Origin of the sequence: Variovorax sp. 679 (genome assembly GCF_003952185.1) — a bacterium.
In the GTDB taxonomy this organism is placed as follows: Bacteria; Pseudomonadota; Gammaproteobacteria; order Burkholderiales; family Burkholderiaceae_C; genus Variovorax.
The window spans coordinates 389,126-500,363 of record NZ_RXFS01000006.1 but is presented as its reverse complement, the minus strand read 5'-3'; the positions used below and the strand labels follow the sequence as shown (position 1 = coordinate 500,363).

Below are 111,238 nucleotides of genomic sequence, written 5' to 3'. Positions count from 1 at the left end.
TGTCCTTCATCGAGCCGTAGGTGCGCGCATAGACCCAGGTGAACTCGGCCCCCAGCAGGAAGATCTGCGCCGAGTAGTACACCCACACCAGCACCACCACCAGCGAGCCAGCCGCGCCGTAGCCCGAGGCCACGCTGCTCTTGCCGATGTACAGGCCGATCAGGTGCTTGCCCACGGTGAAGAGCAGCGCCGTCACCGCCGCGCCCACCCACACGTCGCGCCACTGCACCCTGGCGCGCGGCATGATCTTGTAGATCATCGCGAAGATCGCCGTCACCATCGCGAAACTGAAGACGAAGTTGACGGCCTGCGCCGTCGTCTCCCAGGCGCCGAACACCGGCGACCACCACTTGCCCAGCGCCGCGAGCCCGGCGCTCGCCACCAGCGACACCATGAGCAGGAAGCCGATGCCCATGATCATGCTGAACGACAGCAGCCGCACCCGCAGCATGTTGAACAGCCCCTTGTTCTTGGTGCGGGCCGGCGCACGCCAGATGCGGTCGAGCGCGTCCTGCAGCTCGCCGAAGACGGTGGTAGCGCCCACCACCAGCAGCCCGATGCCGATCACCGTGGCGACGATGCCCTCGGCCGGCTTGTTGACCGCCTTCAGCATGCCCTGCACCGCCGCGGCGCCCTGCTCGCCCATCAGGCCCGAGAGCTGCGCGAAGATCTCGCCGCGCGCGGCCTCCTGCCCGAAGACCAGGCCGGCCACCGCGATCACGATCAGCAGCAGCGGCGCGATCGAGAACACCGTGTAGTAGGCCAGCGCCGCGCCCATGCTCGGGGCGTAGTCGTTCGACCAGGAGTTGAAGGCCCGGCGACAGAGATCGAAGAGCGCGCGCAATTGCGTGACCATTTGCGTGACCATGCTGGAATGTCCTCCGTGAAGCCGCCCGGCACCGCGTTGTCGCAGCGGTGCCCGGCATGTTGAAAGCATGCCTACGATAATCGCTCGACATGCAACCGTCTCCCCCCGCAGCTCATCCGCAGTCGCCGCGCGACCTCTTCGTCTCGTTCACATGGCTTGCACTGCAGGGCTTCGGCGGCGTGCTCGCCATCGTCCAGCGCGAGATGGTCGAGAAGAAGAAATGGCTCACGCCCGAGCAATTCCTCGAGGACTGGGCCGTGGCGCAGGTGATGCCGGGGCCCAACGTGATCAACCTCGCCCTGATGATCGGCGACCGCTACTTCGGACTGCGCGGCGCGCTGGCCGCCGTGGCGGGCATGCTGACCATTCCGCTGGTCGTGATCCTCGCGCTGGCCGTGCTGTATGCGCACTACGCCGGCAACCCGCAGGTGGCGGCCGCGCTGCGGGGCATGGGGGCGGTGTCGGGCGGGCTGATCGCCGCCACGGGCATCAAGCTGGTGCCGCAGCTGCGCAAGCACCCGCTGGGCTTCGCGACCTGCCTGGCCTTCATGGCGCTGGTCTTCGTGTCCATCACCGTGCTCAAGATACCGTTGGGCTGGGTGCTGCTGGTGGTCGGTGGCGTGGCGTGCGTATGGACGTGGAAGAGGATTCCGGCATGACCATCGCGATGCAATGGCACGACTGGCTGGCCCTCTTCGGGCAATACATGCTTCTGTCGCTGCTGTCGATCAGCGGCGCCATCACCACGGTGCCCGACATGCACCGCTACCTCGTGGCGCAGCACGGCTGGCTCACCGACGCACAGTTCAGCTCCTCTGTCGCCATCGCGCAGGCAGCGCCCGGACCCAACGTGCTGTTCGTGGCGCTGATGGGCTGGAACGTCGGGCTCAACGCGGGCGGGGGCATCGGCGCCGGGCCGCATGCGTGGCTGCTCGGCTTCTTCGGGCTGATGGTCACCATGCTGGGCATCATGCTGCCGAGCACCACCCTCACCTACTTCGCCACCCGCTGGGGCCACCGCAACCGCACGCGGCGCGAGGTGCGTGCCTTCAAGCAGGGCATGGCGCCCGTGGTGGTGGGCCTGCTGATCGCCACCGGCTGGGTGCTGGCGGCAGGAAACCACGCCGGCGATGCGCCCGCCTGGCACCTGTGGCTGCTGACCGGCGCGGCCGCGCTCATCGTCTGGCGCACGCGCATCCACCTGCTCTGGCTGCTCGGCGCCGGTGCGGTGCTGGGCGCCGTGGGCTTCGTCTGATCCGTCTTCCTCATCCCCTTCAACAGGAACACTCGACATGTCGCAACTCCGCCCGCTCGGCCGATCCGGCCTCCTGGTTTCCCCGCTCGCCTTCGGCGGCAACGTGTTCGGCTGGACCGTCGACGAAACGGCCTCGTTCAAGCTGCTCGATGCGTGGCTGGACGCGGGCTTCAACTTCATCGACACCGCGGACGTGTACTCGGCATGGGTGCCGGGCCACACGGGTGGCGAGTCCGAGACCATCATCGGCAAGTGGCTCAAGCAGAGCGGCAAGCGCAACCGCGTGGTGCTGGCCACCAAGGTCGGCAAGCCGATGGGCGAAGGCAAGGTGGGGCTCGCGCCCAAGTACATCCGCGAGGCCGTCGAAGCCTCGCTCAAGCGCCTGCAGACCGACTACATCGACCTCTACCAGTCGCACGACGACGACGCCGGCACGCCGCTCGAAGAGTCGCTCGGCGCCTTCGACAAGCTGATCAAGGAAGGCAAGGTGCGCGCCATCGGCGCCTCGAACTACAGCGCGCCGCGGCTGGCGGAGGCGCTCGACGTGTCGGAGCGCCTGGGCATCGCCCGCTACGAGAGCCTGCAGCCGCTGTACAACCTGTACGACCGCGCAGTGTTCGAGGACGCGCTGGAGCCGCTGTGCGTCAAGCGCGAGGTGGGCGTGATCAACTTCTACGCGCTGGCCGCCGGCTTCCTCACGGGCAAGTACCGCACCGAAGCCGATGCCGCCAAGAGCCCGCGCGGCGCCAACGCCACGAAGAAGTACCTCAACGAGCGCGGCCTGCGCATCCTCGACGCGCTCGACAAGGTGGCCCAGCAGTACAACGCCAAGCCCGGCCAGGTCGCCATCGCGTGGCAGATCGCGCGCCCGGGCGTGACGGCGCCCATTGCCAGCGCCACTTCCATCGGCCAGCTCGATGAACTCGTGGTCGCGACGCAGCTGAAGCTCGACGCGGGCACCATCGAGATGCTCGACCGCGCCAGCGCCGAGACCGCAAAGCCCGCGGCCTGATGGACGCCTTCGACGCCATCGCGGCGCCCACGCTGGAGCACTTCGTCGACCTGCGCGTCGAAGTGGGCGTGCCGCAGGTGCTGGGCAACGGCCCGCGCGGCCTGCGCCGCGTGGTGCCGATCACGGGCGGCGAGGCCATCGGCCACGGCTGGCGGGCGCGCGTGCTCCCGGGCGGCAGCGACTTCCAGCTGATCGTGAGCGACACGCTCTCCGAACTCGACGCCCGCTACAGCCTCGAGACCGATGCCGGCGACCTGGTCTACGTGCAGAACAGCGCGCTGCGTTCTGCCTCGCCTGAAGCAATGGCCAGGCTGCTGCGCGGCGAGCCGGTCGATCCTTCGCAGGTGTACTTCCGCTGCCATCCGCGCTTCGAGACCGCCTCGCCTTCGCTGAAGTGGATCAACGAGCGCATGTTCACCGGTGCCGGAATGCGCCACCCGGCCGAGGTGGTGATGCGCTTCTATCTGCTGGCCTGACCTTCTCTCCTAGCCGTCGACCGGACTCAGCGGCGTAGAAAGAATGCGCTGGTAGAAGGCCACGTCGAGCCAGCGGCCGAACTTGAAGCCGGCCTGCCGCACCGTCCCCGAATGCTCGAAGCCCAGACGCTCGTGCAGCGCGATGCTGCCGGCGTTGGCGGCATCGATGGCGCCGACCATCACGTGCACGTCGCGCGCCACCGCCTCGGCAATGATCGCCTCCATCAGCGTGCGGCCCAGGCCCGCGCCGCGATGCGCGCTGTCGACGTAGACCGAGTGCTCCACCGTGTACTTGTAGGCGGGAAAGGCGCGGAAGGCGCCGTAGCTCGCGAACCCCAGCAGCTTGCCGCTGTCGTCCACGGCACCGATCACCGGGAAGCCGTTGGCGCGCTTGGCGGCGAACCACGCAACCATGTTCTCGGGCGTGCGCGGCTTGTAGTCGTACAGCGCGGTGGAGGTGACGATGGCCTCGTTGAGGATGGCCAGGATCGCGCCGGAGTGCGCTTCTTCGGTGCAGGGGATGAGACGCATGGTGCTGTTCCTCGTTGGAATTTTGTTCAATATAGGAGAATAATAATCTCATATGAGAAACGATTCACCTCCCGTCGAAGTATCCGGCCAGAACATCGACCTGCTCATCGCCTCCCGGCTGCTGGCGCTGCGGCAGGCGCAGGCACTGAGCCTCGCGGAGCTGGCCGAGCGCTCGGGCGTGAGCAAGGCCATGATTTCCAAGGTGGAGCGCGCCCAGAGCAGCCCTACGGCCGTACTGCTGGGACGGTTGGCCGCCGGCCTCGGCGTGCCGCTGGCGCAGCTCCTGACCGAGGAGAAGGCGCAGCCCCAGCGGCTGCGCACGCGCGCCCAGCAGGAGGTCTGGCGCGATCCGAAGGCCGGCTACCTGCGGCGGCAGGTCGCCGAGCGCCATGCGGGCGGCAGCGGCGTCGAGCTGGTCGAGGTCGAACTGCCGCGCTCGGCGCAGGTCGATTACCCCCGCTGGAGCGGCAAGCCCTATCGGCAGTGCTTGTGGATGCTCGAAGGCTCTCTGCAGGTGGACTACGGCGAGGAGCGCTTCGAACTCGCGCCGGGCGACTGCCTCGACTTCGGCGTGGACCGGCCGCTGGTCTTCAAGGCGCTGGGGCGCAGCGCGTGTCGCTATCTGCTGGTGGCGAGCCCGGAGTAGCCTGGGCGCCTCGCGCGCAAGTTCACACAGGCTTCACGCCGCGCGCACGCTGGCTGGCTAACTTCGCGTCCGCACCGCAGGCCGCGGTGCGCATCGCATCCAGTCGGCAGCCTCATGCACTCCTCTTCCAGCCTCTTTTCTCCTCTCACCCCTTCGTCCTGCGCGACACCCCAGCCGGCCCCGGCGCCCGTGCCGGGCCACGGTCCCGGCAACCTCAAGGTCGATCTTCTCGTCGTCGGCGCCAGCTTCGCGGGCCTTGCCTGCGCCCGGGCCGCAGCCCTCGCGGGCCTCAGCGTGATGGTGCTGGAGAAGAAGACCGCCGCCGGCGCCAAGCTGCACACCACCGGCATCATCGTCAAGGACGCGGTAGACAGCGTGCCCTGGCTGGCCGAAGTGCCACCCGCGCTGGTGCGCCGCATCGAAGGCGTGAGGCTCTATGCCCCCGACATGCGCCATGTCGACCTTCATGCGCCCGGCTACTGGTTCTGGGCCACCGACGCACCTGCTCTGCTCGACTGGATGGTGGACTCTGCCCGTGCCTGCGGCGTGGACGTTCGGCTGGGCACGCTGTTCGAGCAGGCGCTCTGGCTCGACGGCCGGTGGGAGGTGCCCCTTGCGCAAGGGCCCTGCATCACCGCCACCTACCTCGTGGGCGCCGACGGCCCGCACTCGCGTGTTGCCAAGGCCCTCGGCCTTTCGCGCAACACGCGCTTTCTCTACGGCGTCGAGCACGAGTACCAGGGCGCGCGGATGGCGCCCGACCTGCTGCATTGCTTCATTGACCGCAAGCTGGCACCTGGCTACATCGGCTGGGCGCTGCAAGGCGTCGGCGTGAGCCAGATCGGGCTGGCCCGCCGCATGGTGCACAACGACGCCGGAGCGCTCAGGCTCGACCCGCTGCTGCGCAAGATAGCCCCCGTGGTCACGCCCGGCGACGCTCCACCGGTCGCGATACGCGCGGGAATGATCCCCTGCGGCGGCGTGCTTCCGGTGGTGGCGCGCGAACGGGCGCTGCTGGTGGGCGATGCGGCCGGCATGGTGTCGCCGGTGACAGCTGGCGGCATCCACACAGCCCTGCTGCACGGGCAGCGTGCGGGCGAAGCCGTGGCGCGCTTCGTGCGCGGCGAAGTTGGCGATCCGGCCACGTGGTTCGTGCGCGGCTACCCGGGCTTCAGGCTCAAGCGCGTGCTGCGCTGGGCCTTCGACCATTTCCAGAACGACTGGATGTTCAACCGCCTGCTCGGCACGCCGCCGATGCGGCGAATGGCGGAACTCGTCTACTTCCACCGCAAGGGCGGATCGCTGCCCCGCGACTAGGAGGCCAGGACCAGCGCCCGGTCAGGCGCCGCGCTGCCGCATCGCCTCGTAGAGGCACACGCCGCTGGCCACCGAGACGTTCAGGCTCTCGACTGCGCCCGCCATCGGAATGCTCACCAGCTCGTCGCAGGTCTTGCGGGTGAGTTGCCGCATGCCCTCGCCCTCGGCGCCCAGCACCAGCGCGAGCGGGCGCTTGAAGTCGCTCTGGTAGATGGTGCCCGGCGCGTCGTCGCTGGTGCCCACGCACCAGATGTTGCGCTCCTTGAGTTCGTTGAGTGTGCGCGCAAGGTTGGTGACCATGAAGTACGGCACCGTCTCGGCCGCACCGCTCGCCACCTTGGCCACGGTGGCGTTGATGCCGGCCGCGTGATCCTTGGGGGCGATGACCGCGTGCGCGCCAGCACCGTCGGCCACGCGCAAGCAGGCGCCGAGGTTGTGCGGGTCGGTCACGCCGTCGAGCACCAGCAGCAGGGGCACGGTGCCGGCCTCTTCGAGGCCTTCGAGCAGTTCGTCGAGCGAGCGGACCTGGGAGACTGGCTCGACCCGCGCCACCACGCCCTGGTGGCCATGGCTGCCGCTGAGCTTGGACAGCCGAGCACCGTCGGCCTCGATGAGACGCACGCCGGTTTCCTGCGCGCGGGCAAGGAACTGTTTCATGCGCGCGTCGCGCCGGCTGGCGTCGAACAGCACTTCGAGCACCGATTTGGGCGCGGTCTTGAGGCGCACGCCCACGGCATGGAAGCCGAAGATCACTTTGGGGGAAGACATCCTCCGATTATCCCCGCCCCCTCGAAGCCGGCACGGGCCGCGTGCTCAGGCCAGCGGCAGGCCGCTGAGTGCGCGGGTGCGCTCGTCGTGCAGTTCCTGCACCGCCAGTGCGCTCGGATGCACCGTCGCAGCATTGCCCACGCTCTCCAGGTACTGGCAGGCAGCGTGGCTTTCGGCGGCCTTTTCGTAGCGCGCGACCCATGCGTCGCGCGCGGGCAGCCTGTCGGGGGACACCGGCCACACGCCGGGCTGGGGCCGCATGTGGTCGCCGATGCCGACGCGCCAGGGCTTGGCGCTCACCCGGGCGCGAAAGCAGTTCTGGTTACGGCACATGCGCGCGTAGACCTTGTCGACGCCCAGCGCATGGAAGCAATCGGCCACCGCGGTGTCGGCCGGGTCGAAGACATCGTGCATCGCCAGCAAGCGGAAGCCTGCGGGAGTGCGGTAGATGCGCAGATGCCAGTCGGGATGCTGCTGCATGAAGCGCGCGATGCGCTCCGCCGCCCGCTTCTCGGGTGCGGGGTTGCCGCTGTGCTCGCCGCGCTTCTTGCGCTGGCCGATGACCCAGGCCACGACGAAGACCACGATGCCCGCGATGAGCCCGCCCAGCCAGGTCCTGGCGGCCCAGCCGCCGACCACCCCGGCGATCAGCGCTGGCACCAGCGCGAAGCCGAAGACGCTGCCGCGCAGGGGCTCCTCGAAGTCGATGTCGACGAACATCACGTCGGGCGTGTTGAGGCAGCGTGCGCCGTAGGTGTTGCGCGTGATGACGGTGTCGCCCTGGCGCTCGACGATTTCCTCGCGGATCGGCACGCCGTCAGCGCCGTTGTAGGGCATCTTGCGCTCGCGGAGCTCGAGCTTCTCGCCCTTGTGCACGATGCGGTCGAACGCGTCGCGGGCGCGCTGGTCGGCGTGCGCCTGCGCGGCCAGCGGGCTGTCGTCGGACCAGCCGTAGCGGCGCACGGTGACCTGCTTGCCATCCACGCGCTCCTGGACGCGGCCTTCGGCCCAGAACTGGGGAACGATCATCAGCTCAGGCCTTTCCGCCGAACAGCAGCCAGACCATGATCGCCGCCAGCAGGATGATCAAGGTCGGCAGCCATTTGTAACCGGCACCCTGCACACGGCCGGGCTCGACCATCGGACGGCGAGGCATGTGCCGGGCCAGCGGGCCGAAACCGCCCAGGGCGGGGTCGTCATGGTTGTCGACCAGCCGCTTGGCGGCCGACAGGCTCAGGCCGGTGGCTTCGCGCGTGAGGCGGATGGCCTCGATCCTGTTGCCCTGCGCCAGGGCCGCGAGCGCGATGGAGGGCATCGATGCAAAGCCGCGGTCCTGCATGGCCGCGGCGGGCGCGCCTCGCCCGTGGTCGTTGTCGTCCTCCCCGCTTGCGAGCCGATCGGCATAGCGGTCGACGGCTTCCTTGGCCGACTTGAGGTCGAGGCCCGTGCGGTTGCGCACGATCTTGATGGCCTCGATCATCCTGCCTCGCTGCAGCGCCAGAACGGCGTCGGGCGGAAGCTCCTCCATGAACATCTCCTCGAAAGTGGCGGGCGCTTTATTTATATTTCATAGCTTATTGCGCTTGTCAGGCGGGCGCCAGAGCCACTTTTTCATTAAGCGCGACGCGCCCGGCCTCGATGGTGATCCGACGTTCGCAACGGGCGGCGATGCCCCGGTCATGGGTGACGAGCACGAGCGTGGTGCCGAGCTCGCGATTGAGGTCGAACATCAGCTGCATGACCTGCTCGCCGGTGGCGAAGTCGAGGCTGCCGGTGGGCTCGTCGGCCAGCAGCAGCGCCGGCTGGACCACGAAGGCCCTGGCCAGCGCTACGCGCTGCTGTTCGCCGCCGGAGAGCACTTTCGGGTAATGGCCCAGCCGCTGGCCCAGGCCGACGCGGCCGAGCATTTCTGTGGCGGCCTTGCGCGCGTCCTTGCGGTTGGCCAACTCCAGCGGGAGCATCACGTTCTCGAGCGCGCTGAGGTTGCCGAGCAGCTGGAAACTCTGGAACACGAAGCCCACGCGCTGGGCCCGCACCGCGGCGCGCTCGTCTTCGTCGATGGAGAAGATGTCCTGCCCGGCAAGGCGCACGGTGCCGCGAGTGGGCGTATCCAGCCCCGCGATGATCGACAGCAGCGTGCTCTTGCCGGAGCCCGAGGCGCCGACGATGGCCGCGGTTTCCCGCGCGCCGAGGGTGAAATCGATGTCCTGCAGAATGTCCAGCGTGCCGGTCGAATCGGTGACGGACTTGAAGACATGCTCGACGGCGACAATGGCATCAGACGGGGGTTGGGACATGGAAAGGGCTTTGGTTTTGAATCGACGTGACTTTATCTTGACCACCGCCGCGCTCGGCAGCGCGGGGCTATGGGCGACCGCGGCGCAGGCCCAGGCCCAACAGACGGCAGGCAAGCCGGTGATCCTGGTGCTCGGCGATTCGCTGAGCGCAGAGTACGGCCTCAAGCGCGGCGAAGGCTGGGTACCCTTGCTCGAAAAAAGGCTTGCGCAGCAGAAGATCGCGGCCACCGTGGTCAACGCCAGCATCAGCGGCGACACCAGCTCGGGCGGGCGCGCCCGCTTCGCGCCGCTGCTCGCGCAGCACAAGCCCAGCCATGTGGTGCTCGAACTGGGCGCCAACGACGCCCTGCGCGGCCTGCCGCTGTCGGATACGGAAAGCAACCTGATGCAGATCACCAGGGCCGCCCAGGCCGCGGGCGCGAAGGTGCTCATCGTCGGCATCCAGGTGCCACCCAACTACGGCGGCGACTACACGCGGCGCTTCGAGGCGGTGTTCTCCAAGGTAGCGGGCGCGACCAGGTCTGCCCTCGTGCCCTTCCTGCTCAAGGGAGTGGCCGATGCGCCCGACGCGCTCTCGCTGTTTCAGGCCGACCGCATCCACCCGACGGCCGCCGCGCAGCCGCAACTGCTCGACAACGTCTGGGCCGAACTGCGCAAGCTCCTGCCGAAACAATGAAAAAAGCCGCCGCAGGCGCAGGCCTGCAGCGGCTTTCTGATTGGTACGCCAGGAGCGGATCAACCGTTCTTGGTAGGCAACTCGGGAACCGTGGGTGGATCGTGCTCGAGCGAGGCCACGTCGGTTTCCGGGTCTCCGGGAGCCAGGCCGTCGCTGCTCTGATTGAGTTTGCGGTTCGCCTTTTCCCGGAGCTTGTCTTCCTTCTTTTTCTTCTTGGCCAGCTCTTTCTGGCGCTTCTCGTAGCCGTAATTGGGTGTTGCCACTGCTTCTCCTTGGGCGAGGCAGTCAGGGTGACTGCGCGTGGCCTACTGTAAGCGATAACGGTGCAGTCTCAAGACGGTACCCAACCACGGGGTACCCACGGGGCAGGAAGCGGTTTCCTACATCCGCGCCAATGCCTGCTGCAGGTCCGCGCGCAGGTCCTCGACGTCTTCGAGACCGATGGAAAAACGCACGAGCGTGCCCTTGTACGGCCAGCGCGCCACGCTGGCATCGCGCATCAGGCCGATGTCGTAGGGCACCACCAGGCTGATCGGCCCGCCCCACGAGTAGCCGAGGCGGAACAACTGCAGGCTGTCGCAGAAGCGGTCGACCTGTTCGGTGCTGTAGCGCTCGTCGAACACCACCGAGAAAAGACCCGCGGCCAGATTGGTGTCGCCGCAGAGGGCGCGCCAGTGGACATGGCCGGGCGAGTCTTCGAGCGCCGGATGCAGCACCTGCGCGATTTCCTCGCAGCCGTTGAGCCAGCCGGCCAGTTCGCGCGCGGAACGGTCGTGCGCGGCATAGCGCAGCGCAATGCTGGGCAGCGAGCGCAGCAAGGTCTCGACGTCGCCCACGCCGATGCCGAAGCCCATGCGCATGTGGGTGAGCTTGAGCGCGCGGTGAAGGCGCTCGTCGCGCGTGGTCACACTGCCCATGAGCACATCGCCGCCGCCGCTGGGGTACTTGGTGAGCGCATGCACGGAGATGTCGACGCCCTGCCCGCTGCCGTTGAAATCGAAGGGCGCGAAGGCCAGGCCCGCGCCCCAGGTGTTGTCGAGCGCGGTCATCACGCCGCGCGCACGGCAGACGTTGACGAGCGCGGGCAGGTCCGGGAACTCCATCGTCACCGAGCCTGCCGCCTCGACCCACACCAGCCGCGTGCGCTCCGACAGCTTGGCCGCGAGATCGGCCGGGTTCATCGCGTCGTAGAGGCGGTGGGTGATGCCGAAGTTCGCCAGTTCGCCGGTGGCGAGTGCCTTGTTCGGGCCGTAGGCGTTGTCGGGGATCAGCACTTCGTCGCCAGTCTTCAGGAAGGCGAACGAGACCAGCGAGATCGCCGCCAGCCCGCTGGGCACGAGCAGGCATTCGGTGCCGCCTTCGAGCGTGGCCAGGCGCTCCTCCAGCGTGAAGGTGGTGGGCGTGCCATGCAGGCCGTAGGTGTAGCCGGCCTTGGTGCGCCAGTCGCGCGCACGCATGGCGGCCACGTCGGCGAAGAACACGGTCGATGCCTTGAACACGCCGGGCTGCGGCGCGGCGAAGGTGGCGGGCGGAACGTAGGGGTGGTGGATCAGGGTCGTGGAAGGCTTGCTCATGTGCAGATGCTAGTGGATCGAATCAGGCGCCCGCCTGCGGCGGTTTCCCCCAGGGGGCAGAACTCTGATTTGCGCATGGCCCATGCCCTTGCCAGAATCCGGCAACCAAGCTGGAACCTGCGAATGACCCTGACCGGTGGCTGTCTCTGCGGCGCGTTGCGATTCGGGATCGACGGACCGATACGCATGCGCGGGCTTTGCCTGTGCCGGACCTGCCAGAAGGTCTCGGGCGGCGCCGGCAACATGTTCATCGGCCTGGAGGCCGGCGCCTTCCGCTACACCCGGGGCGAGCCGCGCAGATTCGCCCGGGCGGATACAAGCGATGCTCCAGCCCGCGAGTTCTGCGCCGAATGCGGCGTGCACGTCGCCTCGCGTTCGCCCAAGGCACCCGGCGGCTTGATCGTCAAGGTGGGAGCACTGGACGACCCGGCAGCTTTTGAAGGTCCGGACATGGTGTTCTGGGCCCAGGAGAAGCAGCCCTTCCACCTCTTGCCTGAAGACGTCACCATCTTCGAACGGCTGCCGGGCCAATAGATGGAGACCGCATGCAGCTGACACGCCTGCCCTCCCCTCGCCTGCGCCCCTTCGTGCGGCTGATGTGGGCCTCGGCGCCCACGGACAAGCCCATCGAGAGGCCGGGTGCGCGCGAGCATGTGCTGCCCACCGGCGGCATGCACCTGGTGTTCCGGCTCGGTGGACCGCCGTTGCGCCTCTTCCGCAACGATGCGGACGCCGAGGGCTTCACCGTGGGCCACATCATGGTGGGCGGGACCCGCAGCGCCTTCTTCGTGCGCGACGTGTCGGTCGAGACAGCCTCGGTCGGCGCGATGCTGCAACCGGGCGCAGCCAGGGCCCTGCTCGGCGCTCTCGAGGGCGCGCTGGCCGACTGCCACACGCCGCTCGACGCACTCTGGGGCGCAGACGCGGGCTTCGCGCTCGAACAGCTTCAGAACGCCGGTTCCCTGACGCGCCAGCTTGCGATCCTCGATGCCCTGCTGTGCGCTCGCATGGAAGCCCGCGCCATGCACGGCCTGCACCCCGCGGTGGCGCAGGCGCTGGCGAGCCTTTACAGCGCCGGCGACGGCAGACAGGCCGGTGCGATCGGCGAACTGGTGAAGCAGAGCGGCTACAGCCACCGGCGCTTCATCGAGCTGTTCCGCGACATGACCGGCATCGCACCCAAGCAGTACGCGCGCATGCTGCGTTTCGATCGCGTGCTGGGAGAGTTCGCGCTGGATGCCACCCGGCCCTGGGTCGAACTGGCGCTGGAAGCCGGTTACAGCGACCAGGCTCACTTCAATCGTGAATTCCTTGCGATCGCCGGCATGTCGCCGCAGGCGTACCGGCGCGCGGCTCCCGTGTCGTCACGGCACGTGCGGGTCTGACCGGGCAGCACGCCAGCAGGGTCAAATTTGTTCAAGACCCGAAGCGCCGCGAAAGCCAGAATCGCGCCCATCTCAACCCGAAGGGACATCAAGGCCATGGCCATCCACGAACTGTTTCCGTACCTCTGCGTCCACGACGCCAAGGCAGCCATCGAGTTCTATTGCAAGGTCTTCGAAGTGAAGGAGATCTTCCGCCTGACCGAACCGAGCGGGCGCATCGGCCACGCCGAGCTGGACTTTCACAACGGCGCGATCCTGATGATCTCGGAAGAATTCGCCGAGTTCGGCATCCTCAGCGCGAAGACGCTGGGCAACACGTCCGTCTCGCTGCACCTGCACGTGGACGATGCCGACGCGGTGGTGGCGCGCGCCGTCGCGGCGGGCGCCACGCTGGACATGGCACCGCAGGATCAGTTCTATGGGGAACGCTCCGGCGTCTTTCACGACCCCTTCGGCCATCGCTGGAACGTGGGGCACAGCATCGAAAAGCTGACGCCGGAGGAAATGCAGCGGCGCTACACCGCGATGTTCACCGACGCCGGGTAAGGCGGCGCCGGCGGGGTCAGTTCAGACCGACCACTTCTCGATCAGCTTCTCCGCGCCCATGGAGTCGTAGCCTTCGAAGGGCTGGTGAATCCACGGGTTCGTGGCCAGGAATTCCACCTGGTAGTCTGGCGTGAAGGTCGACAGCGCCTTGGTCCAGATCACCGCACTGCGCAGTTCGGTGATGGGCGGGTAGTTGTTGCGCAGCATGTCCATCACCGCATGCAGCGTGTGGCCGGAGTCGGCCAGATCGTCCACCAGCAGCACCTTGCCGGCGATCTCGCCCTTGGGCGTCGTGATGTAGCGGGCGATGTCGAGGTGGCCCTGCACCGTGCCTGCATCGGCGCGGTAGGAGCTGGTCGACATGATCGCCAGCGGCTTGTCGAAGATGCGCGAGAGCACGTCGCCGGGGCGCATGCCGCCGCGCGCCAGGCACAGGATGGTGTCGAACTGCCAGCCCGACTGGTGCACCTTGATCGCGAGCTTCTCGATCAGGTTGTGGTATTCGTCGTAGCTGACGTAGAGATGCTTGCCGTCTTCAGTCAACATAGCGTGGGTTTTCCTTCAATGTCTCTTCTTTGGGGGAACACCGCGGAACCGGCTTTGCCGGGCCGCTGGTGTTGCCCCCTGCAAGGGGGTTGGCGGCCACACGAAGTGGGCAAGCCTGGGGGTGGCCTGATCAATCGGCCAGGTAGGGGTGGCGCATCATGATCGTATGGTCACGGTCGGGGCTGGTCGAGACCATGTGGATCGGCACGCCGGTGACCTGCTCGATGCGCTGCAGATAGAGGCGCGCGTTGATCGGCAACTTGTCGTACTGCGTGACGCCCACGGTGCTTTCGCTCCAGCCTTCGAGGGTTTCGTAGATCGGCGTGCAGCGCTCGATCTCGTCCGCGCCCATCGGCAGGATGTCGGTGGTCTCGCCATCGAGTTCGTAGCCGGTGCACAGCTCGAGCTTCTCGAGGCCGTCCAGCACGTCGAGCTTGGTGATGCACAGGCCCGACAGGCCGTTGACCTGCGCCGAACGCTTGAGCAACGCGGCATCGAACCAGCCGCAACGGCGGCTGCGGCCGGTGGTCACGCCCTTTTCAGCGCCCACGGTGCTCATGTGGTAGCCGGGGGTGCCGGGCGTGGCCCAGTCGAGTTCGGTGGGGAACGGACCGCCGCCCACACGCGTGCAGTAAGCCTTGGTGATGCCCAGGATGTAGTGCAGCATGCCCGGGCCCACGCCCGAGCCCGCGGCGGCATTGCCGGCCACGCAGTTGCTGGAGGTGACGTACGGATAGGTGCCGTGGTCGACGTCGAGCAGCGTGCCCTGCGCGCCTTCGAACAGCAGATTCGCGCCGTTCTTGTTCGCGTCGTTCAGCTCGCGCGAGACGTCGGCCATCATGGGCTTGAGCAGCTCGGCGTGCTTCATGGCTTCGTTGAAGACTTCGTCGAAGTCGATGGCCGGAGCGCCCAGCACCTGGGTCAGCACGTGGTTGTGCAGTTCGAGCAGCACGCGCAGCTTGGCCGCGAAGCGCTCGGGGTGCTTCAGGTCCTGCACGCGCAGCGCGCGGCGGGCGATCTTGTCTTCATAAGCCGGGCCGATGCCGCGGCCAGTGGTGCCGATCTTCTCGATGCCGCCCTTCTCGCGGTAGGCCTCGCGCGCAATGTCCAGCGCGGCGTGGAAGGGCAAAATCAGCGGGCAGGCCTCGCTGATGCGCAGGCGCGAACGCACCTCGACGCCGGCCTTCTCCAGCCCTTCGATTTCCTCGAACAGCTTGGCGGCCGACAGCACCACGCCGTTGCCGATGTAGCACTTGACGCCAGGCCGCATGATGCCGCTCGGGATCAGGTGCAACGCGGTTTTCACACCGTTGATGACCAGCGTGTGGCCCGCGTTGTGGCCGCCCTGGAAGCGGACCACGCCCTGGGCGCTCTCCGTCAGCCAGTCGACCAGCTTGCCTTTGCCTTCGTCGCCCCACTGGGTGCCGACGACGACCACGTTTCTTCCGGTGGTTACGCTCATGCTCGTTCCATTACTTGAAAAATCAGATCGCACGGACACTCCACTGGCCGGCCAGCTCGACGAGCTCGCGGTCGCAGTGGAATTCATCGATTTCGCTGCCATGGCCCGGCAGCACGCAGACTACCGTTTCACCGGACTTGCGCAATTGGGCAATGGCCTGACGCAGGCCGGCGGCGTCGCTCCAGGGCGCGCGGATAGCAGCGCGCAGCGGGCGGGCCGGCAGCACGCCGACCAGTTCGCGCACGTCGAGACTGAAGCCGACGGCCGGACGGTTGCGGCCGAACACCGCCCCCACCTCGTCGTAGCGGCCGCCGCGCACCAGCGAATCGGCCGCGCCGGGCACGTAGATGCCGAAGCGCATGCCGCTGTAGTACGCATAGCCGCGCAGGTCGGCCAGGTCGAAGCTGATCTGGCGGCCGGCCACGCCTTGCAGGCCGGCGGCGAGCAGCTTCAGGTCAGCCAGCGCGGCGCCCACGGCGGGCGTGCCCTTCAGGGCCTTGGCAGCCTCGTCGAGCACCGCCTCGTCGCCGTACAACTGGACCAGCGCGCGCAGTCCGTCGCGCGAGGCGACGGGGAAATTCTTCGTGAGCGATTCGAGCTCGCTCGCATCCTTGGCGGCCAGCGCTGCATGCACCTGGGCCAGGGTTGCGCCGTCGACCGGCACGCCGGCGAACAGGGCACGCACGATGCGGGCATCGGCCAGGTCGACGATCACGCCATCGCGCAGGCCGGCGGCGTCGAGGCAGTCGAGCGCCAGCAGCAGGGTTTCGGTGTCGGCTTCGAGCCCTGCGTGGCCGTAGATCTCGGCGCCGAACTGCAGGGGCTCGCGGGTGGCGTGCGGACGGTCCGGGCGGGTGTGGAGCACCGGGCCGCAGTAGCACAGGCGAGCCACGCCGTCGCGGTTCAGCAGGTGGGCATCGATGCGCGCCACCTGGGGAGTGGTGTCGGCGCGAAGGCCCATGCTGCGACCGGAGAGCTGGTCGACGAGCTTGAAGGTTTGGAGATCCAGCGCCTCGCCGGTGCCCGAGAGCAGCGATTCGAGGTGCTCGAGCAGCGGCGGCATCACCAGCTCGTAGCCGTAGCCACGGGCGGTATCGAGCAGCTGGCGTCGAAGTTCTTCGATGTGGCGCGCCTCGGAGGGCAGCACATCGGCAATGTGATCCGGGAGGACCCAGGCGGACATGGGGATCGGGGGCGTGGTTAAACCGGGATTCTACCGGGACCGAGCCCGGGGTCCCGCGCGGGTGTCAATTGGCGGGCGAGCCTAGCCCAGGAGCCAGAGCAGAAACACCCCGAGCAGGATGCTGCAGAGCCCGAAAAAGCGCAGTTGGCCGTCGCGCAGCTGCATGAGTTGCCCGAAGCCCCGCCGCCACCCACCCGGCGACACGAAAGGCAGGATGCCCTCGATCACTAGGACGAGCGCCAGTGCGCTCCAGAAAGTGTCGGCGCTCACGGCTCCTGAAGGCTGCTTCTGCTGCGGCTGTGGCCGGAAATCAACGACGGGGTGCGTTGGTGGTCGAGCCCGAACCCTGCATGGCGCGGAAGAAGTCCGACGACGGGTCGAGCACCAGCACGTCGCTCTTCTTGTTGAAGCTCTGCTTGTAAGCCTCGAGGCTGCGATAGAACTGCGCGAACTGCGGGTCGCGGCCGAAGGCCTCGCTGTAGGTTGCCGCGGCCTGGGCATCGCCCTCGCCCTTGATCTTCTGGGCGTCGCGGTAGGCGTTCGCCACGATCACTTCGCGCTGGCGGTCGGCGTCGGCGCGGATCTTCTCGCCTTCGGCCGTACCGGTCGAACGCAGCTCGTTGGCCACGCGCTTGCGCTCCGCCTCCATGCGGCGATAGACCGACTCGGTGATGGCCTCCACATAGTCGACACGGGTGATGCGCACGTCGACCACATCCACGCCCCAGGGCTTGGCGCCCTTGACCACCGAAAGCACCTCGCGCTGCACGTCGGCCATCAGGGCCTCGCGGCGCACCGAGATCAGGTCGCGCACCGTACGCTTGTTGATGTTTTCCTGGAACGCATTGCGCACCACGCGGTTCAGCTGCAGGGCGCCGGCGTTCTCGTCGAGGCCGACGTTGCGGATGTAGGCCTGCGGGTCGCTGATGCGCCAGCGCACGTACCAGTCGATCACCACACGCTGCTTCTCGGCGGTGAGCATCGGCTCGGTATCCACGCTAGACAGCGTCAGCAGGCGCTTGTCGATGTACGACACGTTCTGGAACGGCGGCGGCAGCTTGAAGTTCAGGCCGGGCTCGGTAATGACCTGCTTGATCTGGCCGAGTGCGTAGACCACGCCGAACTGGCGCTGATCGACCACGAAGAGGGTCGAGCTTGCCAGCACGAGCAGCACGAGGATCGAGGTGGCGATGAATCCGATTCTGTTCATGTTCTTCTGGGCCTTTCTCAACGCACGTCGCGGTCACGCGAGCGGCCATCGCGGCCGCGTACGTCGGTCGTGGCGGGGGCCACCGGGATCACCGAGGACTGTGTCGGCGCGGTGCCGGCGACGCTGGGGCTGGCCGCATCGACCGGCGTGGCCGACGCGTTGCCGCTGCCGCTGAGCTGCATCAGCTTGTCGAGCGGCAGGTACAGCAGGTTCGAGCCCTGCTTGCTGTCGACCAGCACCTTGGTCGTGCTGGCGTAGATCTGCTGCATGGCGTCGGTGTACATGCGGTCACGCGTCACCTGCGGGGCCTTCTGGTACTCGGCCAGCACCGCGCTGAAGCGGCCCGCATCACCCTGGGCCTGCGCCACGATCCGCGCCTTGTAGGCCTCGGACTCTTCCTTCAGGCGCGAGGCCGTACCGGTGGCAAGCGGCACCACGTTGTTGGCATAGGCCTGGGCATCGTTCTTGGTGCGCTCGCGTTCCTGTCCTGCCTTGAGCACGTCGTCGAACGCGGCCTGTACCTGCTCGGGTGGGCGCACGCCACCCTGCTGCAGGTTGATGCCGACGACTTCGACGCCGATCTTGTAGCGGTCGAGGATGGTCTGCATCAATGCACGAACGCGTGGTGCGATCTGATCGCGCTCTTCAGCGAGGGCGGCGTCCATCTTCATCTTGCCCACTACCTCGCGCACCGAGGTCTCGGCCACCTGCACGACGGTGTCGGCGGGCGCCTTGCTCTCGTAGAGCCAGGCGCGTGGGTCGCTCAGACGGTACTGCACGGCGAACTTGATCTCGACGATGTTCTCGTCTTCAGTCAGCATGGCCGACTCGCGCAGGCCGGTGGAACGCACGATGGCGTCGCGGCCCACGTCGGCGGAGCGGATCTGGGTGGTCACCACCACTTCATGGCGCTGGATGGGGTACGGCAGACGCCAGTTGAAACCAGCACCCACGGTGCTCTTGTAGCTGCCGAACTGGGTGATGACAGCCTGCTGGCCTTCGTTCACGATGAAGAAGCCGGTGCCGAGCCAGATCAGGACGGCCACCGCGGCCACGAGGCCGATGCCGAAGCCCGCGTTCTTCATGTCGGGCTTGTAGCCGTTGCCGCCACCGCCGCTGCTGCCGCCGTTGGGACGGTTGCCGCCGCCCTTGCCGCCGAAGAAACCGCCGAGCTTGCGATTGAGGTCGCGCCAGAGTTCGTCAAGGTCGGGCGGTCCCTGGTTGGGACCTTGTCCGCGAGGGCGGTTGTCGTTGTTGTTGCCCGAAGGCGGAGGCGTCGGGGCGCCGGGGGGATTGGCATCAGGGGGGCGGTTGCCGGCCGGGCGGTCGCCGTTGGAGGACGGCTCGTCGCCGCGACCCCATCGGCCGTCGTTCAGGTTGAACATGCCCAGAAACCCTCTCCGCGCTGGCTTTGAATTCATTCGCTTCGTTCTCTTGTCAGTGGCGGGATTGTGCCCAATCAATCGGTTGCATCGTGCAATTCAGCGTCTGCCGCAGGGGTCATCGTATCGGGTGCGGAGCCCGACTGCCGGGCGAGCTCGGCACGCAAAAGCGGCACGCCCTCGCCACTCCTGGCACTGAGGAAGATGCGGGGAACCTGCACGCCGTCGATTTCCATCTCGTCCTGCAGATGCAGCGGATGCTGCGCGCTTTCAAGGGCATCGAGCTTGTTGAAGACCAGAAGCTGCGGCACGGCGTCCGCGCCGATCTCGCGCAGCACCGACTGCACCTCGGCCATCTGCTCGGGGTAGTGCTGGTTGGACGCGTCGACCACGTGCAGCAGCAGGTCGGCATCGACCGCCTCCTGCAGGGTGGCCTTGAAGGCATCGACCAGCCCGTGCGGCAGGTCGCGGATGAAGCCCACGGTGTCGGAGATGGACACCTGCCGCCGTGCATCGCCCAGATAGAGGTGACGCGTGGTGGTGTCGAGCGTGGCGAACAGCTGGTCGGCCGCATAGGCGCGCGCCTTGACCAGCGCATTGAACAGCGACGACTTGCCCGCATTGGTGTAACCCACCAGCGAGATGTTGAAGGTGTCGCGCCGCTCGCGCTGGCGACGCTGCGTGCCGCGCTGCTTCTGTACCTTGGCGAGGCGTTCGCGCGTGCGCTTGATCGACTCGCTGATCATCCGGCGGTCGAGTTCGATCTGCTTCTCGCCCGGGCCGCCGCGCACGCCCGCGCCACCGGTCTGGCGCTCCAGGTGCGACCAGCGACGGACCAGCCGCGTGCTGAGGTACTGCAGGCGAGCCAGCTCGACCTGCAGCTTGCCTTCATGCGAACGCGCGCGCTGGGCGAAGATTTCGAGAATGAGGAAGGTCCGGTCGTAGACCGCGACATCGAGCTGGCGCTCGAGGTTGCGCTGCTGCGCGGGACTCAAGGCTTGGTCGAAGATGACTTCGCTCGCCCTGTGCAGGGCGGCCAGCTCCTTGATTTCTTCGGCTTTGCCGCTGCCAACGAACAATGCCGCATCGGGCGCCTTGCGCTTGCACGCGAGGCGGGCGACGGGCGTCAGGCCCGCGGTCTGCGCGAGCAGGCCGAGTTCCTCGAGTTCGCTGTCGAAATGGGGCAGCCCGAAATCGACGCCGACGAGAACGGCGGCGCCTTCCTGGCGGGGAATCAGTTCAGACAAACGGGATCGGAAATTTGGAAAAAGCGCGGCAGCGGGGGCTGCCGCGCTCCGCGCGATCAGGCTGCTGCGTCGTCGTTCTCGGTAGCCGAGAAGTTGACGGCACGGCCTGGCACGATGGTGGAAATGGCGTGCTTGTAGACCATCTGCGTCACCGTATTGCGAAGCAACACGACGTATTGGTCAAAAGACTCGATCTGGCCTTGCAGCTTGATGCCGTTCACCAAATAAATGGAAACCGGCACATGCTCGCGACGCAAGGTGTTCAGGAACGGGTCTTGCAGAAGTTGCCCTTTATTGCTCACGATATTCTCCGTGTTCAAGAGTAGTTGTTGGAGGAGAAGACCTTAACACAGGGTTTCCGCGCCGCAGCATACGCGCCCAAAAGCCTTTGAAAAATAACGTCTCTCAAAAGCCGGAACTTCAACCCCAGTCGGGACTCAACGGCGGCCATCCGCCGCCAATACGGTTCAGTCGTCCTTGTCGACGAAGGGATTGTGGGAGCTCTTGAACTCGATGCGCAAGGGGGTACCCACAAGATCGAACTCCTTGCGGAAGCGCCCCTCGAGAAAGCGCTTGTAAGCATCGGTCACATGCTCGAGCGAATTCCCGTGAATCACGATCACCGGTGGATTCATGCCCCCCTGATGCGCATAGCGCAGCTTGGGACGGAACATGCCGCCGCGCTTGGGCGCCTGGAACTGCACCGCCTCCAGCAGCAGCCGGGTCAGCACCGGCGTCGACATCTTGCGCGTGGCCGACTTGTGGGCCTGCGCGATCGCCTGCCACACCGGCCCCAGGCCCTGCCGCTTGATGGCCGAGATGAAATGCAGCGCCGCGAATTTCAGGAACGGCAGCCGGGTCTCGATTTGCCGCTGGATCTGCTCTCGCTGGTAGCTGTCGACCGCGTCCCACTTGTTGATGGCGATCACCACCGCACGGCCGCTTTCGAGGATGTAGCCGGCGATGTGCGCGTCCTGATCGGTCACGCCCTGCGTGGCATCGAGCAGCAGCAGCACGACGTTGGCCGACTCGATGGCCTGCAGCGTCTTGACCACCGAGAACTTCTCGATCGCCTCGAACACCCTGCCCTTGCGGCGCAGGCCGGCCGTATCGATCAGCTCGAAGCGTTGCCCGTTGCGCTCGAAGGGCACCGAGATGGCGTCACGCGTGGTGCCGGGCATGTCGAAGGCCACCAGGCGTTCTTCGCCAAGCCAGGTGTTGATCAGCGTGGATTTGCCCACGTTGGGCCGACCGGCCACAGCCAGCTTGATCGGCTTGTTGACGTCGTCTTCCTCGGCGTCTTCATCTTCATCGGGCAGGTTCAGCGGCGCCAGCGCCAGCTCGACCAGTCCGCGCATGCCCTGCCCGTGCGCCGCAGAGACGCCGTGTACTTCGCCGAAGCCCAGCTCGTAGAAGTCCACCAGCTTGGTGCCGTCGTGCATGCCTTCGGCCTTGTTGGCCACCAGCACACAGGGCTTGCCGATACGGCGCAGCTCGTTGGCGATGTCATGGTCTTGTGCCGAGAGCCCCTCTCGCGCGTCGACCACGAAGATCACGACGTCGGCCTCGGCCACGGCCTGCCGCGTCTGCTTGGCCATCTCCTTGTAGATGCCGCTGCCCGCGTCGGGCTCGAAGCCGCCGGTGTCGATGACGATGAATTCGCGCTTGCCCAGGCGGCCGTTGCCGTAGTGGCGGTCGCGCGTGAGGCCGGCGAAGTCGGCGACGATGGCGTCGCGCGTCTGCGTCAGGCGATTGAAGAGGGTCGACTTGCCGACATTCGGCCGCCCGACCAGGGCCACGACCGGCTTCATGGCCGGCCTTTCGATGGCGCGGTTTTCATGGTCGGGCCTTGGAAAGAGAAGAAAGGAGAAAGAAGAAGATTACTCGGGGCGATAGCCAAACACACCACCCTTGGCGGTCACCACCACGACCGTATTGCCGGCCAGCACCGGAGCAACGGTGATGGCCGAGCCATCGGGGGTGACGCGATTGAGCAGCGCGCCGTCTTCACGCGACACGAAATGCAGCGTGCCGGTGTTCTCGCCGATGATGAGCGAGCGGCCCACGGCCAGCGGAGAGGTCAGCACGCGGTTCTTGAAACGGGACATCTGCCATGCGCGCTCGCCGTCGGCACGGCGCCAGGCCACGATGCTGCCGTCGGACTCGGTGCCATAGACAAAGCTGTCGTTGCCGCTGACGCCGTCCGCGCCCGAAGCGGGCTTGCTCCAGACCAGCGAGCCGCGCACGGTCTCGACGCAGCCGACACTGGCGTAGTAGGCACGCGCGCAGATCGTGTCGCCGAAGCGGCTCACGCTGCCGGTCAGGTCGACCAGACGCTCCACGTCGTTGGTGCCACGCGGGGCCGCAATGGGCGATTCCCAGCGTGAAGTGCCGTTGGCGGGGTTGATACCCACCAGCCGGCCGCCGATGCCGGCGACCAGCGTGTCACCCACGGCAAGCAGCACGCCCGACTTGCGCAGCACGAGATTTTCGCCCGCGCGTTGCTGGATCCAGAGGCGGCGGCCGCTCTGACCGTCCCAGGCGCTGATGCTGCGGTCAGCCGTCTGCACGAACACGCGACGGCCTGCCACCAGCGGCGCGGTGAAGGCCTGCGCCGAGAGCTTCTGCTTCCACAGGACCTTGCCGTTCTCGATGGCGACCAGCTCGTTGCCGGTGGTGACGACCGCGGCCACCGAACCATCGCTGCCGACGCCAGCCGCCAGCGGCGCGCCGACGCTGGCGCGCCAGACTTCACGGCCGGCGCGCGCGTCGATGGCAACCACCGTGCCGTCGCTGCCGGCCACGGTGACCGTATCGCCGCTGATGTCGGAGGTCAGCGGAAATTGCACCTCGGGGATACGCACCGTCCAGGCCTGGCGCACGCCCATCAGGGCGGGGTTGGCGGGGAGTTCGTCCGGCTTCGGCTTGGCCGAGCCCGAGCAGGCGGCGAGGAACGCTACCAAAACGAGAGCTGATCCCGCACGCAGGGCGGTCGATTCAGGCATGAGACGCTTGAAATTCATGATGCGGTCAGGGAGTTTTGGGTGCTGCGGGTGTGACGGTGACGACAGGCGCCAGGCTCTTGGGGTCGACGCCGACCGCATTGAGCTTGATCTCGATCAGGCGGCGATAGTCGGACGTCGCGCCGAGGCCGGTCCACGCCTTGCGGTATTCGGTCTGCGCCTCAGCGCGCTTGCCTTGGGCGAGATAGATGTCGCCCTTGCGATCGGCCACCAGCGGCTCGAATTCCTTGGGCACGCTGCCGTCGAGTTGCTTGAGGGCATCGTCATAGGACTTGCCGTCGAGCAGTTCGGCTGCCAGCCGCAGCCTTGCAACAGCCTTGTAGCCGGGGTCGACGGCGTTCTGCGCGACCCACTCGAGCTCGGTGCGCGAGCCGGCGGCATTGCCCTTCTCGTACAGCGTCTTGGCGACCAGCAGGCCTGCCTGCTGCGCGTAGGTGGTGCCGGCGAAGCGCTTCTTCATGTCGTCCAGCACGAGCGCGATGCGCGCCGGGTCGCCCGCCTGCGCCGTCTTCTCGATTTCGTCGTAGAGCGACGAGGCCTGGGCCGCCTTGTTGCGGCCATACCATTGCCAGCCGTTCCAGGCCACGAAGGCGCCGGCAACGATCAGCACGATCGAGGTGATCAGGGTGCCGTAGGTGTTCCAGAAATGCTTGAGCTGGTCGAGCTGTTCCTGTTCTTCGAGGTCGAGATGGGTTGCCATGCGCTGTCAGGTGTTGGGAGCCGGCGATTGTAGGGTGGCGGCCCAGGCGGCCACTTCAGCAAGCGGCCGGGCGGTCTGCGCGCCGCTTCCGTCGCGCAGCGCCTTGAGAGTCACTTCGCCGCGCGCAAGTTCATCGGCGCCGAAGATCAGGGCGTAGGTGGCGCCGCTGGCATCGGCCTTTTTCATCTGGGCCTTGAAGCCACTGAGGCCTTCGGCAGTAGCGGCATGCATCTGCACGCTGATGCCTGACTCACGCAACTGCTGCAAGGTACGTAGCACTGCAGGCATCGACTCTGCGTCAGGCACCACGGCGTAGGCATCGGGCACGGGCGGGGCAACACCGGCGCCCTGCTCCTTCAACAGGTCGAGCACGCGTTCGACACCCATTGCCCAGCCCACGGCCGGCGCTGGTTTGCCGCCGATTTGCGTAATCAGATCGTCGTACCGACCACCTGCACACACCGTGCCTTGCGAGCCAAGGCGGTCGGTGACGAATTCGAAGACCGTGAGGTTGTAGTAGTCCAGCCCGCGCACCAGACGCGGATTGATCGTGAATGCAATGTCATTGGCCTTGAGGATGGCCTGCAGCCCCTCGAAGTGCGCCAGCGATTCCGCACCAAGGAAGTCGATCAGCTTCGGCGCTGACTCGACCACTTCCTTCATCGCCGGATTCTTCGTATCGAGAATGCGCAGCGGATTGCTGTGCAGGCGGCGCTTGCCATCCTCGTCGAGCTTGTCGGCATGCTTCTCGAAGTGGGCAATCAGCTGAGCGCGGTGCTGCGCACGCTCCGCAGGCTGGCCCAAGCTGTTGAGTTCGAGACGAACGTCGGTCAAGCCTACAGCCTTCCACAACGCGTTGGCCAACAGAATCAATTCGGCATCCACGTCGGGGCCGGCAAAACCCAGCGCCTCGGCGCCAATCTGGTGGAACTGGCGGAAACGCCCACGCTGCACGTTCTCACGGCGGAACATGGGACCGGTGTACCAAAGCCGCTTGGGGCCTTCGTACAGCATGTTGTGTTCGATCACCGCGCGCACCAGTCCTGCGGTGTTTTCTGGCCGCATCGTTAGATGCTCGAACTTGCCATTCTTGTCCGCCCGATCTTCGAAGGAGTACATCTCCTTCTCGACGATGTCGGTCACTTCTCCAATGCCGCGCACGAAGAGCGCAGTGCGCTCCAGGATCGGCGTGCGCACATTGCGGTACGCATAGCGCCCCATCAGGTCGCGCACGGTGGCCTCAAGCCATTCCCAGCGCGCCGATTCGGGCGGCAATATGTCGTTCATGCCTTTGACGGCATTCAGTTTTTCAGCCATGAGTCTGCGGAGATGTCAGGCCGCGACAGCGTGCTCGCCGCCGAAGCGCTTTTCGATGTAGTTTTCGACGAGCTGGTGGAACTCGTTGGCGATATTGTCGCCGCGCAGCGTGAGCGCCTTTTCGCCGTCGATGAAGACCGGCGCCGCGGGCGCCTCGCCGGTGCCGGGCAGGCTGATGCCGATGTCGGCATGCTTGCTCTCGCCGGGGCCGTTGACGATGCAGCCCATGACGGCCACCTTCAGCGTTTCCACGCCCGGATATTTCTTGCGCCAGACCGGCATCTGCATGCGCAGGTAATCGTCGATCTGCTTGGCCAGCTCCTGGAAGGTGGTGCTCGTGGTGCGGCCGCAGCCCGGGCAGGCGGTAACGCTCGGCACGAACACGCGCAGCCCCAGCGCCTGCAGGATCTCGGAGGCGATCACCACCTCCTGCGTGCGCGACTCGCCTGGCTGCGGCGTGAGCGACACGCGAATGGTGTCGCCGATGCCTTCCTGCAGCAGGATGGAAAGCGCAGTGGCCGACGCCACAGTGCCCTTCGTGCCCATGCCGGCCTCGGTGAGCCCGAGGTGCAGCGGATAGTCGCAGCGGCGGGCCAGCTCGCGGTAGACCGAGATCAGGTCCTGCACGCCGCTCACCTTGCACGACAGGATGATCTGGTTGCCGGCCATGCCCATCGACTCGGCAAGCTTCGCGGACTCGATGGCCGAGGTGATCAGCGCCTCGTACATCACCTGCTTGGCGTCCCAGGGCTCGACGCGCTGGCTGTTGACGTCCATCAGGCTGGCGAGCAGCTCCTGGTCGAGGCTGCCCCAGTTGACGCCGATACGCACGGGCTTGTTCCAGCGCATGGCGGCGTCGATCATCTGGCCGAACTGCTTGTCCTTCTTGTCGCCCTTGCCCACGTTGCCGGGGTTGATGCGGTACTTGCTCAGCGCCTCGGCGCAGGCCGGATAGTCGGTCAGCAGGCGATGGCCGTTGTAGTGGAAGTCACCGACCAGCGGCACGTCGACGCCCATGCGGTCGAGCTGCTCGCGGATGTAGGGCACCTGCGCGGCGGCCTCGGGCGTATTGACCGTGATGCGGACCATCTCGGAGCCGGCCTGGGCCAGCTCCTTCACCTGGATCGCCGTGCCGATGGCATCGACGGTGTCGGTGTTGGTCATGGACTGCACGCGCACCGGGGCATCTCCGCCCACCGTGACCACGCGCGGTCCCCAGACCACGCTGGCCTGGCGTGAGCGGCGCGCCTTGGGGGCGGCAGCCTCGATGGGAACAGGAAGACAGTTGCTGGAGGTCACGACTTCACCTCGAAACGCGCCACGCCCCCACCCTTGGTGAAGGGCTTCAGGTCAAAGGGCTGGCCACGCACCTGCACATCGACACTCGAAGCGCGACCGATCACGACGGACAGCGGCAGCGTGCCCGACAGTCCGACCGTTTCGCCAGCCTGCAGGCTGCGACGCAGCAACTGCTTGCCGCCGGCTTCGGTCACGGTGATCCAGCACTCCTCGCGTGCAACGAAAACGAGCTGCTGGCTGCTCGAGGCTGCCGCCACCGGCGTGGCGGCAGGGGCCGTAGCCACCGGGGCGGCGGCGACAGCAGCGAGGGCATTGGGAGCAGGAGCAGCTGTCGGGGTTTCGCCTGCCACTGGACCGGTCGGAGCCACGGCCTGCGTGGGCACGGTCTCGGCCACCGAGCCGCCAGCTGAGGCCGGCCCATTGGTGGGCGCCGATTCCGTGCCGGCATCGCCGCGCGCCGTCAGCCGCGCCACGGAAGCGCTGAGCTGGTCGAACACCGATTGCGGCAGCCAGAACATCGCGCCGGCGCCGATCAGCAGCAGCACCACGACGGTCAGCAATGCGCGCGACGGCAGCCCGCTCGAGCGGCCGTTGCCGTTCCAGCGCGGCGTACCCGATCCGATGTTCGCGCGGAGAGTGCGATCGGTTTCGGCCAGCGACACCTTCTGGGTACTCGGCAGCTTCGCGAGCACGGGAGCCGGATCGATGCGCAGGGCCCGACAGACACTGCTCGCCAGTGCGCGAGCGAAGACCGGATCGGGCAGCGAGGCAATGTCGTCCGCCTCGAGCGCCATCAGCTTCTGCGGCGGCACCTTCAGCGCGGCCGCGACCATCTCGATGTGCAGGCCGTGGGCCTCGCGCGCTTCGCGCAGCAGGTCGCCGGCAGTCTTGTTCGCGTTGTCGCCTGCGTCCAGCGGCAATGCAGCAGAAGTGCCGAACTCCGAAACCCGATCAGTCATTGAAATTCCCGCGCTCGTACGCTGTTGCCTCCCGCGATTGAGGGAAGCGTCGTTGCAGTTGGCCTCCCAACTGCGCGACTGCCTCGCGGTTGTTCAGCTTTCGTTCGATCTTGATGCCGAGCCAGAGCGTCTCGGCACTGGCCGCCGCGCTGTTGTTGACGCGGCGGATGTAGAACTGCGCGCGCGACCATTCCTCGCGCTGCGCCAGCACCGAGGCCAGGTTGAAGCCGACCACCGGGTTGCCGGCATCGATCTCATAGGCCTGCATGAGGCTGCGCTCGGCCTTGTCGCGCTGGCCGGCCTTGAGCTCGCACACGCCCTGCGTCATGAGCGTCTTGGCGCGGTCGGCGTAAGTCGGCACGGCCAGGGCTTCATTGAACTGCGCGGCGGCATCGCCATAGCGGTTCTGCTGGCACAGCAGCCAGCCGTAGTTGTGGCGGGTGTTCGGTTCGCGCGGATTGATCGCGATGGCGCGGCGGAAGCTGTCTTCCGCCAGGCCGGCGTCGTCGAGGCGCATGTAGACCAGGCCGCGCAGGTTGTAGGCGTCGGCGTTGTTGGGGTCGGCGGCCAGCGCCTGCTTGATCTCGTCGAGCGCAACGGTGGTCTGGCCGTGCTCGAAATAACCGGCGGCCAGTTCCATGCGCAGGCGCGCGCGGCGCTGGCGGCTCGACTCGTCGGACTCGGTGACGATCTCGGTGCCCTTGGACGAGTTGCTGTTGTCGGCCAGGCTGGTGGTGGTGGTGCGCGTGTTCACGCAGCCTCCAAGCAGCAACGCAACGGCGACGCCCGCGAAACCCACAGTCAGCATCCGCTGCACGTTCGCGGTCGTCATCGAAATGGCCATGCTCATCGGTTCAATGCTCCTGGGAGGCGGTCTTGCGGACCGGGTGCAAAACAACGGGGCGCTGCTCCGTCGCACGGCGCTGCGCCATGCGTTCGGCCGCGCGGGTGCGATCCTTGACGTCGCCGGCGAGCTGGCCGCAGGCGGCATCGATGTCGTCGCCGCGCGTCTTGCGCACGGTGGTCACGAGTCCGGCTTCGCTCAGCGTTTTGGCGAATGCCAGCACGCGCGGCTGCGGCGAGCGCAGCAGACCCGAGGCCGGAAACGGGTTGAAGGGGATCAGGTTGAACTTGCACGAGATGTCATGCTTGCGCACCAGCTCCACGAGCTGACGCGCATGCTCGGGCTGGTCGTTCACGCCATCGAGCATGCAGTATTCGAAGGTGATGAAGTCGCGCGGCGCATGCGCCAGATAGCGCTTGCAGGCCTCGATCAACTCGGCGATCGGGTACTTGCGATTGAGCGGCACGAGGTCGTCGCGCAGCGCGTCGTTGGGCGCATGCAGCGAGACCGCCAGGGCCACCGGGCAGTCGGCGCCCAGACGGTCGATCATCGGCACCACGCCGGAGGTCGACACTGTCACTCGGCGGCGCGACAGCCCGTAGGCGTTGTCGTCGAGCATGGTGCGCAGCGCGGGCACCAGCGCGGAGTAGTTCTGCAGCGGCTCGCCCATGCCCATCATCACCACGTTGGAGATGATGCGTTCGTCGCGCTTCAGATGCTTGCGCAGGAAGTGTTCGGCAAACCAGAGCTGGGCGACGATTTCGCCCGTGTTCAGGTTGCGGCTGAAGCCCTGATGCCCCGTCGAGCAAAAGCGGCAACCGACCGCACAGCCGGCCTGGGACGACACGCACAGGGTGCCACGGTCGTCCTCGGGAATGAATACGGCTTCGACGGCATTGCCGTCACCGACGTCGAACAGCCACTTGATCGTGCCGTCCTTGGATTCGTGCTGCGTGATGACCGGCAGGGCCTCGACGCGAGCGGTGGTCGCGAGCTTCTCGCGCAACGACTTCGCCAGATCGGTCATCTGGGTGAAGTCGCTGGCGCCACGCTGGTGAATCCAGCGGAACAGCTGCGTGGCGCGGAATTTCTTCTCGCCGAGTTTTTCGCAGAACGCAGCCAACCCTTCGAGATCGAAATCGAGCAGATTGGCCGTGGTCATGGAATCGGGCGAGATACGGCTTCAGCGTGCGTAGACGTTGAGGCCGGCGAAGAAGAAAGCGACTTCGTTCGCTGCGGTTTCGGGAGCGTCCGAACCGTGCACGGCGTTGGCATCGATGCTGTCGGCGAAGTCGGCGCGGATGGTGCCGGCGGCTGCCTTCTTGGGGTCGGTGGCGCCCATCAGGTCACGGTTCTTGGCGATGGCGTTTTCGCCTTCGAGCACTTGCACGAACACGGGACCCGAGATCATGAACTCGACGAGGTCCTTGAAGAAGGGACGCTCCTTGTGCACGGCGTAGAACTGTTCGGCTTCGTTGCGCGACAGGTGCACCAGCTTGGCGGCGACGATCTTGAGGCCGGCAGCTTCAAAACGGGAAACGATCTTGCCGATGACGTTCTTGGCAACTGCGTCGGGCTTGATGATGGAAAGGGTACGTTCGATAGCCATTGAAATGCTTCCTGGAGCTTTGATTTTGAAGTGTTTTGTCACAACTGCAACGAGTTTGTTGCGTCACATGTCGACAAAGCCTCTGATTTTAACCGGCGCGGCCTTGCGGATTGGTGAAAACCCCGCGAAAGGCCGCGCTCCGACGGCTGACTTTCAGCGCCCGCGGCGGCGTCCGCCGCCCTGGCCGCCGAAGTTGCCGCCCCCACCACCGCCGCCACCGCGGCGCGGGCCTCCGCGCTGCTCCTTGCGCTGGCGCGAGAAGCTGTCGGCGCCGATGTAGCCCAGCGAGGTCTTCATCGGATCGGGCTGGTTGGCGCCGTTCGGCTGGCGGTCGTCACCCTGGCGATTGCCGCCACCTTGGCGGCTGCTGTTGTTGTTGCGACGCCCCTGCCCCTGGGGCGGGCCACCGTTGCCGCCACCGCGATTGGAGCGCCCTCCCCGGTCGCCGCGCGGCGGACGGCCGTCGCCCAACGGGTTCGGGATCGGCGCTTCGCGCCCGCCGTCGTCACGCGCATCGCGCATGTCGCGCGGCTGCTGGCCGCCACCACCGCCATTGCGGTTGCCACGGCGCTTCTTGTTGCGACCGCCGCGGCCGTTGCCACCGCCGCCTTCCTGCCCCGGGCCCCGCTGCTGTGGGCCGGGCCGAGCAACCGCGCCACCGGAAGCCTGGAAGAGCGCGCGGATGTCGCGCTCGTCGAGCTCCATCCAGGCACCGCGCTTCAGGCCGCGCGGCAGCACCATGGCGCCATAGCGGATACGGATCAGCCGGCTGACCGCATGCCCCACCGACTCGAACAGGCGGCGCACCTCGCGGTTGCGGCCTTCGGAAATGGTCACGCGATACCAGCAGTTCGAGCCCTCGCCGCCGCCGTCTTCGATGGCGCCGAACTGGGCCATGCCGTCGTCGAGGCGCACGCCGTCGAGCAGCTTCTGCTTTTCCTCGCTGGTGAGTGCACCCAGCACCCGCACGGCGTACTCGCGCTCCAGGCCGAAGCGCGGATGCATGAGCTGGTTGGCCAGATCGCCGGAGCTGCTGAACAGCAGCAGGCCTTCGGTGTTCAGGTCGAGGCGGCCCACCGACTGCCACTTGCCCTGCTGCAGGCGCGGCAGCTTACGGAACACGGTCGGGCGGTTCTGCGGATCGTCGTGCGTGACCACCTCGCCCACGGGCTTGTGGTACGCGATCACGCGGGGCGGCGGAGGCGCGATGCGGTAGCGGATCGGCTTGCCGTTGATCTTGACCTGGTCGCCGTACTGGATGCGCTGGCCGATGTGGGCCGGTTCGTTGTTGACGGAAATGCGGCCCTGGAGAATCAGCTGCTCCATTTCGAGCCGCGAACCGAGGCCGGCCTGCGCCAGCACCTTGTGCAGTTTGGGCGAATCGGCCTCGGGCAGCAGCACGCGCTTGAGCGGAGGGACTTCCGGGCTCTCTTCGTCGGCATCGAACTGGCCGGAGATGACGTCCGCGAAACGGATCGGCTCGGGCGGCGGCGCGTTGCGCTGCTCGCGTTCGGCGGCGCGGCGGGCACGGTCGAGGTCGTCCTCTTCCTCGTCGGGCTCTTCCTCGTCTTCGTCCTGATCTTCTTCGGCGTCATGGTCGCCGATGCGCTCGATCTGTTCGGGCTGAGGTGCCTGATGAGCGGCGGCCTCGACCGGCGCGGGGTCACGGGCCGGCTCTGCGACAACAGCAACCGGAGCCTCCTCGACGACGGCAACAACAGCCTCCGGCGCGACTGCCGCTTCGGCGGCATCCACGACCGGCGCCGCCAACGCTTCGTCCGTCACAGCCTCCACAACCGGCTTCTTCTTGCGCGGCGCGCGCGGCTTCTTCGGCGCTTCAGCCTCCGGCAGCGCTACCGATTCAATAGCATCAACGGCAACCTTCTTGGCTGCAGGCGCCCTTTTCTTCTTCTTGACTTCGGGCTCGACCGGCAGCATCGCTGCGTCTTCGGTGTCGGTTGTGCTCATTGGGTTTTTCCGGGAGAGGGAGCGTGGGGGTCGGCCTCGTCCTCGGACGGGGCATCGGGTTCTGGCGCGGATTCGGGCTCCGGCCCGGCGGGCGCCTCGGCGTCCGCTGCGTTCTCGACAATTTGGGCTTCAGCGGCTTCAACGGATTCCGCCGCCTCGGTGGTTTCCGGCACGATGTCGGCGACGCCGGATTCCAGCGCTGGCGCTTCTGCCACGACTTCTTCGACTTGCTGCAAAGCAGCAGTCTCCGCATCCACCTCGGCTGGCGCCTGCCCGGCCTCGGCCGGGGAAGACTCCAGATCCGCCATTCCGGAGGCATCCGCATCGCCCTCGGCGAGGGCCTCAGCCTCCGGAGCCGCGTCGATCGGCAGCCCCTGCTGCTCGCCCGAAGCCTGCTCGAGCGCATCGACCAGCGCCGCCTGCTGCGCGGGTGTTTCGATCAGCGGCAACTGGTCGAGCGACGCCAGGCCCAGGTCGTCGAGGAACTGGCGCGTGGTTGCATACAGCGCCGGACGGCCGACCGTCTCGCGGTGGCCGATGACCTCGACCCAGCCGCGATCTTCCAGCTGCTTGAGGATCAGCGAGTTGATCGTCACGCCGCGGATGTCTTCCATGTCGCCGCGCGTGGCCGGCTGGCGATAGGCAATGATGGCCAGCGTCTCGAGCGCGGCGCGCGTGTAGCGCGGCGGCTTTTCGGGATGCAGGCGATCGAGGTGGTCGCGCATCTCCGGGCGGCTCTGGAAACGCCAGCCGCTGCCGACGCTCACCAGCTCAAGGCCTCGTTGCGCCCAGTCTTCCTGCAGCTCGAGCAGCAGCGTCTTGATGGTGTCCGCACCGAGTTCGTCGTCGAACAGCACGCGCATATCACGCACCGGCAACGGCTGGCTCGAACAGATCAAGGCGGTTTCGAGAATGCGCTTGGCATCCGCCGTATTCATGGTTCGCGTTATCCGGGAAAAGGCGCCTTGGGGCGCTTTGTTCAGATGTATGGAAGGAGTAGGCGCTGCAGGCACGCGGCAAATGCAACGCAAGGCCGGTCTCGGGCGATCGGCGCGGCCCTCGGGCCGTCAGGCGCGATTGTAATCCAGCCCCCAGGACTGCAAAGCCTGGACGAGGTCCGCCGGCAACGGCGAACGGAACTCCAGCGCCGCCTGCGTGACGGGATGCACGAACGCCAGCCTGAATGCATGCAGCGCCTGCCGCGACAACCCGACGGCCGGCGCCCCGCCGTAGAGCGCATCACCCACCAGCGGATGGCCAATGGAAGCCATGTGCACGCGGATCTGGTGGGTGCGCCCGGTTTCGAGCGTGCAGCGCACGGCGCAGCCCTCGGCGTTGCTGTCGAGTCGCTCGATCAACGTGCGCGCCGTCTTGCCCGCATGCCGTTCGAGATCGACCACGGCCATGCGCAACCGGTTGCGCGGGTCGCGGCCGATGGGGGCATCGACATGGCGTGCCGCGGCGCCCTCCCACTGCCTGTGACCGATGGCCAGGTACTGCCGCTTGACTTCGCGCGCGGCGATCAGCGCCACCATCGCGTCCATGGCGCCTCGCGTGCGCGCCACCACCATCAGCCCGCTGGTGTCGCGGTCGAGCCGGTGCACGATACCGGCGCGCGGCAGAAGCACGGCCTTCGGGTCCAGCGCCAGCAGGCCGTTCAGGAGCGTGCCGCTCCAGTGCCCCGGCGCCGGATGCACCACCAGGCCGGCGGGCTTGTCGACGATACGCAGGTGCTCGTCCTCGTACACGGTGACGATGTCCATCGCCTCGGGCCGGAAGGCCTGGCTCTGGGGCGTGGGGCGCAGCTCGATATGCCCGGCCTGCCCCGCCTTCACTGCCACGGAGGCCTTGGTCAGCGTGCGCCCCTGCAGCTCGACGGCCCCGGCCTCGATCAGCTGCTGCAGATAACTACGGGAAAACTCGGGTACCAGGGCCGCAAGCGCGCGATCGAGCCTCTGGCCGTGCTGGGCGGGGTCGATGACGAAGGGCCGCCGCTCGCTGGGCTCGATGGGATCCGCGCCTTCTTCGTGCTCGGCCACCTCCGTGCTCTCGGGGATATTGCCCAAAGGGTCGGTCGATATAATTGAGGGCAACTGTTTCACGAAAGCCGTATGTGATGTATCGCGCCAAATTATCGGTCCCCGCCTGGATCGCGCTCAGCGCGGCGGCTCTGCTGGCAACAGGCTGCTCGTCGACCTCCACCGCCGACAAGACCGCCACCTGGAGCCCCAACCGCATCTACTCGGAGGCAAAGGACGAGGCCGGATCGGGCGGCTACGACAAGGCCATCCCCCTCTACGAGAAGCTCGAAGGCCGCGCCGCCGGCACGCCGCTGGCCCAGCAGGCGCAGCTGGAAAAGGCCTACGCCCAGTACAAGTCGGGCGAAAAGGCAGCCGCCATCGCCACCATCGACCGCTTCATGAAGCTGCACCCGGCGAGCCCCGCTCTCGACTACGCGCTCTACCTCCGAGGCGTGATCAACTTCAACGACGACCTCGGCATGTTCGCGTTCATGACGCGCCAGGACCTGTCGGAGCGCGACCAGAAGGCAGCCAAGGAATCGTTCGAGTCGTTCAAGGATCTCGTCACGCGCTTTCCCGAGTCGCGCTACGCCCCCGACGCGCGCCAGCGCATGAACTACATCGTGAACTCGCTTGCGCAGTATGAAGTTCACGTGGCCCGCTACTACTACTCGCGCGGCGCCTACCTGGCCGCCATCAACCGGGCCCAGGTCGCGCTGGCCGACTACCGTGAAGTGCCGGCGCTCGAGGAAGCCCTGTACATCATGGTCAAGTCGTACGACGCCCTCGGCATGAAGGACCTGCGCGACGACGCCCAGCGCGTGCTGACCACCAACTATCCGAAGAGCACCTATCTCGCGAACGGCTTCAAGGGCAAGGACGACCCTTGGTGGAAGCTCTGGTAAGCAATCAATAAGGGCGGAACACCCGCCCTTATTGCCTGACCGGCTCCCGGGCTAGGTCTTGAGCGCTTCCAGCGCGGCATCGAAATCCGATTCGCTTTCGAGCCGCCGCATCGGTGGCAGAGCCGCCAGCAACCGGCGGCCATAGCCCATGGCCACCAGCCGTGTATCGCAGATCGCCAGCACGCCGCTGTCGGTTTCCCGGCGAATCAACCGCCCCGCCCCCTGCTTCAGCGCCACCGCCGCCTCCGGCAGCGAATAGTCGGCGAACGAACTCCTGCCCTGCGCTTCCAGACGCTGCGAGCGCGCCTCGACCAGCGGATCGTTGGGCGGCGGAAACGGCAACTTGTCGATCACCACCAGCTGCAGCACGTCTCCCGGCGCATCGAAGCCCTCCCAGAAGGAGGCCGATGCCACAAGCACGCAGCCTGCGCGTCCGGCACTCGCGCCCTCGCGGAAGCGGTCCATCAGCACACGCTTGGGCAGTTCGCCCTGCACGAGCACGTCGGGGCGCACCTGTGCGTCGAGCACTTCGAACTGCTGCCTCATCTCGTCGCCGATGGTGCGCAGCGCACGCAGCGTAGTAGTCAGCACCAGCGTGCGGCCTCCTAGCTCGGCCGCACCGCGCGCAGCCAGTTGCGCGACACGCTGGCTGTGCGACGGATCATTGGGCTTGGGAAACGCACGCGGCACATAGAGCGCGGCCTGCGAGGCGTAGTCGAACGGACTCTGCACGCGCAGCACTTCCGCGTCCTGCAGGCCGCAGGGCTCGGTGAACCAGCGCAGCGTGGGCTCGTCGCCCAGCGTGGCCGAGGTGAAGACCCAGGCGCGGCGGCCGTCCTCGCGCCCGGCGGCATCGCGCGCCGGGCGCTCGCCGTAGGCATCGAGATCCTCGTCGTCACTGTCGGCCGCCTCGGCGTCATCGGCCTCGTCGGCGATCTTCAGCACTCGCTTGCGCATGGCGTCGGCGATGTCCAGCGGGGATTCGACGAGCCGCAACTGCGAACCAACGTCCACCCAGCGCACGGAATCGACCTCGCAAGGCAAGGCGAATCGCGCAGTGCGTTTCGCGAGCTGGCGGGTTCGCTCGTGCAGCCGTACGAAGTCGGGCGATATCTCGCTGACGGTGGCGAGCCCTTCCGCGGCCATCTCGAATGCCTGCAGCAGGTCGTCCAGCGCGCGCTGCCATGCAGCAGGATCGACTCCCTCGGGCGCGGCCCCCAGCCAGCGCAGCTTGGCGCCCGGCCATTGCTTGCCGACCACCAGCCGCAGTTCGCGCGCAGCGCGTTCGAGCCCGGAGACCAGCTGCTGCCAGTCGACGAGGCCGCGTGCATGCTGCAGGCCCGCAGCGAGCATGTCTCGCGCGAAATCGAGCGCCTGGCCGCTGCCGAGTTGCGCCCCGAGAAACTGGACACCGGTTTCATTGAGCTGGTGGGCCTCATCGAACACCACCACGCTCACCGTCGGCAACAGCTCGGCCATGCCCGTCTCCCGCACCGCGAGGTCGGCAAAGAAAAGATGGTGGTTGATGACGACGATGTCGGCCGCCAGTGCCTCGCGCCGCGCCAGGTTCACATGGCAAGGCTTGAATTGCGGGCATTGCGCGCCCAGGCAGTTCTCGCGCGTGGAAGTGATCAGCGGGATCAGCGGCGAGCGCTCGTCGAGCCCCGGCAGCTCGGCCAGATCGCCCGTACGCGTAGCCTTCGACCACTGCTCGATCTTGGCCAGCGTGCGCAGGCTCCCGCGCTCCGGCAGCGAGGCATCGTGGCGTGCCATGTCGAGCCGATGGAGGCACAGGTAGCTGGCGCGCCCTTTGAGCAGCGCAGTGCGCACCGGCAGGCCGAACGCTTCCACGAGACGCGGCAGGTCGCGGCCGAACAGCTGGTCCTGCAGCGTCTTGGTGGCGGTCGACAGCAGCACGCGCTCGCCGCTCAGCAACGCCGGGACGAGGTACGAAAAGGTCTTGCCCACGCCGGTGCCCGCTTCGACCACGAGCACGCCGCCCTGGTCGATGGTCCGGGCCACGGCCATCGCCATCTCGGTTTGCCCCGAGCGCTCGCGGAACTGGTCCGCGGCACGCGACAGCCCGCCGTCCTGCGCGAAGGCGTCGCGCACCTTGTCTTCGAGCGGCCCTGTCACGCCGGTTCTTTCGGATCGAGGATGTTCTCGAGGCGTGCGATCTGGTCGCGCAGTGCGAGGCGGCGCTTTTTCAGGCGCCGCAGCAGAAGCTCGTCTTGCGGCGAGCCTTCGGCCAGCCGGTCGATGGAGGCGTCGAGATCGGCATGCTCGATGCGAAGTTCGATCAGCTGGCGGGAAAGGGAATGAAGATTGGAGTCCAACGGTGGGGAGCGCGCACGGGGTTTTCGCGGCGCATGTTCATTCGATAATACGTCCTGACACGAATTTCCGAGAAGACAGGAACACGCGCTTCAGGCGCATATTGCTTCATGACCCAAGGCTTTCGACTCGCAGCGGCCACCGGACTCCACAAGGGAGACCGCCCGTACCAGCAGGACCAGGTGCTGCTGATGAGCCATCCGCGCGTGCCCGGCTGCGTGCTGGGCATCGTGGCCGACGGCATGGGCGGGCGCAGCGGCGGACGCAAGGCCTCCGACCAGGTGCTCATGACAGCACGCCAGCTCTTCACCCGCTACCAGCCCGGCAAGGACGATCCTGAGGCGGTGCTGAAGCAGATCCTCGAAGACTCGCACACGGTCATCAAGCTCACCGCCGTCTCCAGCGAGCAGGAGCCGCACAGCACGATCGCGGCCTTCCTCATGAACCCCAAGGGCGACTGCGCCTGGATCCATGCCGGCGATTCGCGCATCTATCACTTCCACGACGGGCAGCTCATCAGGCGCACGCGCGACCATTCGTACGTGCAGGTGCTGATCGACCGCGGCCAGATCACCGAGGCCGAGGCCAACATCCACCCGCAGGGCAACATCCTGCTGGGCTGCCTGGGCATGACGACCACGCCACCGCCCATCGATCCCTACTTCATTCCGAAGATGGCCCCGGGCGACCTGCTGATGGCCTGCAGCGACGGACTCTGGCACTACTTCAGCCCCGAGGAGCTGGCGAGCGTGCTGTATGCGCAGCCGCCGCGCGACGCCGTCGAAATCCTGGTGGGCGAAGCGCGCCGCCGGGCCCGGGGAACGGGCGACAACATCTCCATCGCCGTTCTGAAGCTCGATCCGCTGCCGGCAGCCGCTGCCTGAGCGCAGGCGGCGCTCTCAGGGCTTGGCGGGTTCGGCCGGGGGCGGCGGTAGCGGAGCCCCGCGCGGCTTGTCGCGGTCGGCGTTCTGCCGCTCTCGGCTTGCGCGGTGTTCCGCGGCGCGTCTCTGCTTGTCCTCGAAGCGCTTGACGGCCTCGGGCGCCTCGGCCCGACGCTGCGCGGCCTTGGCCTGCTCGTCGGCGTGCGCCTGCTGCTTGGACTGGAACTGACGCTCGCGCTCGGCAGCCTCTGCAGCCGTGGCGGCGCGGCTGGTCGCGTGGTCGGCGGCCCGTTGCTCGCGATCCTTCTGGTTCTGGATCGACTGGTCCTGCTTCTCGCGGGTGTCCTGCGGACGCTGGGTGCCGGCCTTCTGGTCGAGCTTCTGCAGCTCGGCCGCGCCGCTGCGCTGGCGCTGGATGTCATTGATCGCAGTTTCCTGCCGCTTGATGTTGTCGGCTTCCTTGCGACGCCGTTCGCGGCTCTCGCGCAGGCAGTCTTCCACCGCGAACTTCTTGTAGCAGGCGGCCCGCTCCTCGACGAAGCGCTTCTCGAGGGCTTCGCGCTCGGAGGAAAGCCGGCGCTTCTCGGCATCGAGATCGGCATTGCCCGCCGCGGCATTGGACTGCGCCCAAAGCGGGAGGCTGGCCAACGCCATGAGCAAGGCAAGAGCGGTTTTTTTCATGTGAGTCGGGTGTCGACGATGCGGCGTTCCAGGGCAAGGAACTCGCTCGATTGCATTTCGGTGAGCCGGGAAACCGTGCGAGGAAACTCGTGCGACAGCGGCCCCTCGGTGTACAACGCCTCGGGCGGAACCTCTGCCGACATGATGAGCTTGCATCGCCGGTCGTACAAGACGTCGACCAGCCACGTGAAACGGCGTGCTTCCGAAGCCATGCGAACCGGCATGTGCGGCACGTCGGACAACAGCACGGTGTGGAACTGGCTCGCGATCTCGAGATAGTCGTTCTGCGAACGCGGGCCGCCGCACAGCGTCTTGAAATCGAACCAGACCACGCCGCCGGCCTTGCGCAGCGCACGGATCTCGCGCTGCTCGATGTGCAGGATCGGGCTTTCGTCGGCCGTCTCGGCCAGCTTGTCGAAGGCCTTGCGCATTTCCTTCTCGGCCGCCGCGTCGTTGGGCGTGAGGTACATGCGCAACTGCTCCAGCGTGCGGCGCCGGTAGTCGGTGCCGTTGTCCACGCTCAGCACCTCGAGCTTCTCGTTCAGCAGCTCGATGGCGGGCAGGATTCGATCGCGGTGCAGCCCGCCGGGATACAGGTCGTCGGGCTTGAAGTTGGAGGTGGTGACGAAGCCCACGCCGTTGTCGAACAGCGACACGAGCAGCCGATGAAGAATCATCGCGTCGGTGATGTCCGCGACGTGGAACTCGTCGAAGCAGATCAGCTTGTAGCGCTTGGAAATGCGCAAGCCCAGCTCGTCGAGCGGATTGACCGTGCCCTGCAGCTCGCGCAACTCGCGGTGCACTTCGCGCATGAACTCATGGAAGTGCAGGCGTGTCTTGCGCCGCAGCGGCACGGCGTTGAAGAACAGGTCCATCAGGAAGCTCTTGCCCCGCCCGACGCCACCGTACATGTAGACGCCGCGCGGAAGCTCCGGCCGGTTGATGAACTTCTTCAGCGCATTCGAGCGCTGGGCCTTGTACTCGGCCCATTCGTTGGCGCAGCGATCCAGCGCCTCCACGGCGCGCAGCTGCGCGGGATCGCTCTTGAACCCGCGTGCAGCGAGTTCCGCCTCGTAGGCCTGTTTGACGCTGGTCAAAAGATCGGGGAGATCAGAAGTTCAGCGTGCGCTTGTCCACGGCGAGTGCCGCTTCCTTCGTGGCTTCCGACAGCGACGGGTGCGCGTGGCAGATGCGCGCGATGTCTTCGGCGCTGGCCTTGAACTCCATCGCCACGACGGCTTCGGAGATCAGTTCGCTGGCCTGCGGGCCCACGATGTGCACGCCCAGGATCTCGTCGGTTGCCGCGTCGGCCAGGAACTTGACCATGCCGGTCGTGTCGCCCAGCGCGCGAGCGCGGCCGTTCGCGAGGAACGGGAAGGTGCCGGCCTTGTAGGCGCGGCCCGAAGCCTTGAGCTGCTGCTCGGTCTGGCCGACCCACGCGATCTCGGGGCTGGTGTAGATCACCCAGGGGATCGTGTTGAAGTTGACGTGACCATGCTGACCGGCGATGCGCTCGGCAACGGCAACGCCCTCTTCCTCGGCCTTGTGCGCCAGCATCGGGCCACGCACCACGTCGCCGATGGCCCAGACGTTGGGCAGGTTGGTCTTGCACTCGTCGTCCACGGCGATGGCGCCACGCTCGTCGAGCTTCAGGCCGACTGCTTCGGCGTTCAGGCCGATGGTGTTCGCCACGCGGCCGATCGACACGATCAGCTTGTCGACTTCCAGCGTCTGGGCTTCACCCTTGGCGTTGGTCCAGGCAACGCTCACGCCCTTCTTCGACGACTTGATCTCGCCGACCTTCACGCCGAGTTCGATCTTGAGCTTCTGCTTGTCGAAAGCCTTCTTGGCTTCCTTGGCGATCTGTTCGTCCACGGCACCGAGGAAGGTCGGCAGTGCTTCGAGCACCGTGACTTCCGCGCCGAGGCGGCGCCACACCGAGCCCATCTCGAGGCCGATGACGCCCGAGCCGATCAGGCCCAGCTTCTTCGGCACCGCGCCGATGCGCAGGGCACCGTCGTTCGAGAGAATGCTCTCCTCGTCGAACGGCGCGCCCGGCAGCGCGCGGGCGTTGGAACCCGTGGCCACGATGATGTGCTTGCCGCTGATCGATTCTTCCGTGGCGCCAGCCACCTTGATCTCGTAGCCGATTGCGTCGGCCTTCACGAACGAGCCGCGGCCGTGGAAGAAGGCGATCTTGTTCTTCTTGAACAGGTACAGGATGCCGTCGTTGTTCTGCTTCACGACCTGGTCCTTGCGGGCCAGCATCTTGTCGATGTCGAGGCCCAGGCCTTCGACCTTGATGCCGTGGTCGGCAAAGTGGTGGCCGGCCTGCTCGAAGTGCTCCGACGATTGCAGCAGCGCCTTCGAGGGAATGCAGCCGACGTTGGTGCAGGTGCCGCCCGGTGCGGGGCCGCCCTTGCCGTTCTTCCACTCGTCGATGCAGGCGACGTTGAAGCCGAGTTGCGCGGCGCGGATCGCGGCGATGTAGCCGCCGGGGCCGCCGCCGATGACGATGACGTCGAATTGTTTGGACATAGGTTCTTTCGTAATCCTGTGTACCGCCTCCGATCAGGGCCGCGCGAAGCGCAGGCCTGTTCGGGGCACCCGCGGAACCGGCTTTGCCGGGCCGCCGGGTGCGCCCCCTGGAGGGGGGAGGCGGCTACACGAAGTGAGCAAGCAACGGGGGTGGGTCAGATATCAAACAGCAGGCGCGACGGGTCTTCCAGCGCTTCCTTCATTGCGACCAGGCCCAGCACGGCTTCGCGGCCGTCGATGATGCGGTGGTCATAGCTCATGGCCAGGTAGTTCATCGGGCGGATCACGATCTGGCCGTTCTCGACCACGGCGCGGTCCTTGGTGGCGTGCACGCCGAGGATGGCCGACTGGGGCGGGTTGATGATCGGGGTCGAGAGCATCGAGCCGAAGGTGCCGCCATTCGAGATGGAGAACGTACCGCCAGTCATGTCTTCGATGCCCAGCTTGCCGTCTTGCGCCTTCTTGCCGAATTCGGCGATCTTCTTCTCGATGTCGGCGAAGCTCATCTGGTCGGCATTGCGCAGGATCGGCACCACCAGGCCGCGCGGCGAACCGACGGCGATACCGATGTCGAAGTAGCCGTGGTACAGGATGTCGTTGCCGTCGACCGAGGCGTTGATCACCGGGTACTTCTTCAGCGCGTGCACGGCGGCCTTCACGAAGAAGGACATGAAGCCGAGCTTCACGCCGTGTTCCTTGGTGAAGCTGTCCTGGAAGCGCTTGCGCAGTTCCATGACGGGTGCCATGTTGACTTCGTTGAAGGTCGTCAGGATGGCGTTGGTCGACTGCGACTGGATCAGGCGCTCGGCGATGCGGGCGCGCAGGCGGCTCATAGGCACGCGCTGCTCGGGGCGCTCGCCCAGGTCGGGCGCGCCGGTCGGTGCGGCGACCTGCGGCAGCGCGGGCTTGCCGGCCGGCACTGCGACGGTTGCTGCCGCCGCGGGCTTGGCGCCCGAGGCAACGGCGGCGAGCACGTCACCCTTGGTCACGCGGCCGTCCTTGCCGGTACCGGCAACGTCACCGGTCTTCAGGTTGTTGTCGGCCAGCAGCTTGGCGGCTGCGGGCATGGCCACGTCGGACTTCGAGCCGCCGGTGGCGGCAACAGCCGCCGAGGTAGGTGCCGCGGCAGCCGGAGCCGCTGCAGCAGGCGCTGCCGCCGGTGCGGCGGCCGAAGCCTTGCCTTCGGTGTCGATCTTGGCGATCAGCTGATCGGCCACCACGGTGGCGCCGTCGGGCTGCACGATTTCGGCCAGCACGCCAGCCGAAGGCGCGGGCACTTCGAGCACGACCTTGTCGGTCTCGATCTCGATCAGGATTTCATCGACGGCAACGGCTTCGCCGGCCTTCTTCTTCCACGTGAGCATGGTGGCCTCGGCCACGGATTCGGAAAGCTGGGGGACTTTGACTTCTACGATAGACATTTGGAGTGAGCTCCGATTTGTTCTTCAGGTATTCGTGTGAAAGAGGACTGGTTTTACTTGGTCAGCACGAAGCCCTTGAGCTTGCCAAACGCGCCATCGACGAGCGCCTTCTGCTGTTCCTGGTGCAGGTGCGAGTAGCCCACTGCCGGCGATGCCGAGGCGGCACGGCCGGAGTAGCCGAGCTTCTGGCCTTCCTGCATGTTTTCGTGGATGTAGTGCTGCACGAAGAACCAGGCGCCCTGGTTCTGCGGCTCGTCCTGGCACCAGACCACGTCGACGAGATTCGGGTACTTCTTGATCTCGGCGGCAAACGCCTTGTGCGGGAACGGATAGAGCTGCTCGACGCGGATGATCGCCACGTCGTCGGCGCCCTGCTCTTCGCGCTTCTTGGCCAGGTCGTAGTAGACCTTGCCCGAGCAGGCGATCAGGCGCTTGACCTTCTCGGCCTTCAGTGCCTTGCTTTCCGGGATCACGGTCTGGAAGCTGCCCTTGGTGAACTCGGACAGCGGCGAGGTCGCGTCCTTGTTGCGCAACAGCGACTTGGGCGTGAGGATGATCAGCGGCTTGCGCAGATTGCGAACCATCTGGCGGCGCAGCACGTGGAAGATCTGGCTGGCCGTGGTGGGCTGCACCACCTGCATGTTGGTGTCGGCGCTCAGCTGCATGAAGCGCTCCAGGCGCGCCGAGCTGTGCTCGGGGCCTTGGCCTTCGTAGCCGTGCGGCAGCATCATCGTGATGCCGTTGACGCGGCCCCACTTCACTTCGCCCGAGGCGATGAACTGGTCGATCACCACTTGCGCGCCGTTCACGAAGTCGCCGAACTGGGCTTCCCAGATGACGAGCGTGTTCGGGTCGTTCGAGGCGTAGCCGTATTCGAACGCGAGCACGGCTTCTTCCGACAGGATCGAGTCGATCACGACGAACGGAGCCTGGTTGTCGGCCACGTTCTGCAGCGGCGTGTACGTGCCTTCGTCGAACTTCTCGCGGTTCTGGTCGTGCAGCACGGCGTGGCGGTGCGTGAACGTGCCGCGGCCCGAGTCTTCGCCCGACAGGCGGACCGGGTAGCCACTGGCCACCAGCGAGGCGAAGGCCATGTGCTCGCCCATGCCCCAGTCGATGTTGACGTCGCCGCGGCCCATGGCTGCGCGGTCGTCGAGCACCTTCTTCACGAGCGGGTGCACCGTGAAACCTTGCGGCACGGTGGTGATCTTCTCGGCCAGGCGCTTCCACTCGCTCGAGGGAATGGCGGTGTCGCCGGCGTCGGTCCACTTCTTGTTGAGGTACGGGCTCCAGTCGACGGCGTACTTGCTCTTGAAGTTGGTGAGCACGGGGTCGACGGTGTTCTTGCCTTCGTCGAAGGCAGCGCGCTGCGCCTTGACCATGTCGTCGCCGAGCGTGTCGCCCAGGCCTTGAGCGGCCAGCTTGTCGGCGTACAGCTTGCGCGTGCCGGGGTGCTGGGCGATCTTCTTGTACATCAGCGGCTGGGTGAGCGAAGGGGTGTCCTGCTCGTTGTGGCCCAGCTTGCGGAAGCAGATGATGTCGACGACCACGTCCTTCTGGAATTCCATGCGGAAGTCGAGGGCGATCTGGGTGGCGAGCACCACGGCTTCGGGATCGTCGCCGTTCACGTGCAGCACCGGCGCCTCGATCATCTTGACGATGTCCGAGCAGTACAGCGTCGAGCGGCTGTCGCGCGGGTCGCTGGTGGTGAAGCCGATCTGGTTGTTGATGACGATGTGCACCGTGCCGCCGGTGGAGTAACCACGGGTCTCGGCCAGCGCCAGCGTTTCCATCACGACACCCTGGCCTGCGAAGGCGGCGTCGCCGTGCACGATCACGGGCAGCACCTGCTTGCCCAGCGGATCGCCGCGGCGGTCCATGCGGGCACGCACCGAGCCTTCGACCACGGGGTTCACGATCTCGAGGTGCGAGGGGTTGAACGCGAGGCTCAGGTGCACCGGGCCGCCGGGGGTGGTCACGTCGGAGCTGAAGCCCTGGTGGTACTTGACGTCGCCGCTGGGCAGGTCTTCGGGGGCGGTGTGGTCGAACTCTGCGAACAGGTCGGCCGGCATCTTGCCGAGCGAGTTGACCAGCACGTTGAGGCGGCCGCGGTGGGCCATGCCGATCACGATTTCCTGCACGCCCTTGACGCCGGCCTGGTTGATCAGCTCGTCCATCGCGACGATGAAGCTTTCGCCGCCTTCGAGCGAGAAGCGCTTCTGGCCGACGTACTTGGTGTGCAGGAAGCGCTCGAGGCCCTCAGCCGCGGTCAGGCGGTTGAGCACGTGCTTCTTCTGCTCGACGCTGAGCTTGGGGTTGGTGCGGGCGCTTTCGAGCCGCTGCTGCCACCAGCGCTTGTGGTTCTGGTCGGTGGTGTACATGTACTCGGCACCCATCGTGCCGCAGTACGTTTCGCGCAAGGCGTTGAGCAGGTCGCGCAGCGACATGGTCTCCTTGCCGAAGAAGGTGTTGCTCGTGTTGAACACCGTCTCGAGGTCCGCATCGCTGAAGCCGTAGAACGACGGCTCGAGCTCGGGAATGGCGGGACGCTCGGCGCGCTTGAGCGGGTCGAGGTCGGCCCAGCGGGCGCCGACGTTGCGGTAGGCGGCGATCAGCTGCTGGACGGAAGTGCGCTTGCGGCCGAGTTCGGAGTCGGCGCCGCTGGCCTGCACGACCTTGGTCGTGCCCTGCTTCGCGCGTTCGGCGAAGGCGTTGATGACCGGCAGGTGGGGGACGTCGCGGGTGTTGGTGCCGTCGGCGGCGGGAACGTTCTGCAACGCGTCGAAGTACGAACGCCAGTTGTCGGGCACGCTGCCGGGGTTGGAGAGGTAGTTCTCGTACATCTCCTCGACATAGGGGGCGTTGCCGCCGAAGAGGTACGTGTTGCCTTGATAGGCGGTATACGCCGATGGCGTCGATGAATCGCTCATGATCCGCTGACCTTCGCTTCCCTTGAGGAAGCACTAGCTGGTTAAGAAACCTTCCGCGACACGGCTGAACCGATTGGCGGATGCGACTGTGGCTGGGGAAGGGCCTGAGTACCTTGGCATTGTGCCACGTCAACCATATGACGGTTCAAGGGGGCTTCGCAACCCCCTGCCCGCTCATTCAGTCCGAAGAGAGTAACTGTTTGATCTGCTGCAGCGTGGCGGGGTCGTCGATGGTGGTCAGGTCGCCCGGGTCGCGCTGCTCGCACACGGCCTGGATGGCGCGGCGCAGCAGCTTGCCGCTGCGGGTCTTCGGCAGGCCGGCGACGAAGCGCACGCGGGCCGGCCGCGCCAGGGCGCCGAGCTGGTCGGCCACCACCTTCATGATTTCGCCCTCGAGCCTGAGGGCCGCGTCGGCATCGGCCACGGCCTTGCCGTCCTTTGGAACCACGAAGGCCATCGCAACCTGTCCCTTCAGGGCATCGGCCACGCCGACCACTGCCACCTCGGCCACGTTGGGATGCCCCGAAATGCTCTCCTCGATCTCGCGCGTGCCGAGGCGGTGGCCCGCCACGTTGATCACGTCGTCGGTACGCCCGAGGATGTAGAAATAGCCGTCCTCGTCGCGAATGCCCCAGTCGAAGGTCGAATAGACCATCTTGCCGGGCACGCTCTTCCAGTACGTGTTGACGAAGCGCGCGTCGTCCTTCCACACGGTCTGCATGAAGCCCGGCGGAGTCGGCCCCTCGACCACGACCACGCCCTTCTCGTTCGCGCCGGTCAGCTCCTCGCCGGTGGACTCGTGCAGGATCTTGATGCGGTAGCCGTACATCGGTACGCCCGGACTGCCGAACTTGCTGGGCTTGGGTTCGACGCCATTGGCGATGGTGATCATCGGCCAGCCCGACTCGGTCTGCCAGTAGTTGTCGATGATCGGCACGCCCAGGCCCTCGCTGATCCAGCGCGCGGTGGGCTCGTCCAGCGGCTCGCCGGCCAGGAACAGCGCACGCAGGGTCGACAGGTCGTACTTCTTCAGCAGCGCCGGATCCTGTTTCTTGAGCACGCGCACGGCCGTGGGCGCGCTGAACATCACCGTCACCTTGTATTTCTCGACGAGGCGCCACCAGATGCCGCCGTCGGGCTCCCGGTCGATGCCCTGCGTGGGCAGGCCCTCGTACATGATCGTCGCCATGCCGGCGATCAGCGGTCCGTAGACGATGTAGCTGTGGCCCACAACCCAGCCGATGTCGCTGGTCGAGAAGTAGGTTTCGCCGGGCCTTCCGTCGAAGATGTGCTTCATGCTCGCGGCCAGCGCGACCGCGCAGCCGCCCACGTCGCGCTGCACGCCTTTGGGCTTGCCGGTGGTGCCGCTCGTATAGATGGTGTAGCTGATGTCGGTGGAGGCCAGCCAGGTGCAGGGCACCTTGGCATCGAGGTGCTTGCGGCGCAGCTCGGCGGCCAGATGGTCGCGGCCGGCGGTCAGCTCCATCGGCGCGAGACCGCGATCGGTCAGCAGCACAGCCGAAGGCTTGTGCTTCGACAGCCGGATCGCCTCGTCGAGCAACGGCTTGTACGCAATGACCTTGTTGCCACGCGAGCCGGCATCAGCACTCACGATCACCTTCGGCTCGGCGTCCTCGATGCGCGTGGCCAGTGAACCGCTGGCGAAGCCGCCGAACACCACGCAATGGATGGCGCCGATGCGCGCACAGGCCAGCATGGCGAAGGCGGCCTCCGGAATCATCGGCATGTAGATGAGCACGCGGTCGCCCTTGCCCACGCCCAGTTCGATCAGGCTGGCGGCGGTGCGCTGCACCTCGGCGTGCAGCTCGGAAAAGCTGTAGCTCTTCTCGACGCCTGTTTCGGTGGAAACGAAGATCAGCGCGGGCTGGTCGCCCCGCTCCGCCAGGTGACGGTCGACGGCGTTGTGACAGAGGTTGGTCGTGCCGCCCACGAACCATCGTGCGAACGGCGGCTGGCTGGCGTCGAGGATCTGTTGCGCGGGTGCCTGCCAGTCGATCAGCTTCGCCTGCTCGGCCCAGAAGGCCTCGGGCGCGTCGACGGATTGGCGATGGAACTCTTCATAGCGGCTCATCTCGGTCTGTCTCCTGTTTTATGTTCCGTTCCGGCTGTCGCGCCAAAACTGAATTCATAATTATGGAGACCGATCTTGCAGCAAGCTGACAGGCCGGGCAATCCGCCCGGACCCTGCCGTTCCGGCTACCGGACGAGCGAAAGCACTTCGGAAAACGCGGGATGCTCCGCCGTGCGCAGCCACTCGAAGCCGACCATCTCGGTCGTCACGAGCTCGGCACCGGCGCCGGCCAGCCGGTCGAAGGCGGCATCGCGATTGCGTTCGGTGCGCGAGCCGCAGGCGTCGGTCACGACCCAGACTTCGAACTCGTCTTCCAGCAGGTCGAGCGCGGTCTGCAGCAGGCAGACATGGGCTTCGCAGCCGGCGATCACGATGGTGTTGCGCTCTTCCGCCGCCGCCTGCGGCTTCTGCAGGTGCTTGGGCAGGCTGCGCGCATTGCCCTGCGGCGCCTTGGCCGGCACGCGCAGCCACTCGCCCAGGCCCTCTTCCACGCCGCTGAAATGCATCTTCGACAGGGTGCGCTGGCACAGCGCGCGGATGTCGGGCAGGTTCTCGCCCAGCTTGGAGGGGTTGTGCTCGGTGCCCCACACCGGCACCTGGAGCAGCTTCGCCATCTTGCCGAGCCGTACGGCGTTCTGCGCGACCGCTTCTCCCTCGAAGATCGCCGGCATCAGCCGCGCCTGGTAATCGACCAGAACGAGTTGGGATTGCGAGGCATCGAGCAGCATGAACAGTTTCTTTCAGGTATCGGTTGAATCGGGCTGAACCGTACCACCGAAAAGACCGGGTTGGCGCGAACCGCCATCGACGCGCTGCACGAGTTGCGCGACGTAGGCCTTGAACAGCGCGTCGGCCGACTGCCTGAACATGCGGATGCGCCCCGTGTGCTGCATCAGCAGCAGGCCTACGCCATGCGCGAACAGCGCGGTGTTCTCGCGCAGCGCGGCGTCCGCGTCGAGCCCCATTTCCTGCAGCGCCTCCTCGCAGGGGCGCAGGGCCTGGTAGAGGTGGTCGTTCAGCTCGTGATCGAGTTCGCTGGTCAGGCCGCGCGGGCGCATGCCCTGCACCAGATAGAAACCCAGGTCGAGTTCGCGCGGATTCGCGGCGTAGAAGTCGAACCAGGCTTGGGCCCTTGCGGCGAGTGCCTGGCCGGGGCCGTCCCGCGCCACAGGGGCATCGGCCACGGCGCTCTGCAGCCGCTGGATCGACTCGTCGAGCAAGGCCGCGTAGATAGCCTCCTTGCTCTCGAAGTACGAATAGATCGCGCCAGGGGTGTAGCCCGCTCTCCTGGCGATTTCGCGGACGCTCGCCCCCTCGATGCCGGCCTCCAGGAAGACCGCGCGGGCGGCATCGAGCACGAGCGAACGGCGGGCATCGGTGAGCGCCTGGCGGCGTTGGAGCTTGGCGTGCATGGGCGGGACTATAGCCCTCGGATTGATCGTCGATCCATTTTTCTGATCGTTGATCGAAAAATTGAACAGTGTTTAAATCTTGGCAAAACAGCCAGGAGACAGACCCGATGAATGCCCCGCTTCCCCACACATCCCTCATGTCCGGCGGCGACTACCGCGAATCGCTGCGCCGCTACACCCCCACCGTTTTCGTCGACGGTCGCCGCGTCCAGAGCGTGGCCGACGAGCCCGCCTTCCGGCCCGGCATCAATGCCATTGCCCTCACCTACGACTACGCCCTGAAGAAGGAATACGAGCCGCTGATGACCGCCGTACAGCACACCAGCGGCAAGCGGGTCAACCGGCTCTCCCACATCAACACAAGCGCAGGCGACCTGCTCAACAAGCTCGAAGCGGTGCGGCTGGTCTGCCAGGAAACGGGGTGCGCCCAGCGCTACCTGACGCACGATGCGCTCAACGCCATCGCCCAGGTGTCGGCCCGCATCGACGACGCCCGCGGCAGCACCGAGCACGCCGCGCGTTTCCACGAATACCTGCACCGCGTGCAGGACCAGGACCTGACGCTCGGCGTCGCCATGACCGACGCCAAGGGCGACCGCAGCCGCCGCCCGCACGAGCAGGCGAACGTCGACAGCTACCTGCACGTGGTCGAGCGCAACGCGCGCGGCATCGTCATCTCGGGCACCAAGGCCATCGTGACTGGCGCGCCCTACGTGCACGAGCTGCTGGTCATGCCCTGCCGCAACATGGGCCGGGAAGACGCCGACTTCGCCGTCTGCTGCGCCGTGCCGCTGGACGCGCCCGGCCTCACCATCGTCGCGCGCCCGGCAGGCCGTCCCGGCGAAAAACTGGAGCACGGCGAGGCCCTGTTCAGCCGCAAGTACGGCCAGAGCACCGGCGTGTGCATGTTCGACAGGGTGTTCGTGCCCTGGGAGCGCGTGTTCTACGCCGGCGAATGGGAGCACTCCGGCCACCTGACCTACAGCTACGCCACGCACCACCGCCACAGTTGCATCGGCGCGCGCGCCGGCTTCGGCGACCTGCTGATCGGCGCAGGCGCGCTGATGTGCGAGGCCAACGGCTTCGATCCGGGCAAGGAAAGCCACCTGCGCGAGCAGATGGTCGAGCTCATCACCATCACCGAGAGCTTCTTCGCCTGCGGCGTGGCGGCCAGCGTGTACGGCAAGGCCGACGGGCACTGCGATGTCTTCATGCCCGACCCGGTGTTCAGCAACATCGGCAAGCTGCTGCTGGCCACGAAGATCTACGACATGCACCGCATCGCGCACTATGTAAGTGGCGGGCTGATCGTCACCCTCCCCGGCCCCGACGAAGACCACAACCCCGAGACCGCCGCCAGACTCTCGGACGTGCTGCGGGCCAACCCCACCATTCCCTACGAGCAGCGCATCGAAACCGCCCGCTTCATCGAAGACCTGACGGCCGGCTACCAGGGCGGCTGGTACAGCGTGATCAGCCTGCACGGCGGCGGCTCGCCCGCGGCGATGAAGCAGGAGATCTGGCGCAACTACCCGGTCGGCTCCAAGGTCGAGCTGGTCGAGCGCATCCTCGAACGCGGTATTGCGGCCGACGGCTCGCCCGCGGCCGCGCCACACGACCCGGATCGCGCCATCACCCGTAACCGCCAGCCCGGCAGATGCTGCGACACCGGCTGCACCACGCCGGGCCAGCCCGTGATGGTCGACCTGCCAGCCTCGCGACGCGCCTAGACTCCGGCGGATGAAACTCTTCTCCAAACGGTTGTGCCTCGCAGCGATGGGACTGGGTGTCGCGCTGATCGTCATCGCCTGCGGCGGCGTGCGCAAGGCCACGGTGCCGATGGCAACCTCGCTCGAGAAAAGCAGCTGCCCTCGCGCCAACGTCGACACGCTGCTGGTGATGCTCCCCGGCGCGTACTCGACACCCGACGAATTCGAGCGCGAGGGCTTCGTCCGCGCCGTCAAGGAGAACCGCGTCGCAGCAGACGTGATGCTGGTCGACGCACACCTCGGCTACTACAACGACAAGACCATCCTCGATCGCCTGAGCGCGGACGTGATGGCGCCGGCGCGCAGCCAGGGCTACCGCCACATCTGGTTCGTCGGCATTTCGCTCGGTGGTTTCGGCGGAATGCTCTATGCGCAGACGCATCCCGGTGAACTCGCGGGGCTGGTGGCGCTCGCGCCTTACCTCGGCGAACGCGCGCTCGGCACCGACATCGCCAATGCCGGCGGCCTCGCCAGATGGAAAGGCCCTCTGGTCGATCCGTCCGAAAGCTCTCCCCGCACGCCCAATGAAACGCAACTGTGGCAGTGGCTGCGCGGCTATTCGGGCTTCACGAACACGGCAGGCGCCAAGCCGCCGCTCTATCTGGGCTACGGGGTGGACGACCGTTTCGCCTTCAGCAACCGGCTGCTGGCAAACGTGTTGCCGACCGAACGCGTTTTCACTACCGAAGGCGGCCACGACTGGCCCGAGTGGAATCGGCTCTGGCGCCGCATGCTGCCGACCTTGCCGCTGCCGGGCTGTCCCGGCTGATCAGTCGCCCGGGGCTCAATTCGGCCGCAGGCGCAACAGCTTGCCGTCGGCCTCGTCGGTCAGCACGTAGAGCAATCCGTCCGGCCCCTGCTTCACGTCGCGGATGCGGGCACGGCCTTCGGCGAGCAGCCTGTGCTCGGCAACCACCTTGCCGCCCTTCAGCTCGATGCGATCGAGATAACCGAACTTCAGCGAGCCAACGAACAGGTTGCCTTTCCAGGCGGCGCCATAGCGATCGCTGGTCAAGAACGCCATGCCGGACGGCGCGATCGACGGCACCCAGTAGTGCAGCGGCTGCTCCATGCCCTCCTTGGCCGTGATGCCGTCGCCGATCTTGCCGCCGCCGTAGTTCTCGCCGTAGGTGATGACCGGCCAGCCGTAGTTGCGGCCGGCCAGCGGAATGTTGATTTCGTCGCCACCCTGCGGGCCATGCTCGGTCATCCAGAGGCGCCCGTCTGGCGCAAGCGTGGCGCCCTGCCCGTTGCGGTGTCCATAGCTCCAGATCTCGGGCAACGCACCCGCCTTGCCGACGAAGGGGTTGTCCCTGGGCACCGTGCCGTCCTTGCCGATGCGCACGATCTTGCCGAGGTGGTTGTCCAGCTTCTGCGCGTCCTCCTTGCGGCTGAAGCGGTCGCCGAGCGTGAGGAACAGCGTGCCGTCGCGCGCCTCGACGATGCGGCAGCCGAAGTGATTGCGACTCGCCACCTTGGGCTGCTGGCTGAAGATGATCTTCAGGTCCTCGAGCTTCGTGCCGTCGGTCGACAGATTGGCGCGCCCCAGCGCCGTGCTGTTGGCCGAACCGCCGGCATCGGGCTCGGAGAAGCAGAAATACAGCGTGCGGTTTTTCTCGAAGCCGGAGTCGGCGAGCACGTCGAGCAGGCCGCCCTGACCGCCCGCCGCGATGGGAGGCAGGCCCGCGACGGGCGCGCTGACCTTGCCGTCGGCGCTGACCAGCCGGAGGCGCCCGGGGCGCTCCGTCACCACGAAACGGCCGCCTGGAAGGAAGGCGACGCCCCACGGGTTTTCGAGTCCGGCGGTCACGGTTTCGGGCCGCATCTGCGCCGCGGCGACACCGCAGAAACCGATTACCGTGACAAATGTCCAGCAACGAAGAGAGACCGAAAGTAGCAAGCGCGGCAAATTCATGGCTTTTCCGTGAAGTTGACGTGATCTTGACGAGAAATAGCAACCGAATCCAGCAAGGGCGTCGATCAACCCGAGGTTCGAGGGCCCTTTCGCAGTCAACCATTTATGGGCCATAAACGTTCGCCGTTACATTTTTTCTTCGGCCGGATCCAAATTTTTTATGTAAATCAACGACTTACAGATGGATTCGCTAATTCTGTTTAAATTGACATAACCGCGCGTCATCAATATCCTACGCGCCATGCGTTTTTTCGTCCTACCCGCGTCCCTCCTCTTTGCCGTTGCAGTACATGCAGCCCCCCAACAGGAAAAGACCGATGACGAGCTGGCACGAATGCTTGCCGACAAAGGCTTGATCGGGCAACTCAAGCAGGTTCGCCAAACCGTCACAGAACGCACTTCCGACCTGGTCGTGACCGCCATCGGATTCCTCGGCGTTCCGTACCGCCGCGGCGGCAACACCGCCGAATCCGGCTTCGACTGCAGCGGCTTCGTCCGCGCCATGTACAACGAGACGGTCGGCCACGTGCTCCCCCGCCGCGCCGAAGAGCAGGCAGCCGCCACCGAGAAGATCGACCGCAGCCAGCTCAAGCCCGGCGATCTCGTGTTCTTCAACACCATGCGCCGCGCCTTCAGCCATGTCGGCATCTACGTCGGCGAAGGCAAGTTCATCCACTCCCCCCGTTCCGGCGCCCAGGTTCGCGTCGAGGACATGAACGGCAGCTACTGGCAGCGCCGCTTCGACGGTGCCCGCCGCGTGCCCGGCGGGCCGGCGGACGAGGTGAAGGCTGCGGCCGTCGCCAATACCGGCAACTGAGCCACCCCCCGAGTCCGGATTCAGGACGAAAAAAATCCCGCCGCGGCGGGATTTTTTATGGGCGCCCGGCCGGTCCGACCGGCGCCCTCCAGCCTTCTCAGCCCTTCTTCTGCGGCGGCAGGTCCGTGCAGGTGCCATGCGCCACTTCCGCCGCCATGCCGATGCTTTCGCCCAGCGTCGGGTGCGGGTGGATGGTCTTGCCGATGTCGATCTCGTCCGCGCCCATCTCGATGGCCAGCGCGATCTCGCCCAGCATGTCGCCGGCATGCGTGCCGACGATGCCGCCGCCCAGGATGCGATGCGTCTCGGCGTCGAACAGCAGCTTGGTGAAACCCTCGTCGCGGCCGTTGGCGATGGCGCGGCCCGAGGCGGTCCACGGGAAGTGGCCCTTCTTGACCTTGATGCCTTCGGCCTTCGCCTGATCTTCGGTCAGGCCGACCCACGCCACCTCGGGGTCGGTATAGGCCACGCTCGGGATCACGCGGGCGTTGAAAGCCGCGCTCGACAGCTCCTTGTCGCCCTTCAACTCGCCGGCAATCACTTCGGCCGCCACGTGCGCCTCATGCACCGCCTTGTGCGCCAGCATGGGCTGGCCCACGATGTCGCCGATGGCGAAGATGTGCGGCACGTTGGTGCGCATCTGGATGTCGACCGGAATGAAGCCGCGGTCGCTCACCGCCACGCCGGCCTTCTCGGCGCTGATCTTCTTGCCGTTGGGGCTGCGGCCCACGGCCTGCAGCACCAGGTCGTACACCTGCGGCTCCTTGGGCGCGTTCTCGCCCTCGAAGGTGACCTTGATGCCCTCCTTCGTAGCCTCGGCGCCGACCGTCTTGGTCTTGAGCATGATGTTGTCGAAACGCGGCGTGTTCATCTTCTGCCAGACCTTCACGAGGTCGCGGTCGGCGCCCTGCATCAGGCCGTCGAGCATTTCGACCACGTCGAGGCGTGCGCCCAGCGTGGAGTACACCGTGCCCATCTCGAGGCCGATGATGCCGCCGCCCAGGATCAGCATGCGCTTGGGGTCGGTACCCATCTCGAGCGCGCCGGTCGAGTCGACCACGCGCGGATCCTTCGGCATGAAGGGCAGGCTCACGGCCTGCGAGCCGGCCGCGATGATGGCGCTGCGGAACTTCACGGTCTGCTTGCTGCCAGTGGTGTCCCAGCTGGTGCCGGAGGTTTCCTCGACCTCGATGTGATACGGGTCGATGAAGTTGCCGACGCCGCGCAGCACCGTCACCTTGCGCATCTTGGCCATGGCCGTGAGGCCGCCGGTGAGCTTGCCTACCACCTTGTTCTTGTGGCCGAGCAGCTTGGCGCGATCGACCGTCGGGGCCGCGAAGCTCACGCCGAGATCGGCGAAGTGCTTGACCTCGTCCATGACAGAAGCCACGTGCAGCAGCGCCTTCGACGGGATGCAGCCGACGTTCAGGCACACGCCGCCGAGGGTGGCGTAGCGCTCGATCAGCACGACCTTCAGCCCGAGGTCGGCCGCGCGGAAAGCCGCCGAATAGCCGCCGGGGCCGGCGCCGAGCACGATCACGTCGCACTCGACATCGACCTTGCCGCCGTAGCTCGACACGGCCACGGCGGCCGATGCAGGGGCCGGCGCGGGCATTGCCGCCTTGGGTGCCGGGGCCGCTGCAGCCGCTGGCGCAGGGGCCGCCGCTGCGGGCGCGGGCGCCGCGGCACCGCTCACCTCCAGCGTCAGCACGACCGAGCCTTCCTTGACCTTGTCGCCCACCTTCACGGCCAGCGACTTCACCACGCCGGCGGCGGAAGACGGGATTTCCATCGAGGCCTTGTCCGATTCGACCGTGATCAGCGACTGCTCGGCCTTGACCGTGTCTCCGACATTGACCAGCACCTCGATGACCGCGACTTCGTCGAAGTCGCCGATGTCGGGCACCTTGATTTGTTGTTCGCTCATTTGGACACTTTCAGTTTGAGTGTGAGAACGTCGACCGGTGGGGCCGAATTGCGATCGAATTCGCAGGCGGCGGCGATGCCCGCCTCCGCCACGTCGCGCGAGCTGCGCGACTTGATGTCATAGGCCGCGTGCATGGCACCGAGCGCAAAGCTGCGTCCCGAGCCGATGGCCCAGAACTCCTTGAACTCGAACACCTCGCGGTAGCTGTAGATGCCGTAGATGCCGCTCTGGTTGGCCATCAGCATCGTGAACTGGCTCGACTCGTAGGGCTCGTGCTCGTCTTCCTTGGTCTGCATGAAGAACGAATCCTTCAGCACCGGATGCAGCATCGTGAAGGTGCGGAAGATCTCGTGCTTGCTGCCGAACATGAGCTGCTCGCGCGGCTGCGCGGCCAGCGCGTGCTGCAGCACCAGGAAGTGCGCGGCGGCGCCGGCCACCGCGAACAGGCTCTGGCCCGCCGCGTCCTCGACGGTGAAGATCTTCTGGTTCGCCTCGGCGCGGTGCGAGAGCCGCGTGTCGCCGAAGGTCACCAGAGAATCGGCTGCCATCGTGACCTGGCCGCCCTTGCGGACGGCCACTACGGTGGTCATAGCTGCTCCCGCCGGGCCGCCCCAAGGGAGCTGCCCCCCTCAGGGGGGAGCACCGAAGGTGCCTGGGGAGTCATAGAAGAATGCGACGGTAGTCCGCGAGCACCTGGCCCAGGTAGGCGTTGAAACGCGCAGCCAGGGCGCCGTCGATCACGCGGTGGTCGTACGACAGCGACATCGGCAGCGTGAGACGCGGCACGAACTGCTTGCCGTCCCACACAGGCTTCATCGCACTCTTCGAGAGGCCGAGGATGGCCACTTCGGGGGCGTTGATGATGGGCGTGAAATGCGTGCCGCCGATGCCGCCGAGCGAGCTGATCGAGAAGCAGCCGCCCTGCATGTCGGCCGAGCCGAGCTTGCCGTCGCGCGCCTTCTTGGCGAGTTCGCCCATCTCGGCGCTGATCTGCAGGATGCCCTTCTTGTCGGCATCCTTCAACACGGGCACCACGAGGCCGTTGGGCGTATCGGCTGCAAAGCCGATGTTGTAGTACTGCTTGTAGACGAGCTGGTCGCCGTCCAGGCTGGTGTTGAACTCGGGGAACTTCTTCAGCGCCGCGACCACCGCCTTGATGACGAAGGCCAGCATCGTCACCTTGACGCCCGACTTCTCGTTCTCCTTGTTGGTGGAGACGCGGAAGGCTTCGAGCTCGGTGATGTCGGCTTCGTCGTTGTTGGTGACGTGCGGGATCATCACCCAGTTGCGGTGCAGGTTCGCGCCGCTGAGCTTCTTGATGCGCGACAGGTCCTTGCGCTCGACGGTGCCGAACTTCGTGAAGTCGACCTTGGGCCACGGGATGAGGCCCAGCGCCGCGCCGTCCGCGCCGCCACCGGCCGGCGCCTTGGCGGCCGATGCCTTGGTGCTCGCCTGGCCGCTCATCACGGCCTTGGTGAAGCTCTGGATGTCTTCCTGCGTGATGCGGCCCTTGGGACCGGAGCCCTTGACCTCTTCGAGCGGCACGCCGAGTTCGCGCGCGAACTTGCGCACCGAAGGCGAAGCGTGCGGCAGGCTGGCGCTGGGTGCGACCGTCGTGTTGTGGGCAGGGGCCGCAGCAGCAGGTGCCGGCGCCGCGGCTGCCGGAGCAGGCGCGCTGGCGGCGGCGGTTGCCGGTGCGGCGGCCGCCGCCTGAGCAGGCGCCGGGGCGGCGGCTGCTCCAGCGGCTCCCTCGAGCACGGCGATCAGGTCACCGATGTTGACCGTGTCGCCCACCTTGACCTTGAGTTCCTTGAGCACGCCGGCAGCCGACGACGGAATCTCCATCGATGCCTTGTCCGACTCGACCGTGATCAGCGACTGCTCGGTCTTGATCGAATCGCCCACCTTCACGAGCACTTCGATGACGGCGACGTCCTTGAAGTCGCCGATGTCCGGCACCTTGATCTCGACCGGGCCGGAAGCCGCCGCAGCGGCGGCAGGAGCCGGTGCGGGCGCTGCCGCGACAGGCGCGGCGGCTGCGGGAGCCGCAGCGGGCGCGGGGGCCGGTGCTGCTGCAGCACCCGCTCCCTCGGCCTCGAGCACGAGCACCACCGAGCCCTCTTTCACCTTGCTGCCGACTTCGACCTTGAGTTCCTTGACCACACCGGCGGTCGACGACGGGATTTCCATCGACGCCTTGTCCGATTCGACCGTGATGAGCGACTGCTCGGCCTTCACCGTGTCGCCCACCTTCACGAGCACCTCGATCACCGCGACTTCATCGAAATCGCCGATGTCCGGCACTTTCACTTCCACTGCTGCCATATCGTTGTCTCCCGCCGTCAGGCGCCGTTCGTTCGTTGATTGGTTGTTGATTGGGGATCAGGCGTAGAGCGGGTTGACCTTGTCGACATTGATGCCGTACTTCTTGATCGCTTCCACCACCTTGGCCACCGGCACGGTGCCGTCTTCGCTCAGCGCCTTGAGAGCAGCCACAACGATGTAGTGGCGGTTGACCTCGAAGTGCTCGCGCAGCTTGTTGCGGAAGTCGCTGCGGCCGAAGCCGTCGGTGCCGAGCACCTTGTAGTTGCGGCCCTTCGGGATGAAGGGACGGATCTGCTCGGCATAGGCCTTCATGTAGTCGGTCGATGCGACCACCGGGCCGGTCGAGGCACCGAGCTGCTCGGCCACGAAGGGCACGCGCGGCGTCTGGTCGGGGTGCAGCAGGTTCCAGCGGTCGGCGTCCTGGCCGTCGCGGGTGAGCTCGTTGAAGCTCGGGCAGCTCCACACGGAAGCCGACACGCCCCAGTCCTTCTCGAGCAGTTCCTGTGCCGCGAAGCTCTCGCGCAGGATGGTGCCGCTGCCCAGCAGTTGCACCGTGGGTGCCTTCGCCTTGAGCGCGGGACCCTGCTTCGACAGGTACATGCCCTTGATGATCTGCTCTTCGGTGCCGGGCTGCAGGCCGGGCATCGCGTAGTTCTCGTTGAGCAGCGTCAGGTAGTAGTAGACGTTGTCCTGCTTCTCGACCATGCGCTTCAGGCCGTGGTGCAGGATCACGCCGACTTCGTGCGCGAAGGTCGGGTCGTAGCTCACGCAGTTCGGGATGGTGTTGGCCAGGATGTGGCTGTGACCGTCTTCGTGCTGCAGGCCTTCGCCGTTCAGCGTGGTGCGGCCGGAAGTGCCGCCCAGCAGAAAGCCGCGAGCCTGCATGTCGCCTGCAGCCCAGGCCAGGTCGCCGATGCGCTGGAAGCCGAACATCGAGTAGTACACGTAGAACGGCACCATGATGCGGTTGTTCGTGCTGTACGACGTGGCCGCCGCGATCCAGCTCGACATGCCGCCGGCCTCGTTGATGCCTTCCTGCAGGATCTGGCCGGCCTTGTCTTCCTTGTAGTACATGACCTGGTCCTTGTCGACCGGGGTGTACTGCTGACCGTGCGGGTTGTAGATGCCGATCTGGCGGAACAGGCCTTCCATGCCGAAGGTGCGTGCCTCGTCCACGAGGATCGGCACCACGCGCGGGCCCAGCGCCTTGTCGCGCAGCAGCTGCGTGAGGAAGCGCACGTAAGCCTGCGTGGTCGAGATCTCGCGGCCTTCGGCCGTGGGCTCCATCACCGCCTTGAAGGTGTCGAGCGACGGCACCGTGAAGCTCTCGTCGGCCTTGACGCGGCGGTGCGGCAGGTAGCCGCCCAGCGCCTTGCGGCGCTCGTGCAGGTAACGCATTTCCGGCGTGTCGTCGGCCGGCTTGTAGAACGGCAGTTCGGCGATCTGGCTGTCGGGAATCGGAATGTTGAAGCGGTCGCGGAAGGCCTTGATGTCCTCGTCGCCGAGCTTCTTGGTCTGGTGGACAGTGTTCTTGCCTTCACCGATCTTGCCCATGCCGAAGCCCTTGACGGTCTTCACGAGCAGGACGGTCGGCTGGCCCTTGTGGTTCTGGGCCGAGTGGAAGGCGGCGTACACCTTCTGCGAGTCATGGCCGCCGCGCTGCAGGTTCCAGACCTCGTCGTCGGTCATGTGCTCGACCATCTTCAGCGTGCGCGGATCGCGGCCGAAGAAGTTCTTGCGGACGTAGGCGCCGTCGTTGGCCTTGAAGGACTGGTAGTCGCCGTCGTTGCACTCCATCATGATCTTGCGCAGCGCGCCGTCATGGTCCTTCTCGAGCAGGGCGTCCCAGCCCTTGCCCCAGATCAGCTTGACGACGTTCCAGTTGGCGCCGCGGAACTCGCCTTCGAGCTCCTGGATGATCTTGCCGTTGCCGCGCACCGGACCGTCGAGGCGCTGCAGGTTGCAGTTGATGACGAAGATCAGGTTGTCGAGGTTCTCGCGCGCCGCCAGGCCGATGGCGCCCAGCGATTCGACTTCGTCCATTTCACCGTCGCCGCAGAACACCCACACCTTGCGGTTCTCGGTGTTGGCGATGCCGCGTGCATGCAGGTACTTGAGGAAGCGCGCCTGGTAGATCGCCATCAGCGGGCCAAGGCCCATCGACACCGTGGGGAACTGCCAGAACTCCGGCATCAGCTTGGGGTGCGGGTAGCTCGACAGGCCCTTGCCGTCGACTTCCTGGCGGAAGTTGAGCAGCTGCTCTTCGGAGAGGCGGCCTTCGAGGTAGGCGCGGGCATAGATGCCGGGAGAAACGTGGCCCTGGATGTAGAGCAGGTCGCCGCCGTGGTTCTCGCTCTCGGCGTGCCAGAAGTGATTGAAGCCGGCGCCGAACATGCTGGCCAGCGAGGCGAAGGAGCCGATGTGACCGCCCAGGTCACCGCCTTCGGCCGGATGGTGGCGATTGGCCTTGACCACCATCGCCATTGCGTTCCAGCGCATGTAGGCGCGCAGGCGCTGTTCGATCTCGAGGTTGCCGGGGCTGCGAGCCTCCTGCGAGGGCTCGATGGTGTTGACATAGCCGGTGTTGGCCGAGAACGGCATGTCGACCGTGTTCTGGCGGGCATGTTCGAGCAGCTGCTCGAGAAGGAAGTGGGCCCGCTCCGGACCCTCGCTCTGGATGACGGAGGACAGTGCATCCATCCATTCACGGGTCTCCTGGGCGTCCGCATCGTTTGCGGCCGAGCCGAACAGGTTCTCGGGATTTGCCGACATGCTTGTCTCTCCTTTTGGGGCAGTGGCTGTAATTTAAGTGCGCCTTATGGCGAACGCGGCGGAGTTTCGCATAGAAACATCGCAATTTCAAATAGTGCTCATTGATTTCTTAATATGAAATCTCAAAGGCAATGAGAACTCGCCGAAGCCACGACAAGCATGGTCTTGCCAGGTCGCATTCGTCATGCCGGAAACCCGCGCCGCGCGTGGCAAGCCCAGGGGGCGAGCCTAGAATCCGCCCATGCCTCTCTCCTCCCCGCTGGCGGTTGCCCGCAGTGCCGTGAACGCCTCGCCGCTGTCCTGGTGGCGCAGGTGGTGGCGACGCCAGACCCCGGTGCTGCAGGACGCAGTCGCCATGCTCGCGCCGATGGCAGCCGTGCTGCTGTTCCTTGCCGCCATCGTTTCCGCCTTCTGGTACCTGCGCACCGAGGAAGTCGAGCGCGAGCAGGAGTCTGTGCGCCGCGACGTCGAGTACGCGCAGCAGCGCATGCGCCTGCGCCTGCTGGAGCGGCAGGAACAGCTGATGCGCATCGCGCGCGACGCCTCCAACCGCGAGATCGACCCGATCGAATTCACCAGCCGCGCCGAGTCGCTGGTGAGCCAGTTCCCCGAGCTGCAGACCATCACCTGGATCGACGACCGCCGCCGTTTCAAGGCCGGCTACGCGGCGCCCAGCGTGCACCCCGCGCAGCAGCACCTGATCGGCGACGTGCTGCGCCCCGGCGACATCGAGAGCAACTACGCGCTGGCACGCGAGCTGCGCCAGCCGGTCTATTCGCAGCCCGTGGCCGGAGGCGACCCGCCGTCGATGCTGCAGCTGCACATTCCTCTTTTCGACCAGGGCCTGTTCGCGGGCGTGGTGCTGGGCGAGTTCTCGATCGACGGACTGCTGCGCTACGGCATGCCTTCCGAGGTACAGGCTCGCTACGCGGTGTCGCTGCTCGATGCCAAGGGCCGCGTGATCGCAGGCAATACCAACAACCTGAAGGAAAGCGGCACGCGCCTGCTGCCCTGGACCGAACGCACCAACGAATATGAAGTACCGGTGTCGCCCGTGGGCAATGCGCTGGTACTGCGAGCGCAGGCCTACCGTACCTCTCAGGGCGTGGTCGGCAATGGCCTCTTCTGGCTGGTCTGCGCGCTCAGCGTGTTGACCAGCTGGATGCTGATCGGCACCTGGCGCCACACGCGCCGACGCCTGCAGGCGCAGCAGCGGCTGGTGGCCGAGACCAATTTCCGCCGTGCGATGGAAAACTCCATGCTCACCGGCATGCGCGTACTCGACCTGCAAGGGCGCATCACCTACGTCAACGCCGCCTTCTGCGCCATGACCGGCTGGAGCGAGGAAGAACTGGTCGGCCAGTCGCCGCCCTTCCCCTACTGGCTTGAATCCGACCGCGAGGTGATGAACGAGCGGCTCGAGGAAGAACTGCACGGCCGCGCCCTGCCCGGCGGCTTTCAGGTGCGGGTGAAGCGCAAGAACGGCAGCGTGTTCAACGCACGCCTGTACGTGTCGCCGCTGATCGATGCGCGCGGCCACCAGACCGGCTGGATGACGTCGATGACCGACATCACCGAGCCCACGCGCATCCGCGAGCAGCTCTCCGCGTCCTACGAGCGCTTCACCACCGTGCTGGAAGCGCTCGACGCGGCGGTGTCCGTGGCCCCCATCGGCAGCGAGGAGCTGCTGTTCGCCAACAAGCTGTACCGCCTCTGGTTCGGCTCCGACACCGTGGGCCACCTCGGCATGGTCGCGCAGGCGGGCGTGCCGGCGTCGAATGCGCACGACGAGGGCCTGGACGACGTGGACCCGTACGCCGGCCTGCCGATCGACACGCTCACGGCCGCGCAGACCGCCAACAACGAGATCTTCGTGCCCCACCTCGGCAAGTGGCTCGAGGTGCGCTCGCGCTACCTGACCTGGGTGGACGGCCGGCTCGCCCAGCTCGTCATCGCCACCGACATCACGCCGCGCCGCGACGCCGAGGAGCAGGCCGCCGCGCAGGCCGACAAGGCCCAGGCCGCCAGCCGCCTCATCACCATGGGCGAGATGGCCTCCAGCGTGGCGCACGAGCTCAACCAGCCGCTGACCGCCATCACCAACTACTGCAACGGGATGATGTCGCGCATCAAGGGCCAGTCGATCGACAACGACGCCCTGCTCGCCGCGCTCGAAAAGACCTCGAAGCAGGCCCAGCGCGCGGGCCAGATCATCCAGCGCATCCGCTCCTTCGTGAAGCGCAGCGAGCCCAACCGCACGCCGGCCGACGTGGCCACCATGGTGAGCGAGGCGGTCGAGCTTGCCGGCATCGAGCTGCGCCGGCGCAACGTGCGCCTGAACCACTATGTAGCCGCGCGGCTTCCGGTGGTGCGCGTCGACCCGATCCTCATCGAGCAGGTGATGGTCAACCTGCTGAAGAACGCGGCCGAATCCATCGACCTTGCCGACCGTCCGCTGGCGCGCCGCAGCGTCGAGCTGCGCGTGCTGCCCAAGGTGATCGAAGGCCACAACGCCATCGAGTTCTCGGTGCAGGACACGGGCAAGGGCCTGGCGCCGGAAGTGATGGACCGGCTCTACGAGGCCTTCTTCTCCACCAAGCCCGAGGGCATGGGCATCGGGCTTAACTTGTGCCGCACCATCGTCGAGTCGCACCGCGGCCGGATGCAGGCGGAGAACATCTACAATGGCCCGGATGTGATCGGATGCCGTTTTTCCTTCTGGATTCCGGTGTTGGACGCTATCAGTTCCGTAGCTAGCGACGAGGCAAAGGTACCTGCATGAGTTTGATTCCGAAGAAGGGCACGGTCTATGTCGTCGACGACGACGAAGCCGTACGCGATTCGCTGCAATGGCTGCTCGAAGGCAAGGACTACAGAGTCCGCTGTTTCGATTCCGCCGAATCCTTTCTCTCCCGATACGACCCGCGCGAAGTCGCCTGTTTGATCGTCGACATCCGCATGGCAGGCATGACCGGCCTCGAACTGCAGGATCGGCTGATCGAACGGCGCTCCCCGCTGCCGATCGTGGTCATCACCGGCCACGGCGACGTGCCGATGGCGGTCGACAGCATGAAGAAGGGCGCGATGGACTTCATCCAGAAGCCCTTCAACGACGAGGAACTCGTCACGCTGGTCGAGCGCATGCTCGAACATGCGCGCGGCGCCTTCACGCAGCACCAGCAATCGGCCAGCCGCGACGCGCTGCTGTCCAAGCTCACGGGCCGCGAAGCGCAGGTGCTCGAACGCATCGTCGCCGGCCGCCTGAACAAGCAGATTGCTGACGACCTGGGCATCAGCATCAAGACGGTCGAGGCGCACCGCGCCAACATCATGGAAAAGCTCAACGCCAACACCGTGGCCGATCTGCTCAAGATCGCGCTGGGGCAGGCGGCGCCGGCAGCCAAGGCCTAGAAGCTATCCGGCCGATAGCAATGAACGAATCCCACGCCTGCGCAAGCGGGCGTTTTTACTTGGAAAATCGAAACCGATGACCGCCCAACTGATCGACGGCAACGCCCTCGCCAAAACCATCCGCGCCGAGGTGTCCGGCCGCACCGCCGCACTCAAGGCCCGTGGCGTGAATCCCGCCCTTTCCATCATCCTCGTGGGCGAAGACCCGGCCAGCCAGGTCTACACGAAGCACAAGGTCAACGACAGCGCCCAGACCGGCCTCGACGCCACGCTCGAGACCTACCCCGCCGACATGAGCGAGGCCGACCTGCTGGCCCGCGTCCGCACGCTCAACGACGACCCGAAGGTGCACGGCATCCTGGTCCAGCTGCCGCTGCCCAAGCACATGGACAGCCAGAAGGTCATCGAGACGATCTCGCCGGCCAAGGATGTCGACGGCTTCCACGTCGCCAGCGCAGGCGCGCTGATGACCGGTGCGCCCGGCTTCTGGCCCTGCACGCCGCACGGCTGCATGAAGATGCTCGAGTCCATCGGCTATGACCTGCGCGGCAAGCATGCCGTGGTCATCGGCCGCAGCAACATCGTCGGCAAGCCGATGGCCATGATGCTGCTCGCCAAGAGCGCCACCGTGACCATCTGCCACAGCGCTACGAAAGACCTGGGCGCCATCACGCGCCAGGCCGACGTGATCGTCGCGGCGGTGGGCAAGCTCGACCTCCTGACCGCCGACATGGTGAAGCCCGGCGCGGTCGTCATCGACGTGGGCATGAACCGCAAGCCGGATGGCAAGCTCGCCGGCGACGTCGATTTCGACGGCGTGAAGGAAGTGGCAGGCTGGATCACGCCCGTGCCCGGTGGCGTGGGCCCGATGACGCGCGCCATGCTGCTGGTCAACACCCTTGAAGCGGCAGAGCGCGCCGCAAGATAAGAATCAGACTGTCGCTTGCCCGCTGCCTGCAGCCGCCTTTCCGGGCGGTTCCGCAGCGGCTCCCGAAATGGTCCCGTCAGCTCGAACAGGATTTTTCCAATGACAAACCCGCTCCTCGATTTCACCGATCTCCCTCTGTTCGACAAGATGAAGCCGGAGCACGTGTCGCCCGCCGTCGATGCGCTGCTGGCCGATGCCGAGGCCGCGCTGCAGACCGTGACCGCGCCGGAATTTCCCGCCGACTGGAACGCGATCTCCAAGGTGCTCGACGTGGCCTCCGAACGCTTCAGCCGCGCCTGGGGCGCCGTTGGCCATCTCAACGCCGTGGCCGACACGCCCGAGCTGCGCGCCGCCTACAACGAGGCGATGCCGCGCGTCACCGCCTTCTGGACCCGGCTGGGCTCCGACGAGCGCCTGTACGCCAAGTACAAGGCCATCGACGTCGCCACGCTCAACGCCGAGCAGCGCCAGGCGCACAGCAACGCAGTGCGCAACTTCGTGCTTGGCGGTGCCGAGCTGCAGGGCGAGGCCAAGAAGCGCTTCGCCGACATCCAGGAACGCCAGGCCGAGCTGAGCCAGAAGTTCAGCGAGAACGCGCTCGACGCCACCGATGCCTTCGCCTACTACGCCTCGCTCGGCGAGCTCGAAGGCGTGCCCGAGGACGTGGTGAGCGCCGCGCGCGCGGCCGCCGAAGCCGACGGCAAGGAAGGCTACAAGCTCACGCTGAAGATGCCGTGCTACCTGCCGGTGATGCAGTTCGCCAGAAGCAGCGAACTGCGCGAGAAGCTCTACCGCGCCTACGTCACGCGGGCCAGCGAGTTCGGCGACGCGGCCTTCGACAACACCACGCTCATCACCGAGATCCTCGCGCTGCGCGAGGAAGAAGCCAAGCTGCTTGGCTACAGGAACTACGGCGAACTCTCGGTCGTTCCGAAGATGGCCGAATCGCCCGAGCAGGTCGTGAAGTTCCTGCGCGATCTCGCGACCAAGGCCCGGCCCTATGGCGAGCGCGATCTCGCCGACCTGCGGGTCTTCGCGGCCGAGCAGTTGAGCATTGCCGATCCGCAGCCCTGGGACTGGAGCTACATCGGCGAGAAGCTCAAGGAAGCGCGCTATGCCTTCAGCGAGCAGGAAGTGAAGCAGTATTTCCCGGCGCCGAAAGTCATGGCCGGACTGTTCAAGATCGTCGAGACGCTGTTCGAGGTGTCGATCCGCCGCGACTCGGCGCCCACGTGGCACCCGAGCGTCGAGTTCTACCGCATCGAGCGTGCGGGCCAGAAGGTCGGCCAGTTCTATCTCGACCCGTCCGCCCGCGCCGCCAAGCGCGGCGGCGCATGGATGGACGACGTCCGCGCCCGCTGGCTGCGCCCCGACAACGGCGCGCTGCAGACGCCGGTCGCGCAACTGGTGTGCAACTTCGCCAGCGGCGTCGACGGCAAGCCGCCGCTGCTCACGCACGACGACGTGACCACTCTCTTCCACGAGTTCGGCCACGGCCTGCACCACATGCTCACGCAGGTGAACGAGCGCGATGTCTCGGGCATCAGCGGCGTCGAGTGGGACGCGGTCGAGCTGCCGAGCCAGTTCATGGAGAACTTCTGCTGGGAGTGGGACGTGCTCAAGCACATGACCGCCCACGTCGACACCGGCGAGCCGCTGCCGCGCGCGCTGTTCGACAAGATGACGGCGGCCAAGAACTTCCAGAGCGGCCTGCAGACGCTGCGCCAGATCGAGTTCTCGCTGTTCGACATGCTGCTGCACACCGAGTACCACGCCGCCACCGCCAAGGCCGGCGAGGTGATGGCGCTGCTGGGCAAGGTGCGCGACGAGGTGGCGGTGATGCCATCGCCTCCGTTCAGCCGCACGCCGAATACCTTCAGCCACATCTTCTCGGGCGGCTACGCGGCCGGCTACTACAGCTACAAGTGGGCCGAGGTGCTGAGCGCCGACGCCTATGCGGCCTTCGAGGAAACCGTGGGCACCAACGGCGAGCCGAACATCGAAACCGGCCGCAAGTACCGCCAGGCCATCCTGGAGGCCGGCGGCAGCCGCAGCGCCATGGACTCGTTCAAGGCCTTCCGTGGCCGCGAGCCCCAGCTTGATGCGCTGCTGCGACATCAGGGCATGGCCGAGCCCCAGCCCGCTTGATGCATCGCTGAAGCTTGCGATACTCGGGCGATGCACACGATTTACAAAATCTCACCATTGCATCGCCTGACCGGCCTTGCCCTTGTGCTCGTTGCCGCGGGCGCCATGGCGCAACCCGTCTACCGCCAGGTGGACAAGAACGGCAAGGTCACCTTCTCCGACCGGGCGCCCACCGCCAGCAGCGAAGCGGCATCGGGCTCGCAAAGTTCCGCCACCTCATCCAGCGCCGGCGCGGGCCTGCCCTATGAACTGCGCCAGGTGGCGCAGCGCTACCCGGTGACGCTCTACAGCGGTGACGAGTGCGCCCCCTGCAGCGCAGCCCGCACGCTGCTCGTCACGCGCGGCATTCCGTTCGAGGAGCGCACTGTCAAAAGCAACGAGGAAATCGAGGCGCTGCAGCGCCTGAGCAGCCAGAGCTCGCTGCCGCTTTTGACCATCGGGTCGCAGCAACTCAAGGGTTATTCCGACACCGAGTGGTCGCAGTACCTCGATGCGGCCGGATACCCCAAGAGCAACAGCCTGCCCGCGGGCTACCGCAATGGGCAGGCCCGGCCGCTGGTCGCGCAGCAGGCGGCGCCCGCCCCCCGCGCCGCGGCGGCACCAGCAGCACAACCCGCACCTCCGCCGCCCGCATCGAGCGAGCCGAGCCCGAGCAACCCGGCCGGCATCAAGTTCTGACCGGAGCCGCCGGCCTCAGGCGGAAAACTCCATCGTCTTCACGCCGGCTGCAGTGCCCAACAGGCACACGTTGGCCTTCTGGTGCGCAAAGACGCCGACCGTCACCACGCCCGGCCACTGGCTCACCGTGGTTTCGAAGGCCAGCGGGTCGGCGATCTTCAGGCCGGTGACATCGACGATGTGCTGGCCGTTGTCCGTGACCAGCGGCAGGCCGTCCTTCTCGCGCACCTGGGCGATGCCACCCATGGCCGCGAACTGGCGCATCACTCGCTGCGCGGCCATCGGAATCACCTCCACCGGCAGCGGAAACGCGCCCAGCACCTCCACCAGCTTGGAAGCGTCGGCAATGCACACGAACTTGCGCGACTGGGCCGCGACGATCTTCTCGCGCGTGAGCGCGGCACCGCCGCCCTTCACCATGAAGCCGCGGTGATCGATTTCGTCGGCGCCGTCGATGTAGACCGACAATTCCTCCACCTCGTTGCTGTCGAACACCGGGATTCCCAGCGCGAGCAGGCGCTCGGTCGAGGCGACGGAACTGGAGACTGCCCCCTTGATCTCGCCCTTGATGGTGGCCAGCGCGTCGATGAACTTGTTCACCGTCGAGCCGGTGCCGACACCGACGATTTCGCCCCTGGTCACGTAGGCCAGCGCAGCGAGACCGACCTGGGCCTTGAGCTCGTCCTGGGAGAGTGGGTTGGAGGGGGTTGGGGAGGCGGGTGCGGTCATCACGGACAATCCTTGGCTCATTGAAGTCCAGAATTATCCGATGCCCCTGCTGATGCCCTCCTCGCTCTACGGCCTGGCCCGCCCTTTCCTGTTCGGTTTCGACCCCGAACATGCCCATGAAATCACGCTGGACGGGCTGGCGCGCACCCAGAACACGCCGCTGGCCTGCGCGTACTCGGCACCGCGCGTCGACGATCCGGTTCAGCTTGCCGGCCTCACATTTCCCAACCGCGTGGGCCTGGCCGCCGGGCTGGACAAGAATGCCCGCTGCATCGACGCCTTCGCCGCCATGGGGTTCGGCTTCGTCGAGGTCGGCACGGTCACGCCGAAGGCCCAGCCGGGCAATCCCAAGCCGCGGATGTTCCGCCTGCCGCAGCGCGACGCGCTGATCAACCGGCTCGGTTTCAACAACGAAGGGCTCGACGCCTTCCTGGGCAACGTGCAGAAGGCGCGTTTTCGCAAGGGAAGCAGCGGCGCGAAATCGCCGATGCTGCTGGGGCTCAACATCGGCAAGAACGCCGCCACGCCGATCGAGCGCGCAGTCGACGACTACCTGGCCTGCCTCGACGGCGTGTATCCGCATGCCGACTACGTGACGATCAACATCTCGAGCCCCAACACCGCCAACCTGCGCACGCTGCAGAGCGATGAGGCGCTCGATGCCTTGCTCGGCGCGGTGGCCGAGCGGCGCGAGGCGCTGGCGGCGCGCCACAACAAGCGCTCGCCGCTGTTCGTGAAGATCGCGCCCGATCTCGACGAGGCCCAGGCAGCCGTCATCGCCGCCACGCTCAAGCGCCACGGCATGGACGGCGTGATCGCCACCAACACCACGCTCGCACGCGACGCGGTCAAGGGCCTGCAGCATGCAGAAGAAGCTGGCGGACTGTCGGGTGCGCCAGTGCGCGAGGCAAGCAGCCGCGTGATCGCCCAGCTGCGCGCGGCGCTGGGCACGGGCTTTCCGATCATCGGGGTCGGCGGCATTCTCAGCGGCGCCGATGCCAAGGCAAAGATCGCCGCAGGTGCGGACGTGGTGCAGATCTACACCGGATTGATCTACCGCGGCCCGGCCCTGGTCCGCGAAGCAGCCCAGGCGCTGCTGCGCGATCGCAGCAGCAAGGCCTGAGCGTCCTTCTTTTCTGTCAGCGCATGCGCCAGAGCACTGGCGCAATGACTGCCACCCAGCGCAGCAGCCGCTTCGGCCGGATCACCACGACGGCGGCGGCCGCGACAACGCCCGTGGCCACCGGATGCGCACGCGCGATGCGCAATGCGGCGGCCGCGGCCGACTCGTTGGGCGGAGGCGCGGAGCCCTCGCTTGCGGGCTGAGTCTCGCGCCCGCCCTGCATCGTCGCGATGCGCAGGCGCTGAAGCTCCATGCGCGCCAGCAGCTCTTCGCGCGTGACCGGCCTGCGGACGCGGCGCGGCGCTTCTTCTTCGTCTTCCGCTGGGTCCTTGCCCAGGCCGAACTGCTCCTGGGCCCAGGCCCAGTCGCGCTCGAACTCCTGGCGCGCCGGCAGGAAGCCGTTGGATGCGTTGCGCAGGGTCAGCAGCAAGCCAATGGCAGCGGCCAGCCAGAGCACGATCCAGGCACCCGCCACCGACCATGCGGCCGTAACGCGGTACGGCGTGTCCCAGTAGTTCACCACCACTGCGACTGACAGCAGGGCCACCGTGACGGTGGTCAACCCCAGAACGGCCAGCGAGAGAAGGAGCATCAGCTTGAGGCGCTGCTTCTCGTCCTCCCAGGCCATGCGCAGCAGTTGGACCCGATCTTCGGCAGCCAATGCGCCTTCGGCCGCGGCGATGCGCAACCGGCGGATCCGGGCATTCAGTCCGAACAGGGACAGCAGCCTCACGGGCTGGCTCCTGTCATGTCCGGGCGAACGATGCTGCTGTCGCCGTGCTGCGCGCTCAGGTCAGCGGCGGCCAAGCAGCAGGCCCACCAGCACGCCGACGGCCAGTGCGGCACCGGCGATCTGCCACGGTTCGTCGTGGGCGTAGGCATTGGCGGAACTGGCCGCCTCGCGGGCCTTCTTGGCGGCGAGCTTGCTCTTCTCGGCCGCGAGTTCGCGTGCGATGGCCAGCTTGGTGTCGATGCGCTGGCGCAGCGCCTTGATGTGGGGAACCGAATCCAGGTCCTTGCTTGCCAGCACGCCACGCACGTCGCTCGCGATGTCTTCGGCTGCTGCTTCAAGATTTTGGGATGCACTCATTGGAAACTTTCCTCCGTGATGACACCGGCACCGCGCCGGCGGCTTCGCGCCAGCAAGTGGCGTGCTGTCATGTTACAGGCACAAAAGACCCTCAGGCGCGACAGATGTGCAGCTTTTGGCACGCAATGAGCCCTATCCCCCGCATGAAGCCTCTCAGCCGTCGGCCAGCAGGGCAGCCACATGGCGCGCGATGGCCAGGCTGCTCGTGAGCCCCGGCGACTCGATGCCGAAGAGATTGACCAGCCCCGGCACGCCATGCGACGCGGGCCCGTCGATCATGAAGTCGGCCGCGGGCTCGCCCGGACCCGAGATCTTGGGCCGCATGCCCGCGTAGCCCGGAATGAGCGCACCGTCAGGCAGCGCGGGCCAGTACTTGCGCACCTCGGTATAGAAACTTTCGCCTCGGGCAGGGTCCACCACCAGTTCGTCGGGCGAAGACACCCATTGCACGTCAGGCCCGAACTTGGCCTGCCCACCCAGGTCGATCGTGAGGTGCACGCCCAGTCCACCCGGCTCGGGCACGGGATAGACGAGGCGGCCGAACGGCGCTCGCCCCGACAGGGTGAAGTAGTTGCCCTTGGCGAAGTATTCCTTCGGCACCGCCGAGGACGGCAGGCCCTCGAAGCGCCGGGCCAGCGCAGGTGCGCCCAGCCCCGTCGCATTGACCACGCTGCGGCAACGCAGCGTCGTGCCGTCTTCCGCCATCAGGATGATGGCTTCGCCACCGCATTCGGCACGCAAGATCGGCGACTTCAGCGCCAGCATGCCGCCGGCGTTCTCGAGGTCGCCGAGCAGACTCAGCATGAGTGCGTGACTGTCGACGATGCCGGTACTCGGCGAATGCAGCGCGGCCACGCAATGCAGCTGCGGCTCCATCTCGCCTGCCTGCTGTGCGGTGATCAGTTCCAGGTCATCGACACCGTTGGCGGCGGCCTTCGTCCGAATGACTTCGAGCTGGCCCGCCTGCTCGGGCAACGTCGCCACGATGAGCTTGCCGCAGCGCTGGTGCGGCACGCCACGCTCAGCCGCGTAGGCGTACAGCAATTCCTTCCCCTCGACGCAGAGCCTCGCCTTCAATGAGCCCTGCGGATAGTAGATGCCGGCATGAATGACCTCGCTGTTGCGCGAACTCGTTCCCGTGCCGATGGCTCCCTCGGATTCGAGTACCAGCACCTCCCGGCCTGTAAGCGCCAACGCGCGCGCCACAGCAAGCCCCACCACACCACCGCCGATGACGGCGCAATCGATTTCATCCATCGCGCGAGCTTAGCGCGGCTCGCGCGCGGATTCCGGGATTCGCCCTCACCGCACGGAGGGCGGCGGCTCGGGGTCGGTGGGCTCGTCGTCGGGTGGCGTCTCGGGTCCTTCGTCTGGCTCGACAGGCAGGCTCGGCGCGACGGGCTGTGGAACATCGGGATGAGTGGCCATGGCTGCACTCCTTTCCCCTTGGTTCTAGGTCACGACAGCGGGAATGTCGACAGCAGCTTGGCTGCACCTGCCGTCGGTGCATGCCGACAGCTTACCCAGCCGATGCGAGCGGGCCACCTTACTACTTATTGCGACTTGGGGACCGATGGCGGATGTGTTGTACTGCCGCGCGTTGCCGAGGCCCGGCAGGTATCGCTTTCTTCAGGGAGAGAAATGTCCACTATCGATGCAAACGGGATGCTGATCGATCCCAAGGTGATCCTGAGGCGATCATCGGGAATCGAACACGGCGCCCTTCCCAGCGTGCTCGCCATCGTCGTCCACCAGACCGACTCGGGCACCGCCGAATCCAGCCTCAACGGCTATCAGGTAGGGGGCAACGGTGCCCACTTCCTGATCGACAAGAACGGCCAGATCTACCAGACCGCCAGCGTCTTCGCGCGCTGCTATCACGTAGGCAAGCTGATCAAGTCGAAGTGCCTGGCCATCAACAAGAGCAGCTGCGACACGGGGGCAATGGCCAAGATGCTCGCGATGTCGTGGGTCAACCAGATCAACGCCATCGACGCGCACGAACGCGCGAAGCCCTACCCCGACCGGTATCCGGTGAACAGCGACTCGATCGGCATCGAGCTGGTCGGCATGCACATCGACGACAAGACCTACGAAGCGGTGACCGCCGCGCAGAACAGCTCGCTCCAGTGGCTGATCGAGGAGCTGTACGCGCAGTTCAACCTCAAGGCGGAAGACGTCTACAGGCACCCGACGGTCTCGTACAAGAACCCCGGCGAAGCGAGCTCGGCGATATGGAAGTGAGAGTCCGCGTACTGGGCCTTGCCGTCGGCGCGATGCTCGTCGCTTCCTGCGCGACCCGCGATGTGAGGTTCACGAACGTCTACGTTGCCGATTTCCATTCCGATGCGCCGACCAGTTGCCGCAGTTCCGACGTGCCGCGAAACCATGGACAGGCGCGCGAATTCTTCTCGAAGGCTCGCGAGGTCGACTACAAGACTCTTCACGACAACTACGAACTGGCCCCCTGCTATGCCGAGGGCACGCTGATCCGCCAGGGCAAATCGTGCGATTGGCAGATCCGCGCGGGTGCAACGGGATCAGTGCAATGCGGGGAGCAGAAGCTGTACTTCGCGTGCGACACCTGCGGCGACCTCTTCGAAGGCGCAAAGTAGACGGACGAATCGACTAACCAGGCCGCCCGATCGAATGCAAAAACAAAAAAGCGACCTGGAAATCCAGGTCGCTTTTTGATTTGGTGGGCGGTGGAGGCTTCGAACCTCCGACCCCAGCAGTGTGAATGCTGTGCTCTACCCCTGAGCTAACCGCCCTAAGCGCTGCTGTTTACCTGCAGCGCCTTGAAAACGTATCGCGTTCTGCGAAGCCTCAGATTATGCCATAGCTTTTCAGCCGTTTTAACGAAACAGCGTGCGACCACCACTAGATTTATCGAGTTGCACCAACACGGCCTCGTGCGCGGTCAGTTCGTGCTCGGCCGCCATGATCACCGGCAACTCGAACTGGCTCAGGTCGACGGCCACCACGGCGGCGCCCTGCACCGGCTCGCTCGCAGCCACGTCGATGAGCAACGCGTCCTGCCCACGTGTGAGGTTGATGTAGACGTCAGCCAGCAGCTGGGCGTCGAGCTTGGCGCCGTGGAAGGTGCGGTTGGAGCGGTCGACGCCAAAGCGGTCGCACAGGGCATCCAGCGAATTGCGCTTGCCCGGGTACACCTGCTTGGCCATGGCCAGCGTGTCGGTCACTTCGCTGACGAAGGTGCGCAGTGGCGGCAGGCCGGCGCGCTCGAACTCCTTGTTGAGGAAGCCGACGTCGAAGGCCGCGTTGTGAATGATCAGCTCGGCGTCGCGCAGGTACTCGACGATGTCGTTGGCCAGCGTGCCGAACTTCGGCTTGTCGCGCAGGAAGTCGGTCGTCAGGCCGTGGACCTTCAACGCGTCCTCGTGGCTTTCTCGCTCGGGGTTGAAGTAGATGTGCAGGTCGTTGCCGGTGAGCTTGCGGTTGAACAGCTCCACGCAGCCGAGCTCGATGACGCGGTCGCCGTTCTCCGCCGAGAGGCCGGTGGTTTCGGTGTCGAGGACGATCTGGCGCGACATCAGTGGTTTTCCTTGGCGTGGTTGATCGAGTACTTCGGAATCTCGATCGTCACATTCTCCTGCGCTAGGATCGCCTGGCAACTCAGGCGCGACTGCGGCTCCAGCCCCCAGGCGCGGTCGAGCAAGTCTTCCTCGCCCTCTTCCGCTTCGTTCAGCGAATTGAAGCCCTCGCGCACGATCACGTGGCAGGTGGTGCAGGCGCAGCTCATCTCGCAGGCATGCTCGATGTCGATGTGGTTGTCGAGCAGTGCCTCGCAGATCGAGGTGCCGGCGGGCGCTGTGATTTCGGCGCCCTGCGGGCAGTACTCGGGATGCGGGTAGATCTTGATCGTGGGCATGCTGTGGTTCTAGAGGGATTCGACCTTGCGCCCGGCAAGCGCACGCGCAATGCCTGCGTTCATCCGCTGTGCGGCAAAGGCTTCAGTGTCGTCGGCCAGCTTCTTGGTGGCGGCTTCGATGGCCGCGGCTTCGTTGCTGCCTTTGATGGCTTCGCGCAGTTGCGTCATCGATGCATCGATGGCGGCGCGCTCTTCGTCGCTCAGCAGGTCGCCGTCGGCATCGAGCGCGCTCTGCGTGGCGAGCAGCATGCGGTCGGCATCGACGCGTGCCTCGACCAGCGCGCGGGCTTGCATGTCCTGCTGCGCCGTGGAAAAGCTTTCCTGCAGCATGGTCGCGATCTGGTCGTCCGACAGGCCGTACGACGGCTTGACCGCCACGCTGGCCTCGACGCCGCTGCCCTGCTCCTTCGCACTCACGCTCAACAAGCCATCGGCATCGACCGTGAAGGTCACGCGGATGCGCGCTGCGCCGGCCGCCATCGGCGGAATGCCGCGCAGCGTGAAGCGCGCGAGACTGCGGCAGTCGGAGACGAGATCGCGCTCACCCTGCACGACGTGCAGCGCCAGTGCGGTCTGGCCGTCCTGGTAGGTCGTGAAGTCCTGCGCCATCGCGGTGGGGATGGTCTGGTTGCGCGGCACGATGCGCTCGACCAGTCCGCCCATCGTCTCGATGCCGAGCGACAGCGGGATCACGTCGAGCAGCAGCAGTTCGCCCGCACCGTTGTTGCCGGCGAGCTGGTTGGCCTGGATGGCGGCGCCGAGGGCCACGACCTCATCGGGATTCAGATTGACCAACGGCTCGCGGCCGAAGAAGTCGGCCACCGCGCTGCGGACCTGCGGCATGCGGGTGGAACCGCCGACAAGCACGATGCCCTGCAGGTCGTCAGGCTTGAGCTTCGCGTCACGCAGCGCCTTGCGAACTGCGGTGATGGTGCGGTCGGTGAGCGGCCGGGTGGCGGTGTAGAACTGTTCGCGGGTCAGGTCGAACGAAACGGTCTTGCCCGCCAATTCGGCATTGAACGGGACCGTCTCCGAATCAGTCAGCGCCTCCTTGGCGGCACGAGCGGCCACGAGCAGCGCGGCCTTGTCGGTATCGCTGCCAGCCTGCAGGCCCGTCTGGGCGAGCACGAAGTCGGCCAGCGCGTGGTCGTAGTCGTCGCCGCCGAGGGCCGAGTCGCCCCCCGTGGCGATCACTTCGAACACGCCCTGCGCCAGTCGCAGGATCGAGATGTCGAAGGTGCCGCCGCCCAGGTCGTAGACCGCGTAGACGCCTTCGCTCGCGTTGTCCAGGCCATACGCGATGGCGGCGGCCGTCGGCTCGCTGATGAGGCGCAGCACATTGAGGCCGGCGAGCTGCGCGGCGTCCTTGGTCGCCTGGCGCTGGCCTTCGTCGAAATATGCCGGCACGGTGATGACGGCGCCGTAGAGTTCGTCGTCGAAGGTGTCCTCGGCGCGGAAGCGCAGCGTGGCCAAAATTTCGGCGCTGATCTCGACCGGCGACTTCTCGCCAGCCAGCGTCTGTACCTTGACCATGCCGCTGTCGCTGCCATCGATGCGGTACGACATCGCCTCGCGGTTCGCGATGTCTGCGAGGCCGCGGCCCATGAGCCGCTTCACCGAGGTGATGGTGTTGGCCGGATCCTGCGCGCGCGCCGCCAGGGCCTCGAAGCCGATCTGGCGGCGGTCGCCTTCGAGGTAGCGCACTGCCGAGGGCAGCAGCAGGCGGCCCTGGTCGTCGGGCAAGCATTCGGCCACGCCGTTGCGCACCGAGGCCACCAGCGAATGCGTGGTGCCGAGGTCGATGCCCACGGCGATGCGGCGCTGATGCGGGTCGGGCGCCTGTCCGGGTTCTGAAATCTGAAGAAGAGCCATGCCCTTATTGTCCCAACTGATCGAACTTGGCTTCGACGTCTTGTCCGAAGCGCTCAATGAACATGAGGGCTCTCACCTGCTGCGCGGCGGCGGGGTAGTCGCCCTTCTCATCGATCAACCAGTCGAGCGACGACAGTGCGCGGGTGCGCCCCGCCTCGACCTCGGCCTGCAGCTTCTCGAGCGAAGCGATGTCCTCGACATCGTCGAGCGCCTCGCGCCACTCCATCTGCTGCATCAGGAACTCGAACGGCATCGCCGTGTTGTTCTCGGCGTTCAGCGGTGAATCGTTCAGCTCGCAGATGTAGCTGGCCCGGCGAATCGGGTCCTTGAGCCGCTGGTAGGCCTCGTTGATGCGCACCGACCACTGCATGGCCACGCGCTGCGCCGCGGCGCCCTGCGCGGCGAAGCGGTCCGGATGGGCCTCGCGCTGCAGTTCTTTCCACCGCGCGTCGAGCACGGCGCGGTCCTGCGCGAAGGTCGCCGGGACGGCGAACAGTTGAAAGTCGGTGTCGTTCAGGTTCATGGCAAGAAAAAACCGCCAGCACATGACATGGTGGCGGCTGTGGTCGCGGTCAGCGACGGCGCATCAGATGCGAAAGCTTTCCCCGCAGCCGCAACGGTCGCGCTCGTTGGGGTTGTTGAACTTGAAGCCCTCGTTCAGGCCTTCGCGCACGAAGTCGAGCTGCGTGCCGTCGATGTAGGCGAGGCTTTTCGGGTCGACCAGCACCTTCACGCCGTGGTCTTCGAAAACCACGTCTTCAGGCGTCAGTTCGTCCACGTATTCGAGCTTGTAGGCCAGGCCGGAGCAGCCGGTGGTCTTCACGCCCAGCCGCACGCCCACGCCCTTGCCCCTCTTGCCGAGGTAGCGGGTGACGTGTCGCGCAGCGGCTTCGGTCAGCGTGACGGCCATGTCAGTGGACAGCTTCGGCAGCAGCAGCGGTTTCGGTCTTGACGCCGTGCTTGGCCTTGTAGTCGTTCACGGCTGCCTTGATGGCGTCTTCGGCCAGGATGGAGCAGTGGATCTTCACGGGCGGCAGCGCCAGCTCTTCGGCGATCTGCGCGTTCTTGAGCGCAGCCGCTTCGTCGAGCGTCTTGCCCTTGACCCATTCGGTCACGAGCGACGACGAGGCGATGGCCGAGCCGCAGCCGTAGGTCTTGAAGCGCGCGTCTTCGATCACGCCGGTCTCGGGATTGACCTTGATCTGCAGCTTCATCACGTCGCCGCAGGCCGGTGCGCCGACCATGCCGGTGCCTACCGAATCGTCACCCTTTTCGAAGGAGCCGACGTTGCGGGGATTTTCGTAGTGGTCGATGACCTTGGAAGAATATGCCATGGTGTACCTCTCAAACTTTGTTCAATCGTGGAGCCTGGTGCGGGCCTGCGTCAGTGGGCCGACCACTGGATCGTGCTGATGTCGACGCCGTCCTGGAACATCTCCCACAGGGGGCTCAGCTCGCGCAGCTTGGCAACGTTGTGCTTGATGGTCGAAATGGCGTAGTCGATTTCCTCTTCGGTCGTGAAGCGGCCGATGGTCATGCGAAGGCTGCTGTGAGCCAGTTCGTCGCTGCGGCCCAGTGCTCGCAGCACATAGCTGGGCTCGAGGCTGGCCGAGGTGCAGGCCGAGCCCGACGACACCGCCAGGCCCTTGATGCCCATGATCAGCGACTCGCCTTCGACGTAGTTGAAGCTCATGTTCAGGTTGTGCGGCACGCGGTGCTCGAGGTCGCCGTTGATGAACACCTGCTCGACATCCTTCAGTCCGTCGAGGAGGCGCTTCTGCAGGCGGCGCGCGTGAGCGATGTCGTCGTGCATCTCGAGCTTGGCGATGCGGTAGGCCTCACCCATGCCGACGATCTGGTGCGTGGGCAGCGTGCCCGAACGCATGCCGCGCTCATGGCCACCGCCGTGCATCTGCGCCTCGAGGCGCACACGCGGCTTGCGGCGCACGAACAGCGCGCCGATACCCTTGGGGCCGTAGGTCTTGTGCGAAGCGAGGCTCATCAGGTCGATGGGCAGCTTCGTGATATCGATGTCGATCTTGCCGGTCGCCTGTGCCGAGTCGACGTGGAAGACGATGCCCTTCTCGCGGCAGATGTTGCCGATCGAGACCACGTCCTGGATCACGCCGATTTCGTTGTTCACGAACAGCACGCTGGCCAGGATGGTGTCGGGGCGGATCGCAGCCTTGAACTTCTCGATGTCGACGAGGCCGTTTTCCTCGACGTCGAGGTAGGTCACCTCGAAGCCCTGGCGTTCGAGTTCGCGCATGGTGTCGAGCACGGCCTTGTGCTCGGTCTTCAGGGTAATCAGGTGCTTGCCCTTGCCCTTGTAGAAATTGGCAGCGCCCTTGAGTGCGAGGTTGATCGACTCGGTCGCGCCCGAGGTCCACACGATTTCACGCGGATCGGCATTGATCAGCGCCGCCACCTGGCCGCGCGCCTTCTCGACCGCCTCCTCAGCCTCCCAGCCCCATGCGTGGCTGCGCGACGCCGGGTTGCCGAAGTGCTCGCGCAACCAGGGAATCATGGCGTCGACCACACGCGGGTCGACCGGCGTCGTTGCGCCGTAATCGAGATAGATCGGGAAATGAGGAGTTACGTCCATGGCTGGCTCGTGCTGGCGTGGGGGGTTGTTCTTTGATCTGGGCTGCTCAAGGCTGGCGCCCGAAGGCGCCGCCGGGACTCGTACTCAGGACTTCGCGAAGGCGTTTCCGAGAGCGAACACCGAATTCGGCGCATTCACGCGAATCGGTTTGACCACCGGTTGCGCGGAGATCGCGCGCTTGACGACCGGCTTGTTCTCGATCTGCACGCCCTTGGCGATCTGGTCGTCGACCAGCTTCTGCAGCGTGACGGAATCGAGGAACTCGACCATGCGCTGGTTCAGCGAGGCCCAGAGCTCGTGCGTCATGCAACGGCCGGCTTCGCCAAGGCAGTTTTCCTTGCCGCCGCACTGGGTGGCGTCGATGGGTTCATCGACGGAAACAATGATGTCGGCCACGGTGATATCCGCGGCCTTGCGGCCGAGGCTGTAGCCGCCGCCGGGGCCGCGAGTCGACTCGACCAGCTCGTGACGGCGCAGCTTGCCGAACAGCTGTTCGAGGTACGACAACGAGATCTGCTGCCGCTGGCTGATCGCAGCCAGCGTGACCGGACCGGTGTTCTGACGCAACGCCAGATCGATCATTGCTGTGACCGCAAAACGGCCTTTGGTAGTGAGACGCATCGCAAGCTCCTTCAAGTGCTTACCGTTGAAATGACACCGCGGCCTGGGACCGCGGTGACTTCGTCTCCGCCCTGCCCGACCCCTGACGCTGGTGAACCAGCCGGTAGGAGTCGGTCCTTCATCGCGAAGTTCTTTTCTTTTTGTTGAGTGTTTCGCTCAAGTATAACAGAAGCCCTGAAGTCTGCTCGGGTAAACCCCAGCGCGGTTCGCTCGAGGAATACGAACCTCCGACCTACTGCGGCGGAATCGCGATGTTGTCGCTGCCCGACGCCCCGAAAGCCTGCTCCCGAAGCAGCGCCAGCTGGTCGCGCACCCGGGCCGCCTTCTCGAATTCGAGGTTCCGGGCGTGCTCCAGCATCTGCTTTTCGAGCCGCTTGATTTCCTTCGCGATGTCCTTCTCGCTCATGTCCTCGACCTTGGCGCGTTCCAGGTCGAGCTTGGCCGCTTCCTTGCCGCTCTTCTCGCTGTAGACGCCGTCGATCAGGTCGCGCACCTGCTTGACGATGCTGCGCGGCGTGATGCCGTTCGCCTCGTTGTAGGCGACCTGCCGGGCGCGGCGGCGCTCGGTCTCGTCGATGGCTTTCTTCATCGAATCGGTCATCCTGTCGGCGTACAGGATGGCCTTGCCGTTCAGGTTCCGCGCAGCACGGCCGATCGTCTGGATAAGCGAGCGCTCCGCGCGCAGGAAACCTTCCTTGTCGGCGTCCAGGATCGCCACCAGCGACACCTCCGGAATGTCCAGCCCCTCCCGCAGCAGGTTGATGCCCACCAGCACGTCGAAAGTGCCCAGCCGCAGGTCGCGCAGGATCTCCACCCGCTCCACCGTGTCGACGTCGCTGTGCAGGTAGCGCACTTTCACGCCGTTGTCGCCCAGGTAGTCGGTCAGCTGCTCGGCCATGCGCTTGGTGAGCGTGGTGATCAGCACGCGCTCGTTCTTCTCCACGCGCACGCGGATCTCGCCCAGCACGTCGTCCACCTGGTGGGTCGCGGGCCGCACTTCCACCTCGGGGTCGATCAGCCCGGTGGGCCGCACCAGCTGCTCGACCACATTGCCGGCATGGTCCCTCTCGTACTGCGCCGGCGTGGCCGACACGAAGATGCATTGGCGCACGCGCGTCTCGAACTCCTCCAGCTTGAGCGGCCGGTTGTCCAGCGCGCTCGGCAGGCGAAACCCGTACTCGACCAGCGTGGTCTTGCGCGCCCGGTCGCCGTTGTACATGCCGCCGAGCTGGCCGACCATCTGGTGGCTCTCGTCGAGGAACATCAGCGCGTCCTTCGGCAGGTAATCGGTCAGCGTGGGCGGCGGGTCGCCAGGGGCCGCGCCCGAGAGGTGGCGGGTGTAGTTCTCGATGCCCTTGCAGTGGCCGATCTCGGACAGCATTTCGAGGTCGAAGCGCGTGCGCTGCTCCAGCCGCTGGGCTTCCACCAGCTTGCCTGCGCCGACCAGCTCCTTGAGCCGCTCGCTCAGCTCGATCTTGATGGTTTCCACCGCCGCCAGCACCTTGTCGCGCGGCGTCACGTAGTGGCTCGATGGATACACCGTGAAGCGCGGCACCTTCTGCCTGATGCGCCCGGTCAGCGGGTCGAAAAGCTGCAGCGATTCGATCTCGTCGTCGAACAGCTCGAAGCGGATCGCCAGCTCGCTGTGCTCGGCCGGAAACACGTCGATCGTGTCGCCGCGCACCCGGAACGTGCCGCGCGCGAAGTCCTGCTCGTTGCGCGTGTACTGCATGCGGATGAGCTGCGAGATCAGGTCGCGCTGCCCGACCTTGTCGCCGACGCGGGCAATCAGCCGCATCTCCATGTAGTCCTCGGGCGTGCCGATGCCGTAGATGGCGCTCACCGTGGCCACGATCACCGTGTCGCGCCGCTCCAGCACGCTCTTGGTGGCCGACAGGCGCATCTGCTCGATGTGCTCGTTGATCGACGAGTCCTTCTCGATGAACAGGTCACGCTGCGGCACATAGGCCTCTGGCTGGTAGTAGTCGTAATAGCTGACGAAGTACTCGACGGCGTTCTTCGGGAAGAACTCGCGGAATTCGCTGTACAGCTGCGCCGCCAGTGTCTTGTTGGGCGCGAACACAATGGCCGGGCGGCCCAGCCGGGCGATCACGTTGGCCATGGTGAAGGTCTTGCCCGAGCCCGTCACGCCCAGCAGCGTCTGGAACACCTCGCCGTCGATCACGCCCTCGACCAGCCCTTCGATGGCCGTCGGCTGGTCGCCGGCGGGTGGATAAGGCTGGAAAAGCTCGAACGGCGAGTCCGGAAAACGGATGAATTCGCCCTGCTTCGCCGGCCCGATCGGGTCGAGTTTCTTCAGGTCTGCTATGGCTTCGTTGTTCTCTGGCATGGCTGTTCCCGACAGGTGGCGCTCGCGCCGGTAAAATTCAAGGCAACCGGAAAGCATAAAGCTTCCTCCGGTTGCAGCGAAGCTTTCATCCCAAAGGACCTTTCCATGTCTATGTTCACCGCGGTCGAAATGGCACCGCGCGACCCGATCCTCGGCCTCAACGAACAATTTGCAGCCGATACCAACCCCAACAAGGTCAATCTCGGCGTCGGCGTCTATTACGACGACAACGGCAAGCTGCCCCTGCTGCAGTGCGTGCAGGCCGCAGAGCAGAACATGATGAAAGCGCCCACGGCGCGCGGCTACCTGCCCATCGACGGCATCGCCGCCTACGACAACGCCGTCAAGGTGCTGGTCTTCGGCGCCGACAGCGAACCCGTCACCTCGGGCCGCGTGGCCACCATCCAGGCCATCGGCGGCACCGGCGGCCTGAAGGTCGGCGCCGACTTCCTGAAGAAGCTCAACCCCAACGCCAAGGTGCTGATCAGCGACCCGAGCTGGGAAAACCACCGCGCGCTGTTCACCAACGCCGGCTTCGAAGTCGAAAGCTACCCCTACTACGACGCCGCCAAGCGCGGCATCGACTTCGACGGCATGCTGGCTGCGCTCAATGCGGCCCCGGCCGGCACCGTCGTCGTGCTGCACGCCTGCTGCCACAACCCGACCGGCTACGACATCACCCCGGCCCAGTGGGATCAGGTGGTCGCCGCCGTCAAGGCCAAGGGCCTGGTGCCCTTCCTCGACATGGCCTACCAAGGCTTTGGCTACGGCCTGAAGGAAGACGGCGCCGCCGTCGCGAAGTTCGTCGAAGCAGGCCTGACCTTCTTCGTCTCGACCTCGTTCTCCAAGAGCTTCAGCCTTTACGGCGAGCGCGTCGGTGCCCTGTCGGTGCTGTGCGAGAACAAGGAAGAAGCCGGCCGCGTGCTGTCGCAGCTCAAGATCGCCATCCGCACCAACTACAGCAACCCGCCCACGCATGGCGGCGCCGTGGTGGCCGCGGTGCTCGGCAACCCTGAACTGCGTGCCCTCTGGGAAAAGGAACTGGGCGAAATGCGCGTGCGCATCAAGGCCATGCGCCAGAAGCTGGTCGACGGCCTCAAGGCCGCAGGCGTGAAGGAAGACATGAGCTTCATCACCACCCAGATCGGCATGTTCAGCTACTCGGGCCTGACCAAGGACCAGATGGTGCGCCTGCGCAACGAGTTCGGCGTGTACGGCACCGACACCGGTCGCATGTGCGTGGCCGCGCTCAACAGCAAGAACATCGAGCACGTCTGCGCCTCGATCGCCAAAGTCATCTAGGTGACAGCAAAGTGTGAGGGAATCCGCCCCAGGCGACGATTCCTTCACACTCCTTCACGGAAGGGCCCTGGCAGCGGCTCGATGTAGGGGTTAGGCCTCCTGCAACGCCGCGGATGCGCTGATATATTGCGCTGCAACATTCCACTCCAAGACCAGCGATGCTCTATCAACTCTACGAAGCCCAGCGTTCCTTGATGGAGCCGTTCTCGGACTTCGCCCAGGCAGCCTCCAAGCTCTACAGCCCCGGCGCCGTGTGGGGCCAGCTGCCCATGGCCCAGCGCATGGCCGCGAGCTACGACCTGCTCTACCGTCTCGGCAAGGACTACGAGAAGCCCGAGTTCAACATCAAGTCCGTCAAGGTCGACGGCGAAGAGGTCGTGATCCAGGAGGCCGTCGAGCTTGACAAGCCCTTCTGCGAGCTGCGCCGCTTCAAGCGCTTCACCGACGAGCCGCACATCCTCAAGACGCTCAAGAGCCAGCCCGTGGTGCTGATCGTCGCCCCCCTGTCGGGCCACTACGCCACGCTGCTGCGCGACACCGTGCGCACCATGCTGCAGGACCACAAGGTCTACATCACCGACTGGAAGAACGCGCGCCTGGTGCCGCTGTCGGAAGGCGAGTTCCACCTCGACGACTACATCAACTACGTGCAGGAGTTCATCCGCCGCCTGCAGGCCGAATACGGCAACTGCCACGTGGTGAGCGTGTGCCAGCCGACCGTGCCGGTGCTCGCGGCCGTGTCGCTCATGGCCAGCCGCGGCGAGCCGCTGCCGCTCACCATGACCATGATGGGCGGCCCCATCGACGCTCGCAAGTCGCCCACCGCGGTGAACAACCTCGCGATGAACAAGAGCTTCGAGTGGTTCGAGAACAACGTGATCTACCGCGTGCCGCAGGGCTTCCCGGGCGCGGGTCGCAAGGTCTACCCCGGCTTCCTGCAGCACACCGGCTTCGTGGCGATGAACCCCGATCGCCATGCCAGCAGCCACTACGACTACTTCAAGGACCTGATCAAGGGCGACGACGCGAGCGCCGAGGCCCATCGCAAGTTCTATGACGAGTACAACGCCGTGCTCGACATGGATGCCGATTACTACCTCGAGACCATCCGCACGGTGTTCCAGGAGTTCGACCTGGTCAACGGCACCTGGGACGTCAAAAACCCGAAGGGCCAGGTGGAGCGCGTGCGTCCGCAGGACATCCACAGCACCGCCCTGCTCACCGTCGAAGGCGAACTCGACGACATCTCGGGCTCGGGCCAGACCGAAGCGGCGCACAGCCTGTGCACCGGCGTCGCCGACGACAAGCGCGAGCACTACGAAGTCAAGGGTGCCGGCCACTACGGCATCTTCAGCGGCCGCCGCTGGCGCGAACTGGTCTATCCGAAGGTGCTGAAGTTCATCGCCGCCAACGACGAGCCGCAGAGCCGCGCCAGCACCCGTGGCGGCCTGGGCGCCGAAGACACCATCAGGCCCGGCCGCAAGGTGCCGGCCACCGCCGCTGCCAAGAAGGCGCCGGCGAAGAAGGCCGCGACCGTCGCGGCGGTGAAGAAACCCGCCGCACGCAAGAAGCCCGGCACCGGTGCGGCGCGCTGAAGCGCGCACGCAACCTCATCAAGTGATCGGGCTGGCCGCACGCATCAACGACGCACTGCCTCAAACGCAGTGCACACGGTGCGGCTACCCGGATTGCGCAGGCTACGCGCAGGCCGTGGCCGACGGCGAGGCCGGCATCAACCAGTGCCCGCCCGGCGGCGCCGAAGGCATCGAGCGGCTTGCCCGTCTCACTGGCAGCACACCGCTTCCCCTCGACGCCCAGTTCGGCACCGAAGGCCCGCGCGCCATGGCCGTCATCGACGAGGCATGGTGCATCGGCTGCACGCTGTGCCTCGACGCCTGCCCCACCGACGCCATCGTCGGAATCAACAAGCGCATGCACACGGTGATCGAAGCCCACTGCACGGGCTGCGAGCTTTGCATTCCGGTCTGCCCCGTCGACTGCATCTCGCTCGAGGTCGAGACGCCGGGCCTCAGCGGCTGGCGGGCCTGGTCGGCCGAGCAGGCCGAAAGCGCACGGCGCCGCTACGAAGTGCACGGCAGGCACCGCAACACCGAGGCCCGGCTGGCGGAGACCGCCGTGGCACCCGAAGCCCCGCAGGACGCCGATGCGCGCAAGCGCTCCATCGTCGAAGCGGCACTGGCGCGCGCCCGCGCCGCCTCGCAACAGAAACGCCCACCGGGCGCCAAGCCATGACACTCGACACGCTGCTCATCTACGTCGTCGCCTCGCTCGCGCTGGCCTTGATCCCGGGGCCGACGATGCTGCTGGCGCTGTCCAACGGCATCGAGGGCGGCATGCGCCGCGCGAGCTGGGGCATCGCCGGGGCGTCGCTCGGCAGCATCACGCTGATCACCGTCGTGGCGCTCGGGCTGGGCTCGTTGCTGGCCGCCTCGGAATGGCTCTTCAACGCCATCCGCGTCGCTGGCGTGATCTATCTCGTGTGGCTCGGCATCAAGCTGTGGCGCAGCGAGGCGACCGATCTGCGCGCAGCCTTGGCCAGGTCGCCGCTCGAGGTACGGCCGCAAGGTCGCGTCGCGCTGATGCGCAGTCTCATGGTGGCCCTGTCGAACCCGAAGACGGTGCTGTTCTTCGCAGCCTTCCTTCCGCAGTTCATCGACATCACGAAGCCGCAAGGCCCGCAGTACCTGCTGCTGGGCGCGGTGTTCGTGGCGCTCGACACCTGTGTGATGCTGGCCTATGCGGGCGCCGGCACGCAGGCCGTGCGCTTTCTCTCGCAGCGCGGTATCAGGATGATGAATCGCGGCTGCGCCGCAGGCATGTGGCTGCTTGCCGCTACTCTGGCCGTATGGCGCCGCCCCGGCGCTTGAAGAGCAGCAGCAACACGCCTGCCAGCACCACGGCCACCGCGTACCACTCGAAGCGCGTGACCGTCTCGTTGGCGATCCACACGCCCAGCAGCATCGCGATCACCGGGTTCACGAAGGTGTAGCTCGACGCCAGGCCGGCCGGCGCCCCGGCCAGCAGCACCATGTAGGCGTTGAAGGCGATCAGCGAGCCGAACACCACCAGGTAGACCCACGCGGCGAGCGCCACGGGCTCCGGCGGCCAGCTCATGGTTTCGCCCGACACCGCGGCAAGCCCCATCAGCACCACGCCACCGCACAGCATCTCGCTCGCAAAGCCCATCGCGCCCGGCGCCAGCGGCAGGCTGCGCTGGCTCAGCACGCTGCCCAGCGACCAGCAGGCGCAGCCGATGCACAGCGCCAGCAGCCCCTCGGGCGAGGATTTGAAACCGCCGCCCTGCGTGAGCATCAGCACGCCGACGAGGCCGACCGCGATGCCCGCCGCCTCCAGCCGCGAAGGCTTCACGCCCCAGATCAGGTTGAGCAGCGCGATCAGCAGCGGAATCACGGCGATGAACGCAACCACCAGACCCGAGCCGATCGACACCTCGGCGTATGCCGTGGCGCCCATGCCGCCGCCCAGCATCAGCGCCCCCACGACGAAGGCATTGCGCCACTGCACCATCGACGGCCACGGCGCCCCGCGCCAGCGCATCCACGCCGCCAGCAGCACGCCAGCGAACAGGAAGCGCGAACCCATCTGCAGGAAAGGCGGAAAGCTGATCAGCGCGTACTTGATCGCGAGATAGGTGGAGCCCCACACCAGCCAGGTGGCGGCGAGGCACAACCACAGCAGCGGCGGCAGCCCGGAGCGCGCGGCCGATGGCGCGGCATGGGCGGGAGAAGCGAGGGTCGGCATGTCGAGGGTGTCTCTTGTTGGTATCGGAAGGCGGTCATGATATGAAGGCCATCCCTGCGCAGCCATGCAGATTTCATGGTTCTGCCCTCACTACACCGTCGATTTGAAGGAGTTGCATGGACTTTCCCTTGAACCCCACGCTGGATGCCCATGACACCCGCATCCTCGCCGAGCTGCAGGCCGACGCGCGCCTGACCATGGCCGAACTCGGCCGCCGCGTGCACCTGAGCCAGCCCGCCGTGACCGAGCGCGTGAAGAAGCTGGAAGCAGCCGGCGTCATCAGCGGCTACCGCGCCACCGTCAACCTCGGCAAGCTGGGCTACGGCATCCGCGCCATCATCCGCGTCGGCCGCGCCGACTACGACCTCGTCGTCAAGCTGGTGCAGGAGACGCCCGAATGCGTCAATGCCTACAACGTGACCGGCGAGGACAGCTGGATCCTCGAGATCGCCGTGATCGACGTGAGCCACCTCGACGCGGTGCTCACCAAGTTCTGCATCCTGACCGAGACGGCGACCTCGATCATCCTGAACCCGGCGCGCGAGCATCAGCCGATGCTGCCGCCCAGGCGCTCAGACGTGAAGCCGCCGATCAGGAAGATCGTCAACGCGTAGCGGCCAGCGCGCCGAAGGCAGCCACCACCTCGGGCGGCGCCTGCACCATCTCGATCAGCACGCCCTCGCCCGCGATCGGGAATTCGTCGTTCGCCTTCGGGTGCAGGAAGCAGATGTCGAAGCCTGCCGCGCCCTTGCGGATGCCGCCCGGCGCGAAGCGCACGCCCTGCGCGGTGAGCCATTCGACGGCCTTCGGCAGGTCGTCGATCCACAGCCCGACGTGGTTCAGCGGCGTCGTGTGAACGGCCGGCTTCTTCTCGGGGTCCAGCGGCTGCATCAGGTCGACCTCGACCTTGAAGGGCCCCGCGCCCATCGCGCAGATGTCCTCGTCGACGTTCTCGCGCTCGCTCCTGAACGTGCCGGTGACTTCGAGCCCCAGCATGTCGACCCACAGCTTCTGCAGCCGCAGCTTGTCGGGGCCGCCGATGGCGATCTGCTGGATGCCCAGCACCTTGAAGGGGCGTGCGGTGGCGGCGGTCATGCGGCGCAGCTTTCGGAAGCCTGTTCCTGGACCTGCCGCGAGTTGAGCCCCAGCTTGCGCAGCAGCACCGTGTCGGCCTCGACGTCGGGGTTGCCGGTGACGAGCAGCTTGTCGCCGTAGAAGATCGAGTTCGCGCCTGCCATGAAGCACAGCGCCTGCACCGCGTCGCCCATCTGCTGGCGGCCGGCCGACAGCCGCACGCGCGCAGTCGGCATCGTGATGCGCGCGACAGCGATCATGCGCACGAAGTCGAAGGGATCGACCGGCTCCGAATCGGCCAGCGGCGTGCCGGGCACGCGCACCAGGCTGTTGATGGGCACCGATTCCGGGTACGGATTCAGGTTCGCCAGTTGCGCGATCAGCCCCGCGCGATGCACCGGCTGCTCGCCCATGCCGACGATGCCGCCGCAGCACACGCTGATGCCTGCGCTGCGCACGTTAGCGAGCGTGTCGAGCCGGTCCTGGTAGGTGCGCGTGTCGACCACGTCGGTGTAGTACTCGGGCGCGGTGTCGAGGTTGTGGTTGTAGTAGTCGAGGCCGGCGGCCTTGAGCTGGTGCGCATGGTGCGGCTCCAGCATGCCGAGCGTGGCGCAGGTCTGCATGCCCAGGCCCTTCACGGCCTCGACCAGCACGGCCACCTTCTCGACATCGCGATCCTTCGGCGCACGCCAGGCAGCGCCCATGCAGAAGCGCGTGGCGCCGGCGTCCTTGGCGGCCTGCGCGGCGCGCACGACCTCGTCGACCTCCATGAGCTTCTGCGCCTTCACGCCGGTGTCGAACTCGGCCGACTGCGGGCAGTAGCCGCAGTTCTCGGGGCAGCCGCCGGTCTTCACCGACAGCAGCGTGGCCAGCTCGATGTCTCCCTCTGGAAAGTGCTGGCGATGCACGGTCTGCGCCTCGAACAGCAGGTCCATCAGCGGCTTGTCGAGCAGCGCCTGGATCGCCTCGATGGACCACGGCCCCTGCGGCGTCGCGATCTTCGCGGGCCGGTGCAGCGTGACTGCTTGTTGAAAGTCGTTGGCACCCATCAGTTGAACTCCAGAATGATTTGATCGACGGCGAGCGATTCGCCCTTGCCCGCCGAAATCTTGCCCACCACGCCGTCCTGCGTGGCGAACAGCACGTTTTCCATCTTCATCGCCTCGATCACGGCCAGCTTCTCGCCGGCACGAACCTGCTGCCCCGGCTGCACCGACACCTCGACCAGCAGCCCCGGCATCGGCGACATCAGGAACTTGCTCAGGTCCGGCGGCGCCTTGTAGGGCATCAGCTCCAGCAGGCGCGCACCCAGCGGCGACAGCACCATCGTCTCGATCTGCGTACCGTCGTGCGACACGCGAAGCGCCAGCGGGCTCTTGCCCGCGCCGCGCTCCACCTGTGCGGTGAAGGGCTTGTCGTTGACGATGCCCTGCACGCGGATCGCGCCCAGCGCAAAGCTGCTGTCGATCTTGTAGGTCTTGCCGCCCACGGCCACCGAGCTCGCGCCGGTCTTGCCGTGGAAGTCGGTGACGGAGACCGGGTGATGCACGTGCTTGCCCTCGTGCCCGAGCTCCACCACCACGAACTGCTCGCCCACCTTCACGCCGTGGCCCTCGAGCTGCCCGCTGATGCCGGAAGCCCGCGCACGGTAGCGGCGATGCACGTACGCCGCCAGCGCGATCAGGAACGAGGGATCGGTATGCGGCACGTCTTCCGCATGGAAGCCCTTGCCGTAGTGCTCGGCGATGAAGCCGGTGTTGAAGTCGCCCGCCACGAACTTCGGATGCGCCAGCAGCGCCGCCTGGAACGGGATGTTGCTGCTGATGCCCCGGATCACGAAGCCGTTGAGCGCCTCGCGCATGCGTGCGATCGCGTGCTGGCGGTCCTTTCCGTGCACGATGAGCTTGGCGATCATCGAGTCGTAGTACATCGGGATCTCGCCGCCGTCGTACACGCCCGTGTCCACGCGCACACCCTGCAGGTGCTCCGTGTCACTCGCGAACATCGTCTCGCCGGGCGGCTGGAACTTCACCAGCCGGCCGGTGGAAGGCAGGAAGTTGCGGAACGGGTCCTCGGCATTGATGCGGCACTCGATGGCCCAGCCGTTGCGCTTCACCTGCTCCTGCGTCAGCGGCAGCTTCTCGCCGGCCGCCACGCGGATCATCAGCTCGACGAGGTCGAGGCCTGTGATGCATTCCGTCACCGGGTGCTCCACCTGCAGGCGCGTGTTCATCTCCAGGAAGTAGAAGCTCTGGTCCTTGCCGACCACGAACTCCACCGTGCCCGCGCTCTGGTACTTCACGGCCTTGGCCAGCGCCACCGCCTGCTCGCCCATCGCCTTGCGCGTAGCGTCGCTGATGAAGGGCGACGGCGCCTCCTCGATCACCTTCTGGTGGCGGCGCTGGATGGAGCATTCGCGCTCGTTCAGGTAGATCACGTTGCCGTGCGAATCGCCCAGCACCTGGATCTCGATGTGGCGCGGCTCCTCGACGAACTTCTCGATGAACACGCGGTCGTCGCCGAAGCTGTTGCGGGCCTCGTTGCGGCACGAGGTGAAGCCCTCGAAGGCCTCCTTGTCGTTGAAGGCCACGCGCAGGCCCTTGCCGCCGCCGCCGGCCGAAGCCTTGATCATCACCGGGTAGCCGATGTCCTTGGCGATCTCGACCGCACGCTCGGCCGTCTCGATGGCGTCGTTCCAGCCCGGAATGGTGTTGACCTGGGCTTCGTTCGCGAGCTTCTTCGAGGCGATCTTGTCGCCCATGGCCGCGATCGAATAGTGCTTGGGGCCGATGAAGGCGATGCCCTCTTCCTCGACCTTGCGCGCGAAGGCTTCGTTCTCCGACAGAAAGCCGTAGCCCGGATGCACGGCCTCGGCCCCAGTCTTCTTGCAGGCCGCGATGATGCGGTCGGCCTGCAGGTAGCTCTCGCGGCTGGGCGCGGCGCCGATGTGCACGGCCTCGTCGGCAAGCTCGACGTGGCGGGCTTCCTTGTCGGCGTCGGAGTAGACGGCGACAGTCAGGATGCCCATCTTCTTCGCGGTCTGAATGACGCGGCAGGCGATCTCGCCGCGGTTCGCAATCAGGATCTTCTTGAACATGCTCTTCTTCTCCGTACCGCTCACAGTGGAATGTTCCCGTGCTTGCGCCACGGGTTCTCGAGCTTCTTCTCGCGCAGCATCACCAGCGAACGGCAGATGCGCTTGCGCGTCTCGTGCGGCAGGATCACGTCGTCGATGTAGCCGCGCGCGCCCGCCACGTAGGGGTTGGCGAAGCGGGCCTTGTATTCGGCCTCGCGGGCCGCGAGCTTCTCGGGGTCGTTCTTGTCCTCGCGGAAGATGATTTCCACCGCGCCCTTGGCGCCCATCACCGCGATCTCGGCGCGCGGCCAGGCGAGGTTGACGTCGCCGCGCAGGTGCTTCGAAGCCATCACGTCGTACGCGCCGCCGTAGGCCTTGCGGGTGATGACGGTGATCTTCGGCACCGTGCACTCGGCATACGCATAGAGCAGTTTGGCGCCGTGCTTGATGATGCCCCCGTACTCCTGGCCGGTGCCGGGCATGAAGCCGGGCACGTCGACGAAGGTGACGACCGGGATGTTGAAGGCGTCGCAGAAGCGCACGAAGCGAGCGGCCTTGATGCTGCTCTTGATGTCCAGGCAGCCCGCCAGCACCAGCGGCTGGTTGGCGACGATGCCGATGGTCTGGCCTTCCATGCGGGCGAAGCCGATCACGATGTTCTTCGCGTAGTCGGGCTGCAGTTCGAAGAAATCGCCGTCGTCCACCACCTTCAGGATCAGTTCCTTGATGTCGTAGGGCTTGTTCGGGTTGTCGGGCACCAGCGTGTCGAGCGAGTAGTCGGGCCGGTCGGCCGGATCGCCCAGGCCGTTGTTGCCCAGGCGCACGGGCGGCTTCTCGCGGTTGTTGAGCGGCAGGTAGTTGTAGAGGCGGCGCAGCATCATCAGCGCCTCGACGTCGTTCTCGAACGCCATGTCGGCCACGCCGCTGCGCGTGGTGTGGGTGACGGCGCCGCCCAGTTCCTCGGCGGTCACGCTCTCGTGCGTCACGGTCTTCACCACCTCTGGGCCGGTGACGAACATGTAGCTGCTGTCCTTCACCATGAAGATGAAGTCGGTCATGGCGGGCGAGTACACGGCGCCGCCGGCGCAGGGCCCCATGATCATGCTGATCTGCGGCACCACGCCCGAGGCCATCACGTTGCGCTGGAACACGTCGGCATAGCCGCCGAGCGAGGCCACGCCTTCCTGGATGCGCGCGCCGCCGGAGTCGTTCAGGCCGATGACCGGTGCGCCGACCTTCATGGCCTGATCCATCACCTTGCAGATTTTCTCAGCGTGCGCCTCGCTGAGCGCGCCGCCGAAGACGGTGAAGTCCTGGCTGAACACGAACACCAGCCGGCCGTTGATCATGCCGTAGCCGGTGACCACGCCGTCGCCGGGAATCTTCTGCTCGGCCATGCCGAAGTCGACCGAGCGGTGCTCGACGAACATGTCCCACTCTTCGAAGGTGTTGTCGTCGAGCAGCAGCTCGATGCGCTCGCGCGCCGTGAGCTTGCCCTTGGCGTGCTGCGCATCGATGCGCTTCTGCCCGCCGCCGAGACGCGCCTGGGCACGGCGCTTTTCGAGTTGTTCGATCAGTTCTTGCATGGTGTGCTTTCGAAGCTGTGGTCCTGGATTCCGTTTTTCTTCATGGTCTGGCCGTGATGGCCGCCGCTGCAAGCAGGCTGCGCGCTGCCGTGGAGGCCGGCAGCGTGCCCTGCGCCACCTGCTGCGTGAGTTGCGGCAGCAGTTCGCGCACCTGGGGGTGATGCCTGAAGGCCTGCTTGAGACCTGCGTCGATGCGCTCCCACATCCACGCCGTGGCCTGCTTCTCGCGACGCCTGGCGAGCTTGCCGTTGGCGGTCTGCAGTTGCCTGAATTGCGTGACGGCCTCCCAGAAGGCGTCGACGCCGGTGTTGGCCAGCGCGCTGAGCTGCAGCACCCTGGGCAGCCAGAAGCGCACTTCCACGCCGCTGTGCGCGTCGTGCACCGCGTGCGCGTGGTCCGGGTTGCCCTGGTGGCCGAAAAGCCGCAGCGCCGAGGTGATCTGCGCCTGCGCGCGCGTGGCGGCGCCCTTGTCGATGTCGGCCTTGTTGATGACGACGAGGTCGGCCAGCTCCATCACGCCCTTCTTGATGGCCTGCAGGTCGTCGCCCGCGTTGGGCAGCTGCAGCAGCACGAACATGTCGGTCATGCCGGCCACCGCGGTCTCGCTCTGGCCCACGCCGACCGTCTCGACGATCACGATGTCGTAGCCCGCGGCCTCGCACACCAGCATGGCCTCGCGCGTCTTCTCGGCCACGCCGCCGAGCGTGCCGCTCGACGGGCTGGGACGGATGTAGGCGCGCTCGTGCACCGAAAGGCGCTCCATGCGCGTCTTGTCGCCGAGGATCGAGCCGCCCGATACGGTGGACGACGGGTCGATGGTGAGCACCGCGACGCGATGCCCCTTGCCGATCAGCAGCAGGCCCAGCGTCTCGATGAAGGTCGACTTTCCGACGCCGGGCACGCCCGAGATGCCGAGGCGAAACGAACTGCCCGTGCGCGGCAGCAGCGCCGTGAGCAACTCGTCGGCCTGCGCACGATGGTCGTCGCGCGTCGATTCGAGCAAGGTGATGGCCTTGGCGATGGCGCGCCGCTGCGCCATGCCCTGCGTTCCGGCAACAGCACTTTCGAGGGCCTGAACCTTCTCGCTCAGCACGCAGCCTCCGACGCCACGCGCCAGCGGTAGTACAGGTCGACGCCCTCCCCGCCTTCGAGCACGAAGCCGTGCCGCAGGTAGAAGCGGTTGGCGTCGCTCTTCACGAGCGCGGTGAGCTTGATGTCCAGTTGCTGCTCGCGCGCCTGCGACTTGGCCCATTCGAGCACCCATTCGCCGATGCCCAGGCCCTGGAAGCCGGTGCGCAGGTAGAGATGGTCGAGGCGCAGCGCGTCGCTGTCCTCGGGCTTGAGCGTGACGAAGCCGATGCGCTGGTCGCCGTCGAGCACGATGTGGTGCATGTACGGCACGACAAAGCCCGCGCTCAGTCGCTCGCGCGAACGCGCCGCGTCGAAGCGGCCCACGCGCTCCAGGCTCGGGCGCATCGCGTCGATGCGCAGGGCCAGCATGGCCTCGAAATCGCTGGAATCCACCGGCTGCAGCGACAGCCGCGACAAGAGATCGCTCACGACGACGCGCCTCAGGCCGTGACCGCCGCGCGAATCTGCTCCAGCACGTCCTTGGCGCTGGCGGGAATGGGCGTGCCCGGCCCGTAGATGCCCTTGACGCCGGCTTCGTAGAGAAAGTCGTAGTCCTGCCGCGGAATCACGCCGCCGACGAACACGATGATGTCGTCCGCGCCCTGCTTGCGCAGCTCGTCGATGATGGCGGGCACAAGGGTCTTGTGGCCGGCCGCGAGCGTGCTGACGCCGACGGCATGCACGTCGTTCTCGATGGCCTGGCGCGCGCACTCTTCGGGGGTCTGGAACAGCGGGCCCATGTCCACGTCGAAGCCCAGGTCGGCGAAGGCGGTGGCAACGACCTTGGCGCCGCGGTCGTGGCCGTCCTGGCCGAGCTTGGAGATCATCACGCGCGGGCGACGGCCCTGTTCCTCGGCGAAGGCGTTGATTTCAGTCTTCAGCGTTTCCCAGCCTTCGGCCGAGTCGTAGGCGGCTGCGTACACGCCGGTCACCTTCTGTGTGTCGGCGCGGTGGCGGCCGAAGGATTTTTCGAGCGCATCGGAAATCTCGCCCACCGTGGCGCGCAGGCGCACGGCGTCGATGCTCAGTGCCAGCAGGTTGCCGGTGTTGTTCTCGGCGGCTTCGGTGAGTGCGTCGAGCGCGGCCTGCACCCTGGCACTGTCGCGCGATGCGCGGATCTTCTGCAGCCGGGCGACCTGCTGCTCGCGCACCTTCACGTTGTCGATCGAGAGGCTGTCGATCGCATCTTCGTTCTTGAGCTTGTACTTGTTGACGCCGACGATCACGTCCTTGCCGGAGTCGATGCGCGCCTGCTTCTCGGCGGCGGCGGCCTCGATCTTGAGCTTGGCCCAGCCGCTGTCCACGGCCTTGGTCATGCCGCCCATCGCCTCGACTTCCTCGATGATGGTCCATGCCGCATCGGCCATGTCCTGCGTGAGCTTCTCCATCATGTAGCTGCCGGCCCAGGGGTCGATCACGTTGGTGATGTGCGTCTCTTCCTGGATGATGAGCTGCGTGTTGCGCGCGATACGGGCGCTGAATTCGGTGGGCAGCGCGATGGCTTCATCGAGCGCGTTGGTGTGCAGGCTCTGCGTGCCGCCGAACACGGCCGCCATCGCCTCGATGGTGGTGCGCACCACGTTGTTGTACGGATCCTGCTCGGTGAGGCTCCAGCCAGAGGTCTGGCAGTGGGTGCGCAGCATCAGGCTCTTGGGGTTCTTTGGCTCGAACTCCTTCATGATGCGGCACCACAGGAGGCGCGCGGCGCGCATCTTGGCGACTTCGAGATAGAAGTTCATGCCGATGGCCCAGAAGAAGCTCAGGCGGCCGGCGAAGCCGTCGACGTCGAGGCCCTTGGCCAGCGCGGTCTTCACGTATTCCTTGCCGTCGGCCAGCGTGAAGGCCAGCTCGAGCGCCTGGTTGGCGCCGGCTTCCTGCATGTGGTAGCCGCTGATCGAGATCGAGTTGAACTTGGGCATCTTCTGCGCCGTGTACTCGATGATGTCGCCGATGATCCGCATGCTCGGCCCGGGCGGGAAGATGTAGGTGTTGCGGACCATGAACTCCTTGAGGATGTCGTTCTGGATGGTTCCGCTGAGCTGGTCCTGCGCCACGCCCTGCTCTTCCGCCGCGACCACGTAGCCCGCGAGCACCGGCAGCACGGCGCCGTTCATCGTCATGGACACGCTCACCTTGTCCAGCGGGATCTGGTCGAACAGGATCTTCATGTCCTCGACCGAATCGATCGCCACGCCGGCCTTGCCCACGTCGCCGGTCACGCGCGGGTGGTCGCTGTCGTAGCCGCGGTGGGTGGCGAGGTCGAAGGCCACGCTCACGCCCTGCCCCCCGGCGGCCAGCGCCTTGCGGTAGAAGGCGTTCGACTCCTCGGCGGTGGAGAAGCCGGCGTACTGGCGAATGGTCCAGGGGCGCACCGCGTACATGGTGGCCTGCGGGCCGCGCAGGTAGGGCTCGAAGCCGGGCAGCGTGTTGGTGTACTTCAGGCCCTGCAGGTCGGCCGCGGTGTACAGCGGCTTCACGCTGATGCCGTCGGGCGTGATCCAGTTCAGCGCATTCACGTCGCCACCGGGTGCGGACTTGGCTGCGGCCTTGGCCCAGGCTTCGAGGTCGGCTTGCTTGAAAGAGGGTTCTGGTTTGCTGCTCATGAAGGGGGCCGTTCGCAGTGTCTCGCTTGCAGGGTTTCGCAGATTCGCCTGCAGGGTTCTGCAAGCTGGCGGCGAGTCTAACCGATCCATAATTATTAATTCAAACACCATTTTTGAAGTACAGTCCGGCCCATGTCCGCCGTCACCCTCACCCCCCGCGCCCTTTATGAAGAAGTGGCAGAGCTGCTGCGCCAGCGGATCTTCCGCCGCGAGCTGGAGCCCGGCAGCTGGATCGACGAACTCAAGCTGGCCGAGGAATACGGCATCAGCCGCACGCCGCTGCGCGAGGCGCTGAAGGTGCTGGCGGCCGAAGGCCTGGTGACGATGAAGGTGCGGCGCGGCGCCTACGTGACCGAGGTGTCGGAACAGGACTTGGCCGACGTCTACCACCTGCTCTCGCTGCTGGAGAGCGATGCCGCCGGCGTGGTGGCCGAGCGGGCCACCGACGCGCAGCGCGCCGAGCTGAAGGCGCTGCACGCCGAGCTGGAAGCAGCCGCCTCGCCGGAAGACCGGGAGCACTTCTTCGCCATCAACGAGCGCTTTCACATGCGGCTGCTGGCCATCGCCAGCAACAAGTGGCGCGACCAGATGGTGGCCGACCTGCGCAAGGTGATGAAGCTCAACCGCCACAACTCGCTGCTCAAGGCCGGCCGGATCGCGGAATCGCTGGCCGAGCACCGCTCGGTGATGGCCGCCATCGAGGCGCGGGACGCGGAAGCCGCCATGGCCCGCATGCGCGAGCACTTCCTGAACGGCCTCGAAGCGGCGAACTAGTTCCGGACTTGGCGCGGCACCGCGCCGGCAAGGAACATGTCGACGGCACGCCGGACCATTTCGTGAATCTGGTCTGTCGACACGGGATCAGGGTTGGACTGGTAAAGCCGCAGCTGCGTTTCCGCCGTGACCAACGAGGTGAACTGCAGCGCGGTCACATGCGGGTCCAGGCGCCGTAGCTCGCCACGCTGCATTGCCGAATCCATGAAGCCCGCAAGGGTCCGGAGGTACTGGGCAGGCCCCGCCTCGTGGAACTGCTGCCCCACGTCGGAGCGCCCGGCTTCGGCAATGACCATCCGGTAGACCGCCATCGCGTCCGTGTCGTTGGTCAACACGAACATCATCCGTTCACCGAACCGCATCAGCTGCGACTCGAGCGTCGCGGCCTCGTTCACCTCGTGCAGCTCGGCCGCGGCTTCCCCGAGATGCGAGACGGCCACGGTCTGCACGACCGCTGCGAAGAGTTCCTCCTTCGAGGCGAAGTAACCGTAGAGCGTGGCCTTCGAGCCGCCAAGGCGCTTTGCGAGCTCGTTCATCGACGAGCGCTCATAGCCCAGCTCCCTGAAGAGAGCCACCGCCGCTTCGAGGATCGCGTTGCGCCGCGCTTCTGTCCTGACCTTCATCGGATCCCTCTCAAAAGAATACCCAACTGTACAGTTTTCTTGACATCGCCAAAATCCGCCTCAATAATGAACCGTACCGTACAGTTTTAAATCTGAACACGGTCGTTGCCTTGTTCATTCACCTTTTCCAACCGAGGAACGCGATGCGTGCTCTTTCCGATGCCCCGAAGGCCATCACCCTGGCGGCTTGCCTGATCCTGACGGCGTGTGCCAGTACACAGCCGGTCCCCTACGCCGGCATCTCCTCCGCGCCCCAGTTGCGCCCCAGCCAGCATGACGACTCCGGCCGCATCCCCTTCGAATACAAGACGAACATCGACTGGCGGCGCTACTCGGCTTACGTCCTCGATCCGGTCGCCATCTACCGCGGCAGCGACGCCCAGTTCGACGGCGTGTCGGAAGACGACAAGGTCTTTCTCGCGCGCACCATGCAGAGCCAGTTCAACGACAAGCTGAACGCGCGCTTCCGCAATTCCCCCGGCAAGAGCGCCGCCAACACAGTGCGGATCAGGCTGACGCTCACCGGCGCCAGGATGAACACGGCGTTTCTCAGCACCTTCTCGCGCTTCGACCTGATGGGCGGCCCCTACAACGCCGTGCAGGCCATCCGCGGCCGGGAAGGAGCGATGACGGGCTCGGTGAGCTTTGCCGTCGAGCTCCATGACGCCTCGACCAACGAACTGCTCGGTGCCTACGTCACCAAGCAGTACCCGAACGCATGGAATCTCAAGGCCGGCATCGGGGCCCGCAGCGCTTCGGTCGTGGGCATCGAGAACGGCGCCGATCAGCTGGTCGCGTACCTGCAATGACGAGAGCCGCAGCAGTGGCGATCCAGGCGCTCCGCAGGCAGCTGCGAAGGACATGCATCAAGTTGCAGTGCGCCTTTGCGCGAGGCCGCCGCTCCAGGCTCGGCATCTTCCACGCGAAATGACCTCCCCCTTTCATTCACAGCCGGAGCATTCCATGACCTTCCTTCATTTCTTCCGCATCGCAGGCATCGCGGCCCTGCTCGCCACGAGCTTCATCGGTGCCCATGCGGAAAGCTTCGCCTCGTCCGTTGCTTCCAGTGCCAGTTCCGCGTCCAGCGGCAGCGTGTCCGATTCACTCCGCGGTTCGAGCAGGAGCTCGTTCGACGGCGGCAAGGTGGCTGAAGGCGACTACCGCATCACCGAAGTCGCGCAAGCAGGCGGCCGCGAAGGCTTCACGCGCGTCGCGATGCAAAGCGACAGCGACGCGCAGCGGCGCATCGTGCTCGAACTGCCGCAAGCCACGTTCGCAAAGGAACGCCTGGGGCCCGGCGACCTCGTGCACGCGCAGCAGCGCACCTACGGCATCGCCTTCGCGCGTGGCGACACGCGCGAGGCGTTCTACCTCGTGCTCGCCGACGACTGGTATGCAGGGCTCGCAGCACGCCCCGTGAGCCTTTGACCGTGCCCCCGGCCATCGCTCACTGGCTCGCGCGGCTGGGCCTCGCGGCCGCCCTCGCCTTCGCGGGGGCCACTGCGCATGCCGCCTCCTCGCAGTTCTGCGATCGCGCGAAACCGCTCACCGCGAGCCAGCAGGATCGCGTGCTGCGCTTCACCGCCGTCGTGCAACAGGCGCTTTCAGACACGGGCAGCGACGCCGTGCTGATCAGCCGCTCCGGGCTCGATCTCTCGCGCTTCCGCATCCGCTACTCCCACGCCGCCGTGGCATGGAAAAGCGCAGACGGCACCTGGCTCGCGCGGCAGCTTTACTACGCCTGCGACGAGGGCCACCCGCGCCTCTACGACCAGGGCCTGGCCGGCTTCGTCATGGGCATCGACGACCCGGTACTGGGCTACGTCTCCATCGTGTCCCTGCCCGCCGGATCGGCACAGGCGCTGCGGCAGGCGGCGCTCGACACGCCGCGCGCCCTGCACCTGCTGGCCGCACGCTACAGCGCCAACGCCTATCCGTTCAGCCTGCGCTACCAGAACTGCAACCAGTGGGTCATGGAACTGCTGGCCGTGGCATGGGGCGCGCTGCCCGACGGAGACGACCTGCGCGAACGCGCCCAGCAATGGCTGCGCGCGGTGCCCTACAGGCCCACGCCGGTCGATGTCGGCTCCCACGCGCTCGTCTTCGCGTCGAACTTCGTGCCGCTGCTCCACCTGGACGACCACCCGCAGGAGGACGTCTACGCGCTGAAGCTGCGCGTCAGCCTGCCCTCGACCATGGAAGCCTTCGTGCGCGAGCAACGCCCCGGCAGCGAACGCGTCGAGCTGTGCCACGACGGCAGGCAGGTCGTGGTGCACCGGGGCTGGGAGCCCGTCTCCGAGGGTTGCCGGCCTTCCGAAGGCGATCGCGTCGTGCGCCTCGACTGAAGCGCGGCAGACAGGACGACAGGAAATGAAGTACCTCTCCAGCTTTGCCGTCACCCACGCCACGGTGCTTGCGCTGATGGTGTGTGTCTTTCTGATGGACGGATGCGCGCACAGGCAGCGCGGTGCCCTCCCCGGCGCCCGGGGTGCGGCGGCTCCGCCACCGCTTCCCAATATCGAGCGGGAAACCTCGACGGCAAGGAATTCCCGGCCATGAACGTTCTGTTTCTCGGATCCGAAAACAGGATGCGCGACGAGCTCGGCGGCATGCTCGGCAGATGCGGCTTCGCCGTCGACGTGGCGGCAGCACGCGACACAGGTGCGTGGCTTTCGGCAGGCAAGCCGTACGCGCTGATCCTGCTCGACGCCGCGCAGCCGGCGGAAACTCATGCCGCGATACGACTGGTCAGGCGCAGCACCAATGCTCCACTGCTGGTGCTCACGCAACGCGACCAGCTGGCCGATCGCCTCGAAGGACTGGCGCAAGGCGCGACCGAATACATCGTCAAGCCCTATACGTCCGCCGATCTGCTGGCGCGCGCCTGGGCGCTCGCTTCACGCGGTCGCGGCCCGGAAACGGCCGTCCTGCGGATGGCCGACCTGGCAATCGACCGTACGCACGGCAAGGCGTTTCGCCAGAACGTGGACCTGGGCCTCAGCGCCACGCTGTTCGAACTCCTGTACGTGCTGATGACACACAAGGGCCAGGTGCTCTCGCGCGCCAGGCTGATCCAGGCCGTGTGGGGATCGGGCGCCGACGAGCGCGACAACATGGTCACCGTCGGCATCCTCAGGCTTCGGCAGAAGCTGGACGATCCGTTCGGCCTGAAGCTGCTCCACACGGTGCGTGGAGAAGGCTACGTGCTGAAGCTGGAAAGCGGCCGCTAGACCGGCGCCCCGCCCGCCCTCTCCTCGACTCCGGCCGACGTGCCGACCTCGCCGGCGAGACGCTGGGCCGCTTCGAGCAGCAGCGGCGCTATGCGCGCGACCATGGTTTCCTTGGGCAGCAGGTAGGCAGGACCGCCGCAGCTCACGGAGTAGCGCTCGCCGCGCGGCCCTTCCAGCGCAAAGCCGATGGCGTGGATATGCGGATTCCATTCGCCGAAGGAGCCGCAGTAGCCCAGCCGGGCGTATTCGTCGAGGCCCGACATCAGGCTCGGCTCGATGAGGCCCCAGTTCTCCCCGCTTTCCACCCGGATCTGCGCCAGCAGCTCGGTCTGCTCCGCCACGGGCAACGCCGCCAGGTAGGCGCGGCCGGCGGCCGAGGTCGCGATGGTCATGCGCGTGCCCACCTCGATGCGCGAGCTGATGACCACCGAGCGGGGCCGCAGCGAATCGATGACGAGCATGTCGAGTTCGTCGCGCACGCCCAGGTGCACGCTCACGCCGGCCGCTTCCGACAGCGCCGCCAGGTGCGGCCGCGCCACCGTACGCAGGTCGAAGTGGCGCAGATAGCGGCTGCTCATGTCCAGCAGCGCCGGGCCCAGGCTGAAGCGCTCGCTGTCCTGCGACTGTCGTAAATACCCCGCACTCACCAGCGTGGCCGTAAGCCTGGATACCGTGGCTTTTGGAATGCCCGTGGTATCCGCCAGTTCGCGATTGCCTATGGGTGCCGATGCCATGCCGATGACCCTGAGGAGGGCCAGCCCTCTGGCGAGTGCACTCACTTCTTCCTTGCCGCCAATCGCGTCACTCATTTATCCAAACCTTTTTATGTCCCTGATGCTCCTCATTCTTCAGCAAAAAACGGTTGACGCGCCACTAATCGCGAAGTAGCGATTTCGGAACAATGTTTCAGTCAAATGACGGCGAACCCCATCCGGCCGGCGTCGACCTGCAAAAAGGAGCGAGAAATGGCGGGGAAGCGGGAAAGCTTCAGGCGGCCTGGGCGACCGGCTCGCGCGCCAGCGCCATGACCTCGTGAGCGGGCCGGGTCTTGAGCCGGTGGTCGCTCCAGACCTGCCGCCAGCGGCGTGCGCCCGGCAGGCCGTTGCGCAGGCCCAGCATGTGCCGCGCGATCGGCCACCAGTGCGTGCCGTGCTCGGCCGCCTCGCGGGCCATGTAGTCGCACATCAGCGACTCGACTTCTTCACGCGTCAGCGACTGCGCTTCGGCGCCGTAAAACTCGGCGTCCCACTCGGCCAGCCACCAGGGGTTGTGATACGCCTCGCGCCCGACCATCACGCCGTCGAGGAGGCGCAGGTGCTCGTGCACTTGCGCGTTGACGTTGATGCCGCCGTTGATGGCGATGTGCAGGTCCGGAAACTCGTGCTTCAGCCGGTGCACGAGCTCATAGCGCAGCGGCGGGATCTCGCGGTTCTGCTTCGGACTCAGGCCCTGCAGCCAGGCGTTGCGCGCATGCACGATGAAGGTCCGGCAGCCGGCCTCGCTCACCTGGCCGACGAAGTCGCGCACGAACTCGTAGCTCTCGATCTTGTCGATGCCGATGCGGTGCTTGACCGTGACCGGGATGCCCACCACGTCGACCATCGCCTTCACGCAGTCGGCCACCAGCTGCGGCTCGTTCATGAGGCAGGCACCGAAGGCGCCGCGCTGCACGCGCTCGCTGGGGCATCCGCAGTTGAGGTTGATCTCGTCGTAGCCCCACTCCTCGCCGAGCTTCGCACAGTGCGCGAGGTCGGCCGGCTCGCTGCCGCCGAGCTGCAGCGCGACGGGGTGTTCCTCGGCGTTGAATCGCAGGTGACGCGGCACGTCGCCATGCATCAGCGCGCCGGTCGTCACCATCTCCGTGTAGAGCAGCGCGTGACGCGACAGCAGGCGATGGAGGTAGCGACAGTGCCTGTCGGTCCAGTCCATCATCGGGGCAACGGACAACCGCATGGCCTCGGTCGCACGGTCATTCCGAGGCAAGTCGAAGGCAGGCGCGGGGTTTTGAGGACTCTCGTTTGGCATCATTCAATCTCGTTTCGCGCTCTTTTTTCGGCCCCGACGATACATTGCGCGCCACAAGATCTGGCAGGTACCACCGGGAGTCCCCTTTGGGAACCATCACGAAGCGCAAGCGCGCAGGCGGAAGCGTAGCGCACATGGCCCGCATCCGAATATCAAGGACGCCGTCGCCAGCATCGGCGGCGTCGCGCAAGGCCTCGCGCAAGGCCTCGCGGCGAGCCTCTCTCAGTCCGACACCCAACCTGCCACAGCGCTGAGCGCGATGGACGTCTTCCGGGCCGAATTGCTCAGCGACGCCTGGGCATCAACGTCGGCACGCCGCAAGCCAGCAGTTCGCCTCGCCCTGTGCGCGAATGAAAACCGGCGCCATCCCACACCACCTCACCGCGGCACAGTGTCACGCCGGGCCAAGCCTTGAGCCGCATGCCCTCGTAGGGTGTGTAGTCGACCTCGTGGTGCAGTTGCTCGTTCTTCAGCACGAAGTCGCGCTCGTCCCAGATCACGATGTCCGCGTCGGCACCCACTGCGATAGTTCCCTTGCGCGGATGCAGGCCGTAGGCCTTCGCCGGGCCGGTGGCCGTGAGTTCGACGAAACGGTTGGCAGTCATGCGGCCGGCGAGCACGCCTTCGGACCACAGCAGGGGCATGCGCGTCTCGATGCCCGGGATGCCGTTGGGGATGTGGCGGAACGCGACTTCCTCGCCGTCCGGCTTCTTGCCTTCGGGTGCGTCGTACTTGAAGGGCGCATGGTCCGACGAGAACACGGTGAAGAGCCCGTCGTTGAGACCGTCCCAGATCACTTCCTGGTTGGCCTTGTCGCGCGGCGGCGGACTGCACACGCACTTCGCGCCCTTGTAGCTGTCGTCGATGCCCAGGTCCTCCGCCGTGAGGAACAGATACTGCGGACAGGTCTCGGCGAACACGTTGAGGCCGTGCGCGCGCGCCCAGCGGATCTGCTCGACGGCCTCGCCGCCCGACACGTGCACGATCAGGATCGGCACATCGACCAGTTCGGCCAACGCGATGGCCCGATGCGTCGCCTCGCGCTCCACCAGCATCGGACGCGCGTGCGCATGGAAGCGCGGCGCGGTCCGGCCGGCAGCCTCCAGGCGCCGGGTCAGCCACTCGATGCAGTCGGAGTTCTCGGCATGCAGCATCGCCATCGCGCCGTGCTCGCGCGCCACCGCCAGCACGTCGAGGATCTGGCCGTCGTCGAGCTTCATGTCGTCGTAGGTCATGTAGATCTTGAAGGATGTGAAGCCTTCTGCGATCAGGGCCGGCAGCTCTTCCTTCAGCACCGTGGGCGTGGGGTCGCTCACGATCAGGTGGAAGGCATAGTCCACATGAGCCTTGCCTGCCGCCCGGGCGCGGTAGTCCTCGACGGCCGCGCGCAGCGACTGGCCCTTCTGCTGCGCCGCGAACGGAATCACGGTGGTCGTGCCGCCGCAGGCCGCGGAGCGCGTGCCGGTGTCGAAATCGTCGGCGTTGCGCGTGGGCGGCGGCATCGGCTGGTCGAGATGGCAGTGGCCGTCCACGCCGCCGGGCGTGACGGTGCGCCCCGCCGCGTCGATCTCGCGCGCGGCCGCACCGAGCGTCGCGCCGAGCTGCACGATGCGCCCCTCGCGGATACCGATGTCGCAATCGAAGGTGTCGGATGCGGTGACGACGCGCGCGTTGCGCACCACCAGATCGAAGTCGGGGTTTGAAGTGGACATGGTTCCAGTGAATCCGTTTCAGGCAGTGCCACGCGCCGCCGCGTAGCCCCTGCCATAGTGGCGTTCGAGCCGCACCTGCACGCGGTCCCACAGCGTGGTCAGCACCAGGTAGAAGCAAGCCGCCACGCAATAGAGCTCGAGCACCTCGAACTTCTCCTGCATGAGCACCTGCGCGCGGCGCATCAGTTCCTCCATCGAGATCACCGAGGCCAGCGAGGTCGCCTTCAGCAGCCCGTTCACCGAGTTGCCCAACGGCGGAATGATCACGCGCAGCACCTGAGGCAGCGTCACCAGCCGCAGCGTCGCGAAACGCGAGAGGCTCAGGGCCTTGGCCGCCTCGACCTGCCCCTTCGCGATGGAAGAGAAGCCGCCGCGGATGGTCTCCGACAGGTACGCCGCCTCGTTCAGGCTCAGCGCCAGCACCGCGGAGGTCAGCACGTCGAAGCGCACACCCAGTTGGGGCAGCCCGGTGTAGATGATGACGATCTGCACCAGCAGCGGCGTGCCCCGGAACACCCAGATGTAGAAGCGCGCCGGTGCCGAGAGGAACCGGTGCGCCGACATGCTGCCCAGCGCCAGCGGCAGCGCCAGGGCGAGGCCGATCACGATGGTCGCGATGGTCAGTCCGATCGTGATGCCCACGCCCCCGAGCAGGAACGGATTGGCGAAATAGGACAGGAAGGCATCGAAGTTGAACACGGCCGGACTCTCTTCTTGCTCGACTCTCTTACTTCGGCGACGGGCCGGGGCCGCGGATCGCGAACTTCGTGGTGTCCTTCAGGCGCGTCATGCGGAACTTGTCGAACAGCTTGTCGTAAGTGCCGTCGGCCTTCAGCTCGGTCAGCGCCTGCGCGACGGCATCGGCGACCGCCCGGTCGCGCAGCGACATCGTGATGTCGGTGCCGTAGAGGCCGGCCGCGCGGATCTTGACGATGCCGCGCTCCTCGAAGGCGATGGCCGTCTCGTCGATGTTGATGCCGGCTTCGAGCTGGCCGGCGCGCAGCGCGGCCGTGGTCTCGGAGGCCGTCGCGAAGGTGCGGAAGTCGATCGGCGCCATGCCCTTGGCGACCATGGCCGCATTCGATTCGCGCGACTTGCGCTCTGCGTAGGTGCCGGTCTCGATGCCCACGACGTGGCCCGAGAGGTCTTCGAACTTGCTCACCGCCAGCTTGCTGCTGGGCACCGTGTAGATGCTCATCGACTGCTGGCCGTACGGCACCTGGAACATGAGCTTGGAGCGCTCCTCGGTCCAGAAGAGGCCGGTGTTGATCATGTCGAAGCGGCCGGCCTGCAGCGCGGGCACCATCGGCGGCATGTCCATGCGGATGAAGACGGGTTCGAGGCACAGCTGCTTCGCGATGGCGCGGCCGAGTTCGATGTTGAGGCCCTGCAGCTCACCCTTGCTGTCGACGAACTGCTGCGGCGGGAGCGTCGGATTGGTGGACATCTGGAGCTTGCCGGGCGCGGTCAGGTGGTCGGCGGAAACCTTCGGCGTGCAGGTCTGGGCCATGACAGAGCCGCTCAGCACGAGGCCGACGAAGAAACCCAGGGACAGTTTGTTCATGCGCATGAGATGCTTTCGTTGAAGACAGGAAGAGTGAGAACGAGGAAGGAACGGAAGGACTCGGGGACTCTCGGCATCAGGCTGCGGCGGCTGCGGGTCGACATGCGACCAGCGCCACGTGCACGGCCTCGATCACCGGCTCCGCGCGCTGGTTGAGGAGCTGCAGGCTCTCCGTCACCACGCCGCGATCGCCGCGCGCCGAAAGGCGTTTGTCGGTGAAGCGGAACACCACGTGCACCGCATCGCCTGCGATCACGGGTCGCAAGAACCGGACCTGATCCCATCCGAGCGAAGCGATGGAACTGTTCTCGTAGATCTTCAATGCCGTCTTCAGTCCCTCCATCAGCGAGAGACCGAACAAGCCATGTGCAATGACACCGGGAAAGCCGCGCGATTGCGCATAGCCGGCATCGGTGTGCAACGGATGATGGTCGTGCGTGAGATCGCAGAAGCGGCCGATGTCCTCGGCGCTCACCACATGGCTCTCGCTGCGCAGTTCGGCGCCGATCTCGACGTCTTCGAAGTACACGTCCTTCGCTGCTGCGTTCATGCTTCTTCTCCTTGCGCCGCACCTGCTGCATGGCGTGGCGCCTTCGCGATGAATTCATCGTGCACGCCCATGGGGCCGGGGCGAAAGATGCGCGCGTCCATGGTGCGCAGCTGCTCGCTGATGCGCACCGCGAAACCGATCCTGTCGAGCACGTCTTCCTTCAGTCGCACGCCCGGTGCGATCTCGGTGAGCACGAGGCCATCGGCCTCGAGCTCGAACACCGCGCGGTCGGTGACGAAGCTCACCTGCTGGCCGCGCTCGCGGGCGAGCCGTCCCGAGAAGCTGATCTGGTCGACGGCCGGCACGAACTTCATGAACGCGCCGTCGCGACGGATCTTCAGTTCACCGTCGGCCACGCCGATGTCGAACTCGCCACCAGTGAGCGAGCCGCTGAACACGAGTCGCCGCGTGTTCTGCGTGATGTTGATGAAGCCGCCCGCGCCGTCGTAGCGCTTGCCGAAGCGTGTGACGTTGACGTTGCCCTGCGGGTCCACCTGCGCGAACGACAGGAACGCACAGCTCAGGCCGCCGCCGTCATAGAAGTCGAACTGGTACGACTGGTCGAGGATCACGCGCGGGTTGACCGCCGTGCCGAACTCGCGCGCATGGCCGGGCACGCCGCCGACCACGCCCGACTCGACCGTGAGCGTGATGAGATCGGCAATGCCCTCTTCCGAGGCCACGTTGGGAATCATCGCGGAGATGCCCACGCCGAGGTTCACCACGTCGCGCGGACGCAGCTCGAAGGCCGCGCGCCTGGCCACCACGCGGCGCACGTCGAGCGGATCGGGCGCGATGCTCGAGGCGGGCACCCTGGTCTCGCCGCAGCGCGCGGGGTCGTAGCGCGTGGTGTAGGTCTGCATCTGCTCGGGCTCGACCACGAAGTGATCGATCAGGAAGCCCGGGATCTTCACCATGTGCGGGTGCAGCGTGCCGCGCTTGACGATGCGCTTGACCTGGCAGATGACGATGCCGCCGGCGTTGTGCACCGCCTGCGCCATCGAGAGGTCTTCGCGCGCGGTGGCTTCGTGCTCCATGCTCACGTAGCCGTCTTCGTCGGCGGAAGTGCCGCGGATGAGCGCCACCTTCGGCACGCCGGGCGCGCGGTAGAAGAGCCAGTCGCGCCCGGCCACGTGCACAAGCTCGACCAGCTCCTCGGTGGTGCGCGCGTTCATGCGGCCGCCGTCCTGCCGCGGGTCCATGTAGGTCTCCAGGCCCACGTGCGTGAGCACGCCGGGCTGGCGGCCCGCCATCGCGCGGCACAGGTGCGTCATCACGCCCTGCGGGAAGTTGTAGGCCTCCACATCCTGCGCGAGGATCATCTTCATGAAGGGCAGCTGCATGCCGAAGTTGCCGCCGATCACGCGGCGCACCAGGCCCGGGTGCGCGAAGTGGCACATGCCCTTTTCGGTGAGCGCGCCCACGCCGGTGACGTGGAACAGCGTGAGGTCGTGCGGTCCGTTGCCTGCGGTGAAGCGCCGCTCGATGGCCTCGAACACGGCCTCGGGCACGCCCGAGCCGCCGTTGCCGCCGGCCAGCACCATGTCGCCATCGCGCAGCAGCGCGGCAGCGGCGTCAGGGGTGATGCAGTCGATCATGGCCGCGCGCTCCTCAGGCGAGTTCTTTCGCGACCTGGCGCGAGATGATCAGGCGCTGGATCTGGTTGGTGCCTTCGTAGATCTGCGCGAGGCGCACGTCGCGGAAGATGCGCTCGATGCGGTAGTCGCGCGAGTAGCCGTTGCCGCCGTGGATCTGCAGCGCGTTCGACACGTGGCGCATGGCCATGTCGGTGGTGAAGAGCTTGGCCTGCGCGCCTTCCTTGGCGATCGAGTGGCCGGCGTCCTGCAGCCGCGCGCCGTGATGGATCAAGAGGCGCGCCGCGGCGATGTCGGTGGCCATGTCGGCCACCATGAACTGGATGGCCTGGAAGTTCATGATCGGCTCGCCGAACTGCTTGCGCGTGGTGGCGTAGGCCACTGCGTCTTCCATTGCGGCCTGCGCCATGCCCAGCGCCATGGACGACATCAGCAGCCGGCTGAAGTTGAAGTTGCCCATGGCTGTCTTGAAGGCCTCGTTCTCCGCGCCGATCAGCGCTGTACGGGGCACGTGCACGTCCTGCAGCACGATCTGGCAGTCCTCCAGGCCGTGCATGCCGAGCAGTTCCTCGTTCTTGCCGCGGCTCACGCCGGGCTGGTGCGCGTCGACCATGAAGCAGCTGATCGACTTGTGGCCCGGGCCCTTGCCGGTGCGCGCGAACACCATGATGCGGTCGGCCACGCCGCCGAGCGTGACCCAGGCCTTGGTGCCGTTGAGCACCCAGCCGTCGTCCACGGCGCGCGCGGTGGTGGTGATGCTGGCCACATCGGAGCCGTAGTCGGGCTCGGACATGGCGGTGGCCATGACGATGGAGCCGTCGAGGATGCCGGGGATCAGCGCCTTCTGGCTCTCGTTGCCGTGGTGGTGCAGGAAGAGCGCCGCTTCGACGGGAATGGCGAAGGCGTTGCCGATGGCGCCCGAACAGCGCGCCAGCTCTTCCATCACGAGGCAGGTGCTGACGGTATCGAAGCCCGAGCCGCCAGCCACCTCGGGCAGGCTCACGCCGAACAGGCCGAGCTCGGCCATGCCGCGGTACAGCACGCGGTCGAACTTGTCTTCGCGGTCGATGGCTGCGGCGCGCGGCAGCACTTCGCCCTCGGCGAAACGGCGCGCGGTGTCGCGCAGCGAGATCTGGTCTTCGGTGAGGAAATGGGTCATGGTCTTCAGGCGGTGTGATCGGGTTGCTGCTCGGCTTCGTCGCTGGCCAGATGGCCGTCGTGCGCGACTTCGTCCTGTTCGCGGTCGAGGAAATAGACGGCCACGTTGTGGCTGCCGGTGGCGAAGCAGGTCGCCAGCGCGGGCGTGATGGCGGCGGCCAAGGCGCGGCGCTGGGCCGGCGTGCGGCGATAGGCGTGCACCTTGACGAACACACGCGTGCCCTCTCCGCCGCCGTCGTGGCCCAGTTGGCCCTCGTGGGCGTAGTCGTGGGGCGCGACGGGCATGAAGTACAGGGTCACGGTCGAGGGCTCGACGCCGAATGACGCAACGACGCCGTCGGTCAGCGCGCGGCTGGCGGTGCGCTTGCGGGTTTCGGGGGCGCTGGGCGCCAGGATTTCGAGATAGGGCATGTCGGGGAGAAGTTGTTTCAGTGCGCTTCGACTGCGCGGCAGGAGGCGCGCTGTATCAGCCGCGAGCCGACGCGGTATTCGCGCCCGCTGTTGGCCACGCCCGAGAGGCGCTGCACCAGCCGGTCGACCGCGAGGTTGGCCATTTCGGCGGCGCCGCTGTCCACCACGCTGATGGCGGGGCGCTGCCACTCGAACCACGGCGAGTCTTCGTAGAACAGCAGCGACAGGTCGTCGGGAATCGACAGGCCCCGCTCCGACACCACGCGCAGCACGCCGAGCGAGGACTCGTGGTTCGCCACGAACAGGGCCGAAGGCGGGCCGGGCATCGACAGCAGCGCGTTGGCGGCCACCACGCCGGTCTCGGGCGCATAGCGGCCGGCCTGGATCAGCGTCGGATCGATGGGCAGGCCCGCTTCCTGCAAGGCCCGCTTGTAGCCCGCGAGACGCTCCTTGCCGGAGGTGGTGTCGCTCATGCCCACGATCAGGCCGATGCGCCGGTGACCGAGGTCCAGCAGGTGCTTCGTGCCGGCGTAGGCGCCGTCGAGGTCGCCCGCGAGCACCGATTCGAGCGTCGCGCCCTCGACGCGGCGCACCGCGCAGATCACGGGGATGTCGGCGTGCTCCATGGCCAGCAGCTGGGCGCCGTTGGCACCGTTGGGCACGGCGATCAGGCCGTCGACGCTGTGGTCGACGAGGGTCTTGAAGATGTTGCGCTCCTGCTCGGGGTCGTCGGCGCTGATGCTCAGGATGACCT

The 111,238-nt window shown here is 66.4% G+C and carries 111 protein-coding genes and 2 tRNA genes (2 of these 113 cut by a window edge); 36 read left to right on the top strand and 77 right to left on the bottom strand.

Annotated elements, in window-relative coordinates; translation table 11 throughout:
- Positions 1–856, bottom strand: partial view of a YihY/virulence factor BrkB family protein gene (locus tag EJO71_RS18265; protein ID WP_125950105.1) — the 5' portion only. The gene continues 68 nt to the left of window position 1, outside the view; the window shows 856 of its 924 coding nt (coding positions 1–856); the start codon lies at positions 854–856; the stop codon falls past the left edge of the window.
- A gap of 101 nt (positions 857–957) precedes the next feature.
- Between EJO71_RS18265 and EJO71_RS18260 the strand changes: the two genes are divergently transcribed.
- From EJO71_RS18260 to EJO71_RS18245, 4 genes are read left to right on the top strand one after another with little or no spacing between them, the layout of a single operon-like run.
- Positions 958–1,527 (top strand): chromate transporter, encoded by a 570-nt coding sequence (locus EJO71_RS18260; protein ID WP_125949674.1) that lies wholly within the window; start codon positions 958–960, stop codon positions 1,525–1,527.
- Positions 1,524–2,123 (top strand): chromate transporter, encoded by a 600-nt coding sequence (locus tag EJO71_RS18255; protein ID WP_125949675.1) that lies wholly within the window; start codon positions 1,524–1,526, stop codon positions 2,121–2,123. Before EJO71_RS18260 ends, EJO71_RS18255 begins: the two co-directional genes overlap by 4 nt.
- A gap of 37 nt (positions 2,124–2,160) precedes the next feature.
- On the top strand, positions 2,161–3,135 hold the full coding sequence (locus EJO71_RS18250) for an aldo/keto reductase (protein ID WP_125949676.1): 975 nt from the start codon (positions 2,161–2,163) through the stop codon (positions 3,133–3,135).
- Entirely contained in the window at positions 3,135–3,611 is a 477-nt protein-coding gene (locus tag EJO71_RS18245; protein WP_125949677.1) for a DUF3237 domain-containing protein, read from the top strand. Before EJO71_RS18250 ends, EJO71_RS18245 begins: the two co-directional genes overlap by 1 nt.
- A gap of 9 nt (positions 3,612–3,620) precedes the next feature.
- Here EJO71_RS18245 and EJO71_RS18240 read toward each other — a convergent pair whose 3' ends face one another.
- The gene (locus EJO71_RS18240) at positions 3,621–4,142 is read right to left on the bottom strand and encodes a GNAT family N-acetyltransferase (RefSeq protein WP_125949678.1); all 522 of its coding nucleotides are present in this window, start codon (positions 4,140–4,142) and stop codon (positions 3,621–3,623) included.
- Positions 4,143–4,194: 52 nt separating this feature from the next.
- Between EJO71_RS18240 and EJO71_RS18235 the strand changes: the two genes are divergently transcribed.
- Together EJO71_RS18235 and EJO71_RS18230 are read left to right on the top strand one after the other, a co-directional pair.
- Entirely contained in the window at positions 4,195–4,788 is a 594-nt protein-coding gene (locus EJO71_RS18235) for an XRE family transcriptional regulator (protein WP_125949679.1), read from the top strand.
- 114 nt (positions 4,789–4,902) lie between these two features.
- Positions 4,903–6,105: an NAD(P)/FAD-dependent oxidoreductase gene (locus EJO71_RS18230; protein WP_125949680.1), complete on the top strand. Its 1,203-nt coding sequence runs from the start codon at positions 4,903–4,905 to the stop codon at positions 6,103–6,105.
- Positions 6,106–6,126: 21 nt separating this feature from the next.
- Here the strand turns inward: EJO71_RS18230 and rlmB are convergent, their stop codons facing one another.
- From rlmB to EJO71_RS18210, 4 genes are read right to left on the bottom strand one after another with little or no spacing between them, the layout of a single operon-like run.
- Positions 6,127–6,873, bottom strand: coding sequence for a 23S rRNA (guanosine(2251)-2'-O)-methyltransferase RlmB (rlmB, locus tag EJO71_RS18225; RefSeq protein WP_125949681.1), 747 nt, complete (start codon positions 6,871–6,873; stop codon positions 6,127–6,129).
- A gap of 45 nt (positions 6,874–6,918) precedes the next feature.
- The gene (locus EJO71_RS18220; protein ID WP_125949682.1) at positions 6,919–7,902 is read right to left on the bottom strand and encodes a hypothetical protein; all 984 of its coding nucleotides are present in this window, start codon (positions 7,900–7,902) and stop codon (positions 6,919–6,921) included.
- Between the two features lie 4 nt (positions 7,903–7,906).
- Complete coding sequence (locus EJO71_RS18215; RefSeq protein ID WP_240651414.1) at positions 7,907–8,401, bottom strand: hypothetical protein; 495 nt, start codon at positions 8,399–8,401, stop codon at positions 7,907–7,909.
- A gap of 58 nt (positions 8,402–8,459) precedes the next feature.
- Positions 8,460–9,170 carry an ABC transporter ATP-binding protein gene (locus EJO71_RS18210; RefSeq protein ID WP_125949684.1) on the bottom strand — a complete coding sequence of 237 codons (711 nt, stop codon included), beginning with the start codon at positions 9,168–9,170 and terminating at the stop codon, positions 8,460–8,462.
- A 37-nt stretch (positions 9,171–9,207) separates the two neighbouring features.
- Here EJO71_RS18210 and EJO71_RS18205 point away from each other — a divergent pair, with 37 nt between their 5' ends.
- Positions 9,208–9,846, top strand: a complete 639-nt coding sequence (locus EJO71_RS18205; protein WP_171022540.1) for an arylesterase — start codon at positions 9,208–9,210, stop codon at positions 9,844–9,846.
- Positions 9,847–9,905: 59 nt separating this feature from the next.
- On the opposite strand, the gene EJO71_RS18200 is transcribed toward EJO71_RS18205, so the two are convergent.
- Positions 9,906–10,109: a hypothetical protein gene (locus EJO71_RS18200; protein WP_125949685.1), complete on the bottom strand. Its 204-nt coding sequence runs from the start codon at positions 10,107–10,109 to the stop codon at positions 9,906–9,908.
- 117 nt (positions 10,110–10,226) lie between these two features.
- Positions 10,227–11,420 (bottom strand): PLP-dependent transferase, encoded by a 1,194-nt coding sequence (locus EJO71_RS18195; RefSeq protein ID WP_125949686.1) that lies wholly within the window; start codon positions 11,418–11,420, stop codon positions 10,227–10,229.
- 123 nt (positions 11,421–11,543) lie between these two features.
- On the opposite strand from EJO71_RS18195, the gene EJO71_RS18190 reads away from it, so the two are divergent.
- From EJO71_RS18190 to EJO71_RS18180, 3 genes are all read left to right on the top strand, one after another.
- Complete coding sequence (locus EJO71_RS18190) at positions 11,544–11,954, top strand: GFA family protein (RefSeq protein ID WP_125949687.1); 411 nt, start codon at positions 11,544–11,546, stop codon at positions 11,952–11,954.
- Between the two features lie 11 nt (positions 11,955–11,965).
- The gene (locus EJO71_RS18185; RefSeq protein WP_125949688.1) at positions 11,966–12,805 is read left to right on the top strand and encodes a helix-turn-helix domain-containing protein; all 840 of its coding nucleotides are present in this window, start codon (positions 11,966–11,968) and stop codon (positions 12,803–12,805) included.
- Positions 12,806–12,901: 96 nt separating this feature from the next.
- Positions 12,902–13,351 carry a VOC family protein gene (locus EJO71_RS18180; RefSeq protein WP_093201536.1) on the top strand — a complete coding sequence of 150 codons (450 nt, stop codon included), beginning with the start codon at positions 12,902–12,904 and terminating at the stop codon, positions 13,349–13,351.
- Positions 13,352–13,372: 21 nt separating this feature from the next.
- On the opposite strand, the gene EJO71_RS18175 is transcribed toward EJO71_RS18180, so the two are convergent.
- The 6 genes from EJO71_RS18175 to EJO71_RS34380 form a co-directional block, all read right to left on the bottom strand.
- Positions 13,373–13,897, bottom strand: a complete 525-nt coding sequence (locus tag EJO71_RS18175) for a phosphoribosyltransferase (RefSeq protein WP_125949689.1) — start codon at positions 13,895–13,897, stop codon at positions 13,373–13,375.
- Between the two features lie 130 nt (positions 13,898–14,027).
- Positions 14,028–15,359, bottom strand: a complete 1,332-nt coding sequence (locus EJO71_RS18170) for an adenylosuccinate synthase (RefSeq protein ID WP_125949690.1) — start codon at positions 15,357–15,359, stop codon at positions 14,028–14,030.
- Positions 15,360–15,381: 22 nt separating this feature from the next.
- The gene (locus EJO71_RS18165) at positions 15,382–16,542 is read right to left on the bottom strand and encodes an ATP phosphoribosyltransferase regulatory subunit (protein ID WP_125949691.1); all 1,161 of its coding nucleotides are present in this window, start codon (positions 16,540–16,542) and stop codon (positions 15,382–15,384) included.
- Positions 16,543–16,623: 81 nt separating this feature from the next.
- On the bottom strand, positions 16,624–16,812 hold the full coding sequence (locus tag EJO71_RS18160) for a DUF2065 domain-containing protein (protein WP_125949692.1): 189 nt from the start codon (positions 16,810–16,812) through the stop codon (positions 16,624–16,626).
- A 40-nt stretch (positions 16,813–16,852) separates the two neighbouring features.
- Positions 16,853–17,752, bottom strand: coding sequence for a protease modulator HflC (gene hflC, locus EJO71_RS18155; RefSeq protein ID WP_125949693.1), 900 nt, complete (start codon positions 17,750–17,752; stop codon positions 16,853–16,855).
- Positions 17,753–17,769: 17 nt separating this feature from the next.
- Positions 17,770–17,934 (bottom strand): hypothetical protein, encoded by a 165-nt coding sequence (locus EJO71_RS34380; RefSeq protein ID WP_164546839.1) that lies wholly within the window; start codon positions 17,932–17,934, stop codon positions 17,770–17,772.
- On the opposite strand from EJO71_RS34380, the gene EJO71_RS34375 reads away from it, so the two are divergent.
- Positions 17,905–17,987, top strand: a tRNA-Asp gene (locus tag EJO71_RS34375). The genes EJO71_RS34380 and EJO71_RS34375 overlap by 30 nt on opposite strands.
- Positions 17,988–18,657: 670 nt before the next feature.
- Positions 18,658–19,167, top strand: a complete 510-nt coding sequence (locus EJO71_RS34765) for a hypothetical protein (RefSeq protein ID WP_240651415.1) — start codon at positions 18,658–18,660, stop codon at positions 19,165–19,167.
- 44 nt (positions 19,168–19,211) lie between these two features.
- Here the strand turns inward: EJO71_RS34765 and hflX are convergent, their stop codons facing one another.
- The 14 genes from hflX to EJO71_RS18080 form a co-directional block, all read right to left on the bottom strand.
- Positions 19,212–20,381, bottom strand: a complete 1,170-nt coding sequence (hflX, locus tag EJO71_RS18145; protein WP_125949695.1) for a GTPase HflX — start codon at positions 20,379–20,381, stop codon at positions 19,212–19,214.
- 56 nt (positions 20,382–20,437) lie between these two features.
- Positions 20,438–20,683, bottom strand: coding sequence for an RNA chaperone Hfq (hfq, locus tag EJO71_RS18140; RefSeq protein WP_093201554.1), 246 nt, complete (start codon positions 20,681–20,683; stop codon positions 20,438–20,440).
- 165 nt (positions 20,684–20,848) lie between these two features.
- Entirely contained in the window at positions 20,849–22,192 is a 1,344-nt protein-coding gene (gene der, locus EJO71_RS18135) for a ribosome biogenesis GTPase Der (protein WP_125949696.1), read from the bottom strand.
- A 69-nt stretch (positions 22,193–22,261) separates the two neighbouring features.
- Positions 22,262–23,404 (bottom strand): outer membrane protein assembly factor BamB, encoded by a 1,143-nt coding sequence (bamB, locus tag EJO71_RS18130; RefSeq protein WP_125949697.1) that lies wholly within the window; start codon positions 23,402–23,404, stop codon positions 22,262–22,264.
- Between the two features lie 7 nt (positions 23,405–23,411).
- Positions 23,412–24,104: a tetratricopeptide repeat protein gene (locus tag EJO71_RS18125; RefSeq protein ID WP_125949698.1), complete on the bottom strand. Its 693-nt coding sequence runs from the start codon at positions 24,102–24,104 to the stop codon at positions 23,412–23,414.
- A 6-nt stretch (positions 24,105–24,110) separates the two neighbouring features.
- Complete coding sequence (hisS, locus tag EJO71_RS18120; protein WP_125949699.1) at positions 24,111–25,421, bottom strand: histidine--tRNA ligase; 1,311 nt, start codon at positions 25,419–25,421, stop codon at positions 24,111–24,113.
- Between the two features lie 15 nt (positions 25,422–25,436).
- Positions 25,437–26,720 carry a flavodoxin-dependent (E)-4-hydroxy-3-methylbut-2-enyl-diphosphate synthase gene (gene ispG, locus EJO71_RS18115; RefSeq protein WP_125949700.1) on the bottom strand — a complete coding sequence of 428 codons (1,284 nt, stop codon included), beginning with the start codon at positions 26,718–26,720 and terminating at the stop codon, positions 25,437–25,439.
- Complete coding sequence (locus EJO71_RS18110; RefSeq protein WP_125949701.1) at positions 26,717–27,679, bottom strand: helix-turn-helix domain-containing protein; 963 nt, start codon at positions 27,677–27,679, stop codon at positions 26,717–26,719. The genes ispG and EJO71_RS18110 overlap by 4 nt, the downstream gene beginning before the upstream one ends.
- Positions 27,672–28,529 (bottom strand): type IV pilus biogenesis/stability protein PilW, encoded by an 858-nt coding sequence (gene pilW, locus EJO71_RS18105; protein WP_125949702.1) that lies wholly within the window; start codon positions 28,527–28,529, stop codon positions 27,672–27,674. The genes EJO71_RS18110 and pilW overlap by 8 nt, the downstream gene beginning before the upstream one ends.
- A 4-nt stretch (positions 28,530–28,533) precedes the next feature.
- On the bottom strand, positions 28,534–29,685 hold the full coding sequence (gene rlmN / locus EJO71_RS18100) for a 23S rRNA (adenine(2503)-C(2))-methyltransferase RlmN (protein WP_125949703.1): 1,152 nt from the start codon (positions 29,683–29,685) through the stop codon (positions 28,534–28,536).
- A 21-nt stretch (positions 29,686–29,706) separates the two neighbouring features.
- Positions 29,707–30,132 carry a nucleoside-diphosphate kinase gene (gene ndk, locus EJO71_RS18095; protein WP_019653122.1) on the bottom strand — a complete coding sequence of 142 codons (426 nt, stop codon included), beginning with the start codon at positions 30,130–30,132 and terminating at the stop codon, positions 29,707–29,709.
- Between the two features lie 153 nt (positions 30,133–30,285).
- Positions 30,286–32,100, bottom strand: a complete 1,815-nt coding sequence (locus EJO71_RS18090; RefSeq protein WP_125949704.1) for a pseudouridine synthase — start codon at positions 32,098–32,100, stop codon at positions 30,286–30,288.
- Positions 32,097–33,038 (bottom strand): SMC-Scp complex subunit ScpB, encoded by a 942-nt coding sequence (gene scpB, locus EJO71_RS18085; RefSeq protein ID WP_125949705.1) that lies wholly within the window; start codon positions 33,036–33,038, stop codon positions 32,097–32,099. The genes EJO71_RS18090 and scpB overlap by 4 nt, the downstream gene beginning before the upstream one ends.
- 129 nt (positions 33,039–33,167) lie before the next feature.
- A complete protein-coding gene (locus EJO71_RS18080) occupies positions 33,168–34,139 on the bottom strand; it encodes an RluA family pseudouridine synthase (protein ID WP_240651416.1) in 972 nt (323 codons plus the stop codon).
- A gap of 77 nt (positions 34,140–34,216) precedes the next feature.
- Here EJO71_RS18080 and EJO71_RS18075 point away from each other — a divergent pair, with 77 nt between their 5' ends.
- Complete coding sequence (locus EJO71_RS18075) at positions 34,217–35,026, top strand: outer membrane protein assembly factor BamD (RefSeq protein ID WP_125949706.1); 810 nt, start codon at positions 34,217–34,219, stop codon at positions 35,024–35,026.
- Between the two features lie 51 nt (positions 35,027–35,077).
- Here EJO71_RS18075 and EJO71_RS18070 read toward each other — a convergent pair whose 3' ends face one another.
- Positions 35,078–37,162: an ATP-dependent DNA helicase gene (locus EJO71_RS18070; RefSeq protein WP_125949707.1), complete on the bottom strand. Its 2,085-nt coding sequence runs from the start codon at positions 37,160–37,162 to the stop codon at positions 35,078–35,080.
- Positions 37,159–37,362 (bottom strand): DUF465 domain-containing protein, encoded by a 204-nt coding sequence (locus EJO71_RS18065; protein WP_125949708.1) that lies wholly within the window; start codon positions 37,360–37,362, stop codon positions 37,159–37,161. The genes EJO71_RS18070 and EJO71_RS18065 overlap by 4 nt, the downstream gene beginning before the upstream one ends.
- A 108-nt stretch (positions 37,363–37,470) precedes the next feature.
- On the opposite strand from EJO71_RS18065, the gene EJO71_RS18060 reads away from it, so the two are divergent.
- Positions 37,471–38,244, top strand: a complete 774-nt coding sequence (locus tag EJO71_RS18060) for a protein phosphatase 2C domain-containing protein (RefSeq protein WP_125949709.1) — start codon at positions 37,471–37,473, stop codon at positions 38,242–38,244.
- Between the two features lie 15 nt (positions 38,245–38,259).
- Here EJO71_RS18060 and EJO71_RS18055 read toward each other — a convergent pair whose 3' ends face one another.
- From EJO71_RS18055 to EJO71_RS18020, 8 genes are all read right to left on the bottom strand, one after another.
- The gene (locus EJO71_RS18055) at positions 38,260–38,922 is read right to left on the bottom strand and encodes a hypothetical protein (protein WP_125949710.1); all 663 of its coding nucleotides are present in this window, start codon (positions 38,920–38,922) and stop codon (positions 38,260–38,262) included.
- Positions 38,919–40,019, bottom strand: coding sequence for a cell division protein ZapE (zapE, locus tag EJO71_RS18050; protein ID WP_125949711.1), 1,101 nt, complete (start codon positions 40,017–40,019; stop codon positions 38,919–38,921). The genes EJO71_RS18055 and zapE overlap by 4 nt, the downstream gene beginning before the upstream one ends.
- 13 nt (positions 40,020–40,032) lie before the next feature.
- Positions 40,033–41,460, bottom strand: coding sequence for a dihydrolipoyl dehydrogenase (gene lpdA, locus EJO71_RS18045; protein WP_125949712.1), 1,428 nt, complete (start codon positions 41,458–41,460; stop codon positions 40,033–40,035).
- Between the two features lie 155 nt (positions 41,461–41,615).
- Positions 41,616–42,881 (bottom strand): 2-oxoglutarate dehydrogenase complex dihydrolipoyllysine-residue succinyltransferase, encoded by a 1,266-nt coding sequence (odhB, locus tag EJO71_RS18040; protein WP_125949713.1) that lies wholly within the window; start codon positions 42,879–42,881, stop codon positions 41,616–41,618.
- Between the two features lie 53 nt (positions 42,882–42,934).
- A complete protein-coding gene (locus EJO71_RS18035) occupies positions 42,935–45,811 on the bottom strand; it encodes a 2-oxoglutarate dehydrogenase E1 component (RefSeq protein WP_125949714.1) in 2,877 nt (958 codons plus the stop codon).
- A 178-nt stretch (positions 45,812–45,989) separates the two neighbouring features.
- On the bottom strand, positions 45,990–47,903 hold the full coding sequence (locus tag EJO71_RS18030; RefSeq protein WP_125949715.1) for a propionate--CoA ligase: 1,914 nt from the start codon (positions 47,901–47,903) through the stop codon (positions 45,990–45,992).
- A 125-nt stretch (positions 47,904–48,028) separates the two neighbouring features.
- A complete protein-coding gene (locus EJO71_RS18025; protein WP_125949716.1) occupies positions 48,029–48,631 on the bottom strand; it encodes an isochorismatase family protein in 603 nt (200 codons plus the stop codon).
- A 12-nt stretch (positions 48,632–48,643) separates the two neighbouring features.
- Positions 48,644–49,315: a TetR/AcrR family transcriptional regulator gene (locus EJO71_RS18020; protein WP_125949717.1), complete on the bottom strand. Its 672-nt coding sequence runs from the start codon at positions 49,313–49,315 to the stop codon at positions 48,644–48,646.
- Between the two features lie 107 nt (positions 49,316–49,422).
- On the opposite strand from EJO71_RS18020, the gene EJO71_RS18015 reads away from it, so the two are divergent.
- Together EJO71_RS18015 and EJO71_RS18010 are read left to right on the top strand one after the other, a co-directional pair.
- Complete coding sequence (locus tag EJO71_RS18015; protein WP_125949718.1) at positions 49,423–51,045, top strand: 4-hydroxyphenylacetate 3-hydroxylase N-terminal domain-containing protein; 1,623 nt, start codon at positions 49,423–49,425, stop codon at positions 51,043–51,045.
- 10 nt (positions 51,046–51,055) lie between these two features.
- Complete coding sequence (locus tag EJO71_RS18010) at positions 51,056–51,853, top strand: alpha/beta hydrolase (protein WP_125949719.1); 798 nt, start codon at positions 51,056–51,058, stop codon at positions 51,851–51,853.
- Positions 51,854–51,868: 15 nt separating this feature from the next.
- Here the strand turns inward: EJO71_RS18010 and EJO71_RS18005 are convergent, their stop codons facing one another.
- Positions 51,869–52,909, bottom strand: a complete 1,041-nt coding sequence (locus EJO71_RS18005) for a PQQ-dependent sugar dehydrogenase (RefSeq protein WP_240651443.1) — start codon at positions 52,907–52,909, stop codon at positions 51,869–51,871.
- A 331-nt stretch (positions 52,910–53,240) separates the two neighbouring features.
- Between EJO71_RS18005 and EJO71_RS18000 the strand changes: the two genes are divergently transcribed.
- Entirely contained in the window at positions 53,241–53,816 is a 576-nt protein-coding gene (locus EJO71_RS18000; protein WP_125949721.1) for a C40 family peptidase, read from the top strand.
- Between the two features lie 97 nt (positions 53,817–53,913).
- On the opposite strand, the gene lpdA (EJO71_RS17995) is transcribed toward EJO71_RS18000, so the two are convergent.
- From lpdA (EJO71_RS17995) to aceE, 4 genes are all read right to left on the bottom strand, one after another.
- Positions 53,914–55,743 carry a dihydrolipoyl dehydrogenase gene (gene lpdA, locus EJO71_RS17995; protein WP_125949722.1) on the bottom strand — a complete coding sequence of 610 codons (1,830 nt, stop codon included), beginning with the start codon at positions 55,741–55,743 and terminating at the stop codon, positions 53,914–53,916.
- Complete coding sequence (locus EJO71_RS17990; RefSeq protein WP_125949723.1) at positions 55,740–56,333, bottom strand: MFS transporter; 594 nt, start codon at positions 56,331–56,333, stop codon at positions 55,740–55,742. The genes lpdA (EJO71_RS17995) and EJO71_RS17990 overlap by 4 nt, the downstream gene beginning before the upstream one ends.
- A 70-nt stretch (positions 56,334–56,403) precedes the next feature.
- On the bottom strand, positions 56,404–58,068 hold the full coding sequence (gene aceF / locus EJO71_RS17985) for a dihydrolipoyllysine-residue acetyltransferase (protein ID WP_125949724.1): 1,665 nt from the start codon (positions 58,066–58,068) through the stop codon (positions 56,404–56,406).
- Between the two features lie 57 nt (positions 58,069–58,125).
- Positions 58,126–60,840: a pyruvate dehydrogenase (acetyl-transferring), homodimeric type gene (aceE, locus tag EJO71_RS17980; RefSeq protein ID WP_125949725.1), complete on the bottom strand. Its 2,715-nt coding sequence runs from the start codon at positions 60,838–60,840 to the stop codon at positions 58,126–58,128.
- A 241-nt stretch (positions 60,841–61,081) separates the two neighbouring features.
- Between aceE and EJO71_RS17975 the strand changes: the two genes are divergently transcribed.
- The 5 genes from EJO71_RS17975 to EJO71_RS17955 all read left to right on the top strand — a co-directional run bounded on the left by EJO71_RS17975 (position 61,082) and on the right by EJO71_RS17955 (position 68,005).
- Positions 61,082–63,622, top strand: a complete 2,541-nt coding sequence (locus EJO71_RS17975; RefSeq protein ID WP_125949726.1) for a PAS domain S-box protein — start codon at positions 61,082–61,084, stop codon at positions 63,620–63,622.
- Positions 63,619–64,251, top strand: coding sequence for a response regulator transcription factor (locus tag EJO71_RS17970; protein ID WP_012747279.1), 633 nt, complete (start codon positions 63,619–63,621; stop codon positions 64,249–64,251). Before EJO71_RS17975 ends, EJO71_RS17970 begins: the two co-directional genes overlap by 4 nt.
- Positions 64,252–64,327: 76 nt before the next feature.
- Entirely contained in the window at positions 64,328–65,179 is an 852-nt protein-coding gene (gene folD, locus EJO71_RS17965) for a bifunctional methylenetetrahydrofolate dehydrogenase/methenyltetrahydrofolate cyclohydrolase FolD (RefSeq protein ID WP_125949727.1), read from the top strand.
- A gap of 99 nt (positions 65,180–65,278) precedes the next feature.
- On the top strand, positions 65,279–67,327 hold the full coding sequence (locus tag EJO71_RS17960) for a M3 family metallopeptidase (protein WP_125949728.1): 2,049 nt from the start codon (positions 65,279–65,281) through the stop codon (positions 67,325–67,327).
- A gap of 30 nt (positions 67,328–67,357) precedes the next feature.
- Entirely contained in the window at positions 67,358–68,005 is a 648-nt protein-coding gene (locus EJO71_RS17955; RefSeq protein ID WP_125949729.1) for a glutaredoxin family protein, read from the top strand.
- A 15-nt stretch (positions 68,006–68,020) separates the two neighbouring features.
- Here EJO71_RS17955 and rpiA read toward each other — a convergent pair whose 3' ends face one another.
- The gene (gene rpiA, locus EJO71_RS17950) at positions 68,021–68,734 is read right to left on the bottom strand and encodes a ribose-5-phosphate isomerase RpiA (protein WP_125949730.1); all 714 of its coding nucleotides are present in this window, start codon (positions 68,732–68,734) and stop codon (positions 68,021–68,023) included.
- 40 nt (positions 68,735–68,774) lie between these two features.
- On the opposite strand from rpiA, the gene EJO71_RS17945 reads away from it, so the two are divergent.
- Positions 68,775–69,857 carry a quinone-dependent dihydroorotate dehydrogenase gene (locus EJO71_RS17945; RefSeq protein WP_125949731.1) on the top strand — a complete coding sequence of 361 codons (1,083 nt, stop codon included), beginning with the start codon at positions 68,775–68,777 and terminating at the stop codon, positions 69,855–69,857.
- A gap of 16 nt (positions 69,858–69,873) precedes the next feature.
- Here EJO71_RS17945 and EJO71_RS17940 read toward each other — a convergent pair whose 3' ends face one another.
- The 4 genes from EJO71_RS17940 to EJO71_RS17925 form a co-directional block, all read right to left on the bottom strand.
- A complete protein-coding gene (locus tag EJO71_RS17940; RefSeq protein ID WP_125949732.1) occupies positions 69,874–70,590 on the bottom strand; it encodes a phage holin family protein in 717 nt (238 codons plus the stop codon).
- A 60-nt stretch (positions 70,591–70,650) separates the two neighbouring features.
- Complete coding sequence (locus EJO71_RS17935) at positions 70,651–70,947, bottom strand: DUF883 family protein (RefSeq protein ID WP_125949733.1); 297 nt, start codon at positions 70,945–70,947, stop codon at positions 70,651–70,653.
- Between the two features lie 153 nt (positions 70,948–71,100).
- A complete protein-coding gene (locus EJO71_RS17930; RefSeq protein WP_125949734.1) occupies positions 71,101–72,204 on the bottom strand; it encodes an NAD(P)/FAD-dependent oxidoreductase in 1,104 nt (367 codons plus the stop codon).
- 45 nt (positions 72,205–72,249) lie between these two features.
- Positions 72,250–72,375 carry a stereocilin gene (locus EJO71_RS17925; protein WP_125949735.1) on the bottom strand — a complete coding sequence of 42 codons (126 nt, stop codon included), beginning with the start codon at positions 72,373–72,375 and terminating at the stop codon, positions 72,250–72,252.
- A 213-nt stretch (positions 72,376–72,588) separates the two neighbouring features.
- Here EJO71_RS17925 and EJO71_RS17920 point away from each other — a divergent pair, with 213 nt between their 5' ends.
- Positions 72,589–73,191: a peptidoglycan recognition family protein gene (locus tag EJO71_RS17920; protein WP_125949736.1), complete on the top strand. Its 603-nt coding sequence runs from the start codon at positions 72,589–72,591 to the stop codon at positions 73,189–73,191.
- Between the two features lie 32 nt (positions 73,192–73,223).
- Positions 73,224–73,562, top strand: a complete 339-nt coding sequence (locus tag EJO71_RS17915; protein ID WP_240651417.1) for a hypothetical protein — start codon at positions 73,224–73,226, stop codon at positions 73,560–73,562.
- An 81-nt stretch (positions 73,563–73,643) separates the two neighbouring features.
- On the opposite strand, the gene EJO71_RS17910 is transcribed toward EJO71_RS17915, so the two are convergent.
- From EJO71_RS17910 to uvrB, 10 genes are all read right to left on the bottom strand, one after another.
- A tRNA-Val gene (locus EJO71_RS17910) sits at positions 73,644–73,718 on the bottom strand.
- Between the two features lie 84 nt (positions 73,719–73,802).
- Complete coding sequence (dnaQ, locus tag EJO71_RS17905) at positions 73,803–74,501, bottom strand: DNA polymerase III subunit epsilon (protein ID WP_125949738.1); 699 nt, start codon at positions 74,499–74,501, stop codon at positions 73,803–73,805.
- Positions 74,501–74,839 carry an ISC system 2Fe-2S type ferredoxin gene (gene fdx / locus EJO71_RS17900; protein ID WP_125949739.1) on the bottom strand — a complete coding sequence of 113 codons (339 nt, stop codon included), beginning with the start codon at positions 74,837–74,839 and terminating at the stop codon, positions 74,501–74,503. The genes dnaQ and fdx overlap by 1 nt, the downstream gene beginning before the upstream one ends.
- A gap of 9 nt (positions 74,840–74,848) precedes the next feature.
- Entirely contained in the window at positions 74,849–76,711 is a 1,863-nt protein-coding gene (gene hscA / locus EJO71_RS17895; RefSeq protein WP_125949740.1) for a Fe-S protein assembly chaperone HscA, read from the bottom strand.
- Positions 76,712–76,715: 4 nt separating this feature from the next.
- Complete coding sequence (hscB, locus tag EJO71_RS17890) at positions 76,716–77,234, bottom strand: Fe-S protein assembly co-chaperone HscB (protein ID WP_125949741.1); 519 nt, start codon at positions 77,232–77,234, stop codon at positions 76,716–76,718.
- Between the two features lie 63 nt (positions 77,235–77,297).
- On the bottom strand, positions 77,298–77,621 hold the full coding sequence (iscA, locus tag EJO71_RS17885) for an iron-sulfur cluster assembly protein IscA (RefSeq protein ID WP_093201676.1): 324 nt from the start codon (positions 77,619–77,621) through the stop codon (positions 77,298–77,300).
- Between the two features lies 1 nt (position 77,622).
- The gene (iscU, locus tag EJO71_RS17880) at positions 77,623–78,045 is read right to left on the bottom strand and encodes a Fe-S cluster assembly scaffold IscU (RefSeq protein WP_125949742.1); all 423 of its coding nucleotides are present in this window, start codon (positions 78,043–78,045) and stop codon (positions 77,623–77,625) included.
- Between the two features lie 50 nt (positions 78,046–78,095).
- Positions 78,096–79,316 (bottom strand): IscS subfamily cysteine desulfurase, encoded by a 1,221-nt coding sequence (locus EJO71_RS17875; RefSeq protein ID WP_125949743.1) that lies wholly within the window; start codon positions 79,314–79,316, stop codon positions 78,096–78,098.
- A gap of 84 nt (positions 79,317–79,400) precedes the next feature.
- Positions 79,401–79,937: a Fe-S cluster assembly transcriptional regulator IscR gene (gene iscR, locus EJO71_RS17870; protein ID WP_007828186.1), complete on the bottom strand. Its 537-nt coding sequence runs from the start codon at positions 79,935–79,937 to the stop codon at positions 79,401–79,403.
- Between the two features lie 232 nt (positions 79,938–80,169).
- Positions 80,170–82,287, bottom strand: a complete 2,118-nt coding sequence (uvrB, locus tag EJO71_RS17865) for an excinuclease ABC subunit UvrB (RefSeq protein ID WP_125949744.1) — start codon at positions 82,285–82,287, stop codon at positions 80,170–80,172.
- Positions 82,288–82,392: 105 nt separating this feature from the next.
- Between uvrB and EJO71_RS17860 the strand changes: the two genes are divergently transcribed.
- The 4 genes from EJO71_RS17860 (at position 82,393) to EJO71_RS17845 (ending at position 86,477) form a co-directional block, all read left to right on the top strand.
- On the top strand, positions 82,393–83,589 hold the full coding sequence (locus tag EJO71_RS17860; RefSeq protein WP_125949745.1) for an amino acid aminotransferase: 1,197 nt from the start codon (positions 82,393–82,395) through the stop codon (positions 83,587–83,589).
- Positions 83,590–83,747: 158 nt separating this feature from the next.
- Entirely contained in the window at positions 83,748–85,184 is a 1,437-nt protein-coding gene (phaZ, locus tag EJO71_RS17855) for a polyhydroxyalkanoate depolymerase (RefSeq protein WP_125949746.1), read from the top strand.
- Positions 85,185–85,206: 22 nt separating this feature from the next.
- Positions 85,207–85,842, top strand: coding sequence for an RnfABCDGE type electron transport complex subunit B (locus tag EJO71_RS17850; RefSeq protein ID WP_125950108.1), 636 nt, complete (start codon positions 85,207–85,209; stop codon positions 85,840–85,842).
- A complete protein-coding gene (locus EJO71_RS17845) occupies positions 85,839–86,477 on the top strand; it encodes a LysE family translocator (protein WP_125949747.1) in 639 nt (212 codons plus the stop codon). Before EJO71_RS17850 ends, EJO71_RS17845 begins: the two co-directional genes overlap by 4 nt.
- On the opposite strand, the gene yedA is transcribed toward EJO71_RS17845, so the two are convergent.
- Complete coding sequence (gene yedA, locus EJO71_RS17840; protein ID WP_125949748.1) at positions 86,443–87,372, bottom strand: drug/metabolite exporter YedA; 930 nt, start codon at positions 87,370–87,372, stop codon at positions 86,443–86,445. The two genes, EJO71_RS17845 and yedA, sit on opposite strands and share 35 nt — an antisense overlap.
- A 116-nt stretch (positions 87,373–87,488) precedes the next feature.
- Between yedA and EJO71_RS17835 the strand changes: the two genes are divergently transcribed.
- Positions 87,489–87,986: an Lrp/AsnC family transcriptional regulator gene (locus tag EJO71_RS17835; RefSeq protein WP_125949749.1), complete on the top strand. Its 498-nt coding sequence runs from the start codon at positions 87,489–87,491 to the stop codon at positions 87,984–87,986.
- Here EJO71_RS17835 and EJO71_RS17830 read toward each other — a convergent pair.
- The 7 genes from EJO71_RS17830 to scpA are packed head-to-tail and all read right to left on the bottom strand — an operon-like array spanning position 87,976 to position 96,842.
- On the bottom strand, positions 87,976–88,467 hold the full coding sequence (locus tag EJO71_RS17830) for a VOC family protein (RefSeq protein WP_125949750.1): 492 nt from the start codon (positions 88,465–88,467) through the stop codon (positions 87,976–87,978). The genes EJO71_RS17835 and EJO71_RS17830 overlap by 11 nt on opposite strands.
- Positions 88,464–89,495 (bottom strand): biotin synthase BioB, encoded by a 1,032-nt coding sequence (gene bioB / locus EJO71_RS17825; RefSeq protein ID WP_125949751.1) that lies wholly within the window; start codon positions 89,493–89,495, stop codon positions 88,464–88,466. The genes EJO71_RS17830 and bioB overlap by 4 nt, the downstream gene beginning before the upstream one ends.
- Positions 89,495–91,543, bottom strand: coding sequence for an acetyl-CoA carboxylase biotin carboxylase subunit (gene accC / locus EJO71_RS17820; RefSeq protein WP_125949752.1), 2,049 nt, complete (start codon positions 91,541–91,543; stop codon positions 89,495–89,497). Before accC ends, bioB begins: the two co-directional genes overlap by 1 nt.
- 20 nt (positions 91,544–91,563) lie before the next feature.
- Positions 91,564–93,108, bottom strand: coding sequence for an acyl-CoA carboxylase subunit beta (locus tag EJO71_RS17815; RefSeq protein ID WP_125949753.1), 1,545 nt, complete (start codon positions 93,106–93,108; stop codon positions 91,564–91,566).
- 40 nt (positions 93,109–93,148) lie between these two features.
- Complete coding sequence (gene meaB / locus EJO71_RS17810) at positions 93,149–94,201, bottom strand: methylmalonyl Co-A mutase-associated GTPase MeaB (protein ID WP_125949754.1); 1,053 nt, start codon at positions 94,199–94,201, stop codon at positions 93,149–93,151.
- Positions 94,195–94,668: a GNAT family N-acetyltransferase gene (locus EJO71_RS17805; RefSeq protein WP_125949755.1), complete on the bottom strand. Its 474-nt coding sequence runs from the start codon at positions 94,666–94,668 to the stop codon at positions 94,195–94,197. The genes meaB and EJO71_RS17805 overlap by 7 nt, the downstream gene beginning before the upstream one ends.
- An 11-nt stretch (positions 94,669–94,679) precedes the next feature.
- Positions 94,680–96,842: a methylmalonyl-CoA mutase gene (gene scpA, locus EJO71_RS17800; RefSeq protein WP_125949756.1), complete on the bottom strand. Its 2,163-nt coding sequence runs from the start codon at positions 96,840–96,842 to the stop codon at positions 94,680–94,682.
- A gap of 132 nt (positions 96,843–96,974) precedes the next feature.
- Here scpA and EJO71_RS17795 point away from each other — a divergent pair, with 132 nt between their 5' ends.
- A complete protein-coding gene (locus EJO71_RS17795; RefSeq protein WP_125949757.1) occupies positions 96,975–97,616 on the top strand; it encodes a GntR family transcriptional regulator in 642 nt (213 codons plus the stop codon).
- On the opposite strand, the gene EJO71_RS17790 is transcribed toward EJO71_RS17795, so the two are convergent.
- Positions 97,613–98,239, bottom strand: a complete 627-nt coding sequence (locus EJO71_RS17790; protein ID WP_125949758.1) for a TetR/AcrR family transcriptional regulator — start codon at positions 98,237–98,239, stop codon at positions 97,613–97,615. The genes EJO71_RS17795 and EJO71_RS17790 overlap by 4 nt on opposite strands.
- 143 nt (positions 98,240–98,382) lie before the next feature.
- Between EJO71_RS17790 and EJO71_RS17785 the strand changes: the two genes are divergently transcribed.
- From EJO71_RS17785 to EJO71_RS17770, 5 genes are all read left to right on the top strand, one after another.
- Complete coding sequence (locus EJO71_RS17785) at positions 98,383–99,048, top strand: DUF3313 domain-containing protein (RefSeq protein WP_125949759.1); 666 nt, start codon at positions 98,383–98,385, stop codon at positions 99,046–99,048.
- Positions 99,049–99,202: 154 nt separating this feature from the next.
- Entirely contained in the window at positions 99,203–99,667 is a 465-nt protein-coding gene (locus EJO71_RS17780) for a hypothetical protein (protein WP_125949760.1), read from the top strand.
- Positions 99,668–99,669: 2 nt separating this feature from the next.
- Positions 99,670–100,584 carry a DUF2145 domain-containing protein gene (locus EJO71_RS17775; RefSeq protein ID WP_240651418.1) on the top strand — a complete coding sequence of 305 codons (915 nt, stop codon included), beginning with the start codon at positions 99,670–99,672 and terminating at the stop codon, positions 100,582–100,584.
- Between the two features lie 25 nt (positions 100,585–100,609).
- On the top strand, positions 100,610–100,798 hold the full coding sequence (locus tag EJO71_RS34370; RefSeq protein ID WP_164546840.1) for a hypothetical protein: 189 nt from the start codon (positions 100,610–100,612) through the stop codon (positions 100,796–100,798).
- Positions 100,795–101,469, top strand: coding sequence for a response regulator transcription factor (locus EJO71_RS17770; protein WP_164546841.1), 675 nt, complete (start codon positions 100,795–100,797; stop codon positions 101,467–101,469). Before EJO71_RS34370 ends, EJO71_RS17770 begins: the two co-directional genes overlap by 4 nt.
- On the opposite strand, the gene EJO71_RS17765 is transcribed toward EJO71_RS17770, so the two are convergent.
- The 10 genes from EJO71_RS17765 to EJO71_RS17720 form a co-directional block, all read right to left on the bottom strand.
- A complete protein-coding gene (locus EJO71_RS17765; RefSeq protein ID WP_125949762.1) occupies positions 101,466–102,278 on the bottom strand; it encodes an IclR family transcriptional regulator in 813 nt (270 codons plus the stop codon). The genes EJO71_RS17770 and EJO71_RS17765 overlap by 4 nt on opposite strands.
- A gap of 178 nt (positions 102,279–102,456) precedes the next feature.
- A complete protein-coding gene (gene dusA, locus EJO71_RS17760) occupies positions 102,457–103,497 on the bottom strand; it encodes a tRNA dihydrouridine(20/20a) synthase DusA (protein WP_125949763.1) in 1,041 nt (346 codons plus the stop codon).
- Between the two features lie 281 nt (positions 103,498–103,778).
- Positions 103,779–105,206 (bottom strand): dihydropyrimidinase, encoded by a 1,428-nt coding sequence (gene hydA / locus EJO71_RS17755; protein WP_125949764.1) that lies wholly within the window; start codon positions 105,204–105,206, stop codon positions 103,779–103,781.
- An 18-nt stretch (positions 105,207–105,224) separates the two neighbouring features.
- Positions 105,225–105,905, bottom strand: coding sequence for an amino acid ABC transporter permease (locus tag EJO71_RS17750; protein ID WP_125949765.1), 681 nt, complete (start codon positions 105,903–105,905; stop codon positions 105,225–105,227).
- A gap of 28 nt (positions 105,906–105,933) precedes the next feature.
- The gene (locus tag EJO71_RS17745) at positions 105,934–106,770 is read right to left on the bottom strand and encodes an ABC transporter substrate-binding protein (protein WP_206169022.1); all 837 of its coding nucleotides are present in this window, start codon (positions 106,768–106,770) and stop codon (positions 105,934–105,936) included.
- Positions 106,771–106,846: 76 nt separating this feature from the next.
- The gene (locus EJO71_RS17740; protein ID WP_125949767.1) at positions 106,847–107,320 is read right to left on the bottom strand and encodes a MaoC/PaaZ C-terminal domain-containing protein; all 474 of its coding nucleotides are present in this window, start codon (positions 107,318–107,320) and stop codon (positions 106,847–106,849) included.
- Positions 107,317–108,918, bottom strand: a complete 1,602-nt coding sequence (locus EJO71_RS17735; protein ID WP_125949768.1) for a CoA-transferase — start codon at positions 108,916–108,918, stop codon at positions 107,317–107,319. The genes EJO71_RS17740 and EJO71_RS17735 overlap by 4 nt, the downstream gene beginning before the upstream one ends.
- 13 nt (positions 108,919–108,931) lie before the next feature.
- On the bottom strand, positions 108,932–110,074 hold the full coding sequence (locus EJO71_RS17730) for an acyl-CoA dehydrogenase family protein (RefSeq protein ID WP_125949769.1): 1,143 nt from the start codon (positions 110,072–110,074) through the stop codon (positions 108,932–108,934).
- A gap of 5 nt (positions 110,075–110,079) precedes the next feature.
- Positions 110,080–110,484 carry a hypothetical protein gene (locus EJO71_RS17725; RefSeq protein ID WP_125949770.1) on the bottom strand — a complete coding sequence of 135 codons (405 nt, stop codon included), beginning with the start codon at positions 110,482–110,484 and terminating at the stop codon, positions 110,080–110,082.
- 17 nt (positions 110,485–110,501) lie between these two features.
- Positions 110,502–111,238, bottom strand: the 3' portion of a protein-coding gene (locus EJO71_RS17720) for a LacI family DNA-binding transcriptional regulator (RefSeq protein WP_125949771.1). 274 nt of this gene lie beyond the right edge of the window; 737 of the gene's 1,011 nt are visible here — the last part of the coding sequence; its start codon lies off the right edge, out of view — the gene reads right to left on this strand; the stop codon is at positions 110,502–110,504.

Coding starts and splice junctions, on each gene's coding strand:
- EJO71_RS18260 (WP_125949674.1), top strand. CDS start 958: ATGCAACCGTCTCCCCCCGCAGCTCATCCGCAGTCGCCGCGCGACCTC.
- EJO71_RS18255 (WP_125949675.1), top strand. CDS start 1,524: ATGACCATCGCGATGCAATGGCACGACTGGCTGGCCCTCTTCGGGCAA.
- EJO71_RS18250 (WP_125949676.1), top strand. CDS start 2,161: ATGTCGCAACTCCGCCCGCTCGGCCGATCCGGCCTCCTGGTTTCCCCG.
- EJO71_RS18245 (WP_125949677.1), top strand. CDS start 3,135: ATGGACGCCTTCGACGCCATCGCGGCGCCCACGCTGGAGCACTTCGTC.
- EJO71_RS18240 (WP_125949678.1), bottom strand. CDS start 4,142: ATGCGTCTCATCCCCTGCACCGAAGAAGCGCACTCCGGCGCGATCCTG.
- EJO71_RS18235 (WP_125949679.1), top strand. CDS start 4,195: ATGAGAAACGATTCACCTCCCGTCGAAGTATCCGGCCAGAACATCGAC.
- EJO71_RS18230 (WP_125949680.1), top strand. CDS start 4,903: ATGCACTCCTCTTCCAGCCTCTTTTCTCCTCTCACCCCTTCGTCCTGC.
- rlmB (WP_125949681.1), bottom strand. CDS start 6,873: ATGTCTTCCCCCAAAGTGATCTTCGGCTTCCATGCCGTGGGCGTGCGC.
- EJO71_RS18220 (WP_125949682.1), bottom strand. CDS start 7,902: ATGATCGTTCCCCAGTTCTGGGCCGAAGGCCGCGTCCAGGAGCGCGTG.
- EJO71_RS18215 (WP_240651414.1), bottom strand. CDS start 8,401: ATGGAGGAGCTTCCGCCCGACGCCGTTCTGGCGCTGCAGCGAGGCAGG.
- EJO71_RS18210 (WP_125949684.1), bottom strand. CDS start 9,170: ATGTCCCAACCCCCGTCTGATGCCATTGTCGCCGTCGAGCATGTCTTC.
- EJO71_RS18195 (WP_125949686.1), bottom strand. CDS start 11,420: ATGAGCAAGCCTTCCACGACCCTGATCCACCACCCCTACGTTCCGCCC.
- EJO71_RS18190 (WP_125949687.1), top strand. CDS start 11,544: ATGACCCTGACCGGTGGCTGTCTCTGCGGCGCGTTGCGATTCGGGATC.
- EJO71_RS18185 (WP_125949688.1), top strand. CDS start 11,966: ATGCAGCTGACACGCCTGCCCTCCCCTCGCCTGCGCCCCTTCGTGCGG.
- EJO71_RS18180 (WP_093201536.1), top strand. CDS start 12,902: ATGGCCATCCACGAACTGTTTCCGTACCTCTGCGTCCACGACGCCAAG.
- EJO71_RS18175 (WP_125949689.1), bottom strand. CDS start 13,897: ATGTTGACTGAAGACGGCAAGCATCTCTACGTCAGCTACGACGAATAC.
- EJO71_RS18170 (WP_125949690.1), bottom strand. CDS start 15,359: ATGAGCGTAACCACCGGAAGAAACGTGGTCGTCGTCGGCACCCAGTGG.
- EJO71_RS18165 (WP_125949691.1), bottom strand. CDS start 16,542: ATGTCCGCCTGGGTCCTCCCGGATCACATTGCCGATGTGCTGCCCTCC.
- hflC (WP_125949693.1), bottom strand. CDS start 17,752: ATGAACAGAATCGGATTCATCGCCACCTCGATCCTCGTGCTGCTCGTG.
- EJO71_RS34380 (WP_164546839.1), bottom strand. CDS start 17,934: ATGCAGCTCAGCGGCAGCGGCAACGCGTCGGCCACGCCGGTCGATGCG.
- EJO71_RS34765 (WP_240651415.1), top strand. CDS start 18,658: ATGGCGCTGGATGGGGTACGGCAGACGCCAGTTGAAACCAGCACCCAC.
- der (WP_125949696.1), bottom strand. CDS start 22,192: ATGAAGCCGGTCGTGGCCCTGGTCGGGCGGCCGAATGTCGGCAAGTCG.
- bamB (WP_125949697.1), bottom strand. CDS start 23,404: ATGAATTTCAAGCGTCTCATGCCTGAATCGACCGCCCTGCGTGCGGGA.
- EJO71_RS18125 (WP_125949698.1), bottom strand. CDS start 24,104: ATGGCAACCCATCTCGACCTCGAAGAACAGGAACAGCTCGACCAGCTC.
- hisS (WP_125949699.1), bottom strand. CDS start 25,421: ATGGCTGAAAAACTGAATGCCGTCAAAGGCATGAACGACATATTGCCG.
- EJO71_RS18110 (WP_125949701.1), bottom strand. CDS start 27,679: ATGACTGATCGGGTTTCGGAGTTCGGCACTTCTGCTGCATTGCCGCTG.
- pilW (WP_125949702.1), bottom strand. CDS start 28,529: ATGAGCATGGCCATTTCGATGACGACCGCGAACGTGCAGCGGATGCTG.
- rlmN (WP_125949703.1), bottom strand. CDS start 29,685: ATGACCACGGCCAATCTGCTCGATTTCGATCTCGAAGGGTTGGCTGCG.
- ndk (WP_019653122.1), bottom strand. CDS start 30,132: ATGGCTATCGAACGTACCCTTTCCATCATCAAGCCCGACGCAGTTGCC.
- EJO71_RS18090 (WP_125949704.1), bottom strand. CDS start 32,100: ATGAGCACAACCGACACCGAAGACGCAGCGATGCTGCCGGTCGAGCCC.
- scpB (WP_125949705.1), bottom strand. CDS start 33,038: ATGAATACGGCGGATGCCAAGCGCATTCTCGAAACCGCCTTGATCTGT.
- EJO71_RS18075 (WP_125949706.1), top strand. CDS start 34,217: ATGTATCGCGCCAAATTATCGGTCCCCGCCTGGATCGCGCTCAGCGCG.
- EJO71_RS18060 (WP_125949709.1), top strand. CDS start 37,471: ATGACCCAAGGCTTTCGACTCGCAGCGGCCACCGGACTCCACAAGGGA.
- EJO71_RS18055 (WP_125949710.1), bottom strand. CDS start 38,922: ATGAAAAAAACCGCTCTTGCCTTGCTCATGGCGTTGGCCAGCCTCCCG.
- lpdA (WP_125949712.1), bottom strand. CDS start 41,460: ATGTCCAAACAATTCGACGTCATCGTCATCGGCGGCGGCCCCGGCGGC.
- odhB (WP_125949713.1), bottom strand. CDS start 42,881: ATGTCTATCGTAGAAGTCAAAGTCCCCCAGCTTTCCGAATCCGTGGCC.
- EJO71_RS18035 (WP_125949714.1), bottom strand. CDS start 45,811: ATGAGCGATTCATCGACGCCATCGGCGTATACCGCCTATCAAGGCAAC.
- EJO71_RS18030 (WP_125949715.1), bottom strand. CDS start 47,903: ATGAGCCGCTATGAAGAGTTCCATCGCCAATCCGTCGACGCGCCCGAG.
- EJO71_RS18025 (WP_125949716.1), bottom strand. CDS start 48,631: ATGCTGCTCGATGCCTCGCAATCCCAACTCGTTCTGGTCGATTACCAG.
- EJO71_RS18020 (WP_125949717.1), bottom strand. CDS start 49,315: ATGCACGCCAAGCTCCAACGCCGCCAGGCGCTCACCGATGCCCGCCGT.
- EJO71_RS18015 (WP_125949718.1), top strand. CDS start 49,423: ATGAATGCCCCGCTTCCCCACACATCCCTCATGTCCGGCGGCGACTAC.
- EJO71_RS18010 (WP_125949719.1), top strand. CDS start 51,056: ATGAAACTCTTCTCCAAACGGTTGTGCCTCGCAGCGATGGGACTGGGT.
- EJO71_RS18005 (WP_240651443.1), bottom strand. CDS start 52,909: ATGCGGCCCGAAACCGTGACCGCCGGACTCGAAAACCCGTGGGGCGTC.
- EJO71_RS18000 (WP_125949721.1), top strand. CDS start 53,241: ATGCGTTTTTTCGTCCTACCCGCGTCCCTCCTCTTTGCCGTTGCAGTA.
- lpdA (WP_125949722.1), bottom strand. CDS start 55,743: ATGAGCGAACAACAAATCAAGGTGCCCGACATCGGCGACTTCGACGAA.
- EJO71_RS17990 (WP_125949723.1), bottom strand. CDS start 56,333: ATGACCACCGTAGTGGCCGTCCGCAAGGGCGGCCAGGTCACGATGGCA.
- aceF (WP_125949724.1), bottom strand. CDS start 58,068: ATGGCAGCAGTGGAAGTGAAAGTGCCGGACATCGGCGATTTCGATGAA.
- aceE (WP_125949725.1), bottom strand. CDS start 60,840: ATGTCGGCAAATCCCGAGAACCTGTTCGGCTCGGCCGCAAACGATGCG.
- EJO71_RS17975 (WP_125949726.1), top strand. CDS start 61,082: ATGCCTCTCTCCTCCCCGCTGGCGGTTGCCCGCAGTGCCGTGAACGCC.
- EJO71_RS17970 (WP_012747279.1), top strand. CDS start 63,619: ATGAGTTTGATTCCGAAGAAGGGCACGGTCTATGTCGTCGACGACGAC.
- folD (WP_125949727.1), top strand. CDS start 64,328: ATGACCGCCCAACTGATCGACGGCAACGCCCTCGCCAAAACCATCCGC.
- EJO71_RS17960 (WP_125949728.1), top strand. CDS start 65,279: ATGACAAACCCGCTCCTCGATTTCACCGATCTCCCTCTGTTCGACAAG.
- EJO71_RS17955 (WP_125949729.1), top strand. CDS start 67,358: ATGCACACGATTTACAAAATCTCACCATTGCATCGCCTGACCGGCCTT.
- rpiA (WP_125949730.1), bottom strand. CDS start 68,734: ATGACCGCACCCGCCTCCCCAACCCCCTCCAACCCACTCTCCCAGGAC.
- EJO71_RS17945 (WP_125949731.1), top strand. CDS start 68,775: ATGCCCCTGCTGATGCCCTCCTCGCTCTACGGCCTGGCCCGCCCTTTC.
- EJO71_RS17935 (WP_125949733.1), bottom strand. CDS start 70,947: ATGAGTGCATCCCAAAATCTTGAAGCAGCAGCCGAAGACATCGCGAGC.
- EJO71_RS17930 (WP_125949734.1), bottom strand. CDS start 72,204: ATGGATGAAATCGATTGCGCCGTCATCGGCGGTGGTGTGGTGGGGCTT.
- EJO71_RS17925 (WP_125949735.1), bottom strand. CDS start 72,375: ATGGCCACTCATCCCGATGTTCCACAGCCCGTCGCGCCGAGCCTGCCT.
- EJO71_RS17920 (WP_125949736.1), top strand. CDS start 72,589: ATGTCCACTATCGATGCAAACGGGATGCTGATCGATCCCAAGGTGATC.
- EJO71_RS17915 (WP_240651417.1), top strand. CDS start 73,224: ATGCTCGTCGCTTCCTGCGCGACCCGCGATGTGAGGTTCACGAACGTC.
- dnaQ (WP_125949738.1), bottom strand. CDS start 74,501: ATGTCGCGCCAGATCGTCCTCGACACCGAAACCACCGGCCTCTCGGCG.
- fdx (WP_125949739.1), bottom strand. CDS start 74,839: ATGCCCACGATCAAGATCTACCCGCATCCCGAGTACTGCCCGCAGGGC.
- hscA (WP_125949740.1), bottom strand. CDS start 76,711: ATGGCTCTTCTTCAGATTTCAGAACCCGGACAGGCGCCCGACCCGCAT.
- hscB (WP_125949741.1), bottom strand. CDS start 77,234: ATGAACCTGAACGACACCGACTTTCAACTGTTCGCCGTCCCGGCGACC.
- iscA (WP_093201676.1), bottom strand. CDS start 77,621: ATGGCCGTCACGCTGACCGAAGCCGCTGCGCGACACGTCACCCGCTAC.
- iscU (WP_125949742.1), bottom strand. CDS start 78,045: ATGGCATATTCTTCCAAGGTCATCGACCACTACGAAAATCCCCGCAAC.
- EJO71_RS17875 (WP_125949743.1), bottom strand. CDS start 79,316: ATGGACGTAACTCCTCATTTCCCGATCTATCTCGATTACGGCGCAACG.
- iscR (WP_007828186.1), bottom strand. CDS start 79,937: ATGCGTCTCACTACCAAAGGCCGTTTTGCGGTCACAGCAATGATCGAT.
- uvrB (WP_125949744.1), bottom strand. CDS start 82,287: ATGCCAGAGAACAACGAAGCCATAGCAGACCTGAAGAAACTCGACCCG.
- EJO71_RS17860 (WP_125949745.1), top strand. CDS start 82,393: ATGTCTATGTTCACCGCGGTCGAAATGGCACCGCGCGACCCGATCCTC.
- phaZ (WP_125949746.1), top strand. CDS start 83,748: ATGCTCTATCAACTCTACGAAGCCCAGCGTTCCTTGATGGAGCCGTTC.
- EJO71_RS17845 (WP_125949747.1), top strand. CDS start 85,839: ATGACACTCGACACGCTGCTCATCTACGTCGTCGCCTCGCTCGCGCTG.
- yedA (WP_125949748.1), bottom strand. CDS start 87,372: ATGCCGACCCTCGCTTCTCCCGCCCATGCCGCGCCATCGGCCGCGCGC.
- EJO71_RS17835 (WP_125949749.1), top strand. CDS start 87,489: ATGGACTTTCCCTTGAACCCCACGCTGGATGCCCATGACACCCGCATC.
- EJO71_RS17830 (WP_125949750.1), bottom strand. CDS start 88,467: ATGACCGCCGCCACCGCACGCCCCTTCAAGGTGCTGGGCATCCAGCAG.
- bioB (WP_125949751.1), bottom strand. CDS start 89,495: ATGGGTGCCAACGACTTTCAACAAGCAGTCACGCTGCACCGGCCCGCG.
- accC (WP_125949752.1), bottom strand. CDS start 91,543: ATGTTCAAGAAGATCCTGATTGCGAACCGCGGCGAGATCGCCTGCCGC.
- EJO71_RS17815 (WP_125949753.1), bottom strand. CDS start 93,108: ATGCAAGAACTGATCGAACAACTCGAAAAGCGCCGTGCCCAGGCGCGT.
- scpA (WP_125949756.1), bottom strand. CDS start 96,842: ATGAGCAGCAAACCAGAACCCTCTTTCAAGCAAGCCGACCTCGAAGCC.
- EJO71_RS17795 (WP_125949757.1), top strand. CDS start 96,975: ATGTCCGCCGTCACCCTCACCCCCCGCGCCCTTTATGAAGAAGTGGCA.
- EJO71_RS17790 (WP_125949758.1), bottom strand. CDS start 98,239: ATGAAGGTCAGGACAGAAGCGCGGCGCAACGCGATCCTCGAAGCGGCG.
- EJO71_RS17785 (WP_125949759.1), top strand. CDS start 98,383: ATGCGTGCTCTTTCCGATGCCCCGAAGGCCATCACCCTGGCGGCTTGC.
- EJO71_RS17780 (WP_125949760.1), top strand. CDS start 99,203: ATGACCTTCCTTCATTTCTTCCGCATCGCAGGCATCGCGGCCCTGCTC.
- EJO71_RS34370 (WP_164546840.1), top strand. CDS start 100,610: ATGAAGTACCTCTCCAGCTTTGCCGTCACCCACGCCACGGTGCTTGCG.
- EJO71_RS17770 (WP_164546841.1), top strand. CDS start 100,795: ATGAACGTTCTGTTTCTCGGATCCGAAAACAGGATGCGCGACGAGCTC.
- EJO71_RS17765 (WP_125949762.1), bottom strand. CDS start 102,278: ATGAGTGACGCGATTGGCGGCAAGGAAGAAGTGAGTGCACTCGCCAGA.
- dusA (WP_125949763.1), bottom strand. CDS start 103,497: ATGATGCCAAACGAGAGTCCTCAAAACCCCGCGCCTGCCTTCGACTTG.
- hydA (WP_125949764.1), bottom strand. CDS start 105,206: ATGTCCACTTCAAACCCCGACTTCGATCTGGTGGTGCGCAACGCGCGC.
- EJO71_RS17745 (WP_206169022.1), bottom strand. CDS start 106,770: ATGAACAAACTGTCCCTGGGTTTCTTCGTCGGCCTCGTGCTGAGCGGC.
- EJO71_RS17740 (WP_125949767.1), bottom strand. CDS start 107,320: ATGAACGCAGCAGCGAAGGACGTGTACTTCGAAGACGTCGAGATCGGC.
- EJO71_RS17735 (WP_125949768.1), bottom strand. CDS start 108,918: ATGATCGACTGCATCACCCCTGACGCCGCTGCCGCGCTGCTGCGCGAT.
- EJO71_RS17730 (WP_125949769.1), bottom strand. CDS start 110,074: ATGACCCATTTCCTCACCGAAGACCAGATCTCGCTGCGCGACACCGCG.
- EJO71_RS17725 (WP_125949770.1), bottom strand. CDS start 110,484: ATGCCCTATCTCGAAATCCTGGCGCCCAGCGCCCCCGAAACCCGCAAG.